We start from the raw sequence: 115,343 nt of genomic DNA on the forward strand, positions 1-115,343 counted from the left end.
GGTGTCACGGTACTTGTTCTTCACACATCAAAGACTGCGGCACCTTCGTCCCCGATCCGCACAAGCCACGCAGGACACAAAGAAGGCCGCCCCGAAGGACGGCCTCCCCGCTGAGATCCGAAGACCCCGGAAAGCTCGCGTTCTAGCAGGTCAGAAGCCTGCGCGGTGTCCGAGGGGGGACTTGAACCCCCACCCCCTTGACGGGGACTAGCACCTCAAGCTAGCGCGTCTGCCTATTCCGCCACCCGGACAAGGTGTGGGACGCTTGCGCGTCACCGGCCGAGTTACTGTACCAAACTTTCACCGCCGCATGTCCAACCGGCAGGGGCCGGCAGTCAGCCGCTCACGACCGGCTCCGCCGGACCGTCGGCGGCGCGCATCGTCCTCAGTTCAAGATACCGCGCCCTGGCCTGGAAAACCTCCCTCATCTCCCCGGTCATGTCTTCCAGGAACTCTTCCCGGTACGTCGCATCGGTCAGGATGGAGATCGCGTAGTACAGGCCGGTGATCGCCGCCATGGCGGCTGCGACGCGCAGCAGCGCCTCTGTGATCAAGATCTCGTGGCCCAACAGATCCAGCGGCTGCGACCACAGACCGTCGTTGACGTCCCACGCCACCCGGGTCTCCTCCCCCACGGTCAGCGCGCCGAACGCGATGAAGAACAAGCCGACGCCCACGGCGACCACAAAGACCTGCAGGCCCTGGCTGATCAGCAGCGTCAGACCGACATTGATCCGCTGGCGACGGCTCAGCGGCGGCGAGTCTCCCCGCGCATCGCCTTCCAGCTGTCGCACCTGCCCTGGAACCCGCAGAAACACGAACAGCCCGCCCAGTCCCACGAACAATCCGACGACGATCCAGACGAAGGTTCGCGGCATCGTCGAGAACACCTGCCACATCTCCGCGTTCAGGAACAACACCAGAGAGAAGATCAGCAGCAGTGGCAGCGCTCGCACCAGCCGGGACAGCGACTCGGCCAATTCGTCGGCGATCCGCGTCAGCGCCCAGAAGACCGTCGCGATCAGGCCGTATCCCACCACCAGGTACACCAGCCCGAGCAGCAGGCTGTTGCCGACGATGATCCCCGCCACCTGGCGCAGCTGACCACCGAAGATCAACGGCAGCAACGCCGGGATGAAGACGAACGCGGCGAGTTCCGGCCGCCCGATGCGCGACGGGAGCGTCCAGAAACCGCGGCCGAGCAGCCGGTTGAGAATGCCGAAGGCGACCACCAGAACCGCCAGCCCGCCCAGCGCCGCGGCGACGTTGACCAGCAACGGCCAGTCGAAGTCAATGGCGCCGAGCATCTCGGCGATGAACACCAGCGCCAGGAACGGCGCCGCGCGGTTGAAGATGTCGTCCGACGCGGAGTAATCCTCGATGAACAGCGGCAACCCGCTGCGCCGGAACGTGCGCTCGTACGTTGCCAGCTCGTCGTCGGTCTCGTCATGCCATGTGCCCACGACGGGACCCTACCCGGCACACATGTCCACGCGGCACTGTTGGTGGCGATCTCAGCGCTGCAGGTGTAGCTCCACCACGGGCACCTGTGGAAGTCCAGCATCGTCGCTCTCCTCCATCGAGGCGTCCAGCACCGGCTCGAGCGTCTTCCACAACTTCGGATGCCGGGCCGCATAGCCCGCCAGCACCGTCTTGGCCCCCTCCGCACCGAGCTGCCGCGCCTCGGCCGGCACGCGGTAGCGCAGGCCCACGGAGACCCGGACCTGCGGATGGGCGAGAACGTTCTGGAACCACTGTGCCGACGGTCCGAAGCCGGAGACGATCACACACCTGTCCGGTCCGCGCTGCGAGACCACCTCCAGCACCACGTACCGGCGAAGCCCGCTGTTCCGTCCGATGTGCTCCAGCATCAGCGCCCGGGAACCGAACAGGAAACCCAACCGGGCGCGGTAGAGCCAGATCGGGGCACGGACCAGCCACCGCACCCGCAGCAGCCGGCCCACCAGCGGCTTCCGCTCGTCTCCTTGGTCAGCGGGCATCCGCCGTGATCCCCCACGTCCCCTCGAAGACGCCGCCGGGTTTGAGCACGATCAGACCGTCGCCGGTGTTGAACACGTCGACCGCCGACGTCATCGGCTCCACCGCCAACGAGCGCCGGACACCCTCCTCCTCGCTCACCGCATCCGCGGTGTAGAGCAGGACGAACGGCCACGCTTCGTCCTGCCACAGCGACACCGTCCACCCGTCCGGCCGCTCGGCGACGACACGCGCCAGCCCTGACGCGTCCCGCTCCAGGTCGGAGTAGAGACCCAGCCGGTTCGGGCCGATCCGGCGCGCGCGGCGGAAGTCGCTGTCGTCGCCCACGGCCGCGCGTGTGGTCATGATGCCGTCTTCGCCGCGCACGACCGTCGCGCCGGGCACCGTCACCGTCATGTCGTCGATAGTCCCGCCGCCGGCCGTCCCGCCGCCGACCGTCGCGCCGTCGGCTGTCCCGTGGCCGGCGCTGAGGTAGGGGTGCGCCCCGGCGCCGAACGGCGCCTCGTCGTCGCTGAGGTTCTCCACGTGCAGCCATGCGCTCAGCCCACCGTCGTCGAGCGACCACCGGGTCCGTACCCGCAGCGGCCATGGGTAACCCGGCCGCGCCGGCTGCACCATCGCGAGCTCGACCGACGACGCGTCCCTCGCCACCACCTGGAACGGCATCCATCGGATCAGCCCGTGGATCGCGTGCCGCCCCTCGTCGCCGAAAATCGGCAGCTGGTGTTCGTGTCCGCCGAACCGGTACCTGCCGTCCCGGATCCGGTTGGGCCACGGCACCAGCCAGTGACCGCGTGCGCTCGGACATAGCGTCCCGGCCGGATAACCGGCCACGATGTCGACGCCGGCGACCTGGTAAGTGCGCAGGCCACCGCCGGCCTCCACGATCACCGCCTCGTGCTCGCCATGCCGGAGCACGTGCTCCCCGGCGCCGCCTACCTCGCTCAGATCAATCACGGCGCTCACCCTACGCCCATCCACCACGATGATCATGAACACTAGCCGTGCTATGCGAACGGTAAGTGTTCATGATCATGCTGCGGGTACCTCGGTGGCGGTTCCCGCGCCCGCGCATGGCACGCTTGACTCGATGAGCCGGCTGCAGCACCGAACCGATGGCGACGGATGGGTCACGTGTGATTGCGGTCAGCGGCACTGGGGCGTCTACGGTTCCGCCGGACTGATGCTCGTCGACCCGGACCGGGGCGTACTGCTGCAACATCGCGCGCATTGGAGCCATTACGGCGGAACCTGGGGTGTGCCCGGCGGCGCCCGCGCGTCCGGCGAAGGTCCGTACGACGGGGCGCTCCGCGAGGCGCACGAGGAGGCCGCGATCCCACCGGAGAAGGTGCAGCCCAGCCACGCGTGGGTGGAGGATCACGGCCCGTGGTCCTACACGACCGTCGTCGCCGATTGCGACGGCGAGGTCGACGCCTATGCCAGCGACCCGGAAAGCTTGGCGATCTCGTGGGTGCCCGTCGACGACGTCGACCAGCTTCCGCTGCTGCCGGCGTTCGGCACCATGTGGCCGTCGATCCGCGCACAGGCATTCCGCCGTCTGGTGCTGGTGGTCGATGCGGCGAACGTCGTCGGATCCCGTCCAGACGGCTGGTGGCTGGACCGGGCGGGCGCCGCCGAGCGGCTGCGGGACGAGCTGGCCGCCGCCGGTCCGCTACCCGCGCACGATCTCGGGCTGCCAGCGGCGATGTGGTGGCCGCGAATCCGTCTCGTCGTCGAAGGCGACGCACGTTCCATCGCCGACATCGACGACTCGGCGCGTCTCACCGTCGACCGGGCACCCGGAAGCGGCGACGACACCATCGTCCAGGTCACCGCCGAGGCCACCTCGGCGCGCCCGGACGATCACGTCATCGTCGCGACGGCGGACCGTGAACTGCGCCGACGCGTCGAGCACGTCGGCGCCACCATCGTCGGCCCCGGCTCGCTGCGTCGCATGATCACGCACGCCTAGCGGCGACCTCGGGCACGCGTGCATGGCACGCTGAAGGCTCGCTCGCTAGGCCGACTTGCGGGCCTTGGCCTGCTCGACGCTCTGCCGCAGGGCCTCCATCAGGTCGACCACCTTGCCCTCTTCCGGCTCCTCGGCCGGCGCCTCCACCGCGACACCCTCCGACTTCGCCGCGATCACCTGCAGCAGCGCCTCACGGTACTCGTCGGTGTACTCATCCGGGTCGAAGTCGCCGGACAGGGTCTCGATGTAGGACTCGGCCATCGCCATCTCCTGCTCGCGCACCTTGACGTCCTCGTCGAGGAACCCGAACTCCGGGCGGCGGATCTCGTCCGGCCACAGCATGGTCTGGACGACAAGAACACCCTCGTGCGAACGGAGCACCGCCAGGCGCTCCCGGTTGCGCAGCGCGACCTTCACCACGCCCACCCGTTCGGACTCCTCGAGCGCGTCCCGCAGCAGCACATACGGCTTGGTGTCACCGGTCGGTTCGACGTAATACGCGCGCGCCAAGGCGGTCGGATCGATCTGGGAGAACGGGACGAACCCCAGAACCTCCACCGCGCGGCTGGACGCCACCGGGAGGTCAGCCAGGTCGTCGCTGGTGAGGATCACCATCTCACCGTCGGGCATCTCGTAACCCTTGGCGATGTCCGCGTAGGCCACTTCCTCGCCGTCCTTCTCGCAGACGCGCCGGTACCGGATCCTGCCACCGTCGGCCGCGTGCACCTGCCGGAAGCTGACGTCCTTCTCCTCGGTGGCAGAGACGAGCCGCACTGGAATCGACACCAGTCCGAACGAAATCGAGCCCTTCCACACCGTCTGCATCCGATTCCCCGTTCCCTTGGCCGACCAATACCTGCGATGATGCCGCGAATCCTCGCACCTCGCCAGTACGACCATTCTCGGCCCCGGAACTCATCGCTCTTTCACCACCCGGGTGTCGGCGCGCCTCCGCGGTTCCGTCCGCAGGCCGTGGCAGCCTGAGAACATCCCACATGAAGGGAGGATCACCGATGAGCCCGCTGACCAGTCGATGCATGGAGTGCGGCGGCGAGGTCGAGTTCGATCCGGTTCCCGACGCCATGCCAAGTGAGTTCAGCTGCCGCCGCTGCGCCGCCGCGTACCTGGTAGATCCGACGCCGTCTGCGGCCCGGTCTTCTGTCGCGGTCGTCGCCTAGGTCGTCGCGGTTGAGATCTCAGCGCAGCGCGTAGCAGGCCACCGCGGTCGCCGCGGCCACGTTGAGCGAGTCGACACCGCCCTGCATCGGAATGCGTACCCGGCGGTCGGCCGAACGCATCCACCGCTGGGTCAACCCTTCGCCCTCGGTACCCACCAGCAGCGCCAGCCGCTCCGGCGGCGTCACGTCGGAGAGGTCCGCCGCGTCGTCCGCCGGCGTGAGCGCCCACACGTCGATCCCGGCCGCGCGCAACGTGTCCGGGCCGTGATACCAGTCCTCGACCCGGGTGTACGGCACCGAGAACACCGAACCCATGGACACCTTGACCGCACGCCGGTACAGCGGATCGGCGCACCGCGGGCTCAGCAGGACCGCGTCCCAGCCGAGCCCGGCCGCGCATCTGAAGGCGGCGCCGACGTTCGTGTGGTCCACCAGGTCTTCCAGCACGATGACGCGCCGGGCGCCGCTGATGACCGCGTCCAGGCTCGGCAACGGCGTGCGGTGCAGCGACGCCAGCGCACCCCGGTGCACATGGAATCCGGTGACCGTCTCCACCAGCTGCTCCGGGGCGACGTAGCATGTCACGTCGCCCGCGGCGTCCAGCACGTCGGCCAGCGTCTCCACCCAGCGCGGCGCCATCAGGAACGAACGCACCGGATATCCGGCGCCGACCGCACGGCGGATGACCTTCTCGCCCTCCGCGAGGAACAGCCCGTGTTCGCTCTCCAACGACGTCCGTAGCTGAACGTCGCGCAACGCGACGTAATCGCCGAGCCGCGGGTCGTCCGCGCTGTCGATCTCGACCAAGTCCACCGTGCGATTGTCCCCTGCCTTGCCGGCACGCGCTTCTTGAGTGTGAGTTGCGCTGGATGCCGCATGATCGGGCTTCAGACGCAACGAACACTCAAGAAGCGCGGAACGAGACGAACCAGAACCAGTGAACGCCCCTACTGGCCGGGTGGCGGCGGCGCCGGCGGCGCGTGCGGCGTGTCGTTGCCAGAGTTCTCGCCGCCACCGCGAAGCCCGCCGAGGCCTCCACCTTGCGAACCGCCGGCGTCGCTCCGCGGGCCCCGTCCCTGCGAGGCGGCCTCAGCGGCCCGCAGCGCCTCCTGGACCTCGTCCTCGGCCGCGGAGACAGCCGCCTCGCCTTCGGCTGCAGCCTCGTCGGCCGCTTCCGAAACCTCCCCGGCCACCGCGGCTCCCGGCATGTCGCGGCCGTCGCCGCCGTCACCGACGCCGCTGCCGTCGTCGTCTGCGTCGCCGTCACCGTACGGGCCACCGTCGCCGCCGTCGCCGCCGTTGCCGGCGCCGGGGAGCGCGCTGCCGAACTTGCCGACAGCCGTACCCAGCCCCTCCAACGCGGCCCCGATCTCACTCGGTACGATCCAGACCTTGTTCGCGTCGCCCTTGGCGATCTCCGGCAGCATCTGCAGGTACTGGTACGACAGCAGTTTCTGGTCCGGCCTTCCCCGATGGATCGCGTTGAAGACGGCGCCGATCGCCTTGGCCTCACCGTCAGCACGCAGGATCTGCGCCTGCTTGTCCGCCTCGGCCCGCAGGATCTGCGACGTCTTGTCACCCTCGGCGGAGAGGATCGCCGCCTGCTTCTGTCCTTCGGCGGTGAGGATCTGCGACTGGCGCACACCCTCCGCGTTGAGGATCGCCGCACGCTTGTCCCGGTCGGCACGCATCTGCTTCTCCATCGAGTCCTGGATGGAGGGTGGCGGATCGATCGCCTTCAACTCGACTCGGTTGACCCGGATGCCCCACTTGCCCGTGGCCTCGTCCAGCACGCCGCGCAGCGCGTTGTTGATCTCCTCGCGGCTGGTCAGCGTCCGTTCGAGGTCCATGCCACCGATGACGTTACGCAGCGTGGTGACCGCAAGCTGCTCGATACCCTGGATGTAGTTGGCGATCTCGTAGGTCGCCGCCTTCGGATCGTTGACCTGGTAGTAGATGACCGTGTCGATGGAGACCACCAGGTTGTCCTGGGTGATCACCGGCTGCGGCGGGAACGAGACGACCTGCTCCCGCAGGTCGACCAGCGGCAGCACCCGGTCGACGAACGGGACGACGATCGCCAGGCCCGGCGTCAGTATCCGCTGGTACCGCCCCAGGCGTTCGACGATGCCGGCGCGCGCCTGCGGCACGATCCGGACCGACTTGGCCAAGGCGACCAGGACGAACACGGCCAGGAGGAAGATGACAAAGAGGAGGAAGATCTCTCCTGCTTCCATAGATGACCCTTCGTGTGAACGCGTCAGATGCCTCGTGCGGCCCTGCTGCGCCGCACGGGATGTGGGGCCAACCTACACCGCCCGCGTGCAGGCGCTACATCGGTTCCCCACCGGGAAACACGAGCGCCGTCGCACCGTCGATCTCGATCACGTCGACGTTGTCGCCGGGCTCGATCACGGTACGGCCGTCGAAGCTGCGCGCCGTCCATACCTCACCGGCCAACTTGATCCGTCCGCCGTCGCCGTCGACCCGTTCCAGCACCACGGCGCTCTGCCCGACGAGGGCGGCTGCCCCGGTGCGCACGCTGGTCGGCACCCGAAGATGTCGCTTCGCGATCGGCCGGACGAAACCGATCATGATCACGCTCACGCCGATGGCGATCAACGTCTGCGCGACGAACGGCAGTCCGGCGATCGATGCGACCGCACCGCTGACGGCACCGGCCGCCAGCATCAGGAAGACGAGATCCACCGTTGTGGTCTCGACGATCCCGAAGATGAAGGCCAGTCCCAACCAGGCGGACCACTCGTTGTCCCCTAGCCAGTCCCAGAAGCCCTGCATGGCTCAAGATTACGCCCGACGTGCGGCCCCTGTCTGCACCGGGAACCGCAGGGCGCGTCGCGCGCAACGCTGCGGCGAAAGTCGCACCTGAACAGCAAGGCACGCCGCACGCCGACCCGTGCCGTGGCGGATCAGGCCGCGCGAGCGTTCCAGCGGCCGTTCTCGTGGTTCACAACCAGCGCAAGCCCGAAACACGCGCTGAGGTTGTCCGCCGTCAGCGTCTCGCCGATCGGTCCGGCGGCCACCACCTGTCCGCTCCGCAGCAGCAGCGCGTGCGTGATGCCGGACGGAATCTCCTCGACGTGATGGGTCACCAGCACGGTGGCTGGCGACGCCGGGTCCGCCGCGATGCTGCCCAATGTGGCCACCAAGCTCTCCCGGCCGCCGAGGTCGAGCCCGGCGCCGGGTTCGTCCAGCAACAGCAATTCCGGGTCGCTCATCATCGCCCGGGCGATCTGGGTCCGCTTCCGCTCGCCCTCGGACAGCGTGCCGAAGGTCCGCCCGGCCAGGTGCGAGATGCCCAGCCGGTACAGCAGCTCGAACGCGCGCGCGTCGTCGACGTCGTCGTACGATTCCCGCCACCGCGCCACCACGCCGTAGGCCGCGGTGCGCACCACGTCCAGGACCCACGTCTTGGGCTGGATCCGTTCCCCGAGCGCCGTGCTGGTCAGTCCGATCCGGGGACGCAGCTCGAAGACGTCGACCTCACCGAGCACCTCGCCGAGCACCGCCACCCGCCCGCTGGTGGGGTGCATGTTGGTCGCGGCGATCTGCAGCAGCGTCGTCTTGCCGGCACCGTTCGGGCCCAGGATCACCCACCGTTCGCCGTCCGCCACCGTCCACGTGACCCGGTCCAGCAGGTTGCTGCCGGAACGCGTCAGCGTCACGTCGGCAAACTCGAGCACGTCGGACATGGCAGGGCTAACTCCCTCGAGGTCGTGTACGGCGGACGGCGCCGGTCCACAAAGGGCCGCATCCGCGACCTTACCGGGCGCGAGATCGGCGTTGACCTCTAGGGCACGTCACCAGGGAACCGACATCTGAGAATCCGGGCGAGGCGTGGCGAACCTCCGGCGGCCCGGATACGTTGCCCAGAACGTCGGACACGTTTCCCGGGAACGTCGACAAGGTGCCCGGAACGGGATGCCCGCGAGTCAGGCGACTCCGATTCCGCGCGACCTCTAAGCTGGAGGACATGGTTTCGATGCCCCGGTCCGCACGGCTCGCGGCGTGGGCGAGCGCATGGCTGAACGGCTCCGGCTCGCTCGATGACGTCCTCACTCGGGTGTGCGGCGACGACGAGCCGCACGACGTCGTGGACGTCCCCGGCACGGACGGAACGGTCAGCCTCGTGGCGGCGCTCCCGGCGCTGCGCGATGCGGGCGTCTCCTCCTTCCGCGTAGTGCTGCCGGCGCCCGGTGATCCGACTGGCCTGGGCGGTCCCGCCGATCTGAACGCGGATGCGGTGGACGCCGGCGAGACCGTCCTCGCGGTGGGGGCAGGCGACACCGCGTATGCCCTGGTGCCGGATATCCAAGCGTTCGGACCACCGGGTGACCAGGGACACTTCGTCACCTGGCGGTGCCGGGAAGCCATCCGTCCGCCGGCCGGCCCGAGCCTCTCCGAGGCCGAACAGGAACTCTCCAGCAACCTCCGTGAGGCGGGATCCGCGCTGGCCAAACTGGACGTCGCGGCCTGGCGGCCCGAGGTGGCCACCCTGCTGGAGGAGGTCCGTTCCTCTCGGGTGGCCGAGCCGCTCCCCCGCGGATTTCCGGCGCGGGCGCAGCTGGTGGCGGCACGCAGCATCCGGCTCATGGCCGTGGCAGACTTCGCGCTGACCGACGACGGCGGCGCGGTGAGCGCATCGGCTGCCGAGTCTCGCCGGGCCCTGCTGACGCCCCTCGAGCGGGCCGCGCGGCACGCACTCGTCGCCGCGTGCAACGCACTCGAGGAGTAGCCGCGTCAACGGTGGGCCCGTGACCGGCCGGCCGTTGCGACGGCGGTCGCATACCCGCCATCACGGCCTGCGGATTTGCGGCGCTGCGCAGGGTGGCGAGTTCGGCGTGGCGCGGCGCCCGGTAGCGTTGAACGTTGTTATGACTGCTTCTGCGACTTCCGACGACCGCACGCTCCTGGTCACCTTCTCCGGCCGGGACCGGCCCGGCCTGACGTCCCGGATATTCACGACGCTCGCCCGCTATCGCATCCACGTGCTGGACATCGAGCAGGTCACCGCCCGCGGTCACCTGCTGTTGAGCGTGGTGCTGGGGGATGTGCCCGACGACGACGGGCTGATGCAGGCGGTGCACATCGTCGCCGACGAGCTCGGGCTGGACGTCGAGGTCACCGTCGGGCAGGGCGATCTGTCCGAGCCGGCTGAACGTGCGCACGTCACCGTGCTGGGATCCCCGCTGCGGCCGGAGGCGGTCCGGCTGCTGGCCCGCCGCATCGCGGACGCCGGCGGAAACATCGACCGCATCATGCGCCTCGCCTCGTACCCAGTGACCTCGATCGAGCTCGAGGTGTCCGGGGTGGATCCGGAGACGCTCAAGGCGGATCTCACCGCCGAGGCGCTGGCCTGGGGGGTGGACGTCGCCGTTCAGCCGTCCGGGCTGATCCGCCGCGCCAAGCGGCTGATCGTCATGGACGTCGACTCGACCCTCGTCCAGGGTGAGGTGGTGGAGATGCTGGCCGCCCGCGCCGGCGTACTCGACCAGGTCGCCAAGGTGACCGAGGCCGCGATGCGCGGCGAGCTCGACTTCGCCGAATCGCTGCGCGCCCGGGTCCGGCTGCTGGCCGGGCTGCCCGAGTCCGCGATCGACGAGGTGCGCGACGAGGTCAGGCTCACCCCCGGCGCACGGACCCTGGTGCGCACATTGAAGCGGCTCGGCTACCGGTGCGGCATCGTCAGCGGCGGGTTCAGCCAGGTCACCGACGCGCTCGCGGAGCAACTCGACCTGGACTTCGCGGCGGCGAACACACTAGAGGTGGTCGACGGGCAGCTCACCGGCGAACTTGTCGGGGACATCTTGGACCGCCCGGGCAAGGCGGCCGCACTACGGCGGTTCGCCGCACAGGCGGAGGTGCCGCTGTCGCAGACGGTCGCGGTCGGCGACGGCGCCAACGACCTGGACATGATCGGCACGGCCGGGCTGGGTGTGGCGTTCAACGCCAAACCGGTCGTCCGTGATGCCGCGGACACCGCGGTGAACGTGCCATACCTCGATGCCGTGCTGTACCTGCTGGGGATCAGCCGCGCCGACGTGGAGGCGGCGGACGCCGACGACGGCTACATCACCCCGGCTCCCCCGGTGCCGCACGCCTGAACACCGCCTAGCCGCGTGGCACGGTGAACGTGACCAGCCGGGCTCGGCCCGGGTCCAGCTCCGCCCAGCTGCGGTACACGTCGAACACCGCACAGGCCGACGTGCGGTAGTCCAGCCGCATCTGGAACCGCTCCGGCACCTCTGAGGTCTCGTCGTCGATCAGGCTCGCCAGCGTGCCGATGCCCGGATTGTGCGCGACGACCAGAAGCGTCGACACGTCGTCGGAGACCTGCCGGACGAGATCGAGGAGGTCACCCGCTCCGGCCGCGTACGCTTCGTCGAGCAGCTGCGGTTCCGGCGGCGATTTCAGTTCGCCGGCCAGCGCCTCGTAGGTCTCGCGGGTGCGCAGCGCGCTGGACACCAGCGCCGCGTCCACGACGATGTCGCGGTCGCGCAGCCAACGACCCACCTCCCCAGCGTCTCGCCGGCCGCGCTTGCTCAGTGGGCGTTCGTGATCTTCGACGTCGTCGGGCCAGGCGGCCTTGGCGTGGCGCAGCAGCACGAGGGTTCTCGACATACTGATCAAGACTAGGGCGCAGGCCCCAGATCAGACATCCTTCCCACGCCCTTCTCATACCGATTGTGATCTGATAGTTGAGCCGCCTAGTGACTCTTCGGCCCGGGTTTGATAAGCATGCCGGGTGGAGATCAACCTCGCAGATGACTCGGCACCGCCGCCACCGCCCAAGCCCACCGTGGAAGAGGCGACCACCAGCAGCACAACCCCGCAGGCAGAACCCTCGCGACCGATCACCAGTTCCCGCGCCGATCTGCGGCACCGGCTGAACTCCGCGATCGGCGACGATGACGTCCCGCTCGCCGCGGTCGACCTGGACGCATGGGACTCCAACGCCGACGAGCTGGTCCGGCTCGCGGCGGGCAAGCCGATCCGCATCGTCAGCGCCGCCGTCCGCAACCGCACGCTGCTGCGCCAGTTGCTCGCCCGCGACGGCTTCTCCGGCGTACTCGCCTACACCCTGCGCGAGGCTGTCTGGCTGGTCGGCACCGGAATCTGCGACGACGCCGTGGTCGCCTATCCCAGTGCCGACCGCCGAGCGCTGTCCCGGCTGGTCGGCGAGGAACACCTGGCCGGACGGATCACCATCATGGTCGACGACATCGCCCAGCTCGACCTGGTGGACGCCGTCGCCCCGCCGGAGGCCCGGGCCGAGCTGCGGGTCTGCCTGGACCTGGACTGCTCCTGGCAGGCCCTGGGCGGAAGGCTGCGGCTGGGCCCGCTGCGCTCGCCCCTGCGGACCCCGGAGGACATGGCCAGGCTCGCTCGGGCTGTGGTAGCGCGGCCGGGTTTCCGGCTCGTCGGGATCCAGGCGTACGAGGCGCACGTCGCGGCGGCGCACGACGCACCACCGCACGGCCGCGTCCGCGCGTACCTGCGCCGGCTGATGCGCAAGCGGGCGGACCAGGATCTCGCGAGCCGGCGCGCCGCCGTCGTCGATGCGGTCCGGGACATCTGCGACCTGGAGTTCGTCACCGCCGGCGGCACCGGCTCCATCCGCAGCACCGCCGCGGATGCCTCCGTCACGGAGGTGGCGGCCGGCTCCGGTCTGCTCGGTCCGACCCTGCTCGACCGGTCGGAGGATTTCGTGCCGTTGCCGGCCGCCTTCTTCGCGCTGCCGGTGGTCCGCCGTCCCCGCAACGGTGTCGTGACCGTCGCCGGCGGTGGATACGTCGCCAGCGGCGCGGCGGGACGAGACCGGTTGCCCGTGCCGTGGCTGCCTGAGGGGTTGAAGCTGGGCACCCCCGAGGGCGCCGGGCAGACGCAGACTCCCCTGCACGGGCCGACAGCCGACGGACTCGCCCTGGGCGACCTCGTCTGGTTCCGGCACGCCAAGGCGGGCGAGCTCGCCGAGCGCTTCGACAGTTACCACCTGGTCCGCGGAGAACGCCTGGTCGACACCGCTCCGACCTATCGGGGAGACGGCAAGACATTCTTGTGACACCGGGCACGTGACTCCGGCGGTGGAGGGGAGAATTCCCGTCCTCGCCCAGCAACTCGTCGTCGCCTAGCGGCTTCTCCGAGCTGATGCCCACCACACCATGGACAGAGATTCTCCCCTCCGCCTCACCCTCGGGCGCCAGGGCAGAGCTCAACGGGGCCGGTACGGTTGAGGGGTGCGGATCACCCAGCTGAATATCTATCCGGTCAAATCGACCCGCGGCCGTGAAGTCGACGACGCCGTCGTGGAGCCCTGGGGCCTGGCCGGTGACCGCAGGTGGATGGTCGTCGATGGTGAAGGGGACGTGCTGACGGCGCGGATCCTGCCGCGGCTGTTGACGGTGAGAGCTACGCCCTTGGGTGAGGGGCGGTTGCGGTTGGACGGGCCGCACGCGGAGCCGCTGGAGGTCGACGGGACGCAGGCGGACGAGCGAGTGACCGTGCAGGTATGGCGGTCCCGGGTCGAGGCGATGCGGCCGAGCACGGACGCGGACGGGTGGTTCGGCAAGCTGCTGGAGCGCGATGTCCGGCTGGTCTGGCTGGACGATCCGCGACGCAGACCGGTAGACCCCGAGTACGGGCGCGACGAAGACCGGGTCAGCTTCGCTGATGCCTACCCGTTGCTGCTGGCGAGCACGGGGTCGCTGCAACAGCTCAACGACTGGATTGTGGAGGGCGCGCTGGAGCGCGGCGAAGCGGTGCCGGAACCGTTGCCGATGCGGCGGTTCCGGCCGAACGTCGTCGTCGACAGCGAGGAGCCGTTCGCTGAGGACGGCTGGACACGCGTCCGCCTCGGCGGCCTCGACTTCCGGGTCGTCAAGCCGTGCGACCGTTGCGTGCTGACGACGATCGACCCGGAGACCCTGGAGAAGGGCAAGGAGCCGCTGCGGACGCTGGCGCGGCACCGCCGGTGGGATCAGAAGGTCTGGTTCGGGGTGAACATCATCCCCGACCAGACCGGACGGCTCCGCGTCGGCGACCCCGCCACCCTCCCATGATCATGAACACTTAGCGTTCACATAGCACGGTTAGTGTTCATGATCATGGGAGAAGGGGGGTTAGATGCGGCAGGCGTGAATGTCGGTGACGAGGATGGCGCGGGCGCCGATCTCCCACAACTCGTCCATGATCCGGTGCGCCGCATCTCTGGGAACCATCACCCGGACCGCCACCCAGCCCTCGCGGTGCAGCGGCGACACGGTGGGCGACTCCAGTCCGGAGGCGATCGCGGTGGCCTGGTCGACGTGCTCGGCCCGGATGTCGTAGTCCATCATCACGTACCGGCGCGCCACCAGAACGCCCTTCAACCTGCGCAGCAGCTGCTCGAGCCCGTCAACCGGCGCGCCGTCCGCCCGAGCGATCAACACCGCCTCCGAGTGCAGGATCGGCTCGCCCAGGATCTCCAGACCGGCCTGGCGCAACGTCGTCCCCGTCTCCACGACGTCGGCGATGACGTCGGCCACACCGAGCTGCACCGCCGTCTCCACCGCTCCGTCGAGCTTGACCACCTCGGCGTCGACCTTGCGTTCGGTGAGGTACGAACTGAGCAGGCCGGCGAACGACGTCGCCACCCGGAGGCCGTCGAAGTCGTCGACGTCGCGCACCGAACCCGGACGGGCGGCGAACCGGAACGTGGAGTGGCCGAAGTCCAGCGCGAGCACTTCCTTCGCCGGAGCGGCCGAGTCCAGCAGCAGGTCACGCCCGGTGATCCCGACGTCCAGGGTGCCCGAGCCGACGTACACGGCGATGTCGCGCGGGCGGAGGAAGAAGAACTCGACGTTGTTGTCCGGGTCCCGCAGGACCAGGTCGCGCCCGCCGTCGGAGCGCTGCCGGTACCCCGCCTCGCGGAGCATCGCAGACGCAGGCCCGGACAGCGCGCCCTTGTTGGGCACGGCAATGCGCAGGACGTTATTCATGGAACGGCCATACCTTTCATCGTCAGCGTCCGGCGCAGCTGAGGCCGGCCGCACGGTCAGAGCTTGGCGTAGACGTCGTCGAGACTGAGGCCACGCGCCAGCATGAGCACCTGGACGTGGTAAAGCAGCTGGGAGATCTCCTCGGCTGCACGTTCGGCGCTCTCATGCTCCGCCGCCATCCAGGCCTCGGCGGCCTCCTCGACCACCTTCTTGCCGACATGATGGACGCCGCGATGCACCGCCTGCACCGTGCCCGAATCGGGCGCACCGGACTCCACCTTCGCGGTCAGCTCGGCCCACAGGCCCTCGAAGCTCTTCACGTGGGCCTATCGTACGGGACACGCACCGCGCCCGTGGAAGCTCGGTGCCCCGCTGCCCCACATCCACGTGGAAGATCAGTGCCCACTGCCCCGTGACCACACGCGTGCACCGTGCGATCTGTGGCGGCCGCGCGGAAGCGCTGCGGCCGGCCAGCCTGTGACGACTACCCGATGGAGCGAAGCGTCAGGGCCGTGGCCACCGCGGCCTGTGCGGCCTCGCGGCCCTTGTCCTCCTGGGAGCCTTCCAGGCCCGCCCGGTCCAGCGCCTGCTGCTCGTTGTCGCAGGTGAGCACACCGAATCCGACCGGTACACCGGTCTCGACCGACACCCGGGTCAAACCCTCCGTGGCCGCCTGGCAGACGTAGTCGAAATGCGGCGTTCCACCCCGGATCACCACACCGAGCGCCACCACGGCGTCGTAGCCGGCGCGCGCCAGCCGCGCGGCGGCCACCGGCAGCTCGAAGGAGCCGGGCACACGGACCACCTGGGGGTCCGCGGCTCCCGCTTCCTTCAGGGCCCGCAGCGCGCCTCCGACCAATCCGTCCATGACCGTCTGATGCCACTGTGCGGCCACCACGGCCACCCGCACACCGCTCGCGTCCAGCCTGAGCTCCGGTGCACCTTCGCCACTCACGTCACACATTCCTTCCAGTCATGCGGACCACGAGTCACCTCACTGTCGCCAAAGCAGCAACAAGGTGACACATGGTCACGTCTCTCGGCGCGCCTGATCTTCTCAGGCCGTAGATCCGAACGGGGCCTCAACTGCCGGCGAGTCCCAGACGTCGTCCAGTCCCGGCAACTGGTGGCCGAGCCGGTCCCGTTTAGTCCGCAGATATCGCAGGTTCTCGGGGTGCGCGGCGACCGGCAGCTGTACCCGCTCGGCGACGGCGATGCCGTAGCCGTCGATGCCGGCCAGCTTCGCCGGGTTGTTGGTCATCAGCGCGATCGACTCCACACCCAGATCGGCGAGAATCTGCGCACCGATGCCGTAGTCCCGCCCATCGGCCGGCAGCCCCAGCTCGATGTTCGCGTCCACTGTGTCGTGCCCGTTGTCCTGCAGCTCGTAGGCGCGCAGCTTGTGCGCCAGCCCGATGCCGCGTCCCTCGTGTCCACGCAGATACACGACGACGCCGCGCCCGGCATGGGCCACGGTCGCGAGCGCCGCCTGCAGCTGCGGGCCGCAATCGCAGCGCAGCGAGCCGAACGCGTCCCCGGTGAGGCACTCCGAGTGGATCCGGGCCAGTACCGGCTCCTGGCCGGTGATGTCACCCATCACCAGTGCGACGTGTTCGCCGCCGTCCACCAGGTCGCGATAGCCATAGGCACGGAATGTGCCGTGCACGGTGGGCAGCCGGGTCGTCGCGAGCCGCTCGACGTGGCCTTCGGTACGTCGGCGGTACCGGATCAGGTCGGCGATCGAGATCATGGCGAGCCCGTGCTCGTCGGCGAATGCGCGCAGGGCCGGTGCGCGCATCATCGAACCGTCATCGTGGACGACCTCGCCGATCACCCCTGCCGGCGCGAGACCCGCCATCCGGGCCAGATCCACCGCCGCTTCGGTGTGGCCGGGTCTGCGCAGCACACCGCCGTCCTTGGCGCGCAGCGGGAACATGTGCCCCGGGCGGGTCAGATCCTGTGCCTCGGTCGCCGGGTCGGCGAGCACCCGAGCCGTACGTGCCCGGTCGGCCGCCGAGATGCCGGTGTCCACGCCATCACGCGCATCCACCGACACCGAATAGGCCGTGCCCTTGCGGTCTTCGTTCACGGCCGTCATCGGCGGCAGCTTCAGCCGGTCCAGCTCGGCGGCGAGCATCGGCACGCAGACCACGCCGGAGCTATGCCGCACCATGAAACCCATCAGCTCCGGCGTCGCACACGACGCCGCGAAGGTCAGGTCGCCCTCGTTCTCCCGGTTCTCGTCGTCGACCACGACGACGGGGCGACCGGCGGCGATCTCCTTGATCGCCCGCTCGACCGAGTCGAGCCGGATCTCGTTACCCATGCGCGCAGCGCTCCTTCGTGTTCCGATGCTTGCCGTGCGACGTGTCGCTCATCTCGTCCGCTCCGGGGTGACCAGGCGTTCCACGTACTTCGCGATCACATCGACTTCGAGGTTGACCTCGTCGCCGGGCTGTCGGCGGCCCAGCGTGGTGAGCTCCAGCGTGGTGGGGATGAGGCTCACCTCGAACCACTCGTCGTCGCCCCCGCCGCTCAGGGCCGGCACAGCCGACACGGCGGAGACGGCGGAGACTGTGAGCGAGACTCCGTCGACGGCGATCGATCCCTTCTCCACCACGTACCGGCTCACCGCCGACGGCAGGCCGATCCGGACGACGTCCCAGCGCTCGCCGCGCTTCCGGTTCAGCACCACGCCGACGGCGTCGACGTGGCCTTGGACGATGTGGCCGCCGAGCCGGTCGCTCACCTTGACGGCGCGCTCGAGGTTGACCGGGTCGTCGGCGTCGAGGCGCCCGAGTGCGGAGCGGTCCAGCGTCTCCCGCATCACGTCGACCGTGAATGTCGCCCCACCTCGGTCGACGTCGACCACCGTGAGACAGACGCCGTTCACCGCGATGGAGTCCCCGTGCACCGCATCCGAGGTGACCTTCTCCCCGCGCAGTGTCAACAGCGCCCATTCGTCGGTGACTTCGAGCTTCACGACGCTGCCGAGCTCTTCCACGATTCCGGTGAACATATGGGTCACTCCTTCGATGGGCGGGGTGTCGCGATGATGCGGATGTCGCCGCCGATGGTGGCGACATCCTGAGTGTCGAGCCGGATGGCACCGTCGATGCTGGTCACGCCGGCGCCGACGAGAGCATTGGGTCCTGCTCCGAGCAGCGCCGGGGCGATGTAGGCGACGACCTGGTCGACGAGGCCGGCCGCGAAGAACGCCCCGGCCAGCGTCGGGCCGCCTTCGAGCAGCACGTACCGCGCTCCGCGCTCGTACAGCGCGGCCACCAGCTTGGGCAGGTCGACCCGGCCGTCCGGGGTGGCGCCGACCTCGTCGGCGGTGGCGATCCAGGTGGGCGCCGACTCGTCGCGGACGCGCGCGTGCTCGGGCGTCCGGCCCGAGGAATCGACGACGACGCGCAGCGGCTGATCCTGGTACGGAAGCTCGGCGTCGCCGTCGCGGGCGGTGAGCTGGGGGTCGTCGACGATGACGGTTCCGGCACCGGCGATGATCGTGTCCACCGCTGCCCGCAGCCGGTGCACGTCGGCCCGAGCGGCCGCACCGGTGATCCAGCGGCTGGACCCGTCGGCGGCGGCGCTGCGCCCGTCCAAGGTCGCCGCGTACTTCCAGACGACGAACGGCCGGGTGGAGCGGAACGGGGTCAGCCAGCGTGCGTTCGCGGCGGCGGCCTCATCAGCGAGCAGGCCACTCTCCACGTCGATCCCGTGCTCCCGCAGATGCGCCGCGCCGCCGGCGGCGGTCGGGTTCGGGTCGGCGACGGCGTAGACGACCCGAGCGACGCCCGCGTCGAGGAGTGCGTTGCTGCACGGACCGGTGCGGCCCTGATGGTTGCAGGGTTCGAGGGTGACGACGGCCGTGCCGCCCCGGGCGCGTTCACCGGCGGCCCGCAGGGCGACGATCTCGGCATGTGGGCTCCCCGGCCGCTCGTGCCAACCCTCACCGGCGATCTCACCCGCGGCATCCAGGATCACGCAGCCGACGTCCGGGTTCGGTGGGGTCGTCCATGTCGCGCGCGTCGACAGCTCGATGGCGCGACGCATCGCCGTGTGTTCGGCTTGATTCGCCACCGGAGCGCCTCCTCACTCGTCATCCGAGCGCTCCGGGGTATGCGTCGCCAAGGCGACAAACCGGACACCGGCGGGACGCGACCGTCTCAGACGTCTCGCACCACGGCGGTGCCCTCGTGTGCTGCCTCCCATCCGGACTTTCACCGTCGGTCCCGGAATTTCACCAGGTCAACCGGACCGCTGCCAAGAGCAGTGGGCCGGGTCGCGGACTGTCACCGCCGGTTCGGACTTTCACCGAGCCCCGGAGCACACGTTGGTTCTCTCTTGGCAGTGTAACCGCGCCTGGGCCCATCGTGTTCCCCGACAACGCCACAATGTGCCGTCATCCGTATGCACATGCCATCCAGCGTCGCATGACCGTCTCTGGCTGTGGATAACCGGATCTTCGTCCGTCAGCGTCGCTACGCTTATGTCAGAGCTCGTTTCCCCGGGAAGAAGGAGTTCTGCATGGCAACGGAGACAACATCATCAGCCCCACCGTCGCGCGCGTTTGCTAGCGTTGCTAGCAATGACAGCTGTGGAGGTGGCGCGATGGCGACTCTGACGATTCGAAACGTCGACGAAGACCTCAAGGCCAGACTGCGAGTCAGAGCGGCAGAGAACGGCCGCTCCATGGAGGCCGAGGTACGTGCGATCTTGCAGGCAGCCCTCGAACCGCCCGGACCCGCGATCGATATCGGATCCGTCCTTCGCCGCCGGTTTGCCGACATGGATGACGCATCGTTTCCGTTGCCAGAGCGCAATGAACTCGCGCAACCTGCGGAATTCGGACAATGATCGTCCTCGACACCAATGTCGTCTCCGAACTGTGCAGACCGGCACCGGAGCCGGCCGTCGCCGCGTGGGCGAGCCAGCATCCCCGGGATGACGTGTTCATCACCGCCACGACTGTCGCCGAGTTACTCTTCGGCATCAGGTGCCTACCAGACGGACGGCGAAAAGAGGAGCTGACCACCCGGATGGCGTCGGTGGTCGGGCAGGACTTCGATGGCCGGGTTCTTCCATTCGACGTCGTAGCGGCTGGGAACTATGCGCTGATCGCGAGCAGTCGCAGACACCGCGGGAGGCCGATCAGCGTCGCCGACGCTCAGATAGCAGCCGCATGCCGAAGAGTCTCAGCTACGCTTGCCACGCGCAACGTCAAGGACTTCAGGGATACGGGTATCGACGTCGTCAACCCGTGGGAGCACGACGTCGCCGGTCCCTGAATTCACCGACGCCTTGCGGATCAGGACAGGTTCGAGGCGTCGGCGGCCAGCGTGCGCAGGTCCTCGACGGCAGCGGCGGCATCGTCGGCGCCATAGACCGCCGAGCCGGCGACGAACACGTCCGCACCCGCATCGGCGCACCGCTCGATCGTCTCCTTGGAGACGCCGCCATCGATCTGAATCCACACGTCCAGCCCGGAACGGGACACCATCTCCCGCGCCCGGCGGATCTTCGGCAGGCAGACGTCGAGGAACTCCTGCCCACCGAACCCAGGCTCTACCGTCATCACCAACAGCATGTCGATCTCGGTGAGGAGATCCTCGAACGGCTCGACCGGTGTGGCGGGCTTCAGGCCGACGCCTGCCCGCGCGCCCTGACGGCGGATCTCCCGGGCCAACCGGATCGGTGCCGCGGCCGCCTCCGCGTGGAACGTGACGCTGGCTGCGCCGACCTCCGCGTAGCCCGGGGCCCAGCGGTCCGGGTCGTCGATCATCAGGTGGCAGTCCACCGGCAGTTCGGTGCGGTTCAGGATCGCCTCGACCACGGGCAGCCCGAGCGTGAGGTTCGGGACGAAGTGGTAGTCCATGACATCGACATGCACCAGGTCGGCGTTGCCGATCCGGTTGATCTCGGACTCGAGATTGGCGAAGTCAGCGGAGAGGATGCTCGGCGCGATCTGGATGCCCACAAGGCTCCAGCCTAATGCTCACCCCTACCGGGCACGACGACGCCGGTCACCTCAGCCCTGCGACCAGCCGCTCGACGGCGTGGCGCGCGTCGTCTCGGCGCTCGGCTGCTCCACCGGCCTGCCGCTGAACTGGGTCGACAGCACCACCGACGTCCGCATCTCACCGTGCTTGCCGAGCCGTTCGAACAGTCCCTCCAAATGCTCCAACGACGTCGCCCGGACCTTCAGCATCGAGCAATGGTCTCCGCTGAGCTTGTGGATCTCCACCACCTCGGGATAGTCGCTGGCCTTGCTGGTCTTCAACAGGCAGTGGTCGAGCCGGCATCGCATCCGGACGAAGGCGGTGTGTTCGTAGCCGACCCGCTGCGGCTCGACGGCGGCGTGGTATCCGGTGATGACGCCGGACTCCTCTAGCCGCCGCACCCGGTCGGCCACCGCCGGCGGCGACAGATTCACGCGTCGGCCCAGCTCGTTGTATGACAGCCGCCCGTCGGCCTGAAGCTCTCGAAGGATCCGCCAGTCGGTGTCATCCAGCGTTCTTTGTGTTCGTAAATCCATCGCACTGAATTCCTTTCATACCGACGACGTTGCCGACGATACGCCGTTGATCGGCCATTCGAAATCGCCGGTCAGGTTTCTAACATCGATCCACATGACCGTTGAGACCTCTCCCCGCCCGCACCCGTCCCCGCCCGACGACCTTCAGGGCACCGGCCGGTTACGCCCGATGTCCGTGCTCTTCACCGGCGTCGCACTCACCACCGTCGCGCTCACCGGTGCGAGCGCGGTGTCGACGCTGATCGCCGCCGATGCGGTAGGTGATCGGTGGAGCGGCACTCCGAACGCGCTCGCCGTGCTCGGCACCGCGATCGCGACGCTCGCCCTCGGCTCGGTGATGGCTCGCCGCGGTCATCGCGCCGGCCTGGCCGTCGGCTACCTGCTGGCCGCGGTCGGCGCCGCCGTCGCCCTCGGCGGCGTGCTCACCGGCGCACTGCCCCTGCTGCTGGTCGGCATGATAGGCGTCGGGGCCGGAAACGGGAGCGCCCAGCTGGCGCGTTACTCGGCCGCCGAGTTGTACCCGCGCGATCGCAAGGGGTTCGCCCTGTCACTCATCGTGTGGGCGGGCACCATCGGGGGCATCGTCGGTCCGCTCCTGATCTCCCCGACCGCGCACCTCGCCGAGCGTCTGTCGATGCCCGCGCACGCGGGACCGTTCCTGCTCACCATCGTCGCGGTCGGCGCCGCGGCGGCGGCATCCGCCGCGCTGCCACGCGCGGCCCATCGCGTTCTGGACGGTCCTCGGCGGTTGCTGCCCCGCGGCGCGCTGCGCCGTGCCCTGCGGACGCCGGCCGTCGGCGTCGCGATCAGCGCCATGGTGGTGGCACAGCTGGACATGGTCGCGGTGATGACGATGACGCCGGTCCACCTGGACCATCACGGCCACGGGCTGGGAACCGTCGGCACCATCCTGACCATCCACGTCATGGGCATGTTCGCGCTGTCGCCGCTGTCCGGCCGGCTCGCCGATCGGTACGGCGGCACCGCGGTGATCCTGGCCGGCATCGCTGTCCTGGTGGCCGCGTCCGGCCTCGTCGCCGTAGCGCCCGATGCGCACACCTCCGCGCTGCCGCTCGCGCTGTTCCTGCTCGGCTACGGCTGGAACCTCGCCTTCGTCGGCGGCAGCAGCCTGCTCAGTCGCCACCTCCCGGCCGACACACGCACGCAGATCGAAGGCATGATCGACGCTTTGGTGTGGGGCTCGTCCGCACTGGCCAGCCTCGGATCGGGAGTGATCCTGCAGGGCGGCGGTTATGTCGTCCTCGCCCTGACCGCCGGAGCGATCGTCGTCGTCCCGTTGATCGTCATCGCTGCAGCCAGAGCGAGACCAACGGACGCAAACTGATCGAATCGGCCCTGTGGATAACCCTCTTCGACGCTCGTCTGCTGCCATGCTTGTGTGATCAGCCCATCAGGGAGGCACAATGAGCAGCATGGCGGTGATGCCCCGTGCGTCGCACGACTGGACAGTCGACGACCTCGAACAGCTACCCGACGACGGCCTGCAGTACGAGCTGCTCGACGGGATACTCCTCGTGACCCCGGCGCCCATTCCGCTCCATCAGGCGGTGGCGGGGGAACTCTACGTGACGCTCCGGCGTGGGTGTCCGAAGCACCTCAAGGTGTTCTTCGCCCCGCTGGACTGGCAGCCCGACCATCGCACGTCGCTCCAGCCGGACCTGTTGGTGCTGCGGCGCGACGACATCGGTCCGAAGGTCATCGAAGAGCCGCTCGCGCTCGCGGTCGAGGTCCTCTCCCCCAGCACAAAGCGCAAGGACCGGGTCCTGAAGTTCTCCAAGTACGCCGACGCCGGCGTCGCTTCATACTGGATCGTCGACCCGGTCACACGGTCGATCGAGGCATTCGATCTGGTCGACGGCGCCTACGTGCCCGTCGGCAGCGCCTCCGGGACAGAGACCATCACCCTGCAGCGCCCCTACCCGGTCACCATCACGCCGGCGGAGCTCATCGACATCTGAGGGGTCTGTCCGCGCTGGGACGGTACGTGTCGTCGCCTGTCGTCATCGGCCCAGACTGCGTCGCAGTATTCGGCACAGGAGTTCCAGCGCGCCTGGGTATGCGTGCTCCGGAGGCGTACCGTAACCGACCACCACGGCCGGACGCAGGGACGCCGTACTGTCCGGATGGCGGTACCCGGCCAACCCGTCCAGCGTGAGGCCCGCCCGCTCCGCCTCGGCGACGACCTGGGCCTCGTCGGCATCCGGCGGAAGGTCGACGACCGCGTGCAGGCCTGCCGCGATACCGGACACTCGTACCTGCGGAACGTATTCGCGCAGCACAGCGACCAGCCGGTCGCGCCGGTCACGATACCGACGGCGCATCCGCCGCACATGCCGGTCGTACCCGCCCGACTCCAGGTAGTCGGCCAGCGTGAGCTGCTCGAGGACACTCGTCCGCAATTCCCGGTCCCCCTTCACGTCGACGACGGGCCGCACCAGGCGCTCCGGCACCACCAGCCAGCCGATCCGCACGGCCGGGCTGAGGCTCTTGCTGGTGGTGCCGAGGTAGACCACCCGCTCCGGGTCCAGGCACTGCACCGCACCCACGGGCTGGCGGTCGTAGCGGAACTCGCCGTCGTAGTCGTCCTCCAGGATCAGCCCATCGGCCTCCGCGGCCCAGTCGACCAGTGCCACCCGCCGCTCCGGACGTAGTGGACCACCGGTCGGGAACTGATGCGCCGGGGTGAGCAAGACCGTCCGTGCGTCCGTGGAACGCAGCGCTTCGATCCTCGCGCCGCCGCCGTCGATCGGCAGCGCGGGAGTGTCCAGTCCCGCTGATCGCAGCAGTCCGCGGTGGTACTGCAGGCCGTACTCTTCGACAGCGACGACGTCGCCCAGCAGACCGGACAGGAGCTCCAGCGCATGGCCGAACCCGGAGCAGACCACCACGCGGCCGGGATCGACCCGGACACCACGCGCCCGCGCCAGGTAGTCCGTCAGCGCCCGGCGCAGCTCCACCCGGCCCTGCGGATCGCCCGGACCGAAGGCGTCGTTGGGTGCGGCAGACAGGGCCCGCCGCGCCGATCGTAGCCAGTCGGTGCGGGGAAACGACGCCGCGTCGGCGCTGCCCTGGAGCAGGTTGTACCGCGGCCTGGACGGTGGGAGCGCCGGGGATCGCGGCGGCACCGCTGCGGGCGCGAGCGACGATCCCGATGGTGCTGACGCCGCGCTCCGTTGTGCCACCCGGGTGCCGGAACCCTGCCGGGCGACGAGCCAACCTTCGGCGACCAGCTCGGCGTACGCTTCGCTCACCGTGTTCCGGGCCATCGCCAGGTCGGCCGCCAGCGCGCGCGACGGCGGCAGCCGCGTGCCGGGGCCGAGCCGGCCGCTGCGGATGGCCGCGCGCAGTTCCCGCGTCAGGCCCGCGCGTTTCCCTTCTGATGGGGTGAGATCGAGGTGAAGGTCGATCCCGCCGATCGCCGACGAATTGGCCCAATCATTCTCCATGGAAATGGACCATATAACCGCACCATTTCGTCCATACAGTCGCACTCATGACTGCTACACAACGCTTGGGCTTCTCCGAGCACGCGCCCGAGATCTACCGGGCGCTGCTGCGGCTGCACCAGGCCGCAACCAAGAACGTCGACCCGAGGCTGGCCGACCTGGTCATGATCCGCGCCTCTCAGATCAACCGCTGCGCCTTCTGCATCGACATGCACACCGCCGACGCTCGCAAGGCGGGCGAGCGGGAGGAACGGATCTCCCTGTTGAACGCCTGGCAGGAGGTGGACCGGCTCTACACCGAGCGGGAGCGGGCCGCACTTGCCTTGACCGAGGCGATGACCGTGCTGACCGACGGATTCGTTCCGGACGAGGTGTTCCGCCAGGCGGCGCGGCATTTCGATCAGGATGAACTGGCGGAACTCATCGGGTTGATCGCCACCATCAACACCTGGAACCGGGTCAACGTCGCGGCGCGGACGGCTCCGGCCTCCATCCGCTGAGGAACCAGGGAGTCTGCGATGGGTACCACCACGTTGTCCACGCCGGGCCGGTCCGCCGGCCATCGCTCACCGGTGCGGGGATGGCTGGCCGTCGGCGCGGTCACGCTGGCGATCTTCGCGCTGATGACCTCGGAGCTGCTGCCGGTAGGGTTGCTCACGCCGATCGGTCACGACCTCGGCATATCCGACGGCACATCCGGGCTGATGGTGACTGTCCCGGGAATCGTGGCCGCGTTCTCCGCGCCGCTGATCACCGTCTTCGCCGGACACGTGGACCGCCGGCTGGTGTTGTGCGTCCTGGTCGGGCTGATGGGTGCAGCAAATCTCGCGGTGTCACTCTCCGACCACATCGTCGCGGCGCTGGCTGCTCGCTTCCTGGTAGGCGCGAGCGTCGGCGGGTTCTGGGCGATCGCCGGAGGGATCGCGCTGCGCCTGGTGCCCGAGCGGCACGTCGGACGCGCGCTGGTGGTCATCTTCGCCGGGGTGGAGAGCGCCACGGTGCTAGGCGTGCCCGCCGGGACCTACCTCGGGGAGCTCGTGGGCTGGCGTGCCGCATTCGCCGCCGTCGGGCTGCTCGGTCTCGGCACGCTGGTCTGCATGGCCCTGCTGCTGCCGGCCATGCCGGCCACGCGGACCATCACGCTCGGATCGCTGCCCAGCCTGTTCCGGGCCAACGGGGCCGTGCGCATCGGTGTGCTGCTGACGTTCCTGATCATCACCGGCCACTTCCTCGCCTACACCTACCTCCGGCCTGTGCTGGAGGACACCAGGGGCATCGACGGCCGGGCGGTGAGCACGTTGCTCCTGGTATTCGGTGTCGCCGGCATCGCCGGCAACGTCATCGCCGGCGTGGCGGCGGCGCGGCGAGTCCGGGCGACGGTGCTGACCATCGGGATGGTACTCACCGCCGCCATGGTGTCGGTGATGTTCGCCGGCGACGGCGTGCCCGGCGCCGTGTTCTCCGTGGTCGTGTGGGGCCTGGCCTACGGCTCCGTTCCCGTCACGCTGCAGACCTGGATCCTCAAGGCGGCACCGGAGGCCGCCGAGGCGGCGAGCTCGTTGTACGTGCTCATGTTCAACCTATCGATTGCGCTGGGCGCCGCATTCGGCGGACTCGTCGTCGACCACCTCGGCACCCTGAGCATCCTGTGGCTGGGCGGCGCACTGACCGCGGCGGCCTCGACGGTCGTTGTCTGCGCGCGCAGTACCACGCTGGCGTCCGGCTTCTCCACCGCCGCCGACGGATGAGTGCCGCGGGTGTGGCCGCGCTATCCGGTGCGGCGGAGCAGGGCCAGATACATCGCATCCGTGCCGTGCACGTGCGGCCAGAGCTGGACGTCCGGGCCGTCGCCTAGATCGGGCACGCCGGGCAGGTACGGCCGGGCGTCGATACGCTCCATGTCGTCGCGTTTACGCAGCACATCGTCGACGATCGTCGCCGTCTCCGCCAGGTGCGGCGTGCACGTGACATACGCGACCACTCCGCCCGGCCGGACCGACCGCGCCGCCTCCAGCAGGAGCGCAGCCTGCAGCGGCCGGAGTTCGCCGACGTCGGCCGGCGTGCGTCGCCAGCGGGCCTCCGGGCGACGGCGCAGCGCGCCGAGCCCCGAGCAGGGGGCGTCCAGCAGCACCCGGTCGAAGTCTTCGTCCGGCCACGGCCCCTCGGTAGCATCCGCCACCAGCACCTCGTGCTCGCTCGGGTCGCCACTGAGCGCCTGCTCCACCAGCCGGGCCCGATGCACGTGCTGCTCCACGGCCAGCAGCCTGCCGCCCTGGCCGCCCACCAGGCCGCCGAGCACCGCGGCCTTGCCGCCCGGCCCGGCGCACATGTCCAGCCAGCGCTCGTCCGGACCGTCCACCGGGACCGCGGCCAACGCCAGCGTGACCAGTTGGCTGCCCTCGTCCTGGACGCCGGCGCGCCCGGACCGCACCGCCGCGAGCCGTCCGGGGTCGCCGGACGTCAACGTGGCCCCGATCGGCGACCACCGAGCCGGTTCCGCCCCGGCATCCAACAACTCGGACACCTCCCCGCGACCCGGACGGACCGCAAGCGCCACCGGTGCCGGCTCGTTGTTCGCCCGCAGGCACGCCTCGAGCGCGTCGCCGTCGGCTTCCGGACCGAGGGCGTCGCGGAACGCCCGCACGATCCACGCCGGGTGCCCGTGCCGGAAGGCCACATAGCCGGCCAGGTCGTCGTCTCGGGTCGGCGCCAGCTCGGCCGTCCAGCCGTCCAGATCGTGGCGCTCCACCTTCCGCAATACGGCGTTGACGAACCTGCCGGCGCCTTCACTGATCCGCCGACGGACCAGGTCCACCGTCGTCGACACGGCGGCGTGCGGCGGGACCCGCAGCGCCAGCAGCTGGTGCGTGCCCAGACGCAACGCATCGAGCACCGGCGGGTCCAGCTCGCTCAGCGCCCGGTCGACGCACGCGCCCACGATCCGGTCATAGGTCCCCTGCCAGCGCAGGGTGCCATACGCGAGTTCGGTGGCGAAGGCGGCGTCCCGGCCGCCGACGCGGCGGTCCCGCAGCCGCTCCGGCAAGACAAGGTTGGCGTACGCGTCCTCGTCCGTCACCGCGCGCAGCACGTCATAGGCCACCTGCCGCGCCGGATCGGCGCTGTGCCGCTGCTGACCGCCGCCGGTACCCGCGCCGCGCCCGCGCTGCTGGCCACTGCGCGCGCCTTGCGGTTTCCGCCCGCGCGATGGCGGGTGGCCGGCCGAGCGGTTCCTGCCACCGCCCGCGCCGCCGTCCGTCCCACGTCCGTACCGTCGGTCACCCCGACGGTCGTTACGCCCGTGGTCGCTGCCACGCCCGTGGTCGCCGCCGCGCCCGTGGTCGCCGTCGCCGTCGTGCCCGTCGTCGCTCATTCGGGGACCCCTTCTCTCACGCGGGCCCCGCCTGGTCGCCCAGCCGCTCACCGGGCTCGGGCCGCACGCCACGTGCCCAGTCCGTGGCCGGCATCGCACGCTTGCCCTGCGCCTTGACATCGCCGAGGACGACGGCGTGGCTGCCGGTACCGACCCGCACTCCGTTCTTCTCCACCACGATCTCCCCGGGCGCGATTCCGTCCCGGCCACGCTCCAGCTGCACCGGCTGCAGTTTCAACCGCTCCCCGCGGAACGTCGTCCACGCCCCGGGCGCGGGGGTACAGGCTCGAATCAGCCGATCCACCCGCATGGCGGGCGCCGTCCAGTCCACCCGGGCGTCCTCCACCGTCAGCTTCGGCGCCATCGACACGCCTTCGGCCGGCTGCGGCTCGGCGCGCAGGCTCCCGTCCTCGATCCCGTCCAGCGTCCGGACCAGCAGGGTCGCTCCCGACTTGGACAGCCGCTCCAGCAGGTCGCCGCTGGTGTCCGTGGGGCGGATGTCCTCGGTCACCAGGCCGTAGACCGGGCCGGTGTCCAGCCCTTCCTCCAGCTGAAACGTGCACGCGCCGGTCACGTCGTCGCCGGCCAGCACGGCATGCTGCACCGGGGCCGCCCCGCGCCACGCAGGCAGGATCGAAAAGTGCAGATTCACCCAGCCGTGCTTCGGCACATCCAGCGCGGCGCGCGGGATCAGGCCGCCGTAGGCCACCACGGGCGCGCAGTCCGGTGCGATCGCCGCCAGCCGCTCCAGGAACTCGACGTCGCGTGGTTTGGCCGGTTTGAGCACCTCGATGCCCGCCTCCTCCGCCACCGTAGCCACCGGGCTGGGCATCAGCTTCCGTCCCCGTCCGGCCGGCGCGTCGGGCCTGGTCAGCACCGCGACGACGTCGTGTCGCGACTCCAGCAGCGCACGCAGCGGAGGCACCGCGACCTCGGGTGTACCGGCGAACAGAACGCGCATGTCGGTGAACCTCTTCACACGGGGGATGTGCATGACGCGACGGCGGGTAGCGCGCGTCCGAGGCCAACGATATCCACTGTGCCGGCGATCGCCGCCATCGACCGCACCAACGGCCGCCGTATCGGTCGACACTCAGCTGCGCGCTCGACCTCACGCTCGACCGCGCGCTCGACCGCACCGAAGATCGCGCCACGGGTCACGCCACGAGTCGCGCCACGAGTCGCGCCATTGTGCGGCCCTCCCGGTTCATGCCGCAGCGGCAGCGGGGTAACGCAAAGAGGCATGGTTCAGATCGGCTACACCATGATGTCCGAGCAGGCGCCCGCGCGGCAGCTCGTCGACGACGCCGTCACCGCTGAGCGGGTCGGCTTCGACTTCGCCGCGCTTTCCGACCACTACTTCCCCTGGCTGGACGAGCAGGGACACTCGCCGCACGCCTGGCCGGTGCTCGGTGCCGCCGCGCACGCCACCGATCGGATTCCGCTGATGTCCTACGTGACCTGCCCGATCATGCGCTACCACCCGGCCGTGGTGGCACAGAAGGCGGCCACTGTCGGTGTGCTCAGCGAGGGCCGGTTCTCGCTCAGCCTCGGCTCCGGCGAGAACCTCAACGAGCACGTCATCGGGCAGGGCTGGCCGCCCGTGGACACCCGGCACGAGATGTTCGACGAAGCCATCGAGATCATCCACGCGCTGCTGGGTGGCGACTACATCACCTACCACGGCCGCCATTTCGACGTGGATTCGGCTCGCCTCTATGACCTGCCGGAGACCCAGGTTCCGATCGGCGTCGCCGCCTCAGGTAGCCAGTCGGCGGAGATCGCGGCGCAGCGTGGCGACTACCTCGTGGTGAACACACCGTCGCCGGACGTGGTGCAGCGGTTCCAATCCGAGGGAGGCGAAGGTAAGCCGGTGTACGGCCAGCTCCCGGTTTCCTACGACACCGACGCCGAGGCGGCCAAGGCCCGGGCGCACGAGCAGTTCCGCTGGATGGCCGCCGGTTGGAAGGTGATGGCGGAGCTACCCGGCCCGGTGAACTTCGCCGCCTACACCGAGTACGTCCGTCCGGACGACGTCGCCCAGGCGGTCCCGTGCGGAACGGACGTCGACGCCGTCGTCGACGGGGTCAAACAGTACGTCGACGCCGGCTTCACGCACGTCGCGCTGGTCCAGATCGGCGGCGACCAGCAGCAGCCGTTCTTCGACTGGGCGGAGAAGGAGTTGCTGCCCGCACTGCGCGAGCTCTAAGCCTCGTCTTCTCCCGACCAGATAGTCCCGGAACAGGCCGGTGTGGCCGTCACGGGTACCGGTAGCCGGACGGCTCGTCGCCCAGGTCGACGATCGCCGCCACCGGTCCCCCGCCGTCCGGGCCCTGGTGCGCGGCCGATACCGAGACATAGACGGCCGGGTCTCCGGTGACCGACGCGGCCACGCCGCCCACCGCGGCCTTGATCTGCCGGTGCCAGTGCACGTCGGAGTCGTCCAGCATGGCGTTGCGGCGTCCGCGCACGGTTCCGTCCTGGCTCGTCTCGCATTTGAGGAAGACGTTCACCAAGCGCCCGTCGAGGTCACTCGGATGCGGGCGTTCCGGGAGCTTCAGGCCCGCGTCGCGGATCGCGGCCCAGATCCCGTCGGCGTCCAGGGCGTCGCGCATCACCGCGTGCCCGATCCGGTATCGCCCGCCGACGCCGCGCGCGTTGCCCACCACGACCACCTGCGCCTGGTCCAGCTCCACGCCCGACGAGCAGGACGCCACCGCCGAGTACAGGTCCCGGTCGTGCATGACCGCGTCATCGCCGGGCATGTCGATCTCGCCGAGCGCCACCGCGATACCGAGCGCGGTACAGCCGTTGGACAGATCCATCGACTCGTGGGTGTGCTCGGTCCAGACCGTCTGGCCGCGCGCCTTGGCGTCGCGGATGGTGTGGATCGTCAGCAGCGGCGTCTTCGTCTGCACGTAGTGGACGTCGGCGGGATCGCTGATGCCGGCCCGTTCCATGGCCAGCCGCACCGCTGCGGCCACTTTCTCGATCATGCCGCGCCGCCCGATCTCCTCCGGCAGCAGCACGTCGCTCATCGCGAAGCCGACGGTCAGCCTGGGTTCGTCGGTCGGCTCCACCCGGTCGGCCGGGACGGTAGCGAAGATCGTGGCGTGCGGGCTGATCACCCCGTCGGTGCCGCCCGACCAGACGATCGGCACCTCCTTCACCTCGTCCGCGGTCCGGGTCCCCTTCCCGACCAGTACCTCGCGGAAGGCTCGGTCGGCGATGATCCGGGTGTAGTCGTTGACTCCGCCGTTGCCCTCGGTCTTGCCGATCACGGCGATCACCCGGTCCGCCTCGATCAGACCTGAGTCGATCAGTTCGGCGAGCCCGGAGGCGTCGCTGACGTGCTTGATGGCCACCTTGCGGACCTCGATCGGCTCGGGCATCTGCAGGCCACCTCTCCAGCTCGGGATCGCCGGACGGTGTCCCCGCCCGGTGCGTCGAGCGTATGAAGTGCGGCCCGCGACAACGATGGTGACGTTCGCCCAATCCAGTACGGTTCCGTCGGCGATATCGCACAGACCGGGTCCAGCCATGGAAGACATCCGCGGATGCAGCGCCCATGCAGCACGCTCTGGCACGATGTGCGCGGACCGCGCCCGACCGAACCGCACGTTGGAGACACCTCATGACCGCAGCCGCCCGATTTCGGCCGGACCGTCGGCTGACCTTCCGGATCGGCGAGACGTGGCTGTTGCTGCTCGTCGTCACCGCCGGGTACGGGGCGCTGATCGGGCTCGTCCTGCAATGGCTCGTCGGCCTGCCCTGGTGGATCGGCCTGGTTCTGCCGATGCTCGCCACCGTGCTCTTCTACGCTCAGCACGACGGCGGCGTCCTCCCCAGGACACTCCGCACCACCGATGCGGATCCGGCGCGGGAACCACGCCTGTATGCGGTACTCGAGCGGCTATGTGCCCTCGCTGACGTGCCACCACCGCGGGTCAAGGTCATCGATGCGGAGTGGACAAACGCGCTCGCCGTGCAACTGCCCGGCCGCAGGCCGGTGATCGCTGTGAGCCGTGGCTTGCTCGATACCGCCGACGACGACCGGCTGGAGTCCGTCCTGGCGCACGAACTCGCCCATGTGATCCATCGCGACGCGACGGTGATGACCTTCGCGGCCAACACGTCTACGGCGGTGCTCACGTTGCCGGCACACCTGGTAGACGTCTTCTACGCCGCGGACCGGGCGCTGTGCTGGCTCGCCCGCCGGTGCGGATTCGGCTGGCAGCCGATCGACCACGACGCGGACGACGAGCGGCTGCCGGCGCGGAACGTCGCCGCCGGCCTGCGGACGCTGCTGGGCTGCACGGCCATGCCGGTGATCGGCCTGATCCGGGCGCTCCTGGTACTGTCCGTCTTTCCGTTCGGGATCGTCACCCTGCCCGCCATCCTTGTGCTGTCGATACCGGCGGTGCTGGTGCTCACCAGGCTCAGCCGCTACCGGGAGTTCGCCGCCGACCGGACCGCGGCGATGCTGACCGGGCGGCCCACGGTACTGGCCGCCACCCTCACGTCCCTTGACGAGGACAGCCGGCGGATCCCGAACAAGGACCTGCGCGAGTTGCGGGCGGCGTCGTCGATGGCGATCGTTCCGCTGCCGGTGAAGCACGAGCAGAAGAAGGGCCAACCGAGAGTGAGCGCCCTAGAGCGCGCCGTCGCGTCGCACCCGCCGATCGGCCAGCGCGTGAAACGCCTGGACGAACTCAGTCGCGGCCTCGCGCAGTAGATACGGGCGACATGACGACGGGCCGATTTCAGCCGGACCGACGGCTGACCATCCGCATCGCGGAGACATGGGTGCTGCTCCTGCTGATCACAGCGGGCTACGGGGCGCTGATCGGCCTCGGCCTCCAGCACCTGTGGGGATGGCCGTGGTGGATCGGACTGTTCCTGCCTGCTCTTGCCGTCGTCGCCTACAGAGGCGAGGACGGCGGCGTGTTGCCGAAGCACCTCACCGTCCTCGATGCCGACGAGTTCCAGTACTCGGAACTTCATGCCGCGATCGATCGGCTCTGCGCGCTATCGAACACGCCGATGCCACGAGTGAAGATCATCGACACGGAGTGGCCGAACGCTCTCACGCTGCAGGTACCGGGCCGCCGACCGGTCATCGCGATCACCTGGGGGCTGCTCGCCACCACCGAAGAAGCCGAATTGGAGGCCGTTCTTGCTCATGAGCTGGCGCACATCCTGCATCGCGATGCGAAACTGATGACGTTCGCCACCCAGATCTCCACGTCGCTGCTCACCCTCTGGATATACGTCGCCGACGTGTTCAACGTGGCCGACGAAGCGCTGTGCCGACGTGCACGACGATGCGGACACGGATGGCAGGCGCTCTTTGCGGACGACTCTGCTGCCGAGACGAAGACGGCCATGCGTCAAGCGCTGCTCGACTGGACCGTCGTCCCGCTCATCGGCTTCCTCCGAGCAATCGCGATCCTGTTGTTCTTCCCGCTCATCCTGGTCGCATTCGTCGCGATGCTCCCGCCCGCGCTGCCCGTCACCGTGGTCCTCACCAGGCTCGGCCGGTACCGCGAGTATGCGGCCGATCGCACCGCGGCCATGATGACAGCCCAGCCGGCGGCGCTCGCCGCGGCCCTGACCAGGCTGAGCGGGCACATGCCGGCCTTTCCGAAGAAGGAGCTGCGCAACCTCAACACGCTGTCGTCGATGTCGATCATGCCGCTGCCCGACGAGAAGACCGGCAAACAGACCCATGACATCGTCGACCGCGTCCTGGGATGGCACCCACCGGTGCAGAAGCGGATAGACCGCCTCGCGGATCTCACCCGCGACCTCGCCCAATAGCCCCGGGAGTGGAGCTCAGATATCGACGAGCGCAGCCGGCGTGATGGTGATCGGATAAGGGCGCTGGAGAATGACTGAATCCGAGCCGGACGCGCTCCCGGCTTCGACGTAGGCTCCGTCGACCAGGTCGTAGGCATCGATCGACGGCCTCGCCGGGTCGACGATCCAATACGAGGCGACGCCGGCCTCGGCGTACTTGGAGAACTTCAGTACCCGGTCCTTCCGCCCGGTGCTGGGTGAGAGGACTTCGACCGCCAGCAGCGGAGGCCGGATTATGGCCTGCTCGCCGATATCCCCCCGCGCGACGACGAGCAGGTCCGGCTGGAGCGAGGTGCGGGTGTCGGGACGCCAGTCGAGCGGCGCGACGAGAGCTTTGAGATGCCGAGGGCACGACCGTCGCAACTGCACACACAACTCGCTTACCGTCTCCTGGTGCAACGGAATGGGCGCCGGAGTCACGAGGAGTATCCCGTCGAGCAGCTCGTACTGCAGGCCGTCGTCGGGTAGCTGTTCGAGGTCGTCGACTGTCCAGTCGTGCGACGCACGGGGCATCAACGCCATGGTGCTCATTGTGCCTCCCTGATGGGCTGATCACACAAGCATGGCAATGGCCAGGACCCCAGATGAGTTATCCACAGGGACAACCTCGATGAATCTATTCGTCGTCCAACCAGGCGCGAACGCTCTCGTTGTGCTCGCCGAGGAGCGGCGGCGCCACGTGCGCGCGCGGCTGGGCGTCGTCGAACCGCAACGGCGGCCCCGGCAGCTGCATTCTGCCGAGAACAGGGTGTTCGACATCCACCAGCAACCCCTGCGAGCGGGTCTGCTCCCACTCGTAGACCTCGTCGATGCTGCGCACCTTGCCGCTGGCGATGCCGGCCCTCTCCAGCATCTCCAGCCAATGGTCCCGGGTTCCGGCGGCGAACGCGCGCTCGATCTCCTCGATGAGCTCCTCCCGCCGGCTCACCCGGTCCGCATTGGTGGCGAACCGCGGGTCGTCCGCCGCCACGCCGATGATCCGCGCGAACGCCGCCCACTGTGTCTCGCTTCCCACGGCGACCTGCAGCGCGCCGTCGGCGGCCCGGAACAGCCCGTACGGCGCGATCGACGCGTGGTGGTTCCCCGTCGCCTCCGGCACCTCGCCGGCGACGGTCCACTTCGTCCCCTGGAATGCGTGCACTCCCACCACCGAGGCGAGCAACGACGTGCGCACCACCCGGCCCCGGCCCGTCCGTTCCCGCTCCAGCAGCGCCGCCAGCACCCCGCTCGCACCGTACATGCCCGCCAGGAGGTCCGCGATCGGCACGCCCACCTTCGTCGGCTCGCCGGGCTCGCCGGTGATGCTCATCAGCCCGGCCTCGCCCTGGGCGATCTGGTCGTATCCGGCGCGTCCGCCCTCCGGGCCGTCGTGTCCGAAGCCGGTGATGGAGAGGACGACCAGGCCGGGGTTGATCTCGTGCAACTCGTCCACGCCGAAACCGAGCCGCTCCAGCACGCCGGTGCGGAAGTTCTCCACCAGCACGTCCGCGCGGCGCACCAGCTTGGTGAGGACATCCCGGCCCTCCGGAGTCTTCAGGTCGGCGGTGACCGACTCCTTGTTCCGGTTGCACGACAGGTAGTAGGTGGACACCGTCTGGTCGCCGGTGCCGGCGAACGGCGGGCCCCAGCCGCGTGAGTCGTCGCCGTGCCCGGGGGCTTCGACCTTGATCACTCGCGCGCCGAGGTCACCCAGCATCATGCCGGCGTGCGGCCCGGCGAGTGCCCGGGAGAGGTCGACCACGACGTACCCGGCCAGCGGCCCGTCGCTCGATCCGGACGTCTCATCGATGCCGCTCACCGATCACCTCCACGTGACGGTCGAGACCCGGCCGTTCGGAGCATGCCGCAACCGCAGACCCGTCTCGAAGGGAACGCTTTGTCGAAGCGTAGACCCGCTCGCCGGCGATCCGCTGTGACGACCTTCACGGATTCGGTGGCCGCCGCTTGCGCAAGCTGCCTAACGTACTGGCCGTGATCGCCCCTGATAACGACGCCCGGGTGTCCCGGCGTCGCGCCCTCGCCATGCTGACCGCCACCGCCACGGCCACCGCCGCCGCATTCGGTGGTGACATGACCACCTCGAGCGCGGCCGATGCTTCGCCCGCCTCGTCCACCGAAGACAGCGACCCGACCACGCAGGCCGCCGACAACGACGACGGCGGTCGGCGGCCCAGCGCTGAAGAGGCGTGGCGGAAGCTCGTCGACGGAAATGCCCGGTTCGTCGCCGGCGAGCCTCGTCGTCCGCACCAGAACAGAGCCTGGCGAGAATCCCTGCTGGACGAGCAGCATCCGTTCGCCACTGTGCTGAGCTGTGCCGATTCGCGCGTACCTCCGGAGCTGCTGTTCGATCAGGGGTTCGGCGACCTGTTCACCATCCGTTGCGCCGGCGAGGTCCTCGACGCGGCGGTGATCGGCAGCGTCGAGTACGGCGTCGAACATCTGGGCACGCCACTCGTCGTCGTGCTCGGTCATTCCGGTTGTGGCGCGGTCAGGGCCGCCATCGACGCCGTGCGTGGCGACGGCTATCCGTACGGCGATGTCGCCGCGCTGGTGCACGCGATCGAGCCGGCTGTGCGCAGCGTTCCGGACACTCCGGACGATCCGGACGACGACGCATTCGTGGCGGCCTGCGTCGAGCAGCAGGCCCGCCGGGTGGCGGACGCGCTCCCGGCCCGCTCGTCGGCGATCCGCGCCGCCGTTCAGCACGGCCACACCCGCGTCGTCGCCGCCGTCTACGACCTCACCACCGGCACCGTCACTCCTAAATGATCATGTGAAGTGGGTCTTCTCGTGCTTCAACAGGTCTGCAGGCATGGTAGGGCACGAGAAAACCTACTTCACATGATCATTTAGGTCAGTGGCGGTCGACGGGGGCGGAGGTGCGGCCGCCGGAGAGGCGGGGATAGCCGGGGCCACGGTCGAAGAACGGCGCATCGTCGGCCCGCGCATGCCGCATCTGGGCACGCAGCTCGTCGCTCGCCGGCTCGTCGACCGTCGGGTCGTCCACGGTCCCGCCGACGACGACGCCGTAGTCGGCCCGCGCCCCCTCGAACGAGACCTTGTGCCAGCGGATGTCCCGCAGCACGTCGCCGAAGGGCCGATCCAGCGGATCACCCCAGCCGCCGCCCCCGGTGGTGCGGATCCGGATCACCTCGCCGGCGCGCACCGGCTCGTCGTCGGCCAGCGCGTCCACCTCCCGCTCCCCCGCACCGCCCGGATCGATGGTCACCTGGAACGGACGGCCCGCCCGGCCGCCGCGGACGCCCCAGCAGGACAGGATGGACCGATCGGCGATGGACATGAACGACGCGTCGCGCAGCATCCGGATGTGTTTCTCATAGCCGAGGCCGCCCCGGTAACGGCCAGGACCTCCGGAGTCGATCGCCAGGCCCAGCTGCTCGACGACGAACGGAAACCTGGATTCGCTGAACTCGGTCGGCAGGTTCCGCGAATCCGGCACCACGTGGATCGTGTCCTCGCCGTCCGCGTAGTACCGCCCGCCCGACCCGCCGCCGAGCACCTCCCGCATCAGGTACGGCCGCCCGTCGGCGTCCGCGCCGTAGACGCCGGTGTAGCGGATGGTCTCCTGGTCCGCCGGCATCCGCCCGTCGACCGCCTTCGCCACGGCCCCGGCCAGCACACCCAGCATCCGCAGGATGACGAACGTGCGGGCATTGGTCGGCGCCGGGAACTCCGGAGTCAGCAGCGTGCCTTTCGGCGGGAAGCGCATCTCGATCAGCGGCACCACGCCCTCGTTCACGTCCAGTTCGGCCATCCGCTCCGGGCTGTCGGCGAGGTTGCGCAGGATCGGTGCCAGCCACTTCTTCAGGAATACCCCGTCCGCGTAGTCTCCGGCGTGGTTGATGGGCCCCCTGGCCTGCGGCCCTGTGCCGGTGAAGTCGATGATCAGCCTCGGCCCCGCCTCGGTCCCGGTGGCGGCGGACACTCCGGTGGCTCCGGTGGCGTCGCTGGCCCCGGTGGCTCCGGTGGCGTCGTCGCTGGCCTCGCCGTCGACCTTGGTGAGGGTGATGCGCTGGACGTGCAGCTTCGGCTCATCGACGCCGTCGTGCTCGGCGTAGTCCTCCCAGACGTAGGTGCCGGCCGGGATCTTCGACAGCACCTCCCGTTGGAATGTCCGTGTCGTCTGCTCCAGGATCGCGTCGAAGCACGCCTCCACCCCCGCACGCCCGTACCGTCCGAATAGCTCCGCCATCCGGCGCGCACCCATGAGGCATGCGGCGCACTCGGCGTCCAGATCCGCCGCGAGCGAGTCCGGCATCCGCGAGTTGCGGGTCATGATCTTCAACGCCGCCTCGTTCGGCACGCCCCGGTCCCACAGCTTGATCGGCGGCACCATGAGGCCCTCCTCGAAGACGCTCGTGGCGCGCGACGGCATCGACCCCGGCACGGTGCCGCCGATGTCGTCGTGGTGGCCGAAGGCCTGCACGAACGCCACCACCCGCGGGCCGTCGCCGGCACCGTCATCGTGAAAGACCGGAGCCGTGACGCACAGGTCCGGCAGGTGCCCGATGCCGCCCTCGGAGAGGTAGACGTCATTGTGGAAGTACACGTCGCCCGGGCGCATCGTCTCCAGCGGATAGTCGCGCACCACCGGGTGCACCAGCGCCGAGTACGAGCGCCCCGTGAGTTTGCGCAGCAGCCGGTCGTGGATCCCGGCGCGGTAGTCATGCGCGTCGCGGATCATCGGCGACCGCGACGTCCGTCCGATCGCCGTCTCCACCTCCTGCTCCACCGACGCCAGGTACCCCTCGACGATCTCCACCAGCACGGGGTCCGCGTCGATACCATCGGTTAATCGCCGCATCGGTCCGCTCATCCCGCCCTCCTCGAGCATGGTGCGCTGAGTGCTCGCCAGTGCGTCCGGCGGAATGTCCCGTTTGAGGAGGTCCCCACCGCACCATGCTCCCGCTGCAGGCTCACGACGTCGCCTCTCGCGTGATGAGCAGGTTGCCGATACGGTCGACCTCGGCGCGGTATCCCGGGTGGATGGGGACGGTCGACCCGAATTCCTCGATGACCGCGGGCCCGACGACGACGTCGGCGGCGCCGAGCGTCTCCCGCACGTACACCGGCGCGTCGAGCCAGCCGTCGAAGTAGACCTGACGCGTACCCGCCGGGCGAGCGCCGGTGCCCCGCGGCAGCTCGATGATCTCCGGCCGACGGATCGGGCCCACCCCGGTCACGCGCAGGTTCACCCACTCCACCTGTTGCCGTGCGTCGGAGCGGAAGTCGTAGCCGTACAGCCGACGGTGCTCGGCATGGAACCGATCGGCGACGACGCCGGCCAGATCCGCGGTGAACTCGCCGTCGGGCACGTCGACCCGCACCTCGAACGCCTGCCCGAAGTAGCGCAGATCAGCCGTGCGCAGAAACCGCCGATCGGGTGCGGCGAAGCCCTCCCGCGCCAGCGCGGCGTCCGCGTCGACCCGCAGCTCGTCGAAGACCTTCGCGACGACGTCCGGCTTCAGCGCCTCGTGCCGGGCGACGGCGGTACGGACGTCATCGTTGCGGACGTCGACCGTGAGCAACCCGTACGCGGACAGGTTGCCCGGGTTCACCGGCACCAGCACACCCTCCAGCCCCAGAATGTCGGTCAGCCGGCACGCCAGCAACGGCCCCGATCCGCCGCACGTCACCAGCATGAAGTCCCGCACGTCCAGTCCGCGACCGACGGTGACTTGGCGAAGCGCATTGGCCTGATTCCACGCCGAGACCTCCAGGATGCCGGCCGCGGCCCGCTCCGGCGTGAGGCCCAGCCGCCCCGCGAGCTCGCCCACGCCGTGGAGTGCCGCCGACGCGTCCAGCGGCACCTCTCCGCCAAGCAGGTGTGGCGGGATCCGGCCGAGCACCAGGTGCGCGTCGGTGACCGTGGGCTCGTCGCCGCCCATCCCGTAGCAGATCGGCCCCGGATCAGCGCCGGCCGAGCGCGGCCCCACCTTCAACGTGCCCTCCGGGCTGACCCGCGCGATCGAGCCACCGCCGGCGCCCACCGTGACCACGTCGATCATCGGGATCTTGCTCGGATACGAGCCGATCGAACCCTCGGTGGTCAATGCGGGGTGGCCATCGACGACGACCGTGACGTCGGTCGACGTGCCGCCCCCGTCCAACGTGAGAACGCTCGCATGACCGGCGGCCTCGGCAATGACGGCGGCGCCCAGCGCGCCGGCCGCCGGCCCGGACAGCACGGTGCTGATCGGCTGTTCGACCACCTCGTCGGCGGAGAGCACTCCCCCGTTGGACTTCATCACGTAGAACGGGATCTCCCGGCCGCCGCCCGGCACGTGCGACGACGAGCCGTCCGGCACCCGCAACGACGCGCTGTCCGGCGCGCCCGACGACGTGTCGCCCGGCGTGCCGGACGCCGCCAGCGCGTTCAAGCGGCGGGCGATGTTTCGCACATAGCGACGGATACGCGGCTTGACGGCGGCGTCCACCAGGGTGGTGACGCTGCGTTCGTACTCGCGGTACTCCCGCAGCACCTCGGCCGAGATCGACACGGTGGCCTCTGGGTGTTCCCGGGCGAGCACGTCCCGCATCCGCAGCTCATGGTCGGGGTTGGCATAGCTGTGCAGGAAGCAGACGCCGATGGTGGTGATTCCCCGGTCGCGGAAGAACCGCGCGGCGGCGACCGCATCGTCCTCGTCGAACGGGCGGACCTCAGTTCCGTCGAACGCGAGCCGCCCGCGCACGGTACGGACGCGGTCGACCGGCACGATCCGCGGTGGCTTCACCCAGAAGTAGCTGTTCCCGTAGCCGTCCGGCACCGACTGCCGGGCGATCTCCAACACGTGCCGGTACCCCTCGGTGGTGATGAACCCGAGGTCACCGACATCGCCCTGGAGCAGCGCGTTGGTCGCCACCGTGGTGCCGTGCGACACCGCCGAGAGCGCGGCCGGGCCGGCACCCAGCACGTCGAGTACCTTGCGCAGACCGGTCATGAACCCGTCCGCCGGGTCGGCCGGCGTGGACGGCGTCTTGGTGGTCGCGATCCGGCCTGTCTCTTCGTCGACGGCGACGACGTCGGTGAACGTGCCACCGGTGTCGATGCCGACGCGGATTCTTCGCGGCATGGCGACTCCCCTCGGCCGGCACCGGAGTGGCGAACAGTTGCACCAAGCGGCCCGCGTGGCGTGGCCGCTGGTCGCGATTCAACCGGCAGGGTTCGCCCGAAGCGTCGGCAACATCTGCCAACGACGAAGCTGGCGCGTTGTCGCCGTCCTGAAGCTCGGCCGGATGTCCATCCCGTTCGTCGGGCCCACGCTGCCGGTCTTCGCGCCAACGAGACGGCCGGTCTTCGCGCCAACGAGATACGCGATGCGGCAAAAGGCGTGACCCGGCACGGGTCGACGGTCGTACTTGACGGCCACGGCGGCGCGGCCTTGACTCGTCCCCTGGGGGAGACATCAGGCTCCATGACGTCAGGGAGGTGGCGATGGACGAGCTGCTCAGCATCGGACGGTTCGCGCGGGTGTGCTGGCTCAGCATCAAGGCGCTCCGGCTCTACGACGAGACGGGGCTGCTGCGGCCGGCGTACGTGGATCCGGTCTCCGGTTACCGGTACTACAAGGCCGAACAGGCGGGCACCGCACGAGCCATCGCGATTCTGCGTTCGCTGGACATGCCGTTGTCCGAGATCAAGGATCTGGTCACGGAGAAGGATCCGGATCGGTTCCGCGACCGGCTCGACGCGCACCGCGCCGTGCTGGAGGAACGGATCGAGCGCCATCGCCACATGCTCCAACGTGTCGACGATTTCATCCGAAAGGGAGCTGTCATGGCCTACGAGTTCTCCACCACCACCATCGAGCCGGTCACCGTCATCGGCCGGACGCTGTCCACGCCGCCGGAGGCGATCAGCGAGACCGCCGGACCGGTCTACCACCAGATCTACGAGGCGCTCGGACGCGCGGGTATCACCCCGACGGCGCCACCCCGCATGGCGTACCCGCAGATGGAGGGCGATACCTGGACGATCGAGCTGTGGGTCCCGGTTCCGGAGGGCAGCAGCGCACCGGACGGACTCACCGCGCGCCGCTTCCCCGGCGGACGGGTGGCCCGCACGCTGCACGTCGGCCCGTACGACGAGCTCGGCATGGCCTACCGGGAGCTGGAGGCGTGGATGGCGAAGCAGGGCCTGACACCGTCCGCGCCGCCGTTCGATGTCTACCCGAACGACCCCGCCGTCGTGAAGGACCCCGCCAAGTACGAGACCGAGATCCTCTGGCCGATCAGGTAGCCGCGCCGTGCTCAGGCCAGCCCGCGGGCACACTCTGCTCGCCCCGCGCGCCGAGGTGGAACGCGGTTGAGCTGGAGTTGACGGCGACGATCCGGCCACCTGCGACGACGTAGCGCGGCGGGTTGTGCCGGATCAGCACGTCACGCACGGAGGAGCCGTCCAGGACCACCAGGTCGGCGGCCCCGCCGACCGCCAGGCCGGGGCCGTTCAGCCCCAGCACCTGGGCGGCTTCTCCGGTGACCATGTCGAACACTCGCTCCAAGGCCTGGTGCGTGACCGCCCCCAAGGAATGCGCCGCGAGGAACGCCACCTCCAGCATGTTGTTCCGGCCGAACGGATAGTAAGTGTCCTCGATGTCGTCCTGTCCGAACGCCACCGGCACGCCCAGGTCGGCCAGCTGGAACGCGGGCAGATGTGCCGGGCCGGTGTGTGGCGAGCTGACGAAGGTCAGGCCGGCCTGGCGGGCCAGGTTCGCCAGCCGGCGTACCGACGGCTCGGCGTAACTGCCGACTGCCCGGGCGTGGTGCGCGATGCCCCGCCCTTCCAGCCCTTGCCGGATCATCTCCGCCGCCAGCATCTCGGTGGTCCGTAGCGCCGGATCCCCGGCGTCGTCCACCAGCATCGCGACCATCCGCCCGTGCTCCGCCGCCAGGGCGCACATCCGGCTGATGTGCTCGCGTGCGTCGTCGTCGCTGTGCTCGATCCACGGAATGCCGCCGACGACGTCCGCGCCCAGCGCGATCGCCTGCCGCACCAGGTCTTCCGCGCCCGGGTCCCGTAACAGTCCTTGCTGTGGGAATGCCACGATGTACAGCTCGGCGACGCCTTCGAACTCCTCGCGCAGCCGCACCAGCGGCCCGACGCCGGTGAGCTGTGCCTTGGTGTCGACGTCGACGAACGCCAGCACGTGCCGCACACCGTGTCGCACCGCCTCGAACATGGCGCGGCGCGCGTTCGCCTCGATCGCGTCCTCGCCGTAGCCGTCCTTGACGGCGGACGCCAGCTCCACCGCGGACATCGCGGCACCCATGGAACCGCCCGCGTAGGCACTCGCGACCGCGTCACCGGCGCGGCCGTGCGTGTAGGCCTTGCACAGATGCAGGTGAGCGTTGACGAACGGCTCGGTGACGAGGTTGCCGCCGGCGTCGATTTCGACCCGGCCGCTGAGCGGTTCCTGCTGCACCGCGGCGATCTGGCCGTCGCTCACGCCGATCGAGTACCGGCCATCCCGGCCGCGCAAGGCTGCGTCGGTTACGACGAGTTCGAACTGGTCCGTCGCCCGTGGGTGGTCAGGCGGAGCCGGTTGATCGGGTTCGCCCCGGTACTCCGGCTGGACGGCGTAACTCGGCTCGGCGAGCGGATCGGGCTGCTCGGGCCGGCCGAACTGATCGGGCTGGTCGGACACGGTGTCGGTTTCCTTCTGAAATCGGAGCTATGCACCCGACCGTACCGCAACGTCGACCCGCGGCGGGCGCCAGTCGACCAGACAGAATGACGGCGTTGAGCACTTGTTGAGTCTCAGTTGCGTATAGACGCCCCGGAGAGGGTCCGGTACGACACTGATGCTCAAGAAGCGGCGCCGGCAGCGTCGCTCGCCAGCACCTCCGCCACCTGCCGCGCCGCACGCAGGGCCACGTCGTCACGACCAGGCGGGGCGATGACCTGCAGACCCAGCGGAAGCCCAGCCGGCCCGGTGAGCCCGGGCACGGCGACGGCGGGGGTGCCCAGCGCCGTCCACATCCGGCACAACACCGGATCGCCGGTGCCCGACTCCAGCGGCGGCGCCTCGCCCAGCACGGCCGGCGCGAGCAACACGTCGACCGGCGCGAACACGTCGTCGAGCAGCCCTCGGCACAGGTGTATGCGTGCCAGCGCCGCGTCGTAGGCCCATCCGGCCCGGTCCCCCGCGGCCAGGATCTCCCGTAGCCGCGGGCTGAGCCGGTCACCGTGGCGTGCGCGCTCGTCCCTGAGCGACCGGCTGACCTCGACCAGCATCAGGAATGTCTGGGCGTCCGTCAGGCCGCCGAACGGCTCCGGCAGGTCCACCTCGGCCATGTCCACGTCCGGGTCTCGGGCGAGCCGGTCGGCGGCGGCCTCGATCCGCGAACGCGTGTCCCGCGGGACGATCCCCCAGTCATGGGTGCGGGTGAAGCCCACCCGTAGCCCGCGCTCGCGCCCAGTGGGGTACGGCTGCTGCCGAGCGACGCCGCCGGTGCCACGACCGGTGCCGCCGCCGGTGCCGCCACCGGTCGCTTCGTGCGGGACGCCGCCGATCGCCCGCAGCACGTGTGCGGCACCGTCGACGTCTCGGGCGAACACCCCGACCGTGTCCAGCGACGGGGCGCACGCCTTCACCCCACGGGTCGGCACCACGCCGAATGTGGGCTTCACGCCGACGACGCCGCAGAACGCGGCAGGCCGGACCACCGACCCGGCGGTCTGCGTCCCGAGCGCGACCGGCACCGTGCCCGCGCCTACCGCCGCCGCCGAGCCGCTGGACGACCCGCCAGGGGTGCGTGCCGGGTCGTGCGGGTTGGTCGTCGGACCCGGCTGAAACAGGGCGAACTCTGTGGTCACCGTCTTGCCCAGGATCACCGCACCGGCCGTGCGCAGGCGCGCGACCACGTCGGCGTCCCGGTCCGGTCGATGATCGGCATAGATGGCCGACCCGTACGCCGTGGGCAGGTCGGCCGTGTCGATGATGTCCTTCACCCCGACCGGGATTCCGTGCAGCGGCCCGCGGTTCTCCGGCGCCACCCCGTCCAGCTCGCGCGCCCGGGCCAGTGCCAGCTCGGCGTCGACGATCGTCCAGGCGTGCAGGGTCGCTTCCCTCGCGTCGATCGCGTCCAGACACGCCGTCGTCAGCTCGGTCGCGCTCACCTCGTCGGCGCGCAGCAGGCCGCTGAGTTCGGCGACTGTCCGTCCGGCCAGATCGCTCATCCGTCCATGTCCCCCGTGTCGTCTCCGTCAGCCGCCGGTTCGTCGCCGGCCGGCGATGCGCGCGCCTACCGCCACACCGGCCAGTGCGATCGCCGCGCCCGCCAGCACGCCCCAGGCGAACTCCTGCCGCGCCACCATCCCCGCCCGGCCTGGACGGCCGGCCGTCGACGGCTCGTACACCGCACTCGCCGCCGGGCGTGCCCGGCCCTGCTCGTCATCGCTCTGCGCCGTCTCATCCGCTCCCGCCGGGCGCTGCGCCGGGATGGCGCCCACATCCACGCCGGCCAGCACGTCGTCCACCGCGGCGAAGAACTCACCCGCCGTTTTCGTCGCCACCCCGGTGAGCATCCGCTGGCCGACACCGGCGATCATGCCGCCGACGATCGCGTCCGCATCGTACTCCAGCCGAGTCGTGCCGGTACCGTTCTCGTGCAAACTCACCCGTACGTCGGCGCTCACCGTCCCCGGCGCACCGGAGCCGGACGCGCGCAGCAGGAACGACGACGGCTCGTCCTGCTCTCCCAGGCGAACCTGGCCGGCATACGTGCCCTTCACCGAGCCGACCCCCGCGCGCACCGTCATCGCGTAGGTGTCGGTGCCCGTCTCCTCCAGCCGCACACAACCCGGAATGGTGCGCACCAGCACAGCAGGGTCGTTGAGCGCGCTCCACACCCGCTCGCGCGTGGCGTGCAACGTCGCCGAGCCGCTCACCTTCATCCGTCGGTCGCCTCCTCGCGCGATATGTCCTGCCTCTGCCGCAAACGCTCATGCCGACCGGTGCCCAGAAGGCGGGGAGGGAGAATTCCCGGCCAGGGTTCGGCTCGGGCATCGGCGTGGTAGGAGCCCCGCGACGACCTCGCCGCGGGCGAAGACGGGAATTCTCCCTCCCCGCCGCTACGGCGCTTCGTCGGCAGCACCGTGCCCCTCCCGCCTGAGGTCGTGCAGTTCACTCGGGGAGATCGGCATCCGCGAGATCCGGATGCCCTCGGCGTCCTCGATCGCCGACGCCAGCACCGCCGCACCCGGGATCACCCCGGCCTCCCCCGCCCCCTTGATGCCGAGCGGGTTCAGCGGCGAGGGCGTCTGCAGGTGGTCGGTCTCGATCATGGGAACCTCGGTCGAATACGGCATCAGAAAGTCCATGAACGACGCGTTGAGCAGCTGGCCCGCGTCGTCGTAGACCATCCGCTCGTACAGCGCGCCGCCGACGCCCTGTGCCACCCCTCCGTGGATCTGGCCTTCCACGATCCGTGGATTGATCAGCGTGCCGCAGTCATGCACCACGCAATACCGCAGGATCGAGATCTCGGCCGTGTCCGGGTCGGTCTCGACGATCGCGGCGTGCATGCCGTTGGCGAACGTGGACCGGGGCGGCGAGTAGTAGCCGGTCGCCTCCAGGCCCGGCTCGTCGCCCTCGGCCACCGGCGGCTTCTCCGGATCCGAGGGGCCGGCGAACTGCGTGGCCCGCTTGGCCTCGTCATCGAACGCGTACCGCAGCGGGTTGGACAGCACGGCGACGGTGGACAGCGGCACGCTCGCGCCCGGCACGCCCTTGACCCGGACCTCGCCGTCAGCCAACTCGAGATCCCGCGGATCCGCCTCCAGCGCCTCGCCGGCCACGCGCAGCGCCTTCTCCTTCACCTGGCGCGCGGCCAGCGCCACGGCGTTGCCGCTCATCACGGCGGCGCGGGAGGCGAACGTCCCCACGGCGTAGCCGAAACGGCGGGTGTCGCCCGTGGTCACCACCACGCGGTCCACCGGTACGCCCAGCTCGTCGGCGACGACCTGCGCGAATACCGTCTGGTGGCCTTGGCCCTGGGTGGTGAGCCCAGTGGCGACGACGACGGTGCCGTCGGTCTCCACCTTGACGAAGCCGCCCTCGTACGGGCCGACCCCGGTGCCCTCGACGTAGCAGGCGATGCCGATGCCGACGCGCCGCCCCTCGGCCCGGGCCGCCGCCCGGTATTCGGCGAACTCATCCCAGCCGATCAGCTTCTTCAGCTTCTCCAGCGTGGCCGGGTAGTCGCCGGAGTCGTAGATCAGCGGCCGCCCGTCCTGGAAGGTCAGCCCGTGGTCGTAGGGCATCTCGCCGGGCTGGATGAAGTTCCGCTCCCGGACGGTGACGCGGTCCAGGCCGAGGTGCTCCGCGATCGCGTCCATGGTGCGCTCCATCGCGAAGCAACCTTGCGGCCGGCCCGCGCCTCGGTACGGCGTGACCGTGAGAGTGTTCGTGTACAGGCTGAAGAACTCCGCCCGGTACGCTCCCGGTTTGTACGGTCCGAGCAGCTGCGTCGTGGTGATGATCGGGACGATGATCCCGTACGGCGTGTAGGCGCCGTTGTCGTGCCACACGGTCACGTCCAGGCCGTGGAGCCGCCCGTCGTCGTCGAATCCGACTCGCACGTGCTGAAACTGGCCGCGCTCGTGCGCGCTGGAGACGAAATGTTCGCGGCGGTCCTCGGTCCATTTCACCGCGCGACCGAGGCGGATCGCCGCCATCGGGACCAGCACTTCCTCCGGCCACGGATGCACGATCTTCACGCCGAACCCGCCGCCCACGTCGGGCGCGATCACCTCGACCCGGTCCGCCGGCAGCTCCAGCTTGGCCGCGACCGCGGCTCGAACCGAGGTGGATGCCTGCGTGGAGGTGTAGACGCGCAGGCTACGGTCGTCCGGGTCCCAACGGGCGTGCACTCCCCGGCCCTCCAGCGGCGTGGACGCGCTGCGCTCGATCTCCAGGTCGAGCTCGAGGACGTTCGGTGCCTGTGCGATCGCCGACGGCGCGTCGCCCGACTCCTGCACCAGGTGGGCCGAGACGTTGTCTGGGACGTCGTCGTGGACCAGCAGCGCGGCGGAGCGTGCCGCTTCGATGCCGACGACGGGCGGGAGCGGGTCGTACTCGACGGCGATTCGGTCGCAGACGTCCTCGGCGACGTAACGATCCGTGGCGACGACCATCACCACCGGCTCGCCGACGTGGTTCACCTCGTCCTTGGCCAGCACGTACGGGGTCCGGCCGTGGGTCAGGCCAGGGTGCGGGATGAGAATCGGCAGCGGCTCGGCCATCCGGTCGCGCAGATCCTCGTACGTGTAGATCGCCACCAGACCATCGACGTCGAGCGCGTCCATGACGTCGATGTCGACGATGCGTGCGTGCGCGTGCGGGCTGCGTACAAATGCCACCTCCAGCGCGTCGCCCCCGATATCGTCGACGTAGCGGCCCTCGCCGGTGAGCAGCCGTGGGTCCTCGGCGCGGGGAATCGGCTCACCGACCGTCCTCGTCGTCATCGGTGCGCCTTCCCGGCACCCGGAGCGGTCTGATCGCGACCGTCGGTCTGGTCGCGACCGTCGGTCTGGTCGCGACCGTCGGTCTGGTCGCGACCGTCGGTCTGGTCGCGACCGTCGGTCTGGTCGTCACCGTCCAGCAGCTGGGCTGCCCGCAGCACCGAGGCGACGATGTTCTGGTATCCGGTGCAGCGGCACAGGTTGCCCGCGATCGCCTCGCGTGCCTCCGCTTCGGTGGGTGACGGATTCTCCTCCAGGTAGGCCGTGATCGTCGTCACGAAGCCCGGCGTGCAGAATCCGCACTGCAACCCGTGGCAATCACGGAACGCCTGCTGCACCGGGCCGAGCCCGCCGTCGGGTGTGCCGCACCCTTCTATCGTGGTGATCTGGGCACCGTCGTGCATCACCGCGAACTGCAGACAGGAGCGGATCGGCCGGCCGTCCAGCAACACCGTGCAGGCACCGCAGACACCGTGTTCGCAGCCGACGTGGGTGCCGGTGAGTCCCAGGTCGTGGCGGAGGAAATCGGACAGCAGCCGCCGCGCCGGCACGCTCGCCGACCGGTGCACGCCGTTGACCACCGCGTGGACCTCATGCAGACCCTCGTCGCCGGATCCGTCGCTCGTCGTCGCCGCCTGGTCGCTAGTCACCTGGCCGTGTGCCGCCTGGCCGTTCGTCGTCGCAGATTGTTGGTCGCTCACGATACGCGCCTCGCCCGCGTGGCGCCGTCGATCTGCTCGGCGGACTCGGCGGATTCGCCGCGCTCCGCCCGGCCGGCGGCTTCCCGTAGCGCCCGCTCGGTCAGCACCGCGGCGAGATGCTTGCGGTAGTGTGCGGTAGCGTGGATGTCGTCCCCCGGCGTCAGCTGTTCAGCCGCCCACCGACCCACGGTGGCCCAGTCGGCCGTGTGCAGCGGAGCGGCGTCGAGCTCGTCGGTCACGTCCAGCACCACCGGCGTCGGACCGACCGACACGTATGCGGTGCGGGCAGCGCGGACGCGCCGGTCGTCGTCGATCGTCACCAGTGCACCGACGCCGCACAGGGCGTAATCACCGTTGCGGCGGGCCACCTCGACCCAGGAGGAACCGGTGCGCGGGACGGGGACGGGAAAGAGCGCCGACGTGGCGAGTTCGTCCGGCTCGACGCACGACTCCAGTAGTCCGACGAAGAACTCCGTTGCCGGCACCGTGCGCGTGCCCCGGGTGCTGCGCAGCTCCACCGAACCGCCCAGCAACGCCAGCACGGCGGTCAGTTCACCCGCCGGGTCCGCGTGCACCAGACTGCCTACCGTGGTCCCGCGGTTGCGGATGGTCGGGTGTGCGACGCACGCCAGCGCCTGCTGCAGCAGCGGTACCGCTCGGCCCGCGTCGTGATCCCGCTCGACGTCCGCGTGCCGCGCGGTGGCGCCGACCCGCACGCCCGACCGTCCGTCATCCTGGCCCTCGACCTGGACGAATCCGAGATCTGGAAGATGGTTGATATCCACCAGGTGCTGCGGGGCGGCGAGACGCATGTTCATCATCGGCACCAGGCTCTGCCCGCCGGCGATGACCTTCCCTTCCGGGCCGACCTCGGCCAGCACGTCGAGGGCCTCCTCGACGGTCTGTGGCCGGTGGTAGGTGAACCCGGGTGGTTTCACATCGCCTTCTTCCGTCCTCAGGGTCGTGTCATCCGTGACGCGGACCTCCGCACATCCTGATGCAGGAAACTTAGGCATCCGACCTTACGCCCGCATGGGCATGTTCTGCCGACGACGCGGCGCCGACCTCGGCAATCTCTGCGCGGTCCCGCCGGCTGGCCCGCGCGCAGCTCCAGCTGGGCCCTGTCCCACGTTCCAGTTCGGACGAGACGATGAGCGTCGCCGCGCGCTCCCGTTCCGGACCTCCGCCGCCGCCCTTACCGGTCCATGGTGCGCTGAGTGCACGCGTTTTGGGCCAGGAAACCGCCTTCCAGCGAGCAATCACCGCACCATGCTGAACTTGAAGCGGCTGTACGAGGCGTTGCGCGCGAATCTGCCAAGGTGCGGCCACATGGTCGTGTGGTGTACCTCACCGTCGTGTCACATGCCGTGTGCGACCGCGCCGCTCACCTCGCCGTCGTGTGACGTGCCGTGTGCGACCGCCTCGCTCACCTCCCCGTCGTGTGACGTGCCGTGTGAACGGGAGCCGCGCTACGCGGTGACACGACGGTCGTGACCGTGGTCGTGCCAGGTCCGGCCGCGTACACCGGCGCGAGCTCCCACGACTCCCACCACGACCAGTGAGACCGGCGAACAATCACACGACCGCCCCCACGACAGCCCGGAGCGGCGGCCGACAATCACACAACCGTCCCCACAGCACACATCACGACAGACCGTGTGATCCGTCGTGTGGAGAATGGCGGGGTCGCGGGGGGATCCGGATCCGGGGGATCCGGATCGTTGCAGGCACACATTCGTCGAGGGCCTTCCGTGCCGCCACCACCGCGATCCGTGCCGGCGTCAGGGGCGTTCCATGCCGCGCATCTGGAGCACCTTCAACGCCAGGGCGAGGTCCAGGCGCAGTTCGGGATCGGTGGTGAACGGGCCGAGTATCCGCTCCAGCTTGCTGATCCGGTAGCGCAGCGTGTTGTAGTGGAAATGCAGCGTCCGCGCTGCCTCGGCCACGTTCAGGTTCGCGTCCAGCAGGATCTTCAGGGTATGCCGCAGGTCCGCCATGTCCTCGTCGTCCGTCGCCGCCAGCTCACGCAGCGTCTCCCGGATGAACCCGCGCAACTCGTCGTTGTCCCTGATCAGGCTGATCAGCCGGAATGACCGCAACGCGTCGAAATGCGCCACGGCTCCGGATCCGTGCACCTGCCGGCCTACGTGGACCGCCCGCCTGGCCTGCTCGTATGCGGCCGGCAGCTCGTCCGGCCCGGTCACCACCCGGCTGACCCCGGTGGAGAAGGAACGGCGGCCGCCCCCACCATCCCCGGAGACCTCCCGGACGACGTCTTGCACCACCGCCTCGGCGTTCCCGAACGGCACCGGGAGCAACGCCACCACCTCACGGGCGAAGCCGACAACCGGCGCGCGCCGGTCGCGCCTCCCCACCACGGTCTGCCACGCGGTGCTGAACCGCTCCTGGATGGGACGGAGCTCGAAGCCGGATTCCGGCAGGTCGTTCGCATCGGGGTCGACCTCGGCGACCGCGACCACCATCGGACGGTCGATCTGCCAGCCGAGCGTCTCGCAGTGCGCCACCACCTGTTCCCGGCCCCCGGCCCGCCCGGCCAGCACGTCCCGCAGGAAGTCGCCCCGGTACTTGCTCTCCACCGCCGTGACGGCCAGCTGCTTGTTCACCGACAGCGCGGCCACCGTTGCGGCCCGCTCCAGCACGTGCACGTCCCCGTCGTCGAGCCGCCGGTCGGCGGAGAAGGCGACGATCCGGCCGTGGTCCACCCGGCCCGCCACGATCGGCACGACGGCGTGCCACCCGGGTACGTCCGCGTGCGCGTGCACACCGCGCTGCTCGTACTCGATGCGGAATCTGCCGGTCTCCTCGAAGCAGGCACTGGCCCTCCACGCCTCCAGATCCGCCGGTTCGCCCCCGTCCGCCAGGACGCGCCCGTCGGGCGTGGTGACGAACACGGACGCCGGCAGCGTGGCCGCCACCCGGTCGGCGATCTCCTCCAGGCCGCCCCCGTCCAGCACGATGGCCAGCAACGCCTGGTGCACTTCCCAGGAACGTTCGAGCGCGCCCGCTTGCCGGTTGAGCACCTCGGTCAGGACCTGATTGATGATCTCGTCGAACCCGATCGCGTCGGGCAGGAGCAGCAGCGGCAGGTCGAGACGGTCCGCCTCGGCCACCATCTGCTCCGGCAGCGCATCCAGGTAGCGGTGCAGTTTGACGCCCATCGCGGCGAGTCCGTGGCGCTGCAGGTCGCAGACGAGCTCGGGCAGACCCTGCGGCGTGTTGCGCAGCGGATAGCCCGTGGTCAGCAGAAGCTCGTGTGGCTTCACCCACGGGAGGATGTCGGGCACCTCCATCACATTGGCCCGCAGGATGACGCGGTCCAGCCCGCCGGCGCCGCCCATCAGCCTGGCTCCGGCCAACGCCGGCATCTCCATCGCCTTGCGCACGGTCAGGCCGGTCGGCGTCAGCCTGGGGGCCGGAGCGGGCGAATCCGCCGCGAGGCCGGTCGGGCGCGCGCCGGTTTCTGGCAAATCCGGCGAACCAGCGGCCCGATCGTTGGCAAGTTTTTCCATGCGAAGACGGTAGCGCCGTAGATACGTTCGTGACAGCCCTGGAGTTCGTTCCGACGGATTCCCACAGTAAGCACCAGGCACAACCAGGAGGCGGCTCGTGACAGTCGCGCCGCTGCGGCACCGTACCGCGCCATCCAGCACCCGGACGACGTTGGCCGCCGCCGCGAGCACCGCCGTCCAGCCACTCCTCGTCGCGCCGCCTCGCCGCGGGCACGTGGTCGCCAGCACCAGCGACTTGCTGGCCGTCCAGGTGCCGGGCGTGCGCCACGGGCTGATCTGCCTCACCGGCACTCGTGCGGTCCGCATTCCGTGCGCGATGGTACTCGCCGGCCCGGTACCGCAGATCGATGTCGGCACACCGGTCGAGGTAGGCGCCGGCCGGGTCACGCTCCCTGAGATCACGGTGTCGGCGATCCGCTGGTGGCAGCCGCGCCGACCACTGGTGGCCGACCCGGTGGGTGCGGTGCGGCGGGCCGGTCGCTGTCCCGCGCCCGACCTGGACGCGCCCGTCCTCGAGGCCGCGGCGGGTCTCGCCTGCGCTCTGCACTCGACCGCACTCCGCCTGGACGAGTCGGTCACCGCCCTGCTCGGGCTCGGTCCCGGTCTCACGCCCGCCGGCGACGACGTGCTGGCCGGCGCCGTCGTCGCCTTCCGGTCGATCCGCAGCAGCGTCGCCGACGAGCTGACCGAAGTGATCTCCGCGGCCGCACCGCCCACCCGGACCACAGCGGTCTCCGCGGCGCTGCTCCGCTACGCCTGCGAGGGGCACTGCGTGCCTGAGCTCGCCCGCTTCCTGGGCTGCCTCAGCGCTCCGCAAGCGAACGTGATCGCCGCCTACCGGGAGCTGCTCGGTGTCGGCCACACCTCCGGCGCCGGCCTGTACGCCGGGGTGCTCTCGGCCCTGGCCGGGCCCGCCGCGCTCTCCCCGAGCCGGAGACGCGCATGACCCGGGACCTCTCGGTGCGGCCCGGCGTGTACCACGACTCGGTCGCGCTGATGCAGGTCAGCCGCAGCGTCGCCGACGAGCCCGGAGTCAACGCGGCGCTGGTGGCGATGGCCACACCGCTCAATGTGGATCTCGCGGCCGGGATGGGGTTCACCGCGCCGGATGGAGCCGGCCCGAACGACCTCATGATCGCCATCGACGCCGCAGACGACGATGCGCTGGCCCGGGCACGTGCAATCGTGGAGGCGGCGCTGGCCGGGCGCCGGGCCCAGGCGACGCAGGCCCACCAGTCCGACGCCGGACCGCAGCCGCGCACCCTGGGTTCGGCGGTGGAGCGCTCCGACGCGACGGTCGCGTTCGTCGCCACCCCGGGGCCGCACGCCTTCGTCGACGCGATGGACGCCCTGCTCAGCGACGTGCCGGTGGTGGTGTTCTCGGACAACGTCTCCGTCGCGGACGAGGTTCGGCTCAAGCAGGCGGCCCAGCGGCGCGGATTGCTGGTGATGGGACCGGACTGCGGCACCGCCGTCATCTCCGGCGTGGGGTTCGGCTTCGCCAACGTGGTGCGGCCCGGCCCGGTCGGCATCGTGGCGGCGTCCGGCACCGGCGCGCAGCAGCTGATGTCGCTGTTGGACGCGTCCGGAGCCGGGATCAGCCACTGCCTCGGGGTGGGCGGACGCGACATGTCCGACGAGGTGGGCGCCCTGTCGACGCTGACCGCCCTGGACATGCTGGCGGCCGACCCGGCGACCGAGGTGATCGTCGTCGTCGGCAAGCCGCCGGGACGACGTGCTGCGGAGCAGGTCCACGAACACGCCGCCACCCTGACCACGCCGGTGCTCTTCGCCATGCTCGGCCCGGGGCAACCGGACCTGACCGCTGCCGCGCGGTCCGCCGTCGAAACCCTCGGTATGCCGTGGCAGGAACCTCGATCCTGGGCGGCGCCCGACGACGCCGCGCCGACGACCCCACCGGCCGCCGACGTCGCCCCCCGCTACGTACGCGGTCTGTTCTCCGGCGGCACGCTCTGCGACGAGGCGATGGCGGTGGTCGCCGCCGAGCTCGGCCCGGTGTACTCCAACATCCCGCTGCGGCCGGAGTGGTCGCTCGGCACCGATCTGCAGCCGATGTCCGCGGCGGGCGTCGAGCACCACGTCATGGTCGACTTCGGCGACGACGCGCTGACCCTGGGCCGGCCGCATCCGATGATCGACGGCTCGTTGCGCGCTCATCGCATGCTGGCCGAGGCGCTGGACCCCACCTGTGGAGTGCTGCTGCTCGACGTCGTGCTCGGCCATGGCGCCCACCCCGACCCCGCGGCCGAACTCGCCCGGGTGATCGCGGAGTGCCGGACGATCGCCTCCCGACGCGGCCGGGAACTGCCGGTGGTGGTCTCCTTGATCGGAACGGCGGGCGACCCGCAGGATCTCGACCGCCAGGCGGAGGCGCTGAACGGTGCCGGCGCGTCCGTCCATCTGTCCAACGCGGCCGCCGCGCGCGAGGCGGTCCGCCACGTCGTCGCGCCCTCCTCCGGCCTCCCGCCGACACCCACGGCGAGGCCGACGACGCCGCCGACGACGAGGCCAACGCCGACCTATCGGAGTGACGGATGAGCGCACTGGACACCCTGCTGACGGCCGAACCACGGGTCGCGGCGGCCGGGGCCGACCTGCTCATCGACAGTCTCGGCGCCCAGGCGGTACCGGTCGAGCGGGTCGAGTGGCGGCCTCCGCTGCCCGGCACGGAGAACAGCCTGGCCACGGTAGTGGCCGACCCGCGCCGAGCCGAGGCCAACCGGCAAGCGCTCGACCGCATGCTCGCGTCCACGTCCGAGCTGGTCGACGTCCGCCCGGCCCGGGACGCGCTGGGACTCCAGCCCGGCGAGCTCCTGCACGCCGGTCCCCCGTTGACCTGGGATCGGGCGTCCGGCCCGATGCGCGGCGCGCTGATCGGTGCGATGATCTTCGAAGGCCTCGCAGACTCGCCGGACAGCGCCGAGGCGAAGCTGGCGGCCGGCGCGGGAATCACCCTCACCCCGTGCCACGAGCGCGGCGCCGTCGGCCCGATGGCGGGCGTGGTCTCCCCTTCGATGTGGATGTTCGAGCTGCGTGACGAGGCGAACGACGGCACGTCCTGGTGCTCGCTGAACGAAGGGCTCGGCAAGGTGCTGCGATACGGCGCCTACTCCGACGACGTCATCGAGCGGCTGCGCTGGATGAGCGCCGTGCTCGGACCGCTGCTGCAGGCTGCGGTGCGTCGGCGCGGCCGGATCGACATCAAGGCCATCGTGGCGCAGATGGTGCAGATGGGCGACGAGGGTCACAACCGGAATCGGGCCGGTACCCTCATGCTCCTGCGCGAGCTGCTGCCTGACCTGATCGAGTGCGGCGCACCGTCGTCGCAGGTCGCTGAGGTCACCCGGTTCGTCTCCGGGAACGATCACTTCTTCCTCAACCTGGTCATGCCGACCGGCAAGCTGCAGACGGCCGCCGGGGCCGGAATCGCCGGCAGCACCGTGGTCACCACCATGGCACGCAACGGCACCGACTTCGGCATTCAGGTGTCCGGCACGGGTGACGAGTGGTTCACCGCCCCCGCTGACACACCGGACGGGCTGTTCCTCGGCTCCTTCGGACCGGACGACGCCAATCCCGACATCGGCGACTCGGCCGTCTGCGAGACGATGGGCATCGGCGGGTTCGCCATGGCCGCCGCTCCGGCCATCGTGCGGTTCGTCGGCGGCTCGGTTCCGCTGGCGCTGCACACCAGCCGGTTGATGTACGAGATCACGCTGGCGGAGAACCCCGCGTACGCGTATCCGATCCTGGATTTCCGCGGCGCACCCACCGGGATCGACGTCACCCTCGTCGCCCGCACCGGCGTGCTGCCGCAGATCAACACCGGGATGGCCGGCAAGGTGGCCGGCACCGGCCAGGTGGGCGCCGGCCTGGTCAAGCCGCCCGCGGCGTGTTTCACCGCAGCGCTGGACGCCCTTGCCGCGCGGACGCCCGGGCCGGCCGCCGATTCGCCCTCGCCACCGAAGTCGGTCGTCTGAGTGCCGTCGGAGCGCCGTCGTTCTCTGGACATTGTCCAGGCCATGGCTGAGATTCCGTCGAGAGATCGCCCGACGGCGGATCGGCGTCGACGGATGTGCGCACCGGACCTAGGTACGCTGTGCCCGTGACCTCTCCGGTACCGTTCCCAGCCGACGACGACGCCGGCCGCACGTTGGACGACGAACCCGGCCGCCCATTGGACGACGAGGCCGGGCGTCGACCAGACGACGAGCCGGGTGGCCGGATGGACGACGAGCCCAGCCGACAACTAGAAGGAGTCATCGCCAACCAGGTGCGCGAGTACCGGCTCACCGCGGGCCTGTCCGTCGCTGAGCTCGCCGCCCGGGCCGGCATCTCCAAGGCGATGCTGTCCAAGATCGAGAACGTGCAGACGTCGTGCTCGCTGACGACGCTCGGCCGGCTCGCGAGGGCGCTGGGCGTGCCGGTCACCGCGCTCTTCCGCGGGGTCGACACCGAGCGCGAAGCCGTGTTCACCAAGGCGGGCCACGGCGCCGTCATCGTCCGGCGCGGCACCGGCGTCGGCCACGTCTACCGGCTGCTCGGGGAGCTGCAAGGGTCACAGACCAGGATGGAGGCGCACGTGGTCGAGCTCAGTGAGAGCTCGGACGTGTTCCCGCTGTTCGAGCACCCCGGCACCGAGCTGATCTACATGCTGGAGGGCGCCATGGTGTACGGACACGGCGAAGCCCGGTATGAGATGCGGGCCGGCGATGCGCTCCAGTTCGACGGCGAGGGTCCGCACGGTCCCGATACCCTGCTCGAGTTCCCGATCCGGTTCCTCTCCGTGGTCGCCTACCCCGATCACTGACGGTCGTTCACGGCGTCCATTCGAGCACCAGCCGCCGCTCGGGCCATCGCCAGAGCAGGCGCCGTGTCGTTCGATCAGACCGAGCTCCGCGAGACGCTGCATTCGCTCCTCTACGGTTTCGTGACGTCCAGATCTTCCGGATAGTCGACGTCGTCCGGGCGGCCGGTGTTGTCGCACGGCACCGCGGTCACCAGCTCAGGATGCCGGATCATGAACGCGCGCGCCCCCTGATCGCCCTCGGCCAGCGCCGCCACGTCCGCCCATACCTCGCGGCCGAGCAGGACCGGGTTGCCGCGCGCTCCGCCGTACGTGGCCGCGGCGACGAACGCGCCGCCCACTCGTGCCGCGCGCAGCCGCCGGACCGCCTCCGGCCCCAGCCACGGTTGGTCCACCAGCGCCACCACGACGGCGTCCACCTCGTACTCGCGGACGGCGTCCAACCCCGCCCGCAGCGACGAGCCCATCCCAGACTGCCAGTCCGGGTTATACACCAGGTGGATCGGGACACCGGCGGGATGTCCGGAGACCTCCAGGCCGACAGCACCTTCGACGACGACGATCGGCGTGCAGCCACCGTCGGCCAGCAGGCGCACCGCGCGGTCGACCAGCCGTTCCCCCGCGACCTCCACCAGGGCCTTCGGTGTGCCGAACCGCCGCCCTTCACCCGCCGCGAGCACCAGTCCTCCTGCCGTCGCCGTCGTCATCGTGAATCACGACCCGTCTACGAAATCGCCCCGCCGGCCAGAGGTCTCGCCTCGCGCTCGCCGATGCGGTCGTGGTGAATCGGGCCGGTCAATTCACTCAGCCTCCGTCCCGAGCCGCCCCATCGCGCCGCGATGATCTCCGCGGCGATCGAGATCGCCGTCTCCTCCGGCGTGCGAGCCCCGATGTCCAGCCCCACCGGCGCCGACATCCGGCCCAGCTCCTCCTCGCTCAGGCCCAGCTCGCGCAGGCGCGCCAGCCGGTCCGCGTGCGTGCGCCGGGACCCCATCACCCCGATGTACGCGGCGGGTGTGCGCAGCGCCGCTTCCAGCAACGGCACGTCGAACTTCGGATCGTGGGTGAGCACGCAGATCACGGTCCGCGCATCCACGCTCACCCCGGCCAGGAAGTCGTGCGGCCAGCTCACCACCACCTCGTCGGCATCCGGGAACCGCCGCTGGGTCGCGAACACCGGCCGGGCGTCGCAGACCGTGACGTGATACCCCAGGAACTTGCCGATACGGACCACCGCGGCCGCGAAATCGATCGCCCCGAACACCAGCATCCTGGGCCGCGGCGCGAACGACTGGACGAGAACCTCCAGCTCGTCCATCCGTCGCTCGCCGTCGGCACCGTACCGCCGCACACCCGTGATGCCCTGGTCGAGCATTCCCCGCGCGTCGTCGGCGACCGCGTCGTCCAGACGCTGTCCGCCGAGGCTTCCCTCCGTAGTATCCGGCCACACCACCAGGTGCGCGCCCGGCTCGCCCGGTCCGGACACCACCGTCGCCAGCGCCACCGGCTCGTGCCGCTGCACCGTCTCCGCCAGCGCACCCAGCTGCGGGAAGGTCTGGGCATCGACCGCCTCGACGAAGACGTCGATCGTGCCGCCACAGGTCAGGCCGACGGCGAATGCGTCGTCGTCGCTCACGCCGTAACGCTGCTTGACCGGCTCGCCCCCGGCGATCACCTCCTGCGCCAGCTCGTAGACCGCACCCTCGATGCACCCGCCGGATACGCTGCCGACGGCTTCTCCCGTGTCGGTCACCAGCATCGACGCACCGGCCGGCCGTGGTGCCGACTGGAAGGTGCCGACGACCGTCACCAGGCCCGCTCGGCCGCCGCGCCGCACCACCGACACCAGGTCGGACATCACCTCACGCATCGCTCACCGCCTCCGTAGCGTCCTGCAATCGGTGCGTCCCAGGCCACGGCGTGCAGGACGTCGTCGTTGTCAGCAGGATGGCCAGATCCTCCATCGCGCCGAGGGAATGACCCGCCACCAGATCGTCGATGTGCGGCAACGCCGCGCGCATCCCGCCGGTGCGCGGCGCGTAGCCGTCGTGGCCGCGATGGGGGTTGACCCACACCACCCGCCGCGCCAACCGCCGCAGCCGCGCCATCTGCTCGCCCAGCAGCGTCGGATCACCCTGCTCCCAACCGTCGCTGGCGAGCACGACGACGGCACCCCGTGCGACGCCCCGCTGCCCCCACCGGTCCAGGAACTCCTTCACCTCCGGACCCAACCGGGTGCCACCGCTCCAGTCCGGGATGGCCTGCGACGCCTTGGCTATCGCGGCCGCGGCGCCCCGGCCGCGCAGCTCGCGCGTCAGCCTGGTCAACCGCGTGCCGACGGTGAACACCTCGGTGCCCGGACGCGCCCGGCACGCCGCGTGCGCGAACCGAAGCACGGTGTCGGCGTATGGTGCCATCGAGCCGCTGACATCGATCAGGAATACCAGCCGGCGGGTCCGGCGCGACTTGCGGTGCCGGAGTACCTCCACCGGCTCACCGCCGCGGCGCATCATCGCCCGGATCGTGCGGCGCGCGTCGATCGTGCCGCCCGGTGCGGCCCGCATGCGCCGGGTGATGCGCTCCGGCACCGCGATCACGAGTGCGCTGAGATAGTGGTTCACCTCGGCCCGCTCGGCGGCGGTCAGCTCAGTCACGTCGCGGTTGCGGAGAACCTCGTGCCGGCTCGCCGTGGCCAGCTTCTCCGGCGGCGGCCCGTCGTTCTTCGCACCGGTCTCCGGCTGGCCGTCGGCGGGCGCGGCGACCATCCGGTACGCCGGTGCGACCTGCACCCGCGGCCGTGGCCGGCCCTGGCCAGCGCCGAAGTACGCGCTGAACACCTGGTCGTAGCGTTCGATGTCGTCGGGCGAGGCGCACAGCGTCAACCGGCCGGACCAATAGACCGCACTCAGCGAGTCGGCGCCCAGTTCGGCCAGCGCACGCAGCATCATGTGCACGCGGGTCGGCGGCACCGACGCCCCGGACGCACGCAGCCGGCCGGCGAACTCCACCACCGGCTCGACCGCGTGCTCGGGGCCTGCATTCATCCGGCCGTCTCCACCACCATCTCGCCGATCTCCGCGCGGATCCGTTCGGTGTCTTCCTGGTACTTCAACACGGCCCCGAGAGTGCGGGAGGCCAGGTCCGCGTCGAGCTCCCGGGCCCCCAGCGCCGCCAGCGCCGCCGCCCAGTCGATGGACTCGGCGAGCCCGGGCGGCTTGAGCAGGTCGGCGGAACGCATCCGTTCCACCACGCGCGCCACGTCACTCGCCAGCCGCTCGCTCACCTCCGGCAGTCGCCGGGTGATCACCGCGATCTCGCGCTCGAACGTCGGATGGTCGAGCCAGTGGTACAGGCACCGCCGCTTCAGCGCGTCATGCACCTCACGCGTGCGGTTACTGGTGACCACGACGGTCGGCGGGGTCTCCGCGCGCACCGTCCCCACCTCCGGGATGGAGATGGTGAAGTCCGAGAGCACCTCCAGCAGAAACGCCTCGAACTCATCGTCCGCCCGGTCGATCTCGTCGATCAACAGCACGCACGGAACCTCCTCCAGCGCCCGCAGCAGCGGCCGCGCCACCAGGAACCGACGGTCGTAGAGTTCATGCTCCAACCGGTCGACGTCGGACACGCCGGCCGCCTCGGCGGCGCGCAGATGCAGCAGCTGCCGCGGGAAGTCCCAGTCGTAGAGTGCCTGGGCGGCGTCCACGCCCTCGTAGCACTGCAACCGGATCAATGGCGCGGACAACGCCGCGGACAGTGCATGCGCCAACGACGTCTTGCCGACGCCGGCCTCCCCTTCGATGAACAGCGGGCGACGCATCCGCAGGGCGAGAAAGGCCGCGGTGGCCAAGCCGTCGTCGGCGAGATAACCGGCGGCATCCAGCCGCCTGGCCAGCTCCTCCGGCCCGGCGACGACGCCGTCGGTGGGCGGTCCGGATGCATCGGAGCGGTCCCGGATCTCCGTCATGAAACAACGCTACGCCCTCCACCCGTCCCGCGTCCCGCCCCTCGCCGGCGCCGCACCGACGCCGCCGCGCCGGGTGCTTGAGCCGGTTCCCACCATGGCGAAATCTGCCAGGATGGCCCTCGGCAACGTCGTGAACCTGCACACATGACCGAGCCGGCGCGATCGAGTACCGTCACGCAGAAGCTCCACCGGCGGGGCGATCAGGTGAGGCGGGCACGCGAGACAGGCAAGCTGGACGGCAGGACGCGCCGGCACTCCCGGGCGGCGCGCGATCCGAGTCAGGAGGCGCTTGATGAGCTCCCCGGTCAGACCGGTAGACCTGAACTACGGTCTCGACGACGTACCGCGACCGCTGGCCAGCCTCGGCCTGGGCGTGCAACACGTGCTCACCATGTTCGGCGCCACCGTCGCCGTCCCGCTCATTCTCGGTCCGGCGATGGATATGCCGCCGGACGATCTGGCCATCCTGGTCAGCTCGGTGATGATCTGCTCCGGGATCGCCACCTTCATCCAGGTCCGCTTCGGCACCCGGCTGCCCATCATCCAAGGCGTCTCGTTCGCGTTCCTCGGACCGTTCTTCGCGATCATCGCCGCCACCGCCGCGCAGGGCGGCGACGTCACCATGCAGTACATCGCCGGTGCCATCATCGCCGGTGCCGTGCTGGAGATCGTCCTCGGCTACACCGGGCTCTTCGGCAAGCTGCGACGATACATCACCCCGGTGGTGATCGGACCGGTCATCGCGCTGATCGGGCTGGCCCTGTTCGAATCCGGCGCACCGATGGCCGGCGGTAACTGGTGGTTCGGCGCGCTGACCATCGTCGCCGCGCTCGGTTTCGTGCTGATCGTCGCGCCGCGATCCAGGTTCTTCTCGCTGTTCCCCATCCTGCTGGCCGTGCTCGTTGCGTACGTCGTCGCCTGGTTCTGCAGCGCCGTCGGGATCCTGAGCGAGGACAATCCCGCATACATCAGCTTCGACGCGGTCGGCGACGCCCCGTGGATCCGCAACCTGGTGATCGAGGACGGCGGCATCTTCCTGCCGTGGGGATGGCCGCAGTTCACGGCCGGATTCATCCTCGCCACTCTCGCCGGCTACCTCGCATCCATGATCGAGTCCTACGGCGACTACCACGTGATCTCACGGTCCGTGGGCCGGGGCGATCCGAGCGAGAAGCAGATCAGCCGCGGCATCGGCGCCGAGGGGGCCGGCTGCCTCGTCACCGGCTTCTTCGGCGGTTTCGCCTCGACCAGCTACACCGAGAACGTCGGCCTGGTCGCGATGACCAAGGTCGCCAGCCGACGCGTGGTCTACATCGCTGCCGGCCTGCTGATCCTGCTCGGTCTGATCGCCAAGGTGGGGGCTGTCGTCGCGACGATCCCGGGGCCGATCGTCGGCGGCCTGTACTGCACCCTGTTCGGCCTGATCGCCTCGATCGGCATATCCAACCTGATGCGCGCCGACATGCACAGCCAGCGCAACCTACTGATCGTCGGGTTCATCCTGTTCATGGGGCTGTCCGTACCCGCCTACTTCGAGAACGTCACCATCGAGATCTCCTGGGCGGAATGGTTGGGCGATGCCATCACCACCGTCGGCAGCACCGGCATGGCGGTTGCGGCCATCCTCGGATTGATCCTGGACAACCTGGTGCCCGGCACACCCGAGGAACGCGGATTGACTCATCTGGACGAGACCCGCGGGCCGGTCGGTGAGGTCGAGGTGCACGACGGCGACGACGAGCAGAGCTAGCTCGCCCGGCTGACGACGTCACCCGGCTCCGTTGCTCTTGCGCATATCGCGTCGTTCGCGCTCCCGGTAACTGAACGCGGCCTCACGGATCGACTCCTCGCTTTCGAAGCCGGAGCCGATCGCCCCAGCGACCGTCGCGGCGGCGGTCACCAGCATGGTCACCACGACGTAGTCGAGGAGACCGGGATCCGCGCCGACGTACTCGCCGAGCACGCTTCCGGTCAGCACCACGGCCGCGGCAGCGAGATTGACCAGGAACAACGCGACATACATGCAGCCCACGCCGATCGTGAGCGTCACCAGAGTCGAGACGTTGAACAGCGCCGTCTCCCACTGCTCATGCGGCGCATCGCTGCCCTCCCACAGCCGGTGGTACACGATCAACCACACAACCATGATCCCGACCGATCCGGATACCGCTGCCAGCAGCCGGAACGGTCCCATCGAGCTGGCCAGCTGCCAGGTGACCGTGTTGATCATGTAGAACGCGCTGAACGCGAACGCACCGACCAGCGGCCCGGTCAGCCCGAGGACGAGCCGCCACGGCCGATTGTTGCGCACCATGCCGATCAGCAGTCGCAAGCCTCCACGTGACGCGACGATACGCGCGTCGATCTCCGCAGGCTCCGGCGTTATCCGCCGGAACCGGCTCGTCAGCCCCGGACCGCGTCGGCGAGCAGTGCCCTCAGGCGGGACGGTGCGCACCTCGGGATCACAGATCTCCGCGATGAGCCGCACCAACACCCGACGAACCCGGCGGCGTAATGCCATGCCGCCGAATGCCGGCAGCGAGACGACGATGATCCTGCGCCGGTGGCTTACGTCCGCGACGATGGGCTGTTTCCCCGCGCGCAGAACGAGATCGGTGACGCACACCACCAGGTCCCAGCCGTGTGTGCGCATGCGCTGCTCGGCAAGAGTCGTCATCGCCGTGTTCCGGGCGTCACTCAACGGCAGCCGCTCGGTGATCAGCTGCACGTCCCACGGTCCGCGCCGTACGTGTTCGGCCAGCTCTGACGGTAGGTCGGTGGCAAGCTGCCGGGCCAGCTCAACCGGTGCGGCAACCGGGTCCGAGATCAAGCCGATCTTGACCGGCCCCGAACGGTGGTGGGCGTCGTCAGAGTCGCCGATATCGTCAGCGTCGATATCGTCAGCGCCGTCGATGCTGTCAGCGTCGTCGGCGGCGTCGGCATTCCAGCCATTCCCACGTGGGCCCACGCTGTGTCGGGCTACCCACGTCGTCGGCGCGCTAACCGGTCACGGCACGCGCGAACGGCCCAGGCGAGCTGGAAGGCGTTCCGGCCGGGGTTCTGTCGTAGGGCTCGGGCAGAGGCACGTGCAGGGTCCTCTGGACCGCGGGCTACGGCCCACGCGCGAGCCGATGGTCAGGTCGCGCGACCGAACATGGCGTGCGGGGAGACCTTCACCTCCGGTGGCTCCTCCCCCGCCCACTGAGCCTCCCGGATCGCCTTCATGGCGGCCTTGCGGCTCTCTCGGTCCAGCCGATCGACGAACAGAATGCCGTCGAGGTGGTCGGTCTCGTGCTGGATCGCCCGGGCGAGCAGTTCCGTGCCCTCGATGGTCACCGGGTCGCCGTACTCGTTGAATCCCTTCGCGACGACACCGAACGCACGCCGACAGTCGAACTCCAGCCCGGGGATCGACAGGCACCCCTCGGGTCCGAACTGCTCCTCCTCGGACAGCTCCAGGTCCGGGTTGATCAGATGCCCGACGACGCCGTCGACGTCGTAAGTGAACACCCGCAGCGACACCCCCAGCTGAGGTGCCGCCAAGCCCGCTCCGCCCGCGTCGAGCATGGTCTCGGTCAGGTCCTTGACTAGGCCACGCAGCTCCTTGTCGAACGTGACGACCGGTTCAGCCTTGGTACGCAGGACCGGGTCGCCGAACAGCCGGATCGGCCGTACCGACATCAGTACCTTCCTTCATGCTCTGCCTCGTCGATCATGGACAGCTCCGCCCGCAGCGCGTCGGGGTCGGTGAAGCGCAGGGCGGTCATGCCCAGACCACGGGCGGCGTCGACGTTGGGCGGGTTGTCATCGATGTACACCGCCGACGACGGCTCGATCCCGTACCGCTCGAACAGCACCTGGAAGATCCGCGTATCCGGCTTCACCAGCCGTTCCCGGCCCGAAACCACGATCCCTTCGAACCAGGACATCCACTCGAAGCGCGGATAGGTCAAGTCGAACTTCTCCGCCGACCAGTTGGTCAGCGCGTACAGCCGGCTACCGCGGTCGCGCAGCTCGCGCAGGATGTCGACCGTGCCCTCGATCGCGCCGCCGATCATCTCCTCCCAGCGGGCGTCGTACGCCGCGATCAGTTCGGCGTGCTCCGGATATTGAGCGGTCAGCTTCTCGACCGCCTCCGACCACGGACGGCCACGATCCTGCTCCAGGTTCCACGCAGATGTGGTGACTTCGGCAAGGAACCGCTCCACCTCGGCGTCGGACGGCAACAGCTGCCGGTAGAGGTAGCGCGGGTTCCAGTCGACGAGCACGCCACCGAGGTCGAAGACGACTATGTCGCTACGCCGACCACTCCACTCGCTCGTCACGTCGCCGCTCGTGTTGTCTCGTCGCGCTCCGCTCCTCGCGCGCTCCGCGGCCGACTCCGCTCGTCCCTCGCTATGCCGACCACTCCACTCGCTCGTCACGTCGCCGCTCAAACGTTGAAGCCAAGCGCGCGCAGCTGTTCGCGTCCCTCATCGGTGATCTTCTCCGGACCCCACGGGGGCATCCAGACCCAGTTGATCTTCAGACCGCTGACCAGCCCATCGGTGGCGGCTGTCGCCTGCTCCTCGATGACGTCGGTCAGCGGGCAGGCTGCGCTGGTCAGCGTCATGTCCACGGTCGCGACGCCGTCGTCGTCGACGGACACTCCGTAGATCAGGCCGAGGTCGACGACGTTGATCCCCAGCTCGGGGTCGACGACGTCGCGCAGCGCCTCCTTCAGATCCTCAATGTCGACAGTGGTCGTCATAGCTCATTTCTCCTCACCGGACAGCGCACGCGCGGCCGCGTCCTTGAACGCCATCCAGGACAACAACGCACACTTCACCCTAGCCGGGTAACGTGCCACACCGGCGAACGCAATGCCGTCGCCGAGCACGTCCTCATCCGGCTCTACCTGGCCCTTGCCCTGCATCAACTGCGTGAAAGCAGCCTCCGTGGCGAAAGCCTCGTCCAGCGACTCACCGGTCAGCAGCTCGTGCAGCACGCTGGCCGATGCCTGACTGATGGAGCAGCCCTGGCCGTCGTAGGAGACGTCCGCCACCTTCTCGCCGTCGAGCGAAACCCGGACCGTGATCTCGTCGCCACATGTCGGGTTGACGTGATGCGATTCGGCGTCGAACGGCTCCCGCAACCCGCGTCCGTGCGGGTTCTTGTAGTGGTCCAGGATGATCTCCTGGTACAGGGACTCGCTCACCCGAAGAACCTCTTCACCTGCTCGATGCCGTCCACCATCGCGTCGATCTCGGCGGTGGTGGTGTACAGGTAGAACGACGCTCGCGTGGTCGCAGGTATTCCGAACCGTACACAGATCGGACGGGCACAGTGGTGTCCGACCCGGACCGCCACGCCCTGTTCGTCCAGCAGCTGACCGACGTCGTGCGGGTGCACACCGTCGACGGTGAACGAGATCGTCCCGCCGCGCTCGACCGTGCTGTCCGGCCCGACGATCGTCACGCCCTCGACGTGCCGTAGCCGATCCAGCGCGTACGCCGTGATGACCTGTTCGTGCTGGTGAATCGTGTCCATCCCGATGCCGGTCAGGTAATCGACCGCGGCGCCCAAACCGATGGCCTGCGCGATCGGCGGAGTGCCGGCCTCAAACTTGTGCGGCACCGGCGCGAACGTCGAGCCCTCCATCGCGACCGTCTCGATCATCTCGCCACCACCCAGGAACGGCGGCAGCGCGGCGAGCACCTCGGACCGACCCCACAACACGCCGATTCCGGTGGGACCGCACATCTTGTGCCCGGTGAAAGCGAGCAGGTCGGCACCGAGCGTGGAGACGTCCACCGGCATGTGCGGCACCGCCTGCGCCGCGTCGACCAGTACGAGCGCGCCCACCTTGCGCGCCTGCTCCACCACGGTCTGGATCGGGTTGACGGTGCCGAGCAGATTGGACTGGTAGGTCAGCGAGACGATCTTGGTGCGTGGGTTGACCAGCTCTTCCAGTGCCGTCAGGTCGAGCCGGCCGTCCTCGGTGATGCCGAACCAGCGCAGCGTCGCGCCGGTGCGCTGGGCGACGAGCTGCCACGGCACGATGTTGGAGTGGTGCTCCATCTCGGTGATGACGATCTCGTCGCCGGGGCCGAGCCGGTAACGCGGGTCTTCTGCCAACCCGCTGGCCAGCGTGTTCGCCACCAGGTTGAGCGCCTCGGAGGCGTTCTTGGCGAACACCACCTCGTCCCGGCTGGGCGAGCCGATGAACGCCGCGATCTTGTCCCGAGCGCCTTCGTAGGCCGCTGTCGACTCCTCACCGAGCTGGTGCACGGCGCGGGCCACGTTGGCGTTGTGCCGTTCGTAGTGCTCGGTCAGCGCCTCCAGAACCGGACGGGGTTTCTGCGAGGTGTTGGCCGAGTCGAGATACGTCAGCGGCCGGTCACCGGCCAGCCTGCGCTCGAGGATCGGGAAGTCCTTGCGGATCCGATCCACGTCGAGCGGGCTGGCTGCCTGGTGCGCCACGTCTGCCCTCCTGTCGTCGCACCACCAGGTTTTCTCGTGCACTACCAGGTCGGCAACCCTGGTACGGCCCGAGAAAACCTACTTCACATGATCATTTAGGGCTCGGCCGGGGTTAGACGGCGGCGCCTTCGCCGACGTAGTCGGCGTAGCCGTGCTCTTCCAGCTTCTCGGCCAGCTCCGGGCCACCTTCCTCGGCGACCTTGCCGCCGACGAAGACGTGCACGAAGTCCGGCTTGATGTAGCGCAGGATCCGGGTGTAGTGCGTGATCAGCAGCACACCCTTGTCCCCGCCGGAGGAGAACCGGTTCACCCCGTCGGAGACGATCCGCAGCGCGTCGATGTCCAGACCGGAGTCGGTCTCGTCGAGCACGGCGAACGTCGGGTTCAGCAGCTCCAGCTGCAGGATCTCGTGCCGCTTCTTCTCACCGCCGGAGAAGCCGGTGTTCAGGTCACGCTCGGAGAACTCCGGGTCGATGCGCAGGTTGTCCATCGCCGTCTTAACGTCCTTGACCCACGTCCGCAGCTTCGGCGCCTCGCCGTCGATCGCGGTCTTCGCGCTGCGCAGGAAGTTGGAGACGGAGACGCCCGGCACCTCCACCGGGTACTGCATCGCCAGGAACATCCCGGCGCGCGCCCGCTCGTCCGGGGTCATCTCCAGCAGGTCCTCGCCGTCGAGGGTGAGCGACCCGGAAGTCACCGTGTACTTCGGGTGTCCGGCGAGCGCGTACGCCAGCGTGGACTTGCCGGAGCCGTTCGGCCCCATGATGGCGTGCGTCTGACCGCTGTTCACGGTCAGGTTCACGCCGTGCAGGATCTGCACCGGACCGTTCTCCGTCTCGACGGAGACGTGCAGGTCGCGGATCTCGAGAGTGCTCATCGGTGGTCTATTCCTCGTCTCGTCCTCGTGAAGTCTTTGTTTGGAGTCTGTCCGTCACGCGTCGCCGGCGGCTTCCGCGGCGAGCTCTTCGGCCACCGCGAGCTCGCGCTCGACCGTCGTCATCAGCCGGTCCTTGATCTCCGGGACGCCGATCCGGTTGATCAGCGACGCGAAGAAGCCGCGGACCACCAGCTTGCGCGCCAGGTCCTCGGGAATACCGCGGGCCCGCAGGTAGAAGAGCTGCTCGTCATCGAACCGCCCGGTGGCACTGGCGTGTCCCGCGCCCTCGATCTCACCGGTCTCGATCTCCAGGTTCGGCACGGAGTCGGCACGTGCACCGTCGGTGAGTACCAGGTTCCGGTTGAGCTCGTAGGTGTTGATCCCGGTGGCTTCCTTGCGGATGAGGACATCGCCTACCCACACCGCGTGGGCGCTCTTGCCCTGCAGCGCACCCTTGTACTCGACGTCGCTCTTCGCGTTCGGGGTGTTGTGGTCGACGACCAGCCGGTTCTCGATGAACTGACCGGCGTCGGCGTAGTACAGGCCGAGAAGCGTCGCGTCGCCTCCTGGACCGGCGTAGTTCAGCGTCGTGCCGTTGCGGACCAGGTCACCGCCGAAGGTGATCACGGCGTGTTTGACCGTGGCGTCCCGGCCGACGTGCACATGGTGGTGCGCCAGGTGCACCGCGTCGTCGGCCCAGTCCTGCACGGCGACGACCGTCAACTCCGCGCCGTCCTCGGCCACGACCTCCACGTTCTCCACGAACGACGACGAGCCGTCGTACTCGATCACCACCACCGACTTACTGTGCCGGCCGGCGGTGATCACCAGGTGTCCGGCCGCACCCCGATCCGCCGACGTCCCGGTGAGCCGAATCACCGAAGGCCGCTCGATGATCTCGTCGCGTGGGATGTCCACGGTGAACGTCTTCTCCGCCGCCGCCCACGCCCGCGCGCTCGGCCGGTCCACCGGCACGTACGTGGAGCTCCCCTTGCGGGAGTCGTCCGCGCCGACCGAGGTCGCGGTGACCCGCGGATCCACGTCGACGGCCACGGTGTAGTCGCTGCCGTCCAACGCGGCGTCATCGTGCAGGCCGCGTAGGCGACTCATCGGGACGAACCGCCACTCCTCCTCGCGGCCGTGCGGAACGGAATGGTCGGCCACGTCGAACGACGCGAACCGATCAAGCGCGCCCTTGACACTCTTGGTGCCGGCGCCGTGTGAGTGGGCGGCCAAGCCGTGCTGGGCCGGCGTCTCGGTGGCGGTGCTCATCTGCTCCTGATCCTGTCGGTCATATCCTTGCGCCTGCGACCCTGCGCCTGCACTCAGCGCTCTCGGCAGGCGGTGGTCATGTCTCGTCGTCGGTCGTCGGAACTCGTGCCGGCCGGGTCAGCCGACGGCGCCTTCCATCTGCAGCTCGATCAGCCGGTTGAGCTCGAGGGCGTACTCCATCGGCAGCTCCCGGGCGATCGGCTCGATGAAGCCGCGCACGATCATCGCCATCGCCTCGTCCTCCGGGATCCCCCGGCTGGTCAGGTAGAACAGCTGCTCCTCGCTGACCTTGGAGACGGTCGCCTCGTGCCCCATCGCCACGTCGTCGTTGCGGATGTCCACGTACGGGTACGTGTCCGAACGCGAGACCGTGTCCACCAGCAGCGCGTCGCACAGCACGTTACTGGCGCTGCCCGTCGCCCGTGGCATGACCTGAACCAGGCCACGGTAAGACGTGCGGCCGCCGCCCCGCGCGACCGACTTGGAGACGATCGAGCTGGACGTGTTCGGCGCCATGTGCACCATCTTCGCGCCCGAGTCCTGGTGCTGGTCCTCGCCGGCGAACGCCAGCGAAAGCGTCTCGCCCTTGGCGTGCTCGCCCATCAGCCAGATCGCCGGGTACTTCATGGTGACCTTGGAGCCGATGTTGCCGTCGACCCACTCCATGGTGGCGCCCTCGGCGGCGGTGGCCCGCTTGGTGACCAGGTTGTACACGTTGTTCGACCAGTTCTGGATGGTCGTGTAGCGGCAGCGTGCACCCTTCTTGACGACGATCTCGACGACGGCGCTGTGCAGCGAGTCGGACGAGTAGATCGGCGCGGTGCAGCCCTCGACATAGTGGACGTAGGCGTCCTCGTCGACGATGATCAGGGTTCGCTCGAACTGACCCATGTTCTCGGTGTTGATCCGGAAGTAGGCCTGCAACGGGATCTCGACGTGCACACCCTTCGGCACGTAGATGAACGACCCGCCGGACCAGACCGCCGTGTTCAGAGCGGAGAACTTGTTGTCCCCCGCCGGGATCACCGAGGCGAAGTACTCCTTGAACAGCTCCGGGTGCTCGCGCAGTCCGGTGTCGGTGTCCATGAAGATGACACCCTGCTCCTCCAGGTCCTCGCGGATCTGGTGGTAGACCACCTCGGACTCGTACTGTGCGGCCACACCGGCCACCAGCCGCTGCTTCTCCGCCTCGGGGATGCCGAGCTTGTCATAGGTGTTCTTGATGTCCGCCGGCAACTCGTCCCAGGAGGTCGCCTGCTGCTCAGTGGAGCGGACGAAGTACTTGATGTTGTCGAAGTCGATGTCGGAGACGTCGGCGCCCCAGGTCGGCATCGGCTTCTTCTGGAACAGCCGCAGTGCCTTCAGACGCGTCTCGAGCATCCACTCAGGCTCGTTCTTCAGCGCGGAGATCTCCCGGACGACGTCCTCGCTCAGGCCGCGCTTCGCCGTCGCACCCGCGGTGTCGGGGTCCGCCCAGCCGTACTCATAGCGTCCGAGGCCTTCGAGTTCCGGATGTTCGATGGTGGTCATATGCGAAGGATCCTCTCCTTAGGAATCGTCCGTGTCCCGCTGTGCTACCTCGACTGGTCGAGGTACGTGTGTCGTGCACACGCCGTCGCCGTGTGCGATGGTCGCGATCCGCTGCACGTGGGTGTTCAGCAGTCGCGCGAACGCCTCGGTCTCCGCCTCGCAGAGCTGTGGAAACTGCTCGGCGACGTGCGCCACCGGGCAGTGGTGCTGGCATAGCTGCTCACCCTCGGTCACCGGCGATTCGGCCGCCGAGGCAGCGTACCCGTCGTCGCTCAGCGCCGCCGCCAGGGCCGATGTCCGGCCGCCTGGGTGGGCCGCCTGGATGATCGGCCGGTACCGCCGCTCCAACTCGGCCACGCGTCGCCGGGCGAACTCGGTGACGAGCTCCTCTCCCCCGGTTTCGGCCAGGAACCGAAGCGCACGGACCGCGAGATCATCGTAGGCCTGCTCGAATTCGTCCCGGCCCGCGTCGGTGAGGACGAAGACCTTCGCCGGCCGACCCCGACCGCGTTGACCGTAGACGCGCTGTTCGCGCGACTCGATCACACCGTCGCTCAGCAATGCGTCCAGATGCCGGCGCACTGCCGCTGGGGTGAGCCCGAGCTGATCGCCTAGCGCCGCCGCAGTGGACGGCCCGTTCTCTAGAATCGCCCGAGCAACGCGCTCACGTGTCCGGGCATGCGACTCCTGCACGACGGAGGTGCTCTCCGTCGCCGCGGTAGCCGCATGCATGTTTTTCACAACACCATCGTGCTCTATTTCCGCGCGCCATACAAATGCCACGCCGCCGGGATGCGAGTGGCATCAATCACGCAGGTCAGCCTTACCTAATTGAGTGACGTCGGGATGCTTGACATGGCGGCCATCTGCCAGGCGCCCGAGAGTCCGCCAGTGAGACGACCTCCCCAGGGCCCCGCCGCGCGCCAGAGCCGTCGAAGATGGCCGGTACTCCATCATGCTTGGAAATACTCTTGCGTTCGCATGTATGTTCGATGTAGGGTGGGTTTATCAGTGTTGGAGCGGTGTTGTTTCTGGTTTCCGCTCGGTGTGTTTGAGTTCTGTGGTGGTTGGTGTGGGTTCGGCGGGTGCGGCCGGCCCGGTCCGTTGACCGTTGTGCCTTTTGGAGGCCGGCCGCCATGTCCGTTCAACCCCATCCCAGCGACGACGACGCCGTGCCCGGTGACGCTGTCCACGACGACGCCGTGCCCCGCGGTAGCGGCGACGACGAGCCCCGCCGCGACGGCGACGACGGCGAGCCCTGCAACGACGCGCGTCCCGGTGACGATGCGCCGGTGCGGCGTGGCGGTGATGCCGCGGCCCGCCACGGCGACGGCGGTGGCGACGAGGACTCTGGCGGTGGCGGTGGTGGGCCGTGGCCGGTTCCGCAGGGCCTGGATGCGGTGCCGGCGGGTGCGGATCTGCTGGCGATGTTGGAGGACATCCCGATCGCGGGCGTGTCCGGGCGTGACACCGTCGAGGTGATGAAGGCGGCCTACCGCCAGGCCACCCGGGACCGGGCGTTGTTCCTGCTGTGTCTGCTGGAGACCGGGATGCGGGTACCCGGCTCGGCGGACACGCTGCAACGGGTACAGGTGCCGGGAGAGTTCGCCCCGGAGGAGGCCCGCGCGGCGCTGGTGTGGTCACGTTCACGCGCCGGGCGGGTGTTCGGTTTCGCCTACGACATCCACCATCGCCTGCCCATGCTGGGTCAGGCGATGCTGACCGGGGTGTTGGACGAGCCCCGCGCGCAGGCCTTCGTGTCCTGGACCGACGGCCTCGACGATGATCAGGCCGGCTACATCTGCGCCTTCCTGCTCCCGGACGCGCCGGGGATGACGGTGGCGGAGTTGATCGATGCGATCAAGAAAGCCGCGATCGCGATCGACCCCGAGTGGGCGGAGAAGAAGTACCGCAAAGCAATCCGGGGTCGCCGGGTGGTGGGCTCGCGTAACCCTGACGGCAGCGCGAACGTGGCCGGCTACGACCTGCCCATCGACCGGGCCGCCGCCGCGTGCGAGCGTATCGACGTGTTGGCGCGGGCGTGTAAGAAGGCCGGTGATACCCGCAAGATCGACCACATCCGGGTCGATCTGTTCCTCGGCATGCTCGACGGGACGCTGGAAGACCTCGACGAAGACCAGATCATCACCCACATCCTCAACCACCCCTTCACCGACGACACCACCACCAACACCAGCGGCGGAACCGACCGTCCCAGCGGCGATGGCCCCGCCACCAGCAACGACCCCGACAATGGAACCGACGACGACCACGGCCACGGCGGTTCCGACGACCAGGGCAACGGCAACGACCCCGACGGCGACGACGACGGCTCCAGCGGCGGGCCTGGTGGTTCCGACGATCAGGGCGGCGACGGCTCCAGCGGCGGGCCTGGTGGTTCCGGCGGTGCGGGCGACGGCAGCGACCCTGACGGTTCGGGCGGTTCCGACGACGACGGCGGTCCTGGTGACCGCTCCGGCGGTTCCGACGCTCCGGGTGGCGGTAGCGGGCCTGACGCTCCCGACGACGACAGCCCCGGTGACGACGGCTCCGGCGGCGGTGACGCCGCCGGCGACGGTGGCCCTGGCTCTGGCGGCGGCTGTGCAGGTCGTGACTCCGGCCGGCGCGGCGGCAAGGATGGTTCCTCCAGCGCTCGCACCACGAGCACGAACACGTGCGATCCTCACGATGACGCGGGCACGACCGGCCCTGCCGGCCAGACCGATACACCCGGTAGCGGTGCGACCAGCTCTCCCACCGACGACAACACAGCCTCGGCTGATGCGGATGGTGCGGGTGCGTCATCGTCGCGCCCTGGTGTGGGTGGTTGGTCGGTGCCGGAGTTGCGTATCGGGTTGGCGAGCCTGCTCGGTGTGGACGAGCACCCCGGTGAGATCCCCGCCTGGGACTTCGTTCCCGCCGCCGTGGCCCGCCAGATCGCCGCACGAATGCACTCCGCGCAGTGGCGGTTCGCCATCTGCAACGACGACGGGCAGTTGATCCAGACCGGAATCACCACCGCCCGGCCCCGCTCACCGGATGGGCAAGTGGTGCGTCGGGATGCCCGCCGTGGCGGGATCCTCGAGCTGCATGTCACCATCTCGATGCTGGCCCGCCTGGCCACCCTGATCCACACCGCCACCGACGGCCAGGCGGCGGACGAGCCTGCCCACGCCCAGATACCGGTGCAGGAGTGTGCCCGTTGGGCCGCGGTCATCACCGACCTCGCCCGCCAACACACCACCGCCACCGCCGGCGAGACCACCACCGGCACCCACACGGGTTCGAGTAACGGTTCCGGCACCGGTACGAGTCCCGGGTCCGGCACCAGTACGGGTTCCGGCCACGGAGCGGGTTCCGGTATCGGCACCGCCAATGGCGCCGGAACAGGTGACGGTGCCGACGCGGACACGGGCGTGCGTCGGCGTCGCGCCGGCGCCGGGCTACGCCGGCACATCCAGATCCGAGACCGCACCTGCACACACCCGACCTGCCGGATGCCCGCCGTACGGGCGGATCAGGACCACGAACACGAATTCTGCCTCGGCGGACTCACCGTCGCGGGCAACCTGGCCTGCCTATGCCGCCACGACCACCGCCTACGCCACGACGGCGGCTGGAAAGCCCACCGCCCCGACACCGGCACCACCATCTGGCACAGCCCGCTCGGACACCGCTACACCAACCGCGCCCCAGCGATCATCCCCACCCTGCCCAACCCCCACCCCGCAACCACCAGGAACGACCACCACACCAACGACGACAGTGACGATGCCGGCGACGGCGGGCACGGCAGTAAGGCGCGTGTGGCCGAGAAACTACGCCGCATCCGCCACGCCACCACCGCAACCGCCGACCAAGGCAACCGCAACGCTGACAGCGCCGATCACGCTTCGGACCGTGAGGGCACTACGGAACCCGCTGACATGACGAACAGCACCACCGCCCAACGCCTCAGCGTCCGCCCCGAAGACGACGAAATACCGCCCTTCTGAAGCGACAGACTGGCGGGGCTGAAGCCGGGCAGTGCCGCTTCAGCCCTGCCATCTGGCTGGGATACTGGGGCAACCGAGTGAGGGAGGGCCGATGGAGGGCACGGTCGTCGTGATCGGAGCCACGGTGCTCGCGGTGGTGCTGGTCATCGTCATGTTCACCGCCGTCAGCGCCAAGCGGCGACGCCAAGCTCTCCAAGAGCTGGCGCATCTACATGGCTGGCAGTGGGTCCACCGCAAGGACTCCCTGCCCTCAACCTTTCCGCCCGGTCCCCCGTTCCGCGGACACCCTCGCCGCGCCAAGGCCCGCAACGTCATCACCGGCCGGCACCAAGATCGCGAGTTCGTCGCCTTCGAGTACTACTACGTCACCACAACGTCGACCGGCCAGCATGCGAGCAGCACAACGCACTACTACGCCGTCTGGCGAATCGCCCTGCCCGCCTCGCTTCCACCGATTTCTCTCGGCGCGGAAGGCGTGCTGGGCGGCAAGTTCGCGCAGGCCTTCGGCTTCCGCCGGATGAATACCGGCAACGACGAGTTCGACCGGCGGTTCAAGGTGAAGTGTGACGATCAGGACTTCGGTGCGCGCCTGCTCCATCCGGCCATGGTGAACCTGCTGATGGACACTGGCACGTGGGCTTGGCGGATCGACGGCAACGTCATGCTCTCCTACTCCAAGGGCCACCTCGACGCCGACGACGTGCTTCCCCGGCTCGAGCTCATGAATCGCGTCCTCGACCACGTCCCCAGTGAGATATGGGCACAGTACGGCCGCTCCCCCGCGTGAGCTCCCGCCATCCGGATCAGCCCGGCACACATGGGAGACTCACAGGGTGAGTATGTCCCGTGCCGTGGAGATCGCTGCGCTGACCAAGCGGTACGGTGACACGACCGCCGTGACCGGCCTCGATCTGACCGTCGAGCGAGGCACCATCACCTCCCTGCTCGGACCCAACGGCGCCGGCAAAACCACCACCGTGGAATGCTGCGTGGGTTTCCGCCGCCCGGATTCCGGCACCGTCCGAGTCCTCGGCCTCGACCCGCGCCGCGACGGGTCCCGGCTGCGCCCTCGCATCGGCGTCATGCTGCAGGAAGGCGCCGGCCTGTATCCGGGGTCGCGCGCCGCCGAACTGATCGCCCATCTTGCCCGCCTGCATGCCAGCCCGCTGGACGTCCCTACGCTGGTCGAACGCCTAGGATTGGGCGAGGCGGGCAAAACCCCGATCCGGCGACTCTCCGGCGGTCAGCGCCAACGCGTGGCGCTCGCAGCCGCACTGGTAGGTCGCCCGGAGCTGGTCTTTCTAGATGAGCCAACCGCCGGCCTCGATCCGCAGATGCGCCGCTCCGTGTGGGAGCTGCTCGGCGATCTTCGCGCCGACGGCGTCACGGTGGTGCTGACCACACATCTGATCGATGAGGCCGAGCAGCTCTCGGATGACGTCGCCATCGTCGACCGCGGTCGCCTTGTAGCTCGAGGGTCTCCCCTCGAGCTCACCAAGCAGGACGAGTCGACCGTTCAGTTCACCGGGCCGCCGCGGATGGGCCTGGAGTCGTTGCGTCAAGCGCTACCCGAGAGCAGCACGGTCGACGAGAGCGCTCCTGGTCGCTACGTGGTTCGTGGACAGGTGACCCCCCAGCTGCTCGCGACGGTGACATCGTGGTGTGCCGCGCACGACGTCATGCCCGAAGGACTGCAGGTCGGACGGCGCTCGCTGGAGGACGTGGTGCTCGAGCTCACCGGACGGAGGACGCAATGACCGATCCTCGCGGCATGGCACGCTCAGCGCCGCCAGATTCCGCGCATATCGGGCGGGTCGACGTCTCCGCAGCGTGCCACGCACGATCTCTGGACGTGCCATGCCCCGGATGACGCACGTACCCGCCCCGGGATCCGCGCCGGTCTGGCGGATGCTGACCACACAGACGACCTTCGAGACCCGGCTGCTACTGCGCAACGGCGAGCAGTTGCTGCTCACCGCCGTCATCCCGGTGGTCTTGCTCGCCCTGCTCACTGCGGTCCCTGTGTTCGACACTGCCGGCTACGACCGGGTCGACTTCCTGGTTCCGGGCATCCTGGCGCTGACCGTCATGTCCACGGCGTTCACCTCGCTGGCGATCGCCACCGGGTACGAGCGCCGATACGGCGTACTCAAACGGCTCGCCGTCTCACCGCTCCCCAGGTGGGCCTTACTGCTGTCGAAGGCATTGACCGTGCTGGTCATCGAGGCACTGCAAGTGACACTGGTGGGTGGCCTCGGCCTCGCCCTGGGCTGGCAGCCGCGCGGCTCCATCCTCGCCGTCGCGGCTCTGTTGATCGCGGGGACGCTAGCCTTCGCGGGCCTTGCGCTGCTGATGGCCGGTACGCTGCGAGCCGAGGCCACGCTGGCGGCAGCGAACCTCGTGTACCTGCTCTTGCTGGTGCTCGGCGGCGTCGTCATCCCCTTCGACCAGCTGCCGGGCTGGCTGGCGGCTGGGGCCGGGGTAACTCCGACGGGAGCCCTGGCCGATGGGCTGCGCTCCGTCCTCGCCGACGGCGGCGGCGTGCCGTGGGGCGACATCGGCATACTGACGGCATGGTCGGCCGTGGGCTTAGCCGCGGCCGCCCGCTGGTTCCGGTGGGAATGACCGCCCTGGTGGGGTTGATACCGCGCCCGAGGCCTGGGGAACCGCCCACTAAGATGGCACGGTGACCACCACCGCGACGCCGAACACCGCGGAGAAGGGAAGCCCGCACCACCTACTCCGCCGGCTTCCATTGCCGTCCGAGAAGGCGCTGCGCCGGCTCGCTGTCGCGTCCCTGGTCACGCAGGCCGGCATCATCGTCACCGGCGGCGCCGTCCGGCTCACCGATTCCGGACTCGGCTGTCCGGACTGGCCGCACTGCACTGAAGGATCGCTGACATCCACACCGGAGATGGGCGCGCACGGCGTCATCGAGTTCGGGAACCGGCTGCTGACGTTCGTGCTCGGCGCGGTCGCGTTCGCGATGCTGATGGCCGTCATCCGCACCTTCAGTTCCCCCCGGCCGCGTCGCGATCTGCTCCTCCCCTCGCTCTTCCTGCTCTGTGTCATCCCCGCGCAAGCTTTCATCGGCGGGATCACCGTGTGGACGGACCTGAACCCGTGGGTGGTGATGTTCCACTTCCTGGTCTCGGCTGTCCTCGTCGGCGTCGCCACGGTCCTGGTGCGCAGGGCTCAACGTCCGGCCGGGGCATTGCCGCCGCGGGTCGGCAACGTCTGGTTGGAGCGGCTGGGCCTGCTCGTTCTCGCCGCGACCGCCGTCGCGGTCTATCTCGGGACGGTGGTCACCGGTAGCGGACCGCACGCCGGCGATCCCGACGCCAAACGGACCGGCCTTGACGTCGCAACGGTCACCCACGTGCACGCCGACTCGGTGATGGTCCTGGTCGGACTCTCCATCGGTCTCTACGTGGCCGCCCGTGCCGTGGGGTCGCCAGGCCGATCCGCGCGCGCTGCGCTCATCCTCATCGGCGTGGAGTTCGCCCAAGGTCTGATCGGTGTCGTCCAGTACCGGCTGGAACTGCCCGAGTTCCTTGTCGGCCTGCACATGCTCGGCGCGGCGGTGATGGTCGTGGCCGCCGTGGACGCGTGGTACTCCACGCGATGGATGCCCGCCGCGCACGCCGCAGCCCGAGGGCACGCCGCCGTCTGAGGGGCACGGCGACGACGCGGCGCCGCACGCCCATCGGCGCGGTACTGCATGTTTGGCCGGTCGAGTACCGGGTACCCGCAGCGTGAACCGATGAGGACGGAGGCATTGACATGGGTCTGGGCCTCGGTATCTTCTTGATGGCGGTCGGCCTGATCCTCGCGCTCGGGGTGCGAGACAGGCTGGCCGATTTCGATCTCAGCGTCATCGGCTGGGTACTCACCGGCGTGGGGGCGCTGGCCGTGGTGTTGTCTCTGATCATCACCATCGGCCGCGGGCCGCGCCGCACGGAGATGGTGGAGCGCCGGGACGACTACGACAACCCGCCGTGACCTGCACCGTTTCGGATGCGCGTGACTGCGGTGGTGTCGGCCAGCTCCCGGCGGCCGTCCGGGTTCTCCAGATAGAACAGGACGGCCCGGTACGCCACCACCGCATCCATCTGCCATCGCGCATCGGGGATCGCCACCACGCCGCGGCTGCGTAGATTCTCCGCCAGTCTCCGCGTCGCTCGATGCCCGACCGGTTCGAGCACGGCCGACGGGTCCTTCACCTCCAGGGTGAACCAGTTATGCCACGGCCGCGGCCCTATGGTCCGGTATCCGTAGCGGTTGGTGAACAGCCGGATGCCCTGTATCTCCTCCCACGGGATCGACACCGGGCTCTGGCGTGTACCGCCGTCGTAGACGATCCTGGCAGGCGTCAGCCGCAGTCCCGGGACTGCCTCCCGCCTCTGCCGAGTCACGGCCACCGCGGACAGACAGAAGATCGTGCCGAAGCCACCCAGGACGACGAAGCCGATCAAATTGGTCCACTGCTGCTGCGCGAGGGCCGCGACCAAGAGCACCACCGCGCCCGCCACACAGACCAGTCCGAGGAACGCGAACAGCAACGCCCACCACGGCGACATCGCTTTCATCGGCAGCAGCACGCCGCTGTCCTGGAATCCACCGGCAGCGACGTGCACAGTGCGCACCCCGTCCACACCTCGCGCCGCGTAAGCACGCTCCCGGCGACGGGTCCAGCGCCAGCCGTCGGGCCATGGCAACCGGTTCCCGCCCGGCGCACGCGAATCGTGATCAGTCACGGCGGACATCTTCTCAGTGCCGCCGCTCCCCCACCGATCTCGGCGGGGTCGTCGGCGCGTCGTCGGCGCGTCGTCGGCGGGGTCGACGGGTCGTCGGCGGTGATCGGCGGGTCGTCACCAGCTCGTGACCCGGACCTCGGCGCGTCATCGGCGTGTCATCGACGGATTGATGACACGCCGATCAGGCGCAAACGCAGCTGGAATCGCGGGTGCCCCACCCAGCACCGATTCGGCGAGCAGCTTGGCGGAATACGGCCCCAGCGTCAGGCCGGTCGCACCGAAGCCGGTGGCCAGCCATAGGCCGTCGACACCCGGCACCGGTCCGAGTATCGGTGCGCCGTCCCGGCTGGCCGGACGGATACCCACCCGGACCTCCAGCCACTCCGCCTCGCTCAGGTCGGGCACCAGGCTGAAGCCGTTCCGGATCACGGCGTCGACTCCGCCCGCCGTCGCGTGCGCGTCGAACCCGCTGTCGTCCTCCCGCGTCGCACCGATCACCACCCGATCGCCGGGGAAGGACAGCAGATAATGTCCGCGGAACGTGTTCAGCACCGGCAACTGGGACCCACCGGGCATGCGCAGATGGACGATCTGACCACGCTGCGGATACAGCGCCAGGTCCAGCCCGGTCTCCGCCGCAACGTCTTTCGCCCACACCCCGGCGGCGACGACCACGGCGTCCGCGGTGACCAGCTCGCCGCCGGCCCGCACGCCGAGCACCCGGGATCCGGGTTCGTTGTCCGAGCCTGATCCGGTCAGTGCCAGTTCGGCCCTCGCTTCGACTACTCGCGCGCCGTGTTGCGCCGCCATCGTCATCAGCAGCTCGCGAATGTTGCGGCCGTCCACCCGTGCGACGGCGGGCAGCCAGAGCGCGCCGCGTGCCGTCGTCACCGGCGGGAACCGGCGCCTGATCTCGGCCTGGGTCAGCATCTCCGGCGAGCCGATGCCCACGGTCCCCTTCTGCGCGATCAGCGCCGACGCACGCTCCGCCACCGCTTCCAGCTGGACGAGTTCGGCGTCGTCCAGCGCCACGATCAACTGACCGGTCGCGCCGTAGGAGTGCTCAGTCAGGCCGCCTACCTCGAATCGTTCAATCAGCTCGAGGTAATGCGCAGCCGCCGCGAACATGTAGTCACTGCGCTCGTCGTCGGACGTACGGCTACTGACCGGTGCGATGATCCCGGCGCCCGCGGCAGTCGCTCGCTCTGGCCGGGCGTCGTCGATCACCACCACGTCCGCACCCCGAGCCGCGAGATGATACGCCACACCGGCCCCGACAATCCCTGCCCCGACCACCGCGATCCTGGTCACTCGCCGTCCTCTCGGTTATCTCGACCCGTTGCGTACTCAAACGCCGCGTCGTGAAGCGCTGTCCCGCAGCGCGCCGTCCCCCGGGGCGCTGCACTCTTAAGCGCATCACCCTGAACCCGTCTCATCGTGGGGTGCATGACCGCGACCCGTGCCCATCCGTCGCGGTTCGATCAGGCCCGACTCGTAGGCAATGACCACCAACTGTGCCCGGTCCCGTGCCCCGAGCTTGACCATGGCGCGGCTGACGTGGGTCTTCGCGGTCAGAGGGCTGATCACCATCTGCTCGGCGATCTCCTCGTTGGACAATCCCCGGCCCACCAGAGCGAGCACCTCGCGTTCCCGGTTGGTCAAGCCGTCCAGCCCGCGCGCGTCCGATGAGGCCTGCGGCCGGGAAACGTACTCGCTGATCAGTTTCCATGTGATCGCGGGCGACAGCAGCGCGTCGCCGCGCGCGGCCGACCGCACGGCCTGCAGCAGATCCACCGGCTCGATGTCTTTGACCAGGAATCCACCGGCTCCGGCCCGGAGCGCCTCGAACACGTACTGGTCGATACCGTAGTTGGTCAGGATCACCACGTGCACGTCGGCCAGGTCCGGGTCGGCGGCGATCTGCCGTGTCGCCTCCACGCCGTTCACCACGGGCATCTGTACATCCATCAACGCCACGTCCGGCCGTTCGCGGCGGATCACGGCCACGCCGTTCTCGCCGTCGGCCGCCTCTCCGACGACGTGGATGTCCGCCTCGGCGTCCAGCAGCGCGCGGAATCCGCCCCGGATCAGCGGTTGGTCGTCGACCAGCACCACGCGGATCGGACGACTCAGATCCCGGCCCGCCGCACTGGTCCCGGCCGCGCCTCGAGTTCCGGCCACGCCGCCCGTTCCAGCCGCACCACCGTTCATCACGACGGTCCGAGCGGCAACTCGGCCAGCACGGTGAACCCGCCGCCGTCTCGCGGACCCGTGTCGAGCCGTCCACCCAGCGCAGTCACCCGCTCGCGCATGCCGATGAGTCCGACGCCCGGCTCCGACGGACGATCGACCGATGCCACGCCGTCGTCATCGATCCGAATCACCAACCCGTGCGCGTCGTACTCCAGCCGGACCAGCGCCGACGACGACGGCCCGGCGTGCCGCGCCACGTTCGTCAGCGCCTCCTGGATGATCCGGTACGCCGCGAGATCGACATCGCCGGGAACGGTACGCCGGTTGCCCACGATCTCCAGCTTCACCGGCACACCTGCCGCCCGCGCCCGCTCCGCCAGTTCGTCCACACGGTCCAATGTGCTGGTGCGCGGATCGTCGTCGGCGCGCAGAACCTCCAAGGTGGACCGCAGCTCACGGGCGGCCTCGCTGCTGGCGTCCTGGATGGCGAGCAGCGCGTCGGGCACGTCCTCGCCGTTCTTGCGCGCCAGGTGCACGGCGACACCGGCCTGCACCTTGATGATCGAGATGTTGTGGGTCAGCGAGTCGTGCAGCTCCCGCGCGATCCGCAGCCGCTCCTCCCCGGCGCGCCGCAGTGCCGCCTCTTCCCGGGTGCGTTCCGCCTCCGCGGCGCGTTCCTCCACCTCGCGGACATACGCCCGCCACTGCAGGTAGGCGGCGGTCATGCCGAGGGCGGAGACCACCCAGCCGGCAACGAGCAGAGAGCTCACAGGACGCTTCGAGGGCATGCGGACATCGTAGACACCTCGCCACCGCGCGTCGTCCTGCGTGTGGAGGTGTCGGCGCGTACTACCGGTGGAGTACGCGCGCCGCCGGCTGCGCCCTGATCAGTACCCAAGAATGCCTCCTCACGTGCGACGACGCGGACGGTCGGCAGCGACGACGATCGACGACGACGGTGCCGCGGACCGACCGGCACCGTTTCGACAAGGAGGACGACACACCATGACGCTCACCCCGGCACCACCCGTCACCGCCACGCTGCACAGGCAGTTCACCGGCGACGTGCACATTCCCGGAGACGACGGTTATGACCGCGAGCGACACTCGTGGCACACGGTCATCGACCCGCGGCCGGAGCTGGTCGCCGAGGCCGCGGACGCCCGCGACGTCGCCGTCGCCGTGCGGGCCGCACGCGAACACGCACTTCCGTTCGCGGTTCAGGCCACCGGCCACGGCACCTACCTCCCGGCGGACGGCGGGCTGCTGCTGAAGACCGGCCGGATGGCCGACGTGGTGGTCGACCCGGAGAGCCGCACCGCGCGGGTCGGGCCCGGCGCCCGTTGGGCGGACGTGGTGACCGCCGCCGCATCGTACGGTCTGGCTCCGATCTCCGGCACCCTCTCCGTCGGCGTGACCGGCTACACCCTCGGCGGCGGAGCGGGGTTTCTCTCCCGCACCTTCGGATACGCCGCCGACAGCGTGGTCAGCGCCGACCTCGTCACCGCCGATGGTCGTCCGCTCACCGTCAGCGGTGAAGAGTACCCGGACCTGTACTGGGCGATCCGCGGTGGCGGCGGCAACTTCGGCGTGGTGACGGCCCTGGAGCTGTTGCTCTTCGACGTGCCTCGGGTACTCGCCGGGATGCTCTACTACCCCGCCGAGCACGCCGCCGACATCCTCGCGCTGTACAGCGAGTGGGCGGTCGATGTGTCGGACGAGCTCAACACCGGGATCATGATCGCGCGCATGCCGGACGCGCCCCAGGTACCCGACCCGATCCGAGGCCGGGGCGTCATCGGAATCCGTGTGTTCTGCCCGGCCGAGGCCCGAGGTGCGCGTAAGGCGCTGAACCGGCTGCTCGACGCTGCCGGCACCCCGCTCACCGGAGGCCTCACGGAGTCGACGTTCGGTGAGGCCAGCGCCGCACTTGCCGGTGCGGCACATCCGCCGATGGCGGTCGAGCAGCGGTTCGACCTGTTCCGGGAGTTGCCCGGTGAGGTCATCGGAGCCGTCGTCGACACCGTGGACACCCCGGTTGCGGGCGTCGAGATCCGGCACTGGGGCGGGGCCATCGCTCACCCCGGCGCGCACGCCGGCCCCGCCGGCCACCGGGACGTGCCGTTCTCGATCAGCTGCGCGGCGATGCTCGGAGGGCCCGACGACGCGGCGGCGATCGACGCGCTGGACGGGCTGACGGACCGGCTCCGCACGTATGCCACCGGCGGATCATTCCTGAACTTCCTGAACGACCCTGCCCGTACCGCCGCTGCCTTCACGCCGGAGAACTACCGGCGCCTGTCTGAGGTCAAGCGGACCTGGGATCCGGAGAACGTGTTCCGGGTCAACCTCAACATCCCGCCGGCGGCGGATGAGCGTCACGCGTCCGCGGGAGGCCAGTGATGATCCCCGCGATCGAGACAACCGGACTGGTCAAGGTGTTCGGCGAGACCCGGGCCGTCGACGGTGTGGACCTCGTCGTCGAGCCGGGCACCATCCACGGCCTGCTCGGGCCGAACGGGGCGGGAAAGACGACCATCGTGCGCATCTTGGCCACGCTTGAACGGCTGGACGGTGGACGGGCCGCGGTGCTGGGACACGACGTCGCCGCCGAGGCATCCGAGATCCGGAAACGGATCAGTCTGACCGGGCAATTCGCCTCGTTGGACGAGGACCTCACCGCTGCCGAGAACCTGACGATGTTCGGACGGCTACTCGGCATGCGCAAGGGCGACGCCCGGGCACGCACGCACCGGTTGCTGCAGGACTTCGAGCTGGCCGACGTCGCTGACCGGCGGGTGCGCACGTACTCCGGGGGCATGCGGCGACGGCTCGATCTCGCGGCGAGCATGATCGGCCGCCCCAGCGTGGTGTTCCTCGACGAGCCCACCACGGGTCTCGACCCGGGCAAACGCGAAGAGGTCTGGCGGATGATCCGTTCGGTCTCCCGATCCGGCGGGACCGTCCTGCTCACCACGCAGTACATGGAGGAGGCGGATGCGCTCGCGGACGAGATCTCCGTCATCGACCAGGGCAAGGTGATCGCGCGCGGCACACCTCCGGAGCTCAAGCGCGCCGTCGGCGGTCAGACGATCGTCGTGCGTCCCAGGGACCCCGCCCGGCTGGCCGAGGCGACCGTCGTCGTCGAGCAGGCGCTGCACCGCCGACCGGACGCGACCTCCCGCGACGTGCTGACCGTGCCCGTCGACGACGACGCGGCCTTCGGCACGGTGGTACGCCACCTGGAGGGCGCCGGCATCGAGATGGCCGAGCTGTCGCTGCGGCTGCCCAGCCTGGATGAGGTCTTCTTCAGTCTGACCGGCCGGCGCACCGACGACACGACCGATTCGCCGAGCCCACACACCGCCCAGGATGACGCAGCTTAAGGAAGGTAGTGCCACATGAACGACCGATCGACGACGTCGCACGCTGACCGCGCCCCGGTGCCCGATGCCCCGACCGGCACGGCCGAACCCGGTTCCGACCGCTCCTCCACGTCCGCTACCGTGACCGCGCCCCCGCCGGAAACGGTCCTCACCCCGCGCGGGGTGATCCGGGAAAGCCTGATCCTGGCCCAGCGGTCATTGACCAAGACTCGCCGCAACCCCGGCGAACAGATGGACGCCTTGATCATGCCGATCATGTTCCTGGTGATGTTCGTCTACCTGTTCGGTGGTGCCGTCGCCGACTCCAGGGACGAGTACGTGCAGTACCTCTTCCCCGGGATCCTCGTGATGACGACGATCCTCGCCGGGCTGCTGGCCACCGGCCTGCACATCAACATCGACATCAAGAAGGGTGTGTTCGACCGGTTCCGCAGCCTCCCGATCGCGCGCGGCGCGCCGTTGATCGGGTCCGTGCTGGGCGACATGATCCGATATGTCATCGCTGTCGTGACGGTCTTCGCCGTCGCGTACCTGATGGGCTTCCGGGTGGAGACCGACCTGGCCTCGGCGCTGGGGGCGGTGCTGCTCTGCGTGGCCCTCGGCTTCTCGCTCAGCTGGTTGTCAGTGTTCATCGGCGTGGCGGTGAAGGACGAGAACGTGGTGACCACGGTCGCCTTCCTAGGGATCTTCCCGCTGACCTTCGGCACCGACATGGTGGCCCCGAAGGAGACATTGCCGGGCTGGCTGCAGGCGTGGACGGACATCAACCCGGTGAGCCACGCCATGGACGCCACCCGTGGCCTGCTATTGGACAATCCGGCGGCGGGCTCCGCCGCAAGCACCGCAGCGAGCACCGCCGCGAACTCCGTCGCGGAGTCCGTAACGGCGACGTTGCTCTGGTCGGCCGGATTCCTGGTGGCCTTCGGCGCACTGGCGATGTACGCCTACCGGCGCCGAGCATAGTCCGCTTTCCGTGTGTGCGTCGGAAGGTTGTCGCTGCCATAGCAACAACAACCTTCCGACGTTCCGCTCGAGGACGGGGCGGCACGGCCTATCCGCGCAGGGCCGCCGCGAACCACTCCATCGCGGCGACGCTGCCGCCGCGGGACTGCTCCTGCCGCCACCCGTTCACGATGCCGACGAGCTCCCAGAACCGCTCCACCCGGCGGTCGGAGAATGTCGTGATCTGGTCGGCCAGTTGCCGCCGGAATCCGGCGTCGTCCGGCACGCCGCGGGCCGCGGCGAACGCGGCCGCCAACTCGCCGATGGCCTGCTGCGCACCCTCCGAGTCCGGTTCCACGCCGGCTTCGCGCAACGGCGTCACCGTCTCCGTCACCTGTTCGAAGAGCGCCACCTGCTCCGGGCCCGGGGCCGCCGCTTCGTCCTCCGACCCGCGCGCATCGTGCGAGGCCTTCGCCATTTCGCGCACCCGCGCCCGGTAGTCCGGATCCTGCACCAGCTCCGCAAGCTCGATCCACGCGTCGACCTGCTCCTGCGTGGGATCGTCGGGCAGGTCGACCTTGACCGATCGCGACTTCTGGACGAACTGCGGGTCCAGGTCCAGACCCGAGAACGTCTCGTCCCAGTACTCGTCGATGATCCGCTGTCGTTCCTCCGCGGACAGCTGTGCCAGCTTGTTCATCGTCTCCAGCTCCTTCTGGTCGTCGATCCCCAACCTGGCCACCGCCCGCAACACCGAACGCCGGGTCCGCAGGATGCGAATCTGCGCGTCGATCGCTGCGGCATGGCTCGTCGCCAGCTCGCTCAGCGTGACCGCCTGGTCCAGGAAGGCCCGGATGGACGCCAGGTCGAAGCCGAGCTCCCGCAGTGTGCGGACCAGGTCCAGGCGCGCCAGCGTGCGCGAGTCGTAGAGCCGGTAGCCGGTTGAGGATCTGCCGGTCGACGGCACCAGGCCGATGTCGGCGTAGTAGCGGACCGTCTTGACCGGTAGTCCGGTCCGCTCCGCCGCTTCGCCGATGGTCAGCCAGACGTCGTCGTTGTTCACGTGCTCCACGGTGGACCTTCCAGTCGCTGGAGACTCAAATCGAATTCACGTCTCGCTCGGCAGCATGGTCCGGGTCCGACGGCTCGGAGCGCGCGATCCACGGCGCACAGCCTGCTCACCGCATCCGCCACGCGCGTCGGTCAGCGGAGGGTTCAACACACTCTGCTACCGCGTTGGAGCATGCACGGCGGTGATGGGATTCGCGTTTGGTGCGTCATAGCGCCCTGAACTCGTATCCCATCGCGCGCGATGGCCCGCGTCGTCCGGCAGCGCTGTCGCATTCCATTACACCGACACGCCACCGCCCGTCTGACGATCCACAACGCGGATTCCTCGTCGCACAACTCACCTGGTGAGTGCAGCCTTGCGGGGGCCGGCGGCCGTCTCCTCACCTTATGGCGGTACAGCGAGCTCAACCGAGGATGAGCACGTCCGCCATCACGGCGACGAACGTGATGGTGAGATAGGTGATCGAGCCGTGGAACAGGCGCATCGCCTTCAGCCCCGCGTCCGTGGGATCGCGACGCGCGCGCCCGTACAGCTGATGCGCTTCCAGCAGGAACCACACGGCCGCGACCACGGCGCCGAGCCCGTAGACCCAGCCCAGTCCGCCGACCGGCCACAGCACCAATGACGTCGCCACCATCGCCCACGAGTACGCCAGGATCTGTGCCGCCACCGTCCGCGCCGGTGCCACCACCGGGAGCATCGGCACCCCGGCCCGCTCGTAGTCATCGCGGTAGCGCATCGCCAACGGCCAGTAGTGCGGCGGGGTCCAGAAGAAGACGATGAGGAACAGCAGCACCGGCGGCCAGTCCAGGCTTCCGGTGACCGCAGCCCACCCGATGAGCGTGGGCAGGCAGCCGGCGACGCCGCCCCAGACGATGTTCTGCGTCGTGCGCCGCTTGAGCAGCACGGTGTAGATGAAGACGTAGAACAGGTTCGCGCCCGCGGTCAGTGCGGCCGCGAGCGGGTTGACCCACACCGCCATCATCACCACGGCCAGCACCAGCAGCACAGAAGCGAAGGAGAACGCCGCCACCGGCGACACCACCGCCATCGCCACCGGTCGGCGGCGGGTGCGGTGCATGACCGCGTCGATGTCCCGCTCGAGCACCTGGTTGAACGCGTGCGCGCTCCCGGCCGCCAGCGTTCCGCCCAGCAATGTGACCGCCACCAGCCACAGCTCGGGGATGCCGCGCTCCGCCAGCACCATCGCCGGCAGCGTCGTGACCAGGAGCAGCTCCACGACACGCAGCTTCATCAGCGAGACGTAAGCGCCCACAGCCTGGCGTACGCCGGCGGGCTGCCCGGTCCTGGGATTCACCGGCCGGGCACCGCTTCGGGCGGCCGTGGAGTCCATGATCCGCGTCACATCGGCGCCGCGTTGTTCCAGGGCCGTCACGGTCATCCTTAGCAATGGTGGGCGGTTTGCCGGCGGCGTCGGAACAACCGCCTCGACTGTTCGGTTCGAGTTTAACGGTGGGTCACCGCGCGACGGTCGGCGGGCACGCCCAGTTCACATCCGAGTGAACTCTGCCGGACGAACCGACGGCCGCCGCACGGCGCACGGAGGCCCCCACTACGCTCGAGTCCGTATCCCGTGATGAGGAACTCACACGTTTGGCTCGACGGGGCCATCACGAAGGGACGGGCCACTATGGAAGACGGGTCATCATGAAGGGAAGGGCGCACCTGTGAACACAACCCCCGCCAACTCCACCGGTCTCGAGTGGTCCGAGCTCGACGACCGTGCTGTCGATACCGTCCGGCTGCTGGCCATGGACGCCGTTGAGAAGGTGGGCAACGGGCATCCGGGTACGGCGATGAGCCTCGCCCCGGTCGCCTACACGCTCTACCAACGTGTTCTTCGTCACGATCCGTCCGACCCGGGCTGGCTCGGACGGGACCGGTTCGTGCTCTCCGCCGGCCACAGTAGCCTCACGCAGTACATCCAGCTCTATCTGGCGGGCTACAACGTCACTCTGGACGACCTGAAGTCGTTCCGCACCTGGGGATCCAAGACACCGGGACACCCGGAGTATGGCCACACCGAAGGCGTCGAGGTCACCACCGGGCCGCTCGGTTCCGGCTTCGGCTCCGCGGTCGGCATGGCGTTCGCCGCTCGCCGCGTGCGCGGGCTGCTCGACCCGGACGCCGCGCCCGGCGAGAGCATCTTCGACCACCACATTTACGTGATCGCCTCCGACGGAGACCTGGAGGAGGGCGTCTCCAGCGAGGCGAGTTCCCTGGCAGGCACGCAGGAGCTCGGCAACCTGATCGTCCTCTGGGATGACAACAAGATCTCCATCGAGGACGACACCAACATCGCCTTCACCGAGGACACCATCGCCCGCTACGAGGCGTACGGCTGGCACACGCAGGTGGTCGACTTCACCGGCCCCGAGTACCGGGAGGACCCGCAGGCCGTGTTCGCGGCGCTGCAGGAGGCGAAACAGGTCACCGACCGTCCGTCGTTCATCGCCGTACGCACCACCATCGGCTGGCCGGCCCCGAACAAGCAGAACACCGGCGCCATCCACGGCTCCGCACTCGGCGCCGACGAGGTGGCCGCCACCAAGCGCATCCTCGGTGCGGATCCGGAGAAGAGCTTCGACGTCGCCGACGACGTCATCGAGCACACGCAGCTCGCCGTCGACCGCGGCAAGAAGCTGCGCGCCGAGTGGGAGGAGCGCTATCTCGCGTGGCGCGAGGCCAACCCGGAGCGCGCCGCACTCCTCGACCGGCTGCGCGAGCGGAAGCTGCCGGCCGGCTGGACCGATGCCCTGCCCGAGTTCGAGCCCTCGGAGAAGGGCATCGCCACCCGCGCGGCGTCCGGCAAGGTACTCAACGCGATCGCACCGGTACTGCCGGAGTTGTGGGGCGGGTCGGCGGATCTCGCCGGCTCGAACAACACCACCATCACCGGTGAGCCGAGCTTCCTGCCGGAGAAGCGCTCCAGCGAGATGTTCCCCGGCCACCCCTATGGCCGCACATTGCATTTCGGCGTGCGCGAGTTCGCCGCCGGGCTGATCGCCAACGGCATCGCGCTGAACGGACTCACCCGGCCGTACGCGGCCACGTTCCTGGTCTTCAGCGACTATCAGCGGGCCGCGGTCCGGCTCGCCGCCGTGCAGCAGATCCCGACGACGTTCGTCTGGACGCACGACTCCATCGGCCTGGGCGAAGACGGCCCGACCCATCAGCCGGTCGAGCACCTCAGCGCGCTGCGGGCCATCCCCGGATTCGACGTGGTGCGCCCGGCGGACGCGAACGAGACGGCGGTGGCATGGCGGACCATCCTGGAGCGCGGTCACAAGCCGGCCGGCATCGCGCTGACCCGGCAGGGCATCCCGACCTTCGACCGCTCTGTCTACGCCTCCGCCGAGGGTGTGGCGAAGGGCGCCTACGTCTTCGCCGACGCCGCCACGGGCGACGGCAACGGCGAGCCGCGAGTCATCTTGATGGCCAGCGGCTCCGAGCTGCAGCTCGCCGTCGAGGCACGCGAGCGGCTCCAAGCCGAGGGTGTTCCCACCCGGGTGGTGTCATTCCCGTCACACGAGTGGTTCGAGGAGCAGAGCGCCGAGTACAAGGAGTCGGTGCTGCCGGCCAGCGTCAAGGCGCGCGTCTCGGTCGAGGCCGGCGTCGCGATGAGCTGGCACCGCTATCTCGGCGACGCCGGGCGCGCGGTGAGCCTCGAGCACTTCGGCGCCTCCGCCGACTACAAGATCCTGTTCCGGGAGTACGGCTTCACCCCCGAGGCGGTCGTCGCGGCCGCCAAGGAGTCGATCGAAGCCGCCCGGTGACGGCCACCCCCGACCAGGCGCTCACGCCCGGCGACGCGTGGTTCCACGGCACGCGTCGCCGGACCCCGAGCCACACGTTGCAGGACACCGTGAGAAACGCACGCAATGGAGCTGATCGCTATGACCACTGACACCACTCCCCTGTCCCGGCTGTCCGACGCCGGCGTGGCGGTCTGGCTGGACGACCTGTCCCGGGATCGCATCACCACCGGCAACCTGCGGAACCTCATCGAGGCGTGGCACGTCGTCGGCGTGACCACCAACCCGTCGATCTTCCAGGCTGCCATCTCCAAGAGCAGCCTGTACGACGACGACCTGCGTCGGCACGCCGGCCAAGGCTCCGACGCCGACGCCGCCGTGCGCGACCTCACCACCGACGACGTGCGCGCCGCCGCCGACCTGTTCGCCCCGGTCGCCGAGCGCAGCGACAACGGCGACGGCCGGGTCTCCATCGAGGTCGACCCGCGGCTCGCACACGACACCCAGGGCACCATCGACCAGGCGCGCGAGCTCTGGACGGAGGTGGACCGGCCGAACATCTTCATCAAGATCCCGGCGACCAAGGCCGGGCTGCCCGCGATCACCGCGGTGATCGCGGCGGGAATCAGCGTGAACGTCACGTTGATCTTCTCGATCGAGCGTTACCGTGAGGTCATGGACGCCTATCAGGCCGGTCTGGAGCAGCGGCTCGCCGCCGGTGAGTCCCTGGACGGGATCGCCTCGGTGGCCTCGTTCTTCGTCAGCCGGGTCGACTCCGAGATCGACAAGCGACTGGAGACGATCGGGTCCGACGAGGCGCTGGCGCTGCGCGGCCGGGCGGCGGTCGCCAACGCGCGGCTGGCCTACGCCGCCTACGAGGATGTCATCGCCGCGGACCGGTGGAAGCGTCTGGAAGCGGCCGGAGCGCAGCGGCAACGCCCGCTGTGGGCGTCGACGTCGACGAAGAACCCCGAGTACCGGGACACCATGTACGTCGAGGACCTGGTCGCGCCGGACACCGTCAACACGATGCCCGAGTCGACGCTCGAGGCCACGGCCGACCACGGTGAGATCACCGGGGATACCATCCGCCCGAATCGGGAAAACGCGTGGGAGACGCTGGCGGCGATCAAGTCGGTCGGTGTCGACCTCGACGACGCCACCCAGGTCCTGGAGGACGAGGGTGTGGAGAAGTTCGAGGCGAGCTGGAACGACCTGCTGGACTCGGTCACCGCGAAACTGGAGGCGGCGAAGTGACGAGCGAGCGGAGCGGCGAAGTGACGAGCGAGCTCAACGTAACCGTCCACGGCGTCGACGCCGCGAGCGCCGTGGACCAGTTGGTCACCGACCGAGTGGCGTCGCGGATCAGTGCCAAGGACGCGACGCTGTGGGGTCCGGACGCCGAGTCCGAGGCATCGATCCGGCTCGGCTGGGTCGACCTGCACGAAACCTCCCGGCCGTTGCTGGCCGAGATCGAGGCGCTGCAAGCCGAGCTGCGCGCCGAAGGGCTGGACCGGATCGTGCTGGCCGGTATGGGCGGCTCGTCGCTGGCTCCGGAGGTGATCACCCAGACGGCAGGCGTGGAGCTGACCGTGCTGGACACCACCGATCCGGCGTCCATCCAGCGAGCCCTCGGCGACCGGCTGGAGCGGACCGTGCTGGTGGTGTCCAGCAAGTCCGGCACCACGGTGGAGACCGACAGCCAGCGACGCGCGTTCGAAGCGGCGTTCGCCGCCGCGGGCATCGATGCCGCGTCCCGGATCGTCGCCGTCACCGATCCGGGGTCGGCGCTCGCCGAGACCGCCCAGCAAGCCGGTTATCGCCGGCTCTTCCTCGCCGATCCCAACGTCGGCGGCCGGTACTCGGCGCTCACCGCGTTCGGCCTGGTACCGAGCGGCCTGGCCGGTGCCGACATCGCCGCGCTCCTGGACGAGGCCGCCGCAGTAGCGGGCACGCTGGCCTCCGACGCGCCGGACAATCCAGCACTCGTGCTCGGCGCCGCGATGGGCTCGGGCGTCGCCGACGGGCGGGACAAGGTCGCCATCGCCGACGCGGGTTCCGGCATCGTGGGCTTCGCCGACTGGGCGGAACAACTCATCGCGGAGTCCACCGGCAAGCTGGGCACCGGGATCCTCCCGATCGCGGCGGCCGCCGACGATCCGGAGATCCGCGGTGCGGCCCCCGACGTGCTGCCCGCGCTGGTCGGGGCGCAGGCGTCGCCGCCGGAGACGAGTGTCGTCGTCACCGGACCGCTGGGCGCGCAGTTCCTGCTCTGGGAGTACGCCACCGCCGTCGCCGGGCGTCTGATCGGGATCAACCCGTTCGACCAGCCCGACGTGGAGAGCGCCAAGGCCGCCGCCCGCAGCCTGCTGGACGCCCGCCCTGAGCCGGAGCCGCCGGCGTTCGTGGACGCCGGTATCGAGGTGCGCGGGACGTCGGGTCTGCTGGACGGGGTGAGCTCGGTCGAAGGGGCGGTGGAGTCGCTGCTCAGCCAGCTCGACGAGCGTGGTTACCTGGCGGTCATGGCATACCTGGACCGGGAGGGGGCCGACGCCGGCCTGGCCGCTGTCCGGGTTCCGTTGGCCCGCCGCACCGTGCGTCCCACCACCTACGGGTGGGGTCCACGATTCCTGCATTCGACCGGCCAGTACCACAAGGGCGGCCCGGCGCAGGGCGTGTACTTGCAGATCACCGGCGCCGTCACGGACGACTTGGAGATCCCCGACCGGCCGTTCAGCTTCGGTCAGCTCATCGCGGCGCAGGCCGCGGGCGACGCGACGGTACTCGCAGAGCACGGGCGCCCGGTGCTGCGGCTGCACCTGACCGACCGGAGCGCCGGAGTCAAGCGACTGCTGGAGATCCTGCAGTGATCGACCGTGTGCCGGCCAAGCACCTATGTCGACGAAAGGCAATGACATGACCTGGCTCGCCAACCCGTTGCGGGACAAGCGGGATAAGCGCCTGCCGCGTATCGCCGGGCCGTCCAGCCTGGTGATCTTCGGGGTCACCGGTGATCTGGCCCGCAAGAAGTTGATGCCGGCCGTGTACGACCTGGCCAACCGCGGGCTGTTGCCGCCGGGCTTCTCGCTTGTCGGTTTCGCGCGCCGCGAATGGGCGACCCAGGATTTCAGCAGGCAGGTACACGATGCCGTCAAGGAGCACGCCCGCACGCCGTTCAGCGAGGCCACCTGGCGGCAGCTGTCGGAGGGCATCCGGTTCGTCCCGGGTGATTTCTCCGACGACGACGCGTTCGATGAGCTGGAGCGGACCGTCCGCAAGCTCGACGAGCAGCAGGGCACCGGCGGCAACCACGCCTTCTACCTGTCGATCCCGCCGTCGTTCTTCGACGTCGTCTGCAAGCAGCTGGCCCGCTCCGGCCTCGCCGAGCCGGAGAACGAGGACCAGTGGCGGCGCGTCGTCATCGAGAAGCCGTTCGGCCACAACCTGCAGAGCGCGCGCGAACTCAACGCCGTTGTGGAGGACATCTTCCCGGCCGACTCGATCTTCCGTATCGACCATTACCTGGGCAAGGAGACGGTCCAGAACATCATGGCGTTGCGGTTCGCCAACCAGCTGTTCGAGCCGACTTGGAACGCGCACTACGTCGATCACGTGCAGATCACCATGGCCGAGGACATCGGCATCGGTGGACGGGCGGGGTACTACGACGGCATCGGCGCGGCCCGCGACGTCATCCAGAACCACCTGCTGCAGCTGCTGGCACTGGTGGCGATGGAGGAACCGGTCTCCTTCGACCCGTCGGACCTGCGTGCGGAGAAGGAGAAGGTGCTCTCCGCGGTGCGGCTGCCGGCAGATCTGACCAAGCACACCGCGCGCGGGCAGTACGCGGCCGGCTGGGCGGGCGGCACACCGGTCCGCGGCTACCTGGAGGAAGACGGCATCGCGCCGGACTCCAGGACCGAGACCTACGCCGCCGTCCGGCTCGACATCGACACCCGGCGCTGGGCCGGAGTCCCGTTCTACCTGCGCACCGGGAAGCGGCTGGGCCGACGGGTCACCGAGGTGGCCGTCGTCTTCAAGCGCGCTCCGCACCTGCCGTTCGAGTCCACCGCCACCGAGGAGCTCGGCGAGAACGCGCTGGTGATCCGGGTGCAGCCGGACGAAGGCGTGACGATCCGATTCGGTTCGAAGGTGCCGGGCACGGCGATGGAGGTACGCGACGTCACCATGGACTTCGGCTACGGCTACTCGTTCACCGAGGAGAGCCCGGAGGCCTACGAGCGGCTCATCCTTGACGTGCTGCTCGGCGATCCGCCGCTCTTCCCGCGGCACGAGGAGGTCGAGCTGTCCTGGAAGATCCTCGATCCCATCGAGGAGTTCTGGGCGGAGAACGGCACCCCCGAGCAGTACGCATCCGGTGGCTGGGGTCCCAAGTCCGCCGACGAGATGCTCGCCCGCGACGGCCGGCACTGGAGGATACCGTGATCATCGACCTCCCGAAGACGACGTCGAGCGACGTCGGCAAGCGGCTGATCGACCTGCGTGAGAAGCACGGCGCGGTCACCCTCGGCCGGGTGCTGACGCTGGCGCTGATCACCGACGAGGACAACGCGGAGAGCGCGATCGCGTCGGCGAATCATGCCAGCCACGAGCACCCGTGCCGGATCATCGCCGTGATCAAGGGCACGTCGCGTGGGTCCGCCCGGCTGGACGCGCAGATCCGGGTGGGCGGCGACGCCGGCGCCAGCGAAGTGATCGTGCTGCGCACCTTCGGCCCGCTCACCGCGCACCCGGTATCGGTGGTGGTGCCGTTGCTGCTGCCGGACGCCCCGCTGGTGGCGTGGTGGCCCGCCGAGGCGCCGGAGGTCCCGGCTGAAGACCCGGTCGGTGCACTCGCACAGCGACGGATCACCGACGCGGCAGCGTGCAAGCGTCCGTCCGCGGCGCTGACCGACCGTGCCCACGGGTATCGCCCCGGTGACACCGACCTGGCCTGGACCAGGCTGACCCTGTGGCGGGCGTTGCTGGCCGCGGCGCTGGATCAGCCGCCGCACGAGGACGTCACCTCGGTGCGGGTGGTGGGCGGATCGGAGAACCCGAGCGCCGACCTGCTGGCCGGCTGGCTGTCCATGACGCTGCGATGCCCGGTCACCCGCACCAAGGCTACCGGGGTGGACGGCATGCTCAGCGTGCGCCTGGACCGGCCGTCGGGTCCGATCGTCATCGAACGCCCGGACGAGGACGTCGCGGTGTTGAGCACACCGGACCGGGTCGACCGCAAGGTTGCACTCCCCCGCCGGTCGGCCGGGGAATGCCTGGCCGAGGAGTTGCGCCGGCTGGACCCGGACGAGGTGTACGGTGACGTCCTGCTGCACGGGCTGGAACTTCAGCGCGAGACCGGCAAGACCACGCGGACCAAGGTCAAGGCCAAGCGATGAGTGACGTGAGCGTGGTGGTCCACCACGATGCGGAGGTGCTCGCCGAGGCGGCCGCCGCCCGGCTGATCACCCGGCTGGTGGACGCGCAGTCGGCGCGGGGTCACGCGTCGGTGGTGCTGACGGGTGGACGGATCGGCACGGCCATGCTGGCGGCGGTGCGTCGTTCCCCGGCGCATTCTGCCGTCGACTGGTCCGCCGTGGACGTCTGGTGGGGCGACGAACGGTTCCTGGCGCCCGGAGACGCGGAGCGGAACGAGACGCAGGCGCGCGATGCGCTGCTGGACCATGTGCCGGTCGATCCGGCGCGGGTCCATCCGATGCCGGCCGACGACGGCGATTTCGCCGGGGATCCGGAGCGAGCGGCCGAGTGGTATGCGGCGGAGCTGGCCGCGGCCACCCCCGGGAACGCGGACGCCGAGGTCCCCGAGTTCGACGTGCTGCTGCTGGGTGTCGGCCCGGACGGCCACGTCGCGTCGCTGTTCCCGGAGATGCCGGCGCTGTACGAGGAGCGCCCAGCGGTCGCCGTGCACGGTGCGCCGAAGCCGCCACCCACGCGGTTGAGCCTCACCCTGCCCGCGATACAGTCCGCGGCGGAAGTGTGGTTGGTGGTGTCCGGGGAGGACAAGGCACCAGCGGCGAAGATGGCCCTGTCCGGTGCCGGTCCGACGCAGATCCCCGCGGCCGGCGCCAAGGGCCGGCACGCCACCCGATGGTTGCTCGACGACGCTGCGGCGTCCAAGCTGCCGCCCGGGCTCGACCGGCGCGCGACACCCTGAGGACGCCGCCGTGAATGCCATGCGACACGCCGGAATCCTGGCGCACAGCACGGAGGGCGCGTCGCTCTGCTTCCGCGTGTTCTGCCAGGAAGGATTCGAGGAGCTCGGTGCGCACGAGCATCCCGATGTGACGCTGGACTGCATCGCGATGGGGCGGAGCATGCCGGCCTGGGACGCCGGTGACCACGCTTCGATCCGGTCTACCCTGGCGACGAGCGTGCAGCGGCTGGCCCGGGCCGGCGCGCAGTTCTTCGTCTGCCCGGACAATACGGCGCACATGGCGCTGGAGGTTCCGGGTGAGCCGCTGGCACTTCCTGGCCTGCACATCGCGGAGGTCGTCGCCGATCGAGCCGCCCAGGACGGACGGCGACAGGTCGGCGTACTCGGGACCCGGTACCTGATGGACGGCCCGGTGTATGCCAGAGCGCTGGCCGAGCGCGGTATCGCTGCCGAGGTGCCGTCCGCCGAGGACCGATCCGTCGTCAATTCGATCATCTTCGACGAGCTGGTGAACGGCGTCTTCACCGAATCGGCGCGACAGGAGTACGTGCGCATCATCGAGCAGCTCGCCGAGCGCGGCTGTGACGCCGTCGCGCTGGTCTGCACGGAGATACCGCTACTGGTGACGCCGGAGGATTCTCCGCTCCCGACGCTGGACTCGACCCGGCTCCTCGCCCGTGCGGCGTTCGAGGTGGCCGTCGGACGTCGACCTGTGCCTGCATGGCGCGGCGGCCCGATCTGAGAAAGATCCCGGCCGGCGGCAATCCCAGGTACGACGGTCTGCATGCGTGACAGCTGGCGCGGTACGACGGTCTCCCCCGCGCAACAGCCGGTCCAGCACGACAACCGGTAAAGCACGATCGCCGGCCCAGCGGAGATCGATGTGACTTTTCAGGCGAGCCTTACCTAAGATGGCCTGGTGCGCTCGGTCAAGGCGAAGAAGAAGTGCTGCCGCAGCACGCCCCGGTGCAAGGCGTGTCCAGTGGTGCTCAAACGCTTGGCCGACTCCGGCCTCGCCACGCGCGAGAGCAAGAAGGTCTACCTGTTCAGCGCCAAGGTGTCGAAGAAGGCGCTGGCCCGTGCCCGCGCCGGCTGAATCCGGGCCATCGAGGCGCCGGTGAATCCGGACCCGGACCATCGATCGACCTACAGCGCCTACAGCACCTACGGCAGTTTTCGCCCCTTTTCCGACCAGGACGGTAGGTTGACGCTGATATACCTGCGTTGAGCTGCGCCGACGTCGAACCTGGTCAGTAGCGTTCCGAAACGACGATACCTTGATGTCAAGGTACCTTCTCGCAACACCGAAGGAGTCGCTGTCGTGGGCTGTGAACAGGTCCGATGAGGAGCCCGAGCATGCGGCTCACCCCACCGGCCCGAGGCGATGTCATCGCCGGCGTCAGCGTCGCGCTGGTGCTGATCCCCCAGTCGCTGGCCTATGCCGAACTGGCCGGCCTTCCGCCGGTGCACGGCCTGTACGCGGCGGCCGTAGCGCCGATCGCCGGAGCGCTGATCGGGTCGTCGCCGTACCTGCAGACCGGCCCGGTGGCGCTGACCAGCCTGCTGACGCTCGGCGCCCTGTCCCCGCTCGCCGCGACGGGCTCGGCCACCTTCGTCGCCTATGCCGCTGTCCTGGCCGTCCTGGTCGGCGCGGCACGTGTCCTGCTCGGCCTCATCCGCTGGGGTGCGCTCGCCTATTTCATGTCGATCCCGGTGGTCACCGGATTCACGGTGGCGGCCGCCGTGTTGATCGTCGGTTCCCAGGTGCCTAGCCTGCTGGACGCGCCGGCAGATTCGGACAATCCGGCCCGGGCAGCGTTCGACGCGCTTTCCGGCCCCGGTGACTGGAGCGTCGCATCCATGCTGGTGGGTGTCGCGGTGGTAGCCGTCGTCATGGGCGGACGCCGCATATCGGCGCTGATTCCCTGGGTATTGATCGTCACGATCGCCGCCCTCCTGGCCAGCCGCGCCGGTGCACTCGACATCGCCCAGATCGGCACCGTACCGAGCGGGCTGCCGCCGTTCTCCGTTGACCTTCCCTGGGAGGCGGTCCCGGACCTGATCGTCCCCGCGATCCTCATCGCCCTGGTGGGATTCGCCGAGCCCGCGTCGATCGCCCGCAAATACGCCGCCGCCGACCGTCAGGAATGGAACCCGAACAGAGAGTTCATCGGCCAAGGTCTGGCCAACCTGGCCGCCGGTGTCGCCGGCGGCTATCCTGCGGGCGGCTCGTTCTCCCGCTCAGCGCTCAACCGCATGACCGGGGCGCGCACCCGGTGGAGCGGCGCCGTCACGGGCGCGACGGTCCTTGTCGTCCTCCCCTTCGCCGGCGTTCTGTCCGCCCTTCCGACCGCGGTACTCGCCGGGCTGGTCATCGTCGCCGCCATATCCCTGATCGACCTCAAGCCGTTCTTCACCTATTGGCAGTACTCGAAGCCGCAGTTCCTGGTCGCGGTCCCGACATTCATCGCCACCCTGCTACTCGCGCCCCGAGTGGAACGTGGCTTGTTGATCGGCATCGCGTTGGCTTTCGTGGTGCACCTATGGCGTGAGCTTCGCGTGGACCTTCGCACCACGGTCGACGACGACACGCTCTACGTGCACCCAGAGGGCGTGCTCTACTTCGCCTCGGCCCCGATGCTGGAAACCCAGCTGACCGGCCTGCTCGCGGAGAATCCCGCGGTCCGACGCGTGGTGCTCGACGTGCACCGACTCGGCCGGCTCGACCTCACCGGCCTGATGGCCATCCGCGGCTTCGCCGAACAGGCCGCCAACTTCGGCGTCGAGGTCGAGGTCCGCGATGTGCCCGAGCACGCCCGCGACCGCGCACATCGCGTCCTCGACCCGGTATGCCGGCTGGTCGCCACCGAACCGACGTGACTCCGGGCGCATCGCTTGACGGCCATGCAGAAAAGCGTCGGAGAGTTTTATCTGCTATAGCGTGCACAACGTTCCGACGTCGCCTGGGGTAGCAGCCTCCGAAGCTCTCGTGGCCCTGTCGTGTGTCCGATCGTGGGCGTAACCGCCGCAACACGGAGCCGTGAGCGTGGTTGTGTGCAGTTGAGCCGCCTATAACGGCCAGATGCAGCACGAGTACTCGCACGACCGGGAATACACGTCCAGGTACGGCGATCGTCCGCACGGCAGGTCACACGACCTCGCTCGGTGCGGCTGGAACCTACACGACGGCGAACTCGACCCCAGGATGTGCGAGGCGTCGTGCGAGTTCTAGCCGATGATTCGACAGACCGTGTGACCTGTCGTGTGACGGACGACCGCGGGCCGAGCTCTGGAGGACAGACCGTGTGGTCTGTCGTGCGCGCAGTTGCCGATAGAGCCGTGCGCCGCCGGGTGGGCAACCGTGAGTGAGCGCGGGTGGCCAACCGTGGGTAACCGTGGCTGGGCAACCGTAGGCAGGGGGCGCCGCGCTACAGGCGGCGGCGCTGGCGGAGGGCGGCGAGCGCTTCCTCGAGGATCGCAGCGCCGTCCTCGTCGCTGCGGCGTTCCTTGACGTAGGCCAGATGGGACTTGTAGGGCTCGACTCGCGGCATCGGCGGCGGGTTCTCCTGCTCCTGGCTGGCCGGCAGACCGCAGCGCGTACAATCCCACGACTCAGGAACCTCAGCGTCCAGCGCGAAGTACGGCGCACTCACGTGGCCTCGCCCGCAGTAGTACCTGACCTGACGACGCGGAGCGGTCTCGCCCCGCTCGTCCTCACCCATCGGGCCGGCTCCTACCCGGCTCCCCCGGATTGCATTACCACCGGCCACCTCGTCAGTCCTCCCTCAGCTCAGCACCATCGACAGTCCAAGGGCGTCCCATGACGCCAGCGCACGCCCATCCGGCTTCTCGCAAAGGTGCCGCAGCAGGTGAGCGGACCGCAGGAGCCATCGGGCATGACCTACAAGAGCAGTCCCAGGGCGACGATGCTCGCCGCCCAGATCAGGCCGACCGCGATGGTCAGCCGGTCGAGGTTGCGCTCGGCGACCGACGAGCCGCCGACGGACGCCGAGACGCCACCACCGAACATGTCGGAGAGTCCCCCGCCCTTGCCCTTGTGCATGAGCACGAGGACCAGCATCAGCAAGCTCGTGACCACGAGCAGAATTGCGAATACCAATGTCACGGCGGGTGCCTCATCCTAGTCGAACGTACAGTTTGCCGGCAGCCAGCAGTCTACCCCGACGATCACGACTGGTCGAAGCGACAGATGGCTGCGAACCCATCAGCGTCGAGGCTGGCTCCGCCGACGAGAGCCCCGTCGACGTCGGCCTGATCCATGATCGGCCCGACGTTGGCAGCCTTGACCGAACCACCGTACAGGATCCGGATGCCGGCGGCCACACCCTGCGAATACAACTCGCCGAGCCGGCTCCGGATGGCCGCGGCCATCTCCTGGGCGTCGTCCGGGGTCGCCACCTCGCCGGTGCCGATCGCCCACACCGGCTCGTAGGCGATGACCACCTTGGCGGCCTGCTCCGCGCTGACGTCCTTCAGCGCGCCGTCGAGCTGGGCCAGCGTGTGTGCGACATGCTCGCCCGCCTTGCGGACGTCGAGCACCTCGCCGATGCACAGGATCGGCGTGAGCTCGTGCCGCAGCGCGGCCTTGACCTTGGCGTTCACCAGCTCATCGGACTCGGCGTGGTACTGGCGACGCTCCGAGTGACCGACCGCCACATAGGTGCAGCCCAGCTTCGCCAAGAACGCACCGGACACCTCGCCCGTGTAGGCGCCGGAATCGTGCGCCGACAGGTCCTGCGCGCCGTACGCGACGTTCAGCTTGTCCCCGTCCACCAGTGTCTGCACGGAACGGATATCGGTGAACGGCGGCAGCACCGCCACGTCGACCTTCTCGTAAGTCTGCTCATCCAGTGAGAAGGCCAGCTTCTGCACCAGCGCGATCGCCTCGAGGTGGTTGAGGTTCATCTTCCAGTTCCCGGCCATCAACGGCCGGCGAGCATTCGTCGCCACTGCGCCCTACTCCTCCAGAATCGCCAGGCCGGGCAGGGTCCTGCCCTCGAGCAGTTCCAGCGACGCACCGCCGCCGGTCGAGATGTGCGTGAACGCGGACTCGTCCAGGCCGAGCTTACGAACCGCGGCCGCGGAGTCTCCACCGCCGACGACGCTGGTGCCCTGCACCTGCGACACCGCCGCCGCCACATCCTTGGTACCCGCGGCGAACGGGGACAGTTCGAACACGCCCATCGGACCGTTCCACACGACGGTCTTGGCGTCCGCCAGCTTGCCGCTGAACAGCTCCACCGTGGCCGGTCCGATGTCCAGGCCCTTCTGGTCGGCCGGGATCGCCGAGGCGTCCACCACCGAGGTCTGGGCGTCCTCGGAGATGTCCGCGGCCACCACGACGTCAACCGGCAGCACGATCTCCACGCCGGCCTGCTCGGCCCGGTCCAGATAGCCCTTGACCGTGTCGATCTGGTCGCTCTCCAGCAGCGAACCGCCCACACCGTAGCCCTTGGCCGCGAGGAAGGTGAAGGCCATGCCACCGCCGATCAGCAGCCGGTCCACCTTGCCGATCAGGTTGTCGATGACGCCGAGCTTGTCGGACACCTTCGATCCACCGAGCACGACGACGTACGGCCGCTCCGGCGTCACCAGGACCTTGCGGAACGCCTCCATCTCCGCCTCGACCAGCCGCCCGGCGGCGTGCGGCAGCCGCTGCGCGACGTCGTAGACGCTGGCCTGCTTGCGGTGCACGACGCCGAACCCGTCGGAGACGAACGCATCCGCCAAACCGGCCAGCTCATCGGCCAAGGCGCCGCGCTCGGTGTCGTCCTTGCTCGTCTCGCGGGCGTCGAACCGGACGTTCTCCAGCAGCGCGACCTCGCCGTCGTTCAAAGCCGCCACGGTCTTGCGGGCGCTCTCGCCGACCAGATCGGTGGCGAACGCAACCTCGGAACCGAGCAGCTCGGACAGCCGCTTGGCGACGGGAGCCAGCGAATACTTAGGCTCCGGTGCGCCCTTGGGACGGCCCAGGTGCGCGGTGACCACCACCCGCGCGCCGGCCTCAGCCAGCGTGCGGATGGTGGGCACGGACGCGCGAACCCGACCGTCATCGGTGATGGTGTCACCGTCGAGTGGGACGTTCAGGTCGGAGCGGACCAGTACCCGCTTTCCCTTCAGGTCCCCCAGGCTCTCGATCGTCTTGCTCATGGTCGAGTGATCCGTGCCGATCAGAGCGACGAACCGACGAAGCGGGCGAAGTCGACCAGGCGGTTCGAGTAGCCCCACTCGTTGTCGTACCAGCCGACGATCTTCACCTGGTCACCGATGACGCGCGTCAGGCCCGCATCGAAGATGCAGGAGGACGGGTCGGTGACGATGTCGGAGGAGACGATCTCGTCCTCGGTGTAGCGCAGGTAACCCTTCAGCGGGCCCTCCGCCGCCTCCTTGAAGGCGGCCTTGACCTCGTCGACGCTGGTCTCACGAGCGAGCGTGGCGGTGAGGTCGGTGGCCGAACCGGTTGGCGTGGGCACCCGGACGGCGAACCCGTCGAGCTTGCCCTTCAGCTCCGGCAGCACCAGTCCGATCGCCTTCGCGGCGCCGGTGCTGGTGGGCACGATGTTGAGCGCGGCCGCGCGGGCACGGCGCAGGTCCTTGTGCGGGCCGTCCTGCAGGTTCTGGTCGGCGGTGTAGGCGTGGATCGTGGTCATCAGGCCACGCTCCAGGCCGAACGAATCGTTCAGGACCTTCGCCATCGGTGCCAGGCAGTTGGTGGTGCAGGAGGCCATCGAGACGACGTGGTGCGACGCCGGGTCGTAGTTCTCGTGGTTGGCGCCGAGCACGAAGGTGCCGTCTTCATTCTTGGCGGGTGCGGAGATGACGACCTTCTTGGCGCCCGCGTCCAGGTGCGCCTTCGCCTTGGTGGCGTCGGTGAAGAAGCCGGTGGACTCGATGACGACGTCGACGCCCCAGTCCTTCCACGGCAGGTTCGCGGGGTCCTTCTCAGCGGTCGCCTTCAGCGTCTTGTCACCGACTCGGATGCCCTCGTCGGTGGCGCTGACCTCGGCGTCCAGACGGCCGAGGATGCTGTCGTACTTCAGCAGGTGGGCGAAGGTCGCGGTGTCACCAAGGTCGTTGTAGCCGACCACCTCGACGTCGCCGCCGCCCTGTGCCAGCAGAGCACGGTAGAAGTTCCGACCGATACGCCCGAAACCGTTGATGCCTACCCGTACGGTCATGCTGGATCACTCTCCTTCTTGAGGTTCAGGGTGTTTACGTACCCGCGGTCGTCCACCCCGTCGTGGTGACCCGGATCTGACCTTAAGGCATAACCGTCGGATCCGCGTCATCGCGGGTAGCTTCAATGTCTCGCCGCCGTTAACCTACGCCGGTCCGACACATCTGTGCGATCTGACACCCGGAAAGCCAGGCCCGTGTGACGACACGGTGAACGCCCTGTTTCCACACCACACATCCTTACGTCCATCCCCGGCGGTACAACCATCCCCACATGGTGCCCGGCGGGCTCTCATCCATCCGTACCCCGGACACGCCCGGTTAAGACCTTCTCGCCTCGCCCGATGCCACATCGATCACGCTCCCACACTCACATGGACGGGCCTCCATCCGGCAGGGACCTACGTCCCGCGGATCGTCCGCTTTGGACACCGCAGCCGTCTCACGTCTGCCGCAATCGGCGATGGATTCTGAGTGGGCCCGGGTTCTCGGCCGCCTCGCGAACATGAGGAAGCGGCTCCGGCACAAGGGGAAAACCGGAGCCGCTCCCTGCGCCCGACGCGTGTGTGGGGTCAATGGGACGTCGGGCGTCTTGTGGAACCCTGATACGCGAACCTCCGCTCAGGGCCCAGATTTGCCGGCCGGGGGTCCCGGCGCGTTGTCGGACCGTCTCTCCTTCGGCGGGTCCCCGCGCGGTGGACTGGAGTCGGCGGCGTCGCCGCCGCCCACCGCGTCGTTGCCGCTGGACCCGTTCTCCGGAGCTGTGCGGTCCTGCGGGCCTTCGCCCGCGCTGTTGCCGGGGTTGTCCGGACGGTTCTCCGTCCCGCTTCCTGGGTTCTCCGGCCGATTTTCTTGCTTCTGAGCCGGTTCCCCCGGTTCTTCCGGGCGGTTGTCCGCTCCGTTCCCCGGATTCTCGGGCCTCTTCTCTACACCGTTGCCTTCGTTCTCCGGCTTCTCGCCGTTACCGTTATTGTCCGGCTTCGGGCCACCCGGTGTCGAGTCTTTCTCCGATTTATTCTTCGGTTTGTCGGTTTCTTTTTTGTCCCCGTCGGTGCGCTGACGCGTGCCGGCGTCTCCGGACTGACCCCGGTCCGGATCGCCCCCGCCGGTCTCATCTCCGTGCGGCCGGGCCGGCTCGTCACCGGAACCCGACGGACCGGTGCCACCTGGCCGATCAGAGGTATCCGTGCCATCCGCTCGCTCGGGGAAGGTCACCGGGCTGACCCGCTCGATGAAGCCCTTGACCCCGTTCTCCACCGACTCGGGCAGCCCACCCGCCGCCGCGACGCCGGTGAAGCCGAGCAGAAGCGCGGCCACTCCGGCCACGACGCGCACTCGGATCCCCAGCTTGCTCGTCCACGACCGCAGCGGCTGCACCCACGACCCGAGCCGTGCCGCCGTGCCCGCACCTTCGGACCACGCCGGGATCTCCACGTCGTGAAAGTCTCCGGCGGCGATCCGCTCCGCGAGTTCTGCCGACGGCGCCACGTATCCAGTGGCCGAGCCGCGGATGGCCTCCACAGCCTCGGCCAGCGGAACGAGTTCGGACGACACCGGCTCGCCACGGAGCACTGCTTCCGTGGCTGCGTCGTCCAATGCGGCTGGCGTAGACATCTCGTCTACGTAATCGCTCCAGGGCCTCATAGGGGTACGCCCTCGGTGAGGATTTTTTTCCGGATTGCGTTCAGACCACGTCGTTGCAGGGCTTTCACCGCACCCGTGGACTTCCCGATCACCACCGAGACCTGATCCACCGTCAGATCGGCGAGCACCCGGAGCAGGACCACCTCGCGCTGGTCGTCGGAGAGCTCCGCGCACAGCTCGAACACCCGCCGCTCCCCGAGCGCGGTCAGCGCATCGTGCTCCACATCGCCACCCGGCCCGTCCAACACCAGTGGCTCGTCGGTCGGGGTCACGGGCCGCCGCGCGGCCCGCCGTCGTTCGTCGATCAGGCGACGACGCGCCACGGTGAAGACGTAGGAGCGGAACTGCGCCTCCGACCCGGAGAACGACGGCAGCTTGCCGAACACGGTCATGAAGACGTCGCTGACCATATCCTCGGGCTCACCTGCGCCCTGCAAGCGCAGGAATCCGGCGACCGACGGGGCGAACTCGTTGTATAGACGCTCGAAAGCCCACGGCGCACGCGCCCGGGCAGCATCGAGTACCCCTTCGAACCCCTCACCGATGGACAGCTGGCCCCTCCCCAGACGTCACTCCCTTGTATCGGGGTAATCGCTCCCCGACCCCAGAAGGGTACGGCCTCGGGCAAAATCGCCGCAGAATCTCAGATCTTGGAACGATCACCGCCGGCGAGCGCTCCCGACACCCGGAGTGCTCCGAGGCCGCATGGCGCGCCGCATCATTCGAGCGCGCGGATCGCGGCGTCGGCTTCCGCCACATTCGCGGCCAGCGTCCGCGCCAGCTCGCCGACGCGCTCGTCCACCTTCTCCCGGTCGCCGCGGATGTACAGAAACCCGATGACGTCCCCGGCCGGTATCGCCACCATGATGCCGGGCGCCTCGTTGCCATCCGGGTACGTCCAGTGGTCGCGGAGGGTGACCGCATCGCCGGGCAACCCCGTCGGCGTCGACCCCGGTTCGGCCGTGACATGAGCACCGCTCTGGTACGACACCGACGGGCACGTCCGCGGCACCGCCTCGAACACGGCCATGGTGTCGCGGGCGCCGCCGGGCCGGTACGCGACCACTTCGACCCCCACGGTGTACCCACCGGCGTCGTGGTCGATCCACTCGTCGTTCATCCACCACCGCTGCGAACGGGCGATCCGCTGCTCGTCCGCCGGGTCCGCTTCGTCCCCGCAGAACGACGCCGTCGGCGTCTCCAGCCCGGACTCACGCTGGTAGTGCTCGTTCACCGAGAGCCCCAGCTGCGCCTCGGTGAACCGGGCAGCATCGAGAATGCGCTGGATCCGCTCCGTCGGCGGTGTGCTGGTCGTGGCCTCCGGGGAGGCGGGTTTCCAGGCTTCCTCGGAGGTGTCACTCGTCGCCGACCTGGTGACCGTCTCGGCCGACGGCTCGTCCGAGCCACCGCCGCCGGTACACCCGCACAGCAGCACCAGCACGCCTACGGCCATGGCGGCCGCCCGCATCACGGCGCCAGCATCTCCGAGGTGAGGTTGGCTTCCGTGTTCGGGATCCCGTGATCGGCGGCCTTGCGGTCCGCCATCGCCAGCAACCGACGGATCCGCCCGGCGATGGCGTCCTTCGTCATCGGCGGATCGGCGAGCTGCCCCAGCTCTTCCAGGCTCGCCTGCTTGTGCTTCAGCCGCAGCTCGCCGGCGACTCGCAGGTGCTCCGGCACGTCTTCGGCCAGGATCTCCAGGGCGCGTTCGACGCGTGCCCCCGCGGCGACGGCCGCCCGCGCGGATCGGCGCAGGTTCGCGTCGTCGAAGTTCGCCAGCCGGTTCGCCGTCGCCCGCACCTCGCGGCGCATCCGCCGCTCTTCCCACGCGAGCACGCTGTCGTGCGCGCCGATCCGGGTCAGCACAGCGCCGATCGCCTCACCGTCGCGGACAACCACCCGGTCGGTCCCGCGCACGTCCCGGGCCTTGGCCTGAATCCCGAGCCTCCGCGCCGCACCGACCAGCGCCAGCGCCGACTCCGGCCCCGGACAGCTCACCTCCAACGACGACGCACGACCCGGCTCGGTCAGTGAGCCGTGCGCGAGGAACGCTCCCCGCCACGCCGCCTCCGCGTCGCACAGTGCGCCGTTCACCACCTGCGCCGGCAGGCCGCGCACCGGCCGGCCGCCACCGTCCAGCAGGCCGCTCTGCCGCGCCAGATGCTCGCCGTCCTGCGCCACGCGCACCAGGTATCCGGTCCCCTTGCGAAGGCCGCCCGCCGCGACGGTCGAGAGCTCGCTGTCATGCCCGAACACGTCAGCGATGTCGCGCCGCAGCCGACGTGCGGCGACCCCCGTATCCAGCTCCGCCTCGATGACGATCTTCCCGCTGACGATGTGCAACCCGCCGCTGAAGCGCAGCAGCGCGGACACCTCCGCCTTGCGGCAACATGTCTTGGTCACCTCGAGGCGAGCCAGCTCGTCCTTCACCGATGCTGTCATCGCCATGGCCCGATCCTGCCACGTCCAAGGGTCCGCGCGAACGTCCAACCCAGCAGTTGGGGGTCATGTCGCGCCGATCCGTCGTCACACGCCACGTCGGTCACCACCAGCTCGGCCCCCATCTCGGCCGCCACGCGTCGCAGCAACGGCTCGTCCGGGACCGAGCCACGGTCCGCCACCACTAGGTCGATGCGCAGGTCAGGGGCGTACGCACCGAGTACCTCGAGGTGCATCTCCGGTGTGAAGTTCGTGGTCTCGCCGCCCTCCGGGGACAGGTTGAGCGTCACCGCCCGCAGCGCCGGGGTGGTGACCAACGCCTCACGTAGCTCCGGTACGAGCAGGTGCGGTATCACACTTGAGAACCATGAGCCGGGCCCGAGCACCACCCACTCGGCGTCGGCGATCGCGGCCAGCGCCTCCGGGCAGGCCGGCGGATCCGGCGGGCTCAGGCTGACCGCGACGACGTCCCCCTCCACGGTCGCGACCGCGTGCTGGCCGGCGACGGTGCGGATCTCCCGGGTGCCGTCCACCGACCGATGCGGGCTGCCCACGAGTGCCTCGATATGCATCGGCACCAGCGCCATCGGAAGCACGTGCCCCTGGGCGCCGAGCAGCCGGGCCACCCATTCCAGGCCCTGCACGTGACCGCCCAGCAGATCCCATAGCGCCACGATCAGCAGGTTGCCGGCCGCGTGGTCGTGCAGTTCGCCGCCGCCGCTGAACCGGTGCTGCAGCACGTCGGCCCAGGTGCGGCCCCACTCATCGTCGCCGCAGAGCGCCGCCAGCGCCATCCGGAGATCACCCGGCGGCAGCACACCCAGCTCGCGCCGGAGCCGGCCGCTGGAGCCGCCGTCGTCGGCGACGGTCACCACCGCGGTCAGCCGGCCGGCGATCCGGCGCAGGGCGGACAGCGACGCGGCCAGGCCGTGTCCGCCGCCCAGCGCCACGACCTTCGGGCCCGCGAGTGCATCCATCTAACGTCCCGCGTCTCCTCACTCCCGCCCAAGATCGCGGTGGACGACGAGCGTCTCGATACCGCCGGTGCGCAACCGTTCGGCCAGCGCCTCGCTCATCGCCACGCTGCGGTGCTTGCCGCCAGTGCATCCGATCCCGATGGTCACAAACTGCTTCCCTTCGCGCAGATAACCCTCGGACACGGCGCTGACCAGGTCGCCGTACCGGTTGAGGAACTCGTCCGCTCCGGCCTGAGCCAGCACGTAATCGCTCACGGCGGTGTCCGTCCCGGTCAGCGGCTGCAGGTCGGGCACCCAATGGGGATTGGGCAGGAAACGCATGTCGGCGACCATGTCGGCGTCGACCGGTATGCCGTACTTGAAGCCGAAGGAGACAATCACCGCGCGCAGACCGGCCTGTTCGGAGGCGAAGGCGGTGCGGATGCGCGCGCCCAGCTCGTGCACGTTCAGCAGCGAGGTGTCGATCACCAGATCGGCGGCGACGCGGAGGGATGCGAGTTCGGCCCGCTCACGTTCGATCGCCTCCACCACCCGGCCATGGCCCTGCAGCGGATGCGGCCGCCGGGCGGACTCGAACCGGCGGACCAGCGCCTCGTCGCTGGCTTCAAGGAACAGCACGGTGGGCCGGACGCCGTCCGCGGCCATGGCCTCGAGCGCACCGCGCAGCTCGCTGAAGAACACGCCACCGCGCACGTCCGCGACGACCGCGAGCCGCCTGCTCGCGTCGTCCTTGCTCACCGTGGAGACGAGATCCATCAACAACGACGGCGGGAGGTTGTCCACCACGAACCACCCGAGGTCGTCCAGCGCCGCGGTGGCGGCCGTCTTTCCCGCACCGGACATGCCGGTGACGAGTAGCACCTCGGGCATCTTCGCGTCGTCTCTCTTCTCGGTCTTCTCGCTGCTCGCGGCCTCGTCCGTCGGCGACCGCTCGTCCGTCGCGGCCTGGTCCTTCGCCGTTCGCTCGTCCGTCGCCGTTCGCTCGTTCTTCTCCGTCTGGCCATGCTCCACCACCGTGCGACCTCCCCCGTCGAGTTCTCTGCCGTCCGCTCGGCAGGCAAGCGGCACTTGTGTGGCGACGTCCCATGATTCCAGCTTCCAGCCCGCGACGCGCGACGGGGCGGCTCCCAGCGCCACGGTCACCGCACCCCGGTGCTGTTCGCCTTGCCGCGGCAGCTCCGGGGTTTCCCGCAGAGGGCCCGGATCAGCTGCGATCGTCGAGCACTTCGCCGGTGGCCGTGTTCACCGCCGGAGCGGACGGCCGGCCCTGGGCGAGCGTCTGCACGATCGCCTCGGCAAGGGACGGGCCGATCCCCTTGACCTGGGTGATCTCCTCCGCACTGGCGGCCCGGAGCTTCTTCAGCGACCCGAAGTGCGCCAGCAGCGCCTTCCGCCGCGCCGGCCCCAGACCGGGGACGGCATCCAGCACGCTGTCCGTCATCGACTTGGATCGCCGCTGCCGATGGTAGGTGATGGCGAACCGGTGCGCCTCGTCCCGGATCCGTTGCAGCAGGTACAGGCCTTCACTGGTGCGTGGCAGGATCACCGGATACTCGCTGTCCGGCAGCCATACCTCCTCCAGCCGCTTGGCCAGCCCGAGCACGGGAATGTCCGGCACGCCGGACTCGTCCATCGCCTGTCGTGCCGCGTTCACCTGCGGCTGGCCACCATCGACGACGACGAGCCCCGGCGTGTAGGCGAACCTGCGAAGCTTGCCCGTCTCCGGGTCGATCCGGGACGGCCGCAACCCGGGAGCGTCCCCGGCGCCTTCACCCTCGGCACCCTCACCCCCAGTGCCCATGCCTCCAGTGCCCATGCCTCCAGTGCCCATGCCTCCAGTCCCTGCGCTCCCGGCAGCCAAGCCCCCAGAGTCAGCGCCCCCCATGCCCGCGTCGGCAGCTGCACCTGCATGTGCATCTGCATCGGCGGCGCCTCGTGCCGAGACAACCGTCTGTTCCATCGCTTCGGCGGTGACCTCGCCGGGAGCCTCGTCCGTTTCCGTGGCGCGGCGGCGGAACCGGCGACGCAGCACCTCCCGGATGGCGGCGACGTCGTCCGTGCCGGACTCCCCACGCACCCCGAACTTGCGATACTCGCTCTTCCGGGGCAGGCCATCCTCGAAGACGACCATCGACCCCACCACCTCGGTGCCGGCGAGGTTGGAGATGTCGTAGCACTCGATCCGCAAAGGCGGCTCGTCCAGCTCGAGCGCCTCCTGGATCTCCTCCAGCGCACGGTTCCGGGTGGTCAGATCGCTGGCTCGCTTCGACTTGTGCAGTTTGAGCGTCTGCGCGGCGTTGCGTGTCACGGTGTCCAGCAACGCCCGTTTGTCACCACGCTGTGGAATCCTGAGCTCGACCTTGCCTCCGCGCAGCTCGGTCAGCAGCTCGAGCAGCGCGTCCGCCTCGCGTTCGTCATCGGGCACGGCCGGCACCAAGATCTCCCTCGGTACCGCCTCGCCCCCGGACTCGCTGTAGAGCTGCAACAGGAACCGTTCGACCAGCTCGCCCGTGGACGCGTCCTCGGCCTTGTCCGCCACCCAGCCGCGCTGTCCCCGTACCCGACCGCCACGGACGTAGAAGATCTGAATCGCCACCTCGAGCGGATCGTCGGCCAGAGCCACCACGTCCGCATCCGTGCCGTCGCCGAGCACGACGGCATTGGCTTCCATCGCCCGCTCCAGCGCGGCGATGTCGTCGCGCAGCCGGGCGGCGCGTTCGAAGTCCAGCTCGGCGGCCGCCGATTTCATCTCCCGTTCCAGCCGCTTGACGTACGTGGTGGTCTTGCCGTCGAGGAAAGCCACCAGGTCGTCGACGATGTCCCGATGCTCCTCCGCGCTGACCCGGTCGACGCATGGTGCGGAGCACTTACCGATGTAACCGAGCAGGCACGGCCGGCCGATCTGCCGGGACCGGTTGAACACGCCCTTGGAGCAGCTCCGTACCGGGAACACGCGGAGCAGCTGATCCAGCGTCTCGCGGATGGCCCAGGCGTGCGCGTACGGGCCGAAGTAGCGGATGCCGCGCTTCTTCGCGCCGCGCATGACCAATGCCCGTGGGTACTCCTCGTTCAGTGTCACGGCGAGGTACGGGTACGACTTGTCGTCGCGGTAGCGGACGTTGAACCGCGGGTCGTACTCCTTGATCCAGGAGTACTCCAGCTGCAGCGCCTCCACCTCGGTGCGGACCACGGTCCACTCGACCTTGGCCGCCGTCGTGACCATCGCCAGCGTCCGCGGATGCAGCGCGGAGAGATCCTGGAAGTACGACGACAGGCGTGAGCGCAGGCTCTTGGCCTTGCCGACGTAGATCACCCGGCCGTCGGCATCGCTGAACCGGTACACACCGGGGTCGACGGGAATGGAACCCGGAGCGGGGCGGTAGGTCGATGGGTCAGCCACGTTCCCCACCTTACGAACCGCGACTGACGAGCGACCGCATCCCGGCCCGTACCTCCGCCCTCACGAGCCTGCGGGCCGCACCACCACGCCGCGGCATCGCCACGCGGCGGCACGGCCGCACCGCGACCCGGCGATGCGACACAAGACGGCGGCGCGACACGAGACGAACCTCGCACTCCAGCCCTGTGTAGGCGCACTCGCATCGTCCACCGCATGCGTGTAGAGGTGCCGCATACGGCGCATACCGCGGCCATCCTCGCGATCTTCGCGCCGCTCTCCGTCTGGTGTTCAAGCGGACCGAACGAGAACACGTGCATGGTGCGCTGAGTGCACGCGCATGGTGCGCTGAGAGGTCGCGAGACGGACTCGGCAAGCGCCTTCCAACGGCCACTCAACGCACCATGTCCGCACACCCGGGACAGGTCACACCTGTACCGGTTGTGGATCACACGACCACTCGCGCATACCCGGCAGCACAACGTCACGCGATGATTCACGCTTCAGCGCTCACGGAACGTCGCCAGGTTGACGCTGACGCCGCCCTGGGGCCGCTCGCCACCGATCCGGCACAGCCCGACCATGGGGCAAACATCCGCGGTCAAGAGGACGGCCGCGGATGGCGGAGGCGGCACGACGTATGTGGACGCGAGCCGCAGCAGCCGGGGCCGAGTGCAACCGGAGACACGTTGTGGACGTCGTGAACGCTCCTGGCCGGCGTGACCGGGGTAACAATTTGGGAACGCTCCCAAGTCGTCCCTTGATCACGGCGAAACAGAGCTGCAACGCTCTTGGGAGCGCTCCCGGCGGCACTGTCCCTCACTCGGGACGGCGATGTTCCGGCAATCGAGACGGGTCACGACGCCGACGGCTCCGCATGCGATACACGTCCCCACCACACGACCTGGCACCTGGGAGGGATCAGGAAGGATGAGCGTGAGAACGAACCGCACCTGTCAGACGCTCGCCGTGCTCGGCACGGCGGCTTTGCTGCTCACAGCATGCAGCGGCGACGACGACGACACCGAAACATCGGATACTTCCGACTCGTCCGACTCGTCCGACACCACCGAATCCGACGGCGATCCGGAACAGATCACGTTGACCGTCGACGTCTTCGGCGAGCAGGGCTTCGGCTACGAGGCCCTGTACGAGCAGTACCAGCAGGAGAATCCGCACATCACCATCGAAGAGCGCGGCTCCGGCCTCGGCGTCGGCGATTACAACGACCGGCTGACCCAGTGGATCACCGCGGGCGAAGGCGCAGGCGACGTCGTCGCACTCGAAGAGGGCATCATCACGCAGTTCTACGCCCAGCTGGACCGGTTCGTAGACCTGACCGAGTACGGCGCGGCCGA

The 115,343-nt window shown here is 69.4% G+C and carries 102 protein-coding genes, 1 tRNA gene, 2 pseudogenes and 1 riboswitch (1 of these 106 running past the window's edge); of the genes and pseudogenes, 40 read left to right on the plus strand and 65 right to left on the minus strand.

What is annotated here, in order from left to right; translation table 11 throughout:
• Nucleotides 1-166: 166 nt before the first annotated feature.
• The 4 genes from G1H10_RS18080 to G1H10_RS18095 all read right to left on the minus strand — a co-directional run bounded on the left by G1H10_RS18080 (nt 167) and on the right by G1H10_RS18095 (nt 2,955).
• Nucleotides 167-251: transfer RNA gene (locus G1H10_RS18080), tRNA-Leu, on the minus strand.
• Nucleotides 252-335: 84 nt separating this feature from the next.
• Nucleotides 336-1,463, minus strand: coding sequence for a hypothetical protein (locus G1H10_RS18085; RefSeq protein ID WP_163740353.1), 1,128 nt, complete (start codon nt 1,461-1,463; stop codon nt 336-338).
• 51 nt (nt 1,464-1,514) lie between these two features.
• Nucleotides 1,515-2,000: a nitroreductase family deazaflavin-dependent oxidoreductase gene (locus G1H10_RS18090; protein ID WP_163740355.1), complete on the minus strand. Its 486-nt coding sequence runs from the start codon at nt 1,998-2,000 to the stop codon at nt 1,515-1,517.
• A complete protein-coding gene (locus G1H10_RS18095) occupies nt 1,990-2,955 on the minus strand; it encodes an aldose epimerase family protein (RefSeq protein ID WP_163740357.1) in 966 nt (321 codons plus the stop codon). Before G1H10_RS18095 ends, G1H10_RS18090 begins: the two co-directional genes overlap by 11 nt.
• 133 nt (nt 2,956-3,088) lie before the next feature.
• Between G1H10_RS18095 and G1H10_RS18100 the strand changes: the two genes are divergently transcribed.
• Nucleotides 3,089-3,970 carry an NUDIX hydrolase gene (locus tag G1H10_RS18100; RefSeq protein ID WP_163740359.1) on the plus strand — a complete coding sequence of 294 codons (882 nt, stop codon included), beginning with the start codon at nt 3,089-3,091 and terminating at the stop codon, nt 3,968-3,970.
• Between the two features lie 54 nt (nt 3,971-4,024).
• Here the strand turns inward: G1H10_RS18100 and ku are convergent.
• The 5 genes and pseudogenes from ku to G1H10_RS18125 form a co-directional block, all read right to left on the minus strand.
• A pseudogene (ku, locus tag G1H10_RS18105) lies at nt 4,025-4,795 on the minus strand (non-homologous end joining protein Ku); the annotation flags it as partial.
• Between the two features lie 371 nt (nt 4,796-5,166).
• Complete coding sequence (locus G1H10_RS18110; protein WP_163740363.1) at nt 5,167-5,961, minus strand: TrmH family RNA methyltransferase; 795 nt, start codon at nt 5,959-5,961, stop codon at nt 5,167-5,169.
• Nucleotides 5,962-6,422: 461 nt separating this feature from the next.
• Nucleotides 6,423-7,385, minus strand: a pseudogene (locus tag G1H10_RS18115) (SPFH domain-containing protein); the annotation flags it as partial.
• A 94-nt stretch (nt 7,386-7,479) separates the two neighbouring features.
• Nucleotides 7,480-7,947, minus strand: a complete 468-nt coding sequence (locus G1H10_RS18120; protein WP_163740366.1) for an NfeD family protein — start codon at nt 7,945-7,947, stop codon at nt 7,480-7,482.
• 131 nt (nt 7,948-8,078) lie between these two features.
• Nucleotides 8,079-8,861 carry an ABC transporter ATP-binding protein gene (locus G1H10_RS18125; protein WP_163740369.1) on the minus strand — a complete coding sequence of 261 codons (783 nt, stop codon included), beginning with the start codon at nt 8,859-8,861 and terminating at the stop codon, nt 8,079-8,081.
• Between the two features lie 281 nt (nt 8,862-9,142).
• On the opposite strand from G1H10_RS18125, the gene G1H10_RS18130 reads away from it, so the two are divergent.
• Nucleotides 9,143-9,904 (plus strand): Rv1486c family protein, encoded by a 762-nt coding sequence (locus G1H10_RS18130; RefSeq protein WP_163740370.1) that lies wholly within the window; start codon nt 9,143-9,145, stop codon nt 9,902-9,904.
• Between the two features lie 139 nt (nt 9,905-10,043).
• Nucleotides 10,044-11,273, plus strand: coding sequence for a phosphoserine phosphatase SerB (serB, locus tag G1H10_RS18135; protein ID WP_163740372.1), 1,230 nt, complete (start codon nt 10,044-10,046; stop codon nt 11,271-11,273).
• 7 nt (nt 11,274-11,280) lie between these two features.
• Here the strand turns inward: serB and G1H10_RS18140 are convergent, their stop codons facing one another.
• A complete protein-coding gene (locus G1H10_RS18140) occupies nt 11,281-11,790 on the minus strand; it encodes a SixA phosphatase family protein (RefSeq protein WP_163740374.1) in 510 nt (169 codons plus the stop codon).
• 232 nt (nt 11,791-12,022) lie between these two features.
• Here G1H10_RS18140 and G1H10_RS18145 point away from each other — a divergent pair, with 232 nt between their 5' ends.
• Both G1H10_RS18145 and G1H10_RS18150 read left to right on the plus strand, forming a co-directional pair.
• On the plus strand, nt 12,023-13,231 hold the full coding sequence (locus tag G1H10_RS18145; RefSeq protein WP_376778634.1) for an alanine racemase: 1,209 nt from the start codon (nt 12,023-12,025) through the stop codon (nt 13,229-13,231).
• A gap of 175 nt (nt 13,232-13,406) precedes the next feature.
• Complete coding sequence (locus G1H10_RS18150) at nt 13,407-14,228, plus strand: MOSC domain-containing protein (protein WP_163740376.1); 822 nt, start codon at nt 13,407-13,409, stop codon at nt 14,226-14,228.
• A gap of 60 nt (nt 14,229-14,288) precedes the next feature.
• Here G1H10_RS18150 and hisG read toward each other — a convergent pair whose 3' ends face one another.
• From hisG to ribD, 6 genes are all read right to left on the minus strand, one after another.
• Complete coding sequence (gene hisG, locus G1H10_RS18155; protein WP_163740378.1) at nt 14,289-15,146, minus strand: ATP phosphoribosyltransferase; 858 nt, start codon at nt 15,144-15,146, stop codon at nt 14,289-14,291.
• Between the two features lie 56 nt (nt 15,147-15,202).
• Nucleotides 15,203-15,466 (minus strand): phosphoribosyl-ATP diphosphatase, encoded by a 264-nt coding sequence (locus G1H10_RS18160; RefSeq protein ID WP_163740381.1) that lies wholly within the window; start codon nt 15,464-15,466, stop codon nt 15,203-15,205.
• 164 nt (nt 15,467-15,630) lie between these two features.
• Nucleotides 15,631-16,101: a 6,7-dimethyl-8-ribityllumazine synthase gene (ribH, locus tag G1H10_RS18165; protein WP_163740382.1), complete on the minus strand. Its 471-nt coding sequence runs from the start codon at nt 16,099-16,101 to the stop codon at nt 15,631-15,633.
• A gap of 102 nt (nt 16,102-16,203) precedes the next feature.
• Nucleotides 16,204-17,472 (minus strand): bifunctional 3,4-dihydroxy-2-butanone-4-phosphate synthase/GTP cyclohydrolase II, encoded by a 1,269-nt coding sequence (locus G1H10_RS18170; protein ID WP_163740384.1) that lies wholly within the window; start codon nt 17,470-17,472, stop codon nt 16,204-16,206.
• A 48-nt stretch (nt 17,473-17,520) separates the two neighbouring features.
• Nucleotides 17,521-18,165 carry a riboflavin synthase gene (locus G1H10_RS18175; protein WP_163740386.1) on the minus strand — a complete coding sequence of 215 codons (645 nt, stop codon included), beginning with the start codon at nt 18,163-18,165 and terminating at the stop codon, nt 17,521-17,523.
• A gap of 5 nt (nt 18,166-18,170) precedes the next feature.
• Nucleotides 18,171-19,232: a bifunctional diaminohydroxyphosphoribosylaminopyrimidine deaminase/5-amino-6-(5-phosphoribosylamino)uracil reductase RibD gene (gene ribD / locus G1H10_RS18180; protein ID WP_163740388.1), complete on the minus strand. Its 1,062-nt coding sequence runs from the start codon at nt 19,230-19,232 to the stop codon at nt 18,171-18,173.
• Between the two features lie 115 nt (nt 19,233-19,347).
• A riboswitch (FMN riboswitch) is annotated at nt 19,348-19,485 on the minus strand.
• Between the two features lie 278 nt (nt 19,486-19,763).
• Between ribD and G1H10_RS18185 the strand changes: the two genes are divergently transcribed.
• The gene (locus tag G1H10_RS18185; protein WP_163740390.1) at nt 19,764-20,009 is read left to right on the plus strand and encodes a FitA-like ribbon-helix-helix domain-containing protein; all 246 of its coding nucleotides are present in this window, start codon (nt 19,764-19,766) and stop codon (nt 20,007-20,009) included.
• On the plus strand, nt 20,006-20,440 hold the full coding sequence (locus G1H10_RS18190; protein ID WP_163740392.1) for a type II toxin-antitoxin system VapC family toxin: 435 nt from the start codon (nt 20,006-20,008) through the stop codon (nt 20,438-20,440). Before G1H10_RS18185 ends, G1H10_RS18190 begins: the two co-directional genes overlap by 4 nt.
• A 20-nt stretch (nt 20,441-20,460) precedes the next feature.
• On the opposite strand, the gene rpe is transcribed toward G1H10_RS18190, so the two are convergent.
• Nucleotides 20,461-21,129: a ribulose-phosphate 3-epimerase gene (rpe, locus tag G1H10_RS18195; RefSeq protein ID WP_163740394.1), complete on the minus strand. Its 669-nt coding sequence runs from the start codon at nt 21,127-21,129 to the stop codon at nt 20,461-20,463.
• A 51-nt stretch (nt 21,130-21,180) separates the two neighbouring features.
• On the minus strand, nt 21,181-21,687 hold the full coding sequence (locus G1H10_RS18200) for an Lrp/AsnC family transcriptional regulator (RefSeq protein WP_163740396.1): 507 nt from the start codon (nt 21,685-21,687) through the stop codon (nt 21,181-21,183).
• Between the two features lie 94 nt (nt 21,688-21,781).
• On the opposite strand from G1H10_RS18200, the gene G1H10_RS18205 reads away from it, so the two are divergent.
• Together G1H10_RS18205 and G1H10_RS18210 are read left to right on the plus strand one after the other, a co-directional pair.
• A complete protein-coding gene (locus G1H10_RS18205) occupies nt 21,782-23,032 on the plus strand; it encodes an MFS transporter (protein ID WP_163740397.1) in 1,251 nt (416 codons plus the stop codon).
• Nucleotides 23,033-23,120: 88 nt separating this feature from the next.
• Nucleotides 23,121-23,666, plus strand: coding sequence for a Uma2 family endonuclease (locus tag G1H10_RS18210; RefSeq protein ID WP_163740399.1), 546 nt, complete (start codon nt 23,121-23,123; stop codon nt 23,664-23,666).
• 42 nt (nt 23,667-23,708) lie between these two features.
• Here G1H10_RS18210 and pdxR read toward each other — a convergent pair whose 3' ends face one another.
• Nucleotides 23,709-25,154: a MocR-like pyridoxine biosynthesis transcription factor PdxR gene (pdxR, locus tag G1H10_RS18215; RefSeq protein WP_163740401.1), complete on the minus strand. Its 1,446-nt coding sequence runs from the start codon at nt 25,152-25,154 to the stop codon at nt 23,709-23,711.
• Nucleotides 25,155-25,201: 47 nt separating this feature from the next.
• Between pdxR and G1H10_RS18220 the strand changes: the two genes are divergently transcribed.
• On the plus strand, nt 25,202-25,654 hold the full coding sequence (locus tag G1H10_RS18220) for a carboxymuconolactone decarboxylase family protein (RefSeq protein ID WP_163740403.1): 453 nt from the start codon (nt 25,202-25,204) through the stop codon (nt 25,652-25,654).
• Nucleotides 25,655-25,672: 18 nt separating this feature from the next.
• Nucleotides 25,673-26,902 (plus strand): MFS transporter, encoded by a 1,230-nt coding sequence (locus G1H10_RS18225; protein WP_163740405.1) that lies wholly within the window; start codon nt 25,673-25,675, stop codon nt 26,900-26,902.
• A 20-nt stretch (nt 26,903-26,922) separates the two neighbouring features.
• Here the strand turns inward: G1H10_RS18225 and G1H10_RS18230 are convergent, their stop codons facing one another.
• Together G1H10_RS18230 and fmt are read right to left on the minus strand one after the other, a co-directional pair.
• Nucleotides 26,923-28,524 carry an RsmB/NOP family class I SAM-dependent RNA methyltransferase gene (locus G1H10_RS18230; protein ID WP_163740407.1) on the minus strand — a complete coding sequence of 534 codons (1,602 nt, stop codon included), beginning with the start codon at nt 28,522-28,524 and terminating at the stop codon, nt 26,923-26,925.
• A gap of 16 nt (nt 28,525-28,540) precedes the next feature.
• Nucleotides 28,541-29,485, minus strand: a complete 945-nt coding sequence (gene fmt, locus G1H10_RS18235) for a methionyl-tRNA formyltransferase (protein WP_163740409.1) — start codon at nt 29,483-29,485, stop codon at nt 28,541-28,543.
• A 282-nt stretch (nt 29,486-29,767) separates the two neighbouring features.
• Here fmt and G1H10_RS18240 point away from each other — a divergent pair, with 282 nt between their 5' ends.
• Nucleotides 29,768-30,733 (plus strand): TIGR03557 family F420-dependent LLM class oxidoreductase, encoded by a 966-nt coding sequence (locus G1H10_RS18240; protein WP_163740411.1) that lies wholly within the window; start codon nt 29,768-29,770, stop codon nt 30,731-30,733.
• Between the two features lie 49 nt (nt 30,734-30,782).
• Here the strand turns inward: G1H10_RS18240 and bar are convergent, their stop codons facing one another.
• Complete coding sequence (gene bar / locus G1H10_RS18245; protein ID WP_163740413.1) at nt 30,783-31,916, minus strand: barbiturase; 1,134 nt, start codon at nt 31,914-31,916, stop codon at nt 30,783-30,785.
• A 242-nt stretch (nt 31,917-32,158) separates the two neighbouring features.
• On the opposite strand from bar, the gene G1H10_RS18250 reads away from it, so the two are divergent.
• Both G1H10_RS18250 and G1H10_RS18255 read left to right on the plus strand, forming a co-directional pair.
• Nucleotides 32,159-33,259, plus strand: coding sequence for a M48 family metalloprotease (locus G1H10_RS18250; RefSeq protein ID WP_163740415.1), 1,101 nt, complete (start codon nt 32,159-32,161; stop codon nt 33,257-33,259).
• Nucleotides 33,260-33,270: 11 nt separating this feature from the next.
• Nucleotides 33,271-34,344 carry a M48 family metalloprotease gene (locus tag G1H10_RS18255; protein ID WP_163740418.1) on the plus strand — a complete coding sequence of 358 codons (1,074 nt, stop codon included), beginning with the start codon at nt 33,271-33,273 and terminating at the stop codon, nt 34,342-34,344.
• Nucleotides 34,345-34,359: 15 nt separating this feature from the next.
• Here the strand turns inward: G1H10_RS18255 and G1H10_RS18260 are convergent, their stop codons facing one another.
• Nucleotides 34,360-34,905, minus strand: a complete 546-nt coding sequence (locus G1H10_RS18260; RefSeq protein ID WP_163740420.1) for a Uma2 family endonuclease — start codon at nt 34,903-34,905, stop codon at nt 34,360-34,362.
• 94 nt (nt 34,906-34,999) lie between these two features.
• Nucleotides 35,000-36,181 carry a CaiB/BaiF CoA transferase family protein gene (locus tag G1H10_RS18265; RefSeq protein WP_216853397.1) on the minus strand — a complete coding sequence of 394 codons (1,182 nt, stop codon included), beginning with the start codon at nt 36,179-36,181 and terminating at the stop codon, nt 35,000-35,002.
• Between the two features lie 173 nt (nt 36,182-36,354).
• On the opposite strand from G1H10_RS18265, the gene G1H10_RS18270 reads away from it, so the two are divergent.
• Entirely contained in the window at nt 36,355-37,152 is a 798-nt protein-coding gene (locus tag G1H10_RS18270; RefSeq protein ID WP_163740422.1) for a carbonic anhydrase, read from the plus strand.
• A gap of 85 nt (nt 37,153-37,237) precedes the next feature.
• On the opposite strand, the gene G1H10_RS18275 is transcribed toward G1H10_RS18270, so the two are convergent.
• Both G1H10_RS18275 and G1H10_RS18280 read right to left on the minus strand, forming a co-directional pair.
• Entirely contained in the window at nt 37,238-39,220 is a 1,983-nt protein-coding gene (locus G1H10_RS18275; protein ID WP_216853398.1) for a hydantoinase B/oxoprolinase family protein, read from the minus strand.
• Nucleotides 39,221-39,320: 100 nt separating this feature from the next.
• On the minus strand, nt 39,321-41,477 hold the full coding sequence (locus G1H10_RS18280) for a hydantoinase/oxoprolinase family protein (RefSeq protein WP_163740425.1): 2,157 nt from the start codon (nt 41,475-41,477) through the stop codon (nt 39,321-39,323).
• A gap of 362 nt (nt 41,478-41,839) precedes the next feature.
• Between G1H10_RS18280 and G1H10_RS18285 the strand changes: the two genes are divergently transcribed.
• Nucleotides 41,840-42,643, plus strand: coding sequence for a MerR family transcriptional regulator (locus G1H10_RS18285; protein ID WP_163740427.1), 804 nt, complete (start codon nt 41,840-41,842; stop codon nt 42,641-42,643).
• On the opposite strand, the gene G1H10_RS18290 is transcribed toward G1H10_RS18285, so the two are convergent.
• The 7 genes from G1H10_RS18290 to G1H10_RS18320 form a co-directional block, all read right to left on the minus strand.
• Nucleotides 42,636-44,048: an amidohydrolase family protein gene (locus tag G1H10_RS18290; protein ID WP_216853399.1), complete on the minus strand. Its 1,413-nt coding sequence runs from the start codon at nt 44,046-44,048 to the stop codon at nt 42,636-42,638. The genes G1H10_RS18285 and G1H10_RS18290 overlap by 8 nt on opposite strands.
• A gap of 161 nt (nt 44,049-44,209) precedes the next feature.
• Nucleotides 44,210-45,583: an amidase gene (locus tag G1H10_RS18295; protein ID WP_163740429.1), complete on the minus strand. Its 1,374-nt coding sequence runs from the start codon at nt 45,581-45,583 to the stop codon at nt 44,210-44,212.
• A gap of 27 nt (nt 45,584-45,610) precedes the next feature.
• Nucleotides 45,611-46,300 carry an SRPBCC family protein gene (locus G1H10_RS18300; RefSeq protein WP_163740431.1) on the minus strand — a complete coding sequence of 230 codons (690 nt, stop codon included), beginning with the start codon at nt 46,298-46,300 and terminating at the stop codon, nt 45,611-45,613.
• Between the two features lie 177 nt (nt 46,301-46,477).
• Nucleotides 46,478-48,871 (minus strand): aerobic carbon-monoxide dehydrogenase large subunit, encoded by a 2,394-nt coding sequence (cutA, locus tag G1H10_RS18305; protein ID WP_163740433.1) that lies wholly within the window; start codon nt 48,869-48,871, stop codon nt 46,478-46,480.
• A complete protein-coding gene (locus tag G1H10_RS18310) occupies nt 48,868-49,467 on the minus strand; it encodes a (2Fe-2S)-binding protein (RefSeq protein ID WP_174264484.1) in 600 nt (199 codons plus the stop codon). The genes cutA and G1H10_RS18310 overlap by 4 nt, the downstream gene beginning before the upstream one ends.
• Nucleotides 49,468-49,565: 98 nt before the next feature.
• The gene (locus tag G1H10_RS18315; RefSeq protein WP_163740435.1) at nt 49,566-50,507 is read right to left on the minus strand and encodes an FAD binding domain-containing protein; all 942 of its coding nucleotides are present in this window, start codon (nt 50,505-50,507) and stop codon (nt 49,566-49,568) included.
• 843 nt (nt 50,508-51,350) lie between these two features.
• Nucleotides 51,351-53,099 (minus strand): PucR family transcriptional regulator, encoded by a 1,749-nt coding sequence (locus G1H10_RS18320; protein WP_174264473.1) that lies wholly within the window; start codon nt 53,097-53,099, stop codon nt 51,351-51,353.
• Nucleotides 53,100-53,196: 97 nt separating this feature from the next.
• On the opposite strand from G1H10_RS18320, the gene G1H10_RS18325 reads away from it, so the two are divergent.
• The 4 genes from G1H10_RS18325 (at nt 53,197) to G1H10_RS18340 (ending at nt 57,930) form a co-directional block, all read left to right on the plus strand.
• The gene (locus tag G1H10_RS18325) at nt 53,197-54,045 is read left to right on the plus strand and encodes an oxamate carbamoyltransferase subunit AllH family protein (protein ID WP_163740437.1); all 849 of its coding nucleotides are present in this window, start codon (nt 53,197-53,199) and stop codon (nt 54,043-54,045) included.
• A complete protein-coding gene (locus G1H10_RS18330; RefSeq protein WP_163740439.1) occupies nt 54,042-55,658 on the plus strand; it encodes an AllF/FdrA family protein in 1,617 nt (538 codons plus the stop codon). Before G1H10_RS18325 ends, G1H10_RS18330 begins: the two co-directional genes overlap by 4 nt.
• Entirely contained in the window at nt 55,655-57,100 is a 1,446-nt protein-coding gene (locus G1H10_RS18335) for a YlbE family protein (RefSeq protein WP_163740441.1), read from the plus strand. Before G1H10_RS18330 ends, G1H10_RS18335 begins: the two co-directional genes overlap by 4 nt.
• Nucleotides 57,101-57,345: 245 nt before the next feature.
• On the plus strand, nt 57,346-57,930 hold the full coding sequence (locus G1H10_RS18340; RefSeq protein WP_163740655.1) for a helix-turn-helix domain-containing protein: 585 nt from the start codon (nt 57,346-57,348) through the stop codon (nt 57,928-57,930).
• Between the two features lie 110 nt (nt 57,931-58,040).
• On the opposite strand, the gene G1H10_RS18345 is transcribed toward G1H10_RS18340, so the two are convergent.
• The 4 genes from G1H10_RS18345 to G1H10_RS18360 are packed head-to-tail and all read right to left on the minus strand — an operon-like array spanning nt 58,041 to nt 61,894.
• Nucleotides 58,041-58,634, minus strand: a complete 594-nt coding sequence (locus G1H10_RS18345; protein WP_163740442.1) for a nucleotidyltransferase family protein — start codon at nt 58,632-58,634, stop codon at nt 58,041-58,043.
• Nucleotides 58,635-58,651: 17 nt separating this feature from the next.
• The gene (locus tag G1H10_RS18350) at nt 58,652-59,797 is read right to left on the minus strand and encodes an XdhC family protein (RefSeq protein WP_163740444.1); all 1,146 of its coding nucleotides are present in this window, start codon (nt 59,795-59,797) and stop codon (nt 58,652-58,654) included.
• Entirely contained in the window at nt 59,790-60,971 is a 1,182-nt protein-coding gene (locus G1H10_RS18355) for a vWA domain-containing protein (protein WP_163740446.1), read from the minus strand. The genes G1H10_RS18350 and G1H10_RS18355 overlap by 8 nt, the downstream gene beginning before the upstream one ends.
• Entirely contained in the window at nt 60,968-61,894 is a 927-nt protein-coding gene (locus G1H10_RS18360) for an AAA family ATPase (protein WP_163740448.1), read from the minus strand. Before G1H10_RS18360 ends, G1H10_RS18355 begins: the two co-directional genes overlap by 4 nt.
• A gap of 292 nt (nt 61,895-62,186) precedes the next feature.
• On the opposite strand from G1H10_RS18360, the gene G1H10_RS18365 reads away from it, so the two are divergent.
• Nucleotides 62,187-63,644, plus strand: coding sequence for a uracil-xanthine permease family protein (locus G1H10_RS18365; RefSeq protein WP_163740450.1), 1,458 nt, complete (start codon nt 62,187-62,189; stop codon nt 63,642-63,644).
• A gap of 18 nt (nt 63,645-63,662) precedes the next feature.
• Here the strand turns inward: G1H10_RS18365 and G1H10_RS18370 are convergent, their stop codons facing one another.
• The 10 genes from G1H10_RS18370 to G1H10_RS18415 all read right to left on the minus strand — a co-directional run bounded on the left by G1H10_RS18370 (nt 63,663) and on the right by G1H10_RS18415 (nt 72,767).
• Nucleotides 63,663-64,862, minus strand: a complete 1,200-nt coding sequence (locus G1H10_RS18370; protein ID WP_163740452.1) for a hypothetical protein — start codon at nt 64,860-64,862, stop codon at nt 63,663-63,665.
• A 167-nt stretch (nt 64,863-65,029) separates the two neighbouring features.
• Nucleotides 65,030-65,575, minus strand: coding sequence for a peptide deformylase (def, locus tag G1H10_RS18375; RefSeq protein ID WP_163740454.1), 546 nt, complete (start codon nt 65,573-65,575; stop codon nt 65,030-65,032).
• Nucleotides 65,575-66,219 carry an HAD family hydrolase gene (locus G1H10_RS18380; protein WP_163740456.1) on the minus strand — a complete coding sequence of 215 codons (645 nt, stop codon included), beginning with the start codon at nt 66,217-66,219 and terminating at the stop codon, nt 65,575-65,577. The genes def and G1H10_RS18380 overlap by 1 nt, the downstream gene beginning before the upstream one ends.
• A gap of 107 nt (nt 66,220-66,326) precedes the next feature.
• Nucleotides 66,327-66,644, minus strand: coding sequence for a metal-sulfur cluster assembly factor (locus G1H10_RS18385; protein WP_163740458.1), 318 nt, complete (start codon nt 66,642-66,644; stop codon nt 66,327-66,329).
• Between the two features lie 3 nt (nt 66,645-66,647).
• A complete protein-coding gene (sufU, locus tag G1H10_RS18390; protein ID WP_312856607.1) occupies nt 66,648-67,091 on the minus strand; it encodes a Fe-S cluster assembly sulfur transfer protein SufU in 444 nt (147 codons plus the stop codon).
• The gene (locus tag G1H10_RS18395) at nt 67,088-68,356 is read right to left on the minus strand and encodes a cysteine desulfurase (RefSeq protein ID WP_163740460.1); all 1,269 of its coding nucleotides are present in this window, start codon (nt 68,354-68,356) and stop codon (nt 67,088-67,090) included. Before G1H10_RS18395 ends, sufU begins: the two co-directional genes overlap by 4 nt.
• Nucleotides 68,357-68,468: 112 nt before the next feature.
• Nucleotides 68,469-69,233 carry a Fe-S cluster assembly ATPase SufC gene (sufC, locus tag G1H10_RS18400; protein ID WP_163740462.1) on the minus strand — a complete coding sequence of 255 codons (765 nt, stop codon included), beginning with the start codon at nt 69,231-69,233 and terminating at the stop codon, nt 68,469-68,471.
• Between the two features lie 54 nt (nt 69,234-69,287).
• On the minus strand, nt 69,288-70,505 hold the full coding sequence (gene sufD / locus G1H10_RS18405) for a Fe-S cluster assembly protein SufD (RefSeq protein ID WP_163740464.1): 1,218 nt from the start codon (nt 70,503-70,505) through the stop codon (nt 69,288-69,290).
• Nucleotides 70,506-70,622: 117 nt separating this feature from the next.
• On the minus strand, nt 70,623-72,035 hold the full coding sequence (gene sufB, locus G1H10_RS18410) for a Fe-S cluster assembly protein SufB (RefSeq protein ID WP_163740465.1): 1,413 nt from the start codon (nt 72,033-72,035) through the stop codon (nt 70,623-70,625).
• Nucleotides 72,036-72,053: 18 nt separating this feature from the next.
• The gene (locus tag G1H10_RS18415; protein WP_163740659.1) at nt 72,054-72,767 is read right to left on the minus strand and encodes a helix-turn-helix transcriptional regulator; all 714 of its coding nucleotides are present in this window, start codon (nt 72,765-72,767) and stop codon (nt 72,054-72,056) included.
• A 404-nt stretch (nt 72,768-73,171) separates the two neighbouring features.
• Between G1H10_RS18415 and G1H10_RS18420 the strand changes: the two genes are divergently transcribed.
• The 6 genes from G1H10_RS18420 to G1H10_RS18445 all read left to right on the plus strand — a co-directional run bounded on the left by G1H10_RS18420 (nt 73,172) and on the right by G1H10_RS18445 (nt 80,032).
• A complete protein-coding gene (locus G1H10_RS18420; RefSeq protein WP_163740467.1) occupies nt 73,172-76,030 on the plus strand; it encodes an HNH endonuclease signature motif containing protein in 2,859 nt (952 codons plus the stop codon).
• Nucleotides 76,031-76,121: 91 nt separating this feature from the next.
• Entirely contained in the window at nt 76,122-76,817 is a 696-nt protein-coding gene (locus G1H10_RS18425; RefSeq protein WP_163740468.1) for a hypothetical protein, read from the plus strand.
• A 46-nt stretch (nt 76,818-76,863) separates the two neighbouring features.
• On the plus strand, nt 76,864-77,787 hold the full coding sequence (locus G1H10_RS18430) for an ABC transporter ATP-binding protein (RefSeq protein WP_163740470.1): 924 nt from the start codon (nt 76,864-76,866) through the stop codon (nt 77,785-77,787).
• A 100-nt stretch (nt 77,788-77,887) separates the two neighbouring features.
• Nucleotides 77,888-78,655 carry an ABC transporter permease gene (locus tag G1H10_RS18435; protein ID WP_163740472.1) on the plus strand — a complete coding sequence of 256 codons (768 nt, stop codon included), beginning with the start codon at nt 77,888-77,890 and terminating at the stop codon, nt 78,653-78,655.
• Between the two features lie 130 nt (nt 78,656-78,785).
• Nucleotides 78,786-79,703, plus strand: a complete 918-nt coding sequence (locus tag G1H10_RS18440) for a COX15/CtaA family protein (RefSeq protein ID WP_163740660.1) — start codon at nt 78,786-78,788, stop codon at nt 79,701-79,703.
• Nucleotides 79,704-79,813: 110 nt separating this feature from the next.
• Nucleotides 79,814-80,032: a DUF6458 family protein gene (locus G1H10_RS18445; RefSeq protein WP_163740474.1), complete on the plus strand. Its 219-nt coding sequence runs from the start codon at nt 79,814-79,816 to the stop codon at nt 80,030-80,032.
• On the opposite strand, the gene G1H10_RS18450 is transcribed toward G1H10_RS18445, so the two are convergent.
• From G1H10_RS18450 to G1H10_RS18465, 4 genes are all read right to left on the minus strand, one after another.
• Nucleotides 80,014-80,787 (minus strand): hypothetical protein, encoded by a 774-nt coding sequence (locus G1H10_RS18450; protein ID WP_163740476.1) that lies wholly within the window; start codon nt 80,785-80,787, stop codon nt 80,014-80,016. The genes G1H10_RS18445 and G1H10_RS18450 overlap by 19 nt on opposite strands.
• 144 nt (nt 80,788-80,931) lie before the next feature.
• Entirely contained in the window at nt 80,932-82,098 is a 1,167-nt protein-coding gene (locus tag G1H10_RS18455; protein ID WP_163740478.1) for an NAD(P)/FAD-dependent oxidoreductase, read from the minus strand.
• A gap of 105 nt (nt 82,099-82,203) precedes the next feature.
• A complete protein-coding gene (locus G1H10_RS18460; RefSeq protein WP_376778635.1) occupies nt 82,204-82,920 on the minus strand; it encodes a response regulator in 717 nt (238 codons plus the stop codon).
• A 77-nt stretch (nt 82,921-82,997) separates the two neighbouring features.
• Complete coding sequence (locus G1H10_RS18465; RefSeq protein WP_163740482.1) at nt 82,998-83,768, minus strand: sensor histidine kinase; 771 nt, start codon at nt 83,766-83,768, stop codon at nt 82,998-83,000.
• 217 nt (nt 83,769-83,985) lie between these two features.
• Here G1H10_RS18465 and G1H10_RS18470 point away from each other — a divergent pair, with 217 nt between their 5' ends.
• From G1H10_RS18470 to G1H10_RS18480, 3 genes are read left to right on the plus strand one after another with little or no spacing between them, the layout of a single operon-like run.
• The gene (locus tag G1H10_RS18470) at nt 83,986-85,383 is read left to right on the plus strand and encodes an FAD-binding oxidoreductase (RefSeq protein WP_163740484.1); all 1,398 of its coding nucleotides are present in this window, start codon (nt 83,986-83,988) and stop codon (nt 85,381-85,383) included.
• A complete protein-coding gene (locus G1H10_RS18475; protein ID WP_163740486.1) occupies nt 85,383-86,366 on the plus strand; it encodes an ATP-binding cassette domain-containing protein in 984 nt (327 codons plus the stop codon). Before G1H10_RS18470 ends, G1H10_RS18475 begins: the two co-directional genes overlap by 1 nt.
• Nucleotides 86,367-86,381: 15 nt before the next feature.
• Nucleotides 86,382-87,329 carry an ABC transporter permease gene (locus G1H10_RS18480; RefSeq protein ID WP_163740488.1) on the plus strand — a complete coding sequence of 316 codons (948 nt, stop codon included), beginning with the start codon at nt 86,382-86,384 and terminating at the stop codon, nt 87,327-87,329.
• An 88-nt stretch (nt 87,330-87,417) separates the two neighbouring features.
• Here G1H10_RS18480 and G1H10_RS18485 read toward each other — a convergent pair whose 3' ends face one another.
• On the minus strand, nt 87,418-88,371 hold the full coding sequence (locus G1H10_RS18485) for a MerR family transcriptional regulator (protein WP_216853405.1): 954 nt from the start codon (nt 88,369-88,371) through the stop codon (nt 87,418-87,420).
• 412 nt (nt 88,372-88,783) lie between these two features.
• On the minus strand, nt 88,784-89,782 hold the full coding sequence (locus tag G1H10_RS18490; protein WP_163740492.1) for a heme o synthase: 999 nt from the start codon (nt 89,780-89,782) through the stop codon (nt 88,784-88,786).
• A gap of 286 nt (nt 89,783-90,068) precedes the next feature.
• On the opposite strand from G1H10_RS18490, the gene tkt reads away from it, so the two are divergent.
• The 9 genes from tkt to G1H10_RS18530 all read left to right on the plus strand — a co-directional run bounded on the left by tkt (nt 90,069) and on the right by G1H10_RS18530 (nt 101,211).
• Complete coding sequence (tkt, locus tag G1H10_RS18495) at nt 90,069-92,177, plus strand: transketolase (protein ID WP_163740494.1); 2,109 nt, start codon at nt 90,069-90,071, stop codon at nt 92,175-92,177.
• A 120-nt stretch (nt 92,178-92,297) separates the two neighbouring features.
• Nucleotides 92,298-93,413: a transaldolase gene (gene tal / locus G1H10_RS18500; protein ID WP_163740496.1), complete on the plus strand. Its 1,116-nt coding sequence runs from the start codon at nt 92,298-92,300 to the stop codon at nt 93,411-93,413.
• 20 nt (nt 93,414-93,433) lie between these two features.
• On the plus strand, nt 93,434-95,026 hold the full coding sequence (locus G1H10_RS18505; RefSeq protein WP_163740498.1) for a phosphoglucose isomerase-related protein: 1,593 nt from the start codon (nt 93,434-93,436) through the stop codon (nt 95,024-95,026).
• Nucleotides 95,027-95,072: 46 nt separating this feature from the next.
• Nucleotides 95,073-96,602 (plus strand): glucose-6-phosphate dehydrogenase, encoded by a 1,530-nt coding sequence (gene zwf / locus G1H10_RS18510; RefSeq protein WP_163740500.1) that lies wholly within the window; start codon nt 95,073-95,075, stop codon nt 96,600-96,602.
• Complete coding sequence (gene opcA, locus G1H10_RS18515) at nt 96,599-97,555, plus strand: glucose-6-phosphate dehydrogenase assembly protein OpcA (RefSeq protein ID WP_163740502.1); 957 nt, start codon at nt 96,599-96,601, stop codon at nt 97,553-97,555. The genes zwf and opcA overlap by 4 nt, the downstream gene beginning before the upstream one ends.
• On the plus strand, nt 97,552-98,331 hold the full coding sequence (gene pgl, locus G1H10_RS18520; protein WP_163740504.1) for a 6-phosphogluconolactonase: 780 nt from the start codon (nt 97,552-97,554) through the stop codon (nt 98,329-98,331). The genes opcA and pgl overlap by 4 nt, the downstream gene beginning before the upstream one ends.
• Before the next feature lie 19 nt (nt 98,332-98,350).
• Nucleotides 98,351-99,073 (plus strand): aspartate/glutamate racemase family protein, encoded by a 723-nt coding sequence (locus G1H10_RS18525; RefSeq protein ID WP_163740662.1) that lies wholly within the window; start codon nt 98,351-98,353, stop codon nt 99,071-99,073.
• 177 nt (nt 99,074-99,250) lie between these two features.
• A complete protein-coding gene (locus G1H10_RS32155; RefSeq protein WP_216853408.1) occupies nt 99,251-99,427 on the plus strand; it encodes a hypothetical protein in 177 nt (58 codons plus the stop codon).
• A 260-nt stretch (nt 99,428-99,687) separates the two neighbouring features.
• Complete coding sequence (locus G1H10_RS18530) at nt 99,688-101,211, plus strand: SulP family inorganic anion transporter (protein WP_163740506.1); 1,524 nt, start codon at nt 99,688-99,690, stop codon at nt 101,209-101,211.
• A 548-nt stretch (nt 101,212-101,759) separates the two neighbouring features.
• Here the strand turns inward: G1H10_RS18530 and G1H10_RS18535 are convergent.
• The 12 genes from G1H10_RS18535 to uvrC form a co-directional block, all read right to left on the minus strand.
• Nucleotides 101,760-102,101: an RNA polymerase-binding protein RbpA gene (locus tag G1H10_RS18535; protein ID WP_163740508.1), complete on the minus strand. Its 342-nt coding sequence runs from the start codon at nt 102,099-102,101 to the stop codon at nt 101,760-101,762.
• A gap of 131 nt (nt 102,102-102,232) precedes the next feature.
• A complete protein-coding gene (secG, locus tag G1H10_RS18540; protein WP_163740510.1) occupies nt 102,233-102,457 on the minus strand; it encodes a preprotein translocase subunit SecG in 225 nt (74 codons plus the stop codon).
• 62 nt (nt 102,458-102,519) lie between these two features.
• Nucleotides 102,520-103,275, minus strand: coding sequence for a triose-phosphate isomerase (tpiA, locus tag G1H10_RS18545; RefSeq protein ID WP_163740664.1), 756 nt, complete (start codon nt 103,273-103,275; stop codon nt 102,520-102,522).
• 33 nt (nt 103,276-103,308) lie between these two features.
• A complete protein-coding gene (locus tag G1H10_RS18550) occupies nt 103,309-104,502 on the minus strand; it encodes a phosphoglycerate kinase (protein WP_163740511.1) in 1,194 nt (397 codons plus the stop codon).
• 20 nt (nt 104,503-104,522) lie between these two features.
• Entirely contained in the window at nt 104,523-105,530 is a 1,008-nt protein-coding gene (gene gap / locus G1H10_RS18555) for a type I glyceraldehyde-3-phosphate dehydrogenase (protein WP_163740514.1), read from the minus strand.
• A gap of 619 nt (nt 105,531-106,149) precedes the next feature.
• A complete protein-coding gene (locus G1H10_RS18560) occupies nt 106,150-107,142 on the minus strand; it encodes a hypothetical protein (protein WP_163740515.1) in 993 nt (330 codons plus the stop codon).
• A gap of 26 nt (nt 107,143-107,168) precedes the next feature.
• Nucleotides 107,169-107,738 (minus strand): RNA polymerase sigma factor, encoded by a 570-nt coding sequence (locus G1H10_RS18565; protein WP_163740666.1) that lies wholly within the window; start codon nt 107,736-107,738, stop codon nt 107,169-107,171.
• A gap of 152 nt (nt 107,739-107,890) precedes the next feature.
• Nucleotides 107,891-108,643, minus strand: a complete 753-nt coding sequence (locus G1H10_RS18570) for a hypothetical protein (protein ID WP_163740517.1) — start codon at nt 108,641-108,643, stop codon at nt 107,891-107,893.
• The gene (gene whiA, locus G1H10_RS18575; protein WP_163740519.1) at nt 108,640-109,620 is read right to left on the minus strand and encodes a DNA-binding protein WhiA; all 981 of its coding nucleotides are present in this window, start codon (nt 109,618-109,620) and stop codon (nt 108,640-108,642) included. Before whiA ends, G1H10_RS18570 begins: the two co-directional genes overlap by 4 nt.
• Nucleotides 109,611-110,588, minus strand: a complete 978-nt coding sequence (locus G1H10_RS18580) for a gluconeogenesis factor YvcK family protein (RefSeq protein WP_163740520.1) — start codon at nt 110,586-110,588, stop codon at nt 109,611-109,613. The genes whiA and G1H10_RS18580 overlap by 10 nt, the downstream gene beginning before the upstream one ends.
• A gap of 18 nt (nt 110,589-110,606) precedes the next feature.
• On the minus strand, nt 110,607-111,602 hold the full coding sequence (gene rapZ / locus G1H10_RS18585) for an RNase adapter RapZ (protein ID WP_163740668.1): 996 nt from the start codon (nt 111,600-111,602) through the stop codon (nt 110,607-110,609).
• Nucleotides 111,603-111,792: 190 nt separating this feature from the next.
• Nucleotides 111,793-113,988 carry an excinuclease ABC subunit UvrC gene (gene uvrC, locus G1H10_RS18590; RefSeq protein ID WP_163740522.1) on the minus strand — a complete coding sequence of 732 codons (2,196 nt, stop codon included), beginning with the start codon at nt 113,986-113,988 and terminating at the stop codon, nt 111,793-111,795.
• Between the two features lie 927 nt (nt 113,989-114,915).
• On the opposite strand from uvrC, the gene G1H10_RS18595 reads away from it, so the two are divergent.
• Nucleotides 114,916-115,343, plus strand: the 5' end (the start) of a protein-coding gene (locus G1H10_RS18595) for an ABC transporter substrate-binding protein (protein ID WP_163740524.1). The gene runs 931 nt beyond the window's last position; the window shows 428 of its 1,359 coding nt (coding positions 1-428); the start codon lies at nt 114,916-114,918; its stop codon lies off the right edge, out of view.

Origin of the sequence: Phytoactinopolyspora halotolerans (assembly GCF_010550675.1) — a bacterium.
In the GTDB taxonomy this organism is placed as follows: Bacteria; Actinomycetota; Actinomycetes; order Jiangellales; family Jiangellaceae; genus Phytoactinopolyspora; species Phytoactinopolyspora halotolerans.

Excerpts from the sequence above, each read along its gene's own strand:
- G1H10_RS18090 (WP_163740355.1), bottom strand. The coding sequence starts at position 2,000 with ATGCCCGCTGACCAAGGAGACGAGCGGAAGCCGCTGGTGGGCCGGCTG.
- G1H10_RS18100 (WP_163740359.1), top strand. The coding sequence starts at position 3,089 with ATGAGCCGGCTGCAGCACCGAACCGATGGCGACGGATGGGTCACGTGT.
- G1H10_RS18120 (WP_163740366.1), bottom strand. The coding sequence starts at position 7,947 with ATGCAGGGCTTCTGGGACTGGCTAGGGGACAACGAGTGGTCCGCCTGG.
- G1H10_RS18125 (WP_163740369.1), bottom strand. The coding sequence starts at position 8,861 with ATGTCCGACGTGCTCGAGTTTGCCGACGTGACGCTGACGCGTTCCGGC.
- G1H10_RS18130 (WP_163740370.1), top strand. The coding sequence starts at position 9,143 with ATGGTTTCGATGCCCCGGTCCGCACGGCTCGCGGCGTGGGCGAGCGCA.
- serB (WP_163740372.1), top strand. The coding sequence starts at position 10,044 with ATGACTGCTTCTGCGACTTCCGACGACCGCACGCTCCTGGTCACCTTC.
- G1H10_RS18140 (WP_163740374.1), bottom strand. The coding sequence starts at position 11,790 with ATGTCGAGAACCCTCGTGCTGCTGCGCCACGCCAAGGCCGCCTGGCCC.
- hisG (WP_163740378.1), bottom strand. The coding sequence starts at position 15,146 with ATGAATAACGTCCTGCGCATTGCCGTGCCCAACAAGGGCGCGCTGTCC.
- G1H10_RS18170 (WP_163740384.1), bottom strand. The coding sequence starts at position 17,472 with ATGGGTAACGAGATCCGGCTCGACTCGGTCGAGCGGGCGATCAAGGAG.
- G1H10_RS18175 (WP_163740386.1), bottom strand. The coding sequence starts at position 18,165 with ATGTTCACCGGAATCGTGGAAGAGCTCGGCAGCGTCGTGAAGCTCGAA.
- G1H10_RS18185 (WP_163740390.1), top strand. The coding sequence starts at position 19,764 with ATGGCGACTCTGACGATTCGAAACGTCGACGAAGACCTCAAGGCCAGA.
- G1H10_RS18190 (WP_163740392.1), top strand. The coding sequence starts at position 20,006 with ATGATCGTCCTCGACACCAATGTCGTCTCCGAACTGTGCAGACCGGCA.
- G1H10_RS18200 (WP_163740396.1), bottom strand. The coding sequence starts at position 21,687 with ATGGATTTACGAACACAAAGAACGCTGGATGACACCGACTGGCGGATC.
- G1H10_RS18205 (WP_163740397.1), top strand. The coding sequence starts at position 21,782 with ATGACCGTTGAGACCTCTCCCCGCCCGCACCCGTCCCCGCCCGACGAC.
- G1H10_RS18210 (WP_163740399.1), top strand. The coding sequence starts at position 23,121 with ATGGCGGTGATGCCCCGTGCGTCGCACGACTGGACAGTCGACGACCTC.
- pdxR (WP_163740401.1), bottom strand. The coding sequence starts at position 25,154 with ATGGAGAATGATTGGGCCAATTCGTCGGCGATCGGCGGGATCGACCTT.
- G1H10_RS18220 (WP_163740403.1), top strand. The coding sequence starts at position 25,202 with ATGACTGCTACACAACGCTTGGGCTTCTCCGAGCACGCGCCCGAGATC.
- G1H10_RS18225 (WP_163740405.1), top strand. The coding sequence starts at position 25,673 with ATGGGTACCACCACGTTGTCCACGCCGGGCCGGTCCGCCGGCCATCGC.
- G1H10_RS18230 (WP_163740407.1), bottom strand. The coding sequence starts at position 28,524 with ATGAGCGACGACGGGCACGACGGCGACGGCGACCACGGGCGCGGCGGC.
- fmt (WP_163740409.1), bottom strand. The coding sequence starts at position 29,485 with ATGCGCGTTCTGTTCGCCGGTACACCCGAGGTCGCGGTGCCTCCGCTG.
- G1H10_RS18240 (WP_163740411.1), top strand. The coding sequence starts at position 29,768 with ATGGTTCAGATCGGCTACACCATGATGTCCGAGCAGGCGCCCGCGCGG.
- bar (WP_163740413.1), bottom strand. The coding sequence starts at position 31,916 with ATGCCCGAGCCGATCGAGGTCCGCAAGGTGGCCATCAAGCACGTCAGC.
- G1H10_RS18250 (WP_163740415.1), top strand. The coding sequence starts at position 32,159 with ATGACCGCAGCCGCCCGATTTCGGCCGGACCGTCGGCTGACCTTCCGG.
- G1H10_RS18255 (WP_163740418.1), top strand. The coding sequence starts at position 33,271 with ATGACGACGGGCCGATTTCAGCCGGACCGACGGCTGACCATCCGCATC.
- G1H10_RS18260 (WP_163740420.1), bottom strand. The coding sequence starts at position 34,905 with ATGGCGTTGATGCCCCGTGCGTCGCACGACTGGACAGTCGACGACCTC.
- G1H10_RS18275 (WP_216853398.1), bottom strand. The coding sequence starts at position 39,220 with ATGAGCGGACCGATGCGGCGATTAACCGATGGTATCGACGCGGACCCC.
- G1H10_RS18280 (WP_163740425.1), bottom strand. The coding sequence starts at position 41,477 with ATGCCGCGAAGAATCCGCGTCGGCATCGACACCGGTGGCACGTTCACC.
- G1H10_RS18285 (WP_163740427.1), top strand. The coding sequence starts at position 41,840 with ATGGACGAGCTGCTCAGCATCGGACGGTTCGCGCGGGTGTGCTGGCTC.
- G1H10_RS18295 (WP_163740429.1), bottom strand. The coding sequence starts at position 45,583 with ATGAGCGATCTGGCCGGACGGACAGTCGCCGAACTCAGCGGCCTGCTG.
- G1H10_RS18300 (WP_163740431.1), bottom strand. The coding sequence starts at position 46,300 with ATGAAGGTGAGCGGCTCGGCGACGTTGCACGCCACGCGCGAGCGGGTG.
- cutA (WP_163740433.1), bottom strand. The coding sequence starts at position 48,871 with ATGACGACGAGGACGGTCGGTGAGCCGATTCCCCGCGCCGAGGACCCA.
- G1H10_RS18320 (WP_174264473.1), bottom strand. The coding sequence starts at position 53,099 with ATGGAAAAACTTGCCAACGATCGGGCCGCTGGTTCGCCGGATTTGCCA.
- G1H10_RS18330 (WP_163740439.1), top strand. The coding sequence starts at position 54,042 with ATGACCCGGGACCTCTCGGTGCGGCCCGGCGTGTACCACGACTCGGTC.
- G1H10_RS18335 (WP_163740441.1), top strand. The coding sequence starts at position 55,655 with ATGAGCGCACTGGACACCCTGCTGACGGCCGAACCACGGGTCGCGGCG.
- G1H10_RS18340 (WP_163740655.1), top strand. The coding sequence starts at position 57,346 with ATGGACGACGAGCCCAGCCGACAACTAGAAGGAGTCATCGCCAACCAG.
- G1H10_RS18345 (WP_163740442.1), bottom strand. The coding sequence starts at position 58,634 with ATGACGACGGCGACGGCAGGAGGACTGGTGCTCGCGGCGGGTGAAGGG.
- G1H10_RS18350 (WP_163740444.1), bottom strand. The coding sequence starts at position 59,797 with ATGCGTGAGGTGATGTCCGACCTGGTGTCGGTGGTGCGGCGCGGCGGC.
- G1H10_RS18355 (WP_163740446.1), bottom strand. The coding sequence starts at position 60,971 with ATGAATGCAGGCCCCGAGCACGCGGTCGAGCCGGTGGTGGAGTTCGCC.
- G1H10_RS18360 (WP_163740448.1), bottom strand. The coding sequence starts at position 61,894 with ATGACGGAGATCCGGGACCGCTCCGATGCATCCGGACCGCCCACCGAC.
- G1H10_RS18365 (WP_163740450.1), top strand. The coding sequence starts at position 62,187 with ATGAGCTCCCCGGTCAGACCGGTAGACCTGAACTACGGTCTCGACGAC.
- def (WP_163740454.1), bottom strand. The coding sequence starts at position 65,575 with ATGTCGGTACGGCCGATCCGGCTGTTCGGCGACCCGGTCCTGCGTACC.
- G1H10_RS18385 (WP_163740458.1), bottom strand. The coding sequence starts at position 66,644 with ATGACGACCACTGTCGACATTGAGGATCTGAAGGAGGCGCTGCGCGAC.
- sufC (WP_163740462.1), bottom strand. The coding sequence starts at position 69,233 with ATGAGCACTCTCGAGATCCGCGACCTGCACGTCTCCGTCGAGACGGAG.
- sufD (WP_163740464.1), bottom strand. The coding sequence starts at position 70,505 with ATGAGCACCGCCACCGAGACGCCGGCCCAGCACGGCTTGGCCGCCCAC.
- sufB (WP_163740465.1), bottom strand. The coding sequence starts at position 72,035 with ATGACCACCATCGAACATCCGGAACTCGAAGGCCTCGGACGCTATGAG.
- G1H10_RS18415 (WP_163740659.1), bottom strand. The coding sequence starts at position 72,767 with ATGCATGCGGCTACCGCGGCGACGGAGAGCACCTCCGTCGTGCAGGAG.
- G1H10_RS18420 (WP_163740467.1), top strand. The coding sequence starts at position 73,172 with ATGTCCGTTCAACCCCATCCCAGCGACGACGACGCCGTGCCCGGTGAC.
- G1H10_RS18425 (WP_163740468.1), top strand. The coding sequence starts at position 76,122 with ATGGAGGGCACGGTCGTCGTGATCGGAGCCACGGTGCTCGCGGTGGTG.
- G1H10_RS18435 (WP_163740472.1), top strand. The coding sequence starts at position 77,888 with ATGCCCCGGATGACGCACGTACCCGCCCCGGGATCCGCGCCGGTCTGG.
- G1H10_RS18445 (WP_163740474.1), top strand. The coding sequence starts at position 79,814 with ATGGGTCTGGGCCTCGGTATCTTCTTGATGGCGGTCGGCCTGATCCTC.
- G1H10_RS18465 (WP_163740482.1), bottom strand. The coding sequence starts at position 83,768 with ATGCCCTCGAAGCGTCCTGTGAGCTCTCTGCTCGTTGCCGGCTGGGTG.
- G1H10_RS18470 (WP_163740484.1), top strand. The coding sequence starts at position 83,986 with ATGACGCTCACCCCGGCACCACCCGTCACCGCCACGCTGCACAGGCAG.
- G1H10_RS18475 (WP_163740486.1), top strand. The coding sequence starts at position 85,383 with ATGATCCCCGCGATCGAGACAACCGGACTGGTCAAGGTGTTCGGCGAG.
- G1H10_RS18480 (WP_163740488.1), top strand. The coding sequence starts at position 86,382 with ATGAACGACCGATCGACGACGTCGCACGCTGACCGCGCCCCGGTGCCC.
- G1H10_RS18490 (WP_163740492.1), bottom strand. The coding sequence starts at position 89,782 with ATGACCGTGACGGCCCTGGAACAACGCGGCGCCGATGTGACGCGGATC.
- tal (WP_163740496.1), top strand. The coding sequence starts at position 92,298 with ATGACCACTGACACCACTCCCCTGTCCCGGCTGTCCGACGCCGGCGTG.
- zwf (WP_163740500.1), top strand. The coding sequence starts at position 95,073 with ATGACCTGGCTCGCCAACCCGTTGCGGGACAAGCGGGATAAGCGCCTG.
- pgl (WP_163740504.1), top strand. The coding sequence starts at position 97,552 with ATGAGTGACGTGAGCGTGGTGGTCCACCACGATGCGGAGGTGCTCGCC.
- G1H10_RS18525 (WP_163740662.1), top strand. The coding sequence starts at position 98,351 with ATGCGACACGCCGGAATCCTGGCGCACAGCACGGAGGGCGCGTCGCTC.
- G1H10_RS18530 (WP_163740506.1), top strand. The coding sequence starts at position 99,688 with ATGCGGCTCACCCCACCGGCCCGAGGCGATGTCATCGCCGGCGTCAGC.
- tpiA (WP_163740664.1), bottom strand. The coding sequence starts at position 103,275 with ATGGCCGGGAACTGGAAGATGAACCTCAACCACCTCGAGGCGATCGCG.
- G1H10_RS18550 (WP_163740511.1), bottom strand. The coding sequence starts at position 104,502 with ATGAGCAAGACGATCGAGAGCCTGGGGGACCTGAAGGGAAAGCGGGTA.
- gap (WP_163740514.1), bottom strand. The coding sequence starts at position 105,530 with ATGACCGTACGGGTAGGCATCAACGGTTTCGGGCGTATCGGTCGGAAC.
- G1H10_RS18560 (WP_163740515.1), bottom strand. The coding sequence starts at position 107,142 with ATGTCTACGCCAGCCGCATTGGACGACGCAGCCACGGAAGCAGTGCTC.
- whiA (WP_163740519.1), bottom strand. The coding sequence starts at position 109,620 with ATGGCGATGACAGCATCGGTGAAGGACGAGCTGGCTCGCCTCGAGGTG.
- G1H10_RS18580 (WP_163740520.1), bottom strand. The coding sequence starts at position 110,588 with ATGGATGCACTCGCGGGCCCGAAGGTCGTGGCGCTGGGCGGCGGACAC.